Genomic DNA, 115,343 nt, shown 5'->3' with positions numbered 1-115,343 from the left:
CTTCGAGCGCGAGATCGCGACGTTCCTCGGCGTCGACGACGCCGTGGTCGTCTCGAACGGCGCCGTCGCGATCAGCCTCGCCATCGAGGCAGCGGCGGTGCGGCGGGGCAAGGCGATCCTGCCCGCGTTCACCTTCATCGCGACGCTGAACGCCGCGGTGCACGCGGGCTTCGAGCCGGTCTTCTGCGACATCGACCCGGAGACCTGGACGATGGATCCGGAGCACCTGCGCCGCCTGCTCGCGAAGCACGAAGCGACGCTGGTCCTCCCGGTCAACGTGTTCGGCGTGCCTCCCGACCTGGCCAGCATCGCGCGGCAGTCCCGGGCCGCTGGCGCGGCCGTGATCTACGACAACGCGCACGGCATGGGCACCGAGACGGCGAGCCGCGAGGCCGAGCCGCTCCTCACCGCGACGACCTACTCGCTGCACGCGACCAAGGTCCTCGTGGGCGCGGAGGGCGGCGTGGTCGTCGCGCCCGACCGGGACGTGAGCGCGGCGATGCGCCGGCTGCGCAATCACGGCCTCGCGCAGCCGCTGAAGGCGTCGGTCCCGGGCATGAACGCCAAGATCGACGAGCTGCGCGCCGCCCTGGCGCTCGCGTCGCTCCGCCGGCTCCCCGAGGCGCTGGCCCGCAGGCGGACTTACCTCGACCGGCTGCGCGCGGCCCTGGCCCGGCACCCGCAGGTGTACCGCGCCCAGCGCATCCCGCCGGGCGTGAGCCCGAACGGACAGAACCTCGGGGTCAGGCTCGTCGACGTCCCGATCGAGGACGCCGTCGCCGCCTTCGCGCGCCGGGGCATCGAGGCGCGCCGGTACTTCTACCCGCCGCTGCACGAGCTGACCTGCCTCGAGGCCGGCGTCGCCCTGCCGCACACGGACAGGCTCTGCGCGGGCCAGGTCTGCCTGCCCCTGCACGGCCGGATGGGCGAGGAGACGCTCGAGCGCCTCGAGGACGCCATCCACGGCGTCGCCGAGGAGCTGGAGGCGCCGCGGCTCATCGCCGCGCGTCTCCTGCAGCCGTCCCTGCAGGGCGCCACCTAGGGTAAGACGCGGGGGCTGCTTCCGAGATCCGACAGCATGCGCATGGCAAGAGCGTGGGACCGCCTGAGCACGGCCGCCGGTGTGGCCGGGCTGGCGGCCTTCGCCGTGGCCGCGTTCACCCCGGTGGCCGCGCCGCTCGATCGCTGGCTGGCGTCGGCGCCCGACGCCGGCCAGGCCGACGCCGTGGTCGTCCTGGGATCGGACGTCGATCCGAACGGGCGGCTCCCGGAGGACTCCCTCCGGCGCGCCACCGAGGCGGTCGCGCTGTACCGGCAGGGGCGCGCGCCGCTCGTGCTGATGCTCGGCAGCCGCAACGGGGCGGCCAGCGAGGCCGAGTCGCGCGCGCGCCTCGCCGAGGGCCTCGGCGTCCCCGCGTCGGCCGTCCTCACCGAGCCGCGGGGGCTGACGACCGCGGTGGAGGCGCAGCGCAGCGCCGAGCTCCTGCTGCCGAGGGGCGCGAGGAGGATCCTGCTCGTCACCGGCGAGCACCGCGTCTGGCGGGCGCGCCGGCACTTCGAGCGCGCGGGCTTCGAGGTCCTCGCCGCGCCCGTCCCGGAGGGGGCGCCTACCTCGAACATCCCGGGGGAGCGCCTCTCGGCGATCGGCGGGCTGCTCCAGGAGCTCGCGGCGCGCGCCCTCTACCGGCTCCGCGGGCAGGTGTAGCGATGCCGGACTCGCTCTACATCCTGGCCGTCGTCGCGGCCACGTCCGGCGCCGCCTACGCCGCGGGGCGCCGCCTGGGGATGCGCGCCGGCCTCGTCCCGGCCGCGCTCCGGCGCGCGATCCGCCTCGTCGGCGCGTGCCTCCTGTTCTGGGGCGGCAACATCGCGGTCGGGGCGGGGGTGGCCCTGCTCGTGCGCGGCCTCGGGCTGGGGTTCATCTGGCTCTACGTGAACACCGATGTCTCGGTCCTGGTCCTCTCGGCGGTCCAGGCGCTGGTCTTCGAGTCGTGGCGCGCTCAGCACCAGCACGAGCAGGAGCGCGCGCAGCAGGCGCAGCCGCGTGGGCCGGTCGCCCCGCGCGCGGACGATTCCACCGGGTGCCCGGCCGCGCCGGGCCTCGCGCACGAGCCCCTGGGTGGGGCGAGGGAGTGAAACGATGAGCACTGCAACCCTGGAGGAGCGTTCGCTCCCGAGCCGGTGGAGCGACAAGGCGCTGCGCCAGACCGCCGGCTACTTCGCGCTCTTCATCTGTCTCGGTCTCATCACGGCGATCACCGGGCCGACCCTGCCGGACCTCGCGCGGCAGACGGGCTCCAGCGTCGGCGACATGGGCTCGATCTTCCTCGGCGGCGGGGTCGGCTACACGCTCGGTACGCTCTGGGGAGGCAAGCTGTTCGATCGCGTGCACGGGCACACCCTGCTCGGGGGAGCGCACCTGGCCGCTGCCGCGTGCCTCGCGGCCATCCCGGCCGTCCCGTGGCTATGGCTCCTCGTGGTCCTGGCGTTCTGCCGGGGGGTCCTGGAGGGGCTGGTCAACACGGGCGCGAACGCGCTGCTCCTGTGGACGCACGGGGAGAAGGTCAGCCCGTACATGAACGCGCTGCACTTCTGCTTCGGGCTGGGCGCGTTCGTGTCGCCGCTCCTGGTCGCGCGCGTCCCGGGCGCCTGGGGCGGGTACCGCGCGGTGTACTGGGCCGTGGCCGCCTTCTCGGTCCTCGTCGCCGTGAGCGTGCTCCTGATGCGACACTGTCCCAAGCCCCGGGAGAAGGCCGGAAAGGACGCCGGAGCGCAGGGTCGCTCGCTGCCCGTCCTGCCGGTGCTCGTCGCGGTGCTGTACCTGTTCGCCTACGTCGGCGGGGAGATCTCGTTCGGGAGCTGGATCTACACCTATTCCCTCACGCTGGGCGTCGTCTCGGCCGTGGGGGCGGCCTATCTCACCTCGGCGTTCTGGTTCTCGTTCACGATCGGGAGGCTGATCTCGATCCCGGTGGCGATCCGCTTCACGCCGCGGCAGGTCATCCCCGGCGCGCTGGCCGGCTGCCTCGTGCTGTCCGCGCTGATGCTGTTCCTGCCGCCCTCGAGCGCGCTGCTGTGGGCGGTCTCGGTCGGGCTCGGGCTCTTCATGGCGCCGCTCTGGCCGAGCGGCTTCACGCTCACGGGGCAGATCGTCCCCATGACGGCGTTCGTGACCGGGCTGGTGCTCGTCGGCGACAGCCTCGGCGGCATGGTCCTCCCGGCCATGACCGGGAAGCTGATCGAGGGGGTGGGCCTGGACAGGCTGGCCTACTCGCTGCCGCTGCTGGTCTTCGGCAGCATGGTGGCCTGCGCGCTCACGTACGTCGCGCTGCTCTTCCTCGGCAGGAGGGCAGGGGAGGCGCCGGCGGCGAGCGCCGCGCGCGAAGGCGCCGGGCACTGAGGCGCCGGCGGGCTCGCTACAGGGTCAGGTCCGCCTCGATCCTGTGCCGGGTCGCCCGCTCGTAGTCGTAAGCGTACCCCAGCAGGCGGGGCTCGCTCCAGAGCGGGCCGACGAAGATCAGGCCGAAGGGGGCCCCGCTATCGTACTGGCCGGCAGGCACGACGACCCCGGGTAAGCCGGCGATGTTGATCGCCGACTCCGTGGTCGCGGCATACGTCTCGACGCTGAACAGCTCTGGTACCGCCTCGTAGGTCTGGGGAAACACGAGGGCATCCAGATCGTGCGCCGCCATCACGGCGTCGAAGACGCTCAGGTACTGGCCCCGCAGCGCCCAGAAGCCGGACAGGTCGGGCAGCGCCTCGGGGTGGAGCAGCGAGTCCGCCAGCGCAGGGAGCGCGTCGACGTACCAGGACAGCGGGCCGCCGGCCGGCTGGAACGGGGAGATCCCGGTGATGAGCGTCAGGTCGTCGATCGTGCCCACCACGTCTCCGTTGAACGTCAGCCCTGCGAGGTAGTTCTGGAAGTCGTGGGCGGCGGACTCCGTTCCTCGGAAGTCGTAGGGCTCGCCGGGCAAGGCCAGCTCGGCGAAGCCGCTCCCGGCGAAGGGATCTTCCACGACGGTCGCGCCCTGGATCTCGAGCTCCTCGACGGCGCGCTCGTACAGGTCCTGCGTCTCCGGCGACAGATCGCTGAGGCGCCACCCCGGGCCATACAGGCCGATCCGCTTCCCGCAGAGGGCGGTCTTGCTCAGGTGGCTCGTGTAGCCGTGCGCGGGCAGGTGCCCATTGGAGGCGCTGGTCTTGGGATCAGCCGGGCTGTAGCCGGCGAGGACGTCCATGACCAGGGCGGCGTCGAGGACGGTCCTCGCGATGGGCCCTGCCACGTCCCTCGTGCTGCCCGCCAGCGGCACGATGCCCGTCGTGGGGACCAGGGCGAACGTCGGCTTGACCCCGACGAGGCTCTGAGCGGCCGCGGGGTTCTGGATGGAGCCGCCCGTCTCTTCCGCGAGGCCGAGCACCGCGAAGTTGGCGGCCACCGCCGTCGCCGTCCCGCTGCTGCTCGCGCCCGGCGCCAGGTCCCTGTCCACGGCGTTGTACGTGGGGCCAGCCCAGCTGCTGTTGGCGCGGGTCCCGTCGTCGCTGAACGCCGGGATGTTGGTCTTCCCGAGGATGATGGCGCCCGCGGCGATGAGCCGATCGACGACGACGGCGTTCTTGAGCGGGAACAGATCGACGCCGCCCGCCTGGGAGCTGAGGGGAGCCCAGCCTGCCGTCGACGGCGAGCCGACGAAGTCCATGGACTCCTTGATGACCACGGGGATGCCCGCCAGGGGACCGAGCGCCTCTCCATTCCTTCGCCTCCTGTCGATCTCACGCGCTTGCTCGAGCGCGCTCGGGTTCAGGAACGTGAAGGCGTTGTAGGACTCCTCGTACTGGTCGATCCTGTCGAGGTAGGCCTGGGTCAAGGCCTCTGCGGTGTAGCGCCTGTGCCTGTAGGCCTTCATGACCTTCGAGACCGTCAGCTCGGCAACGTCGATGTCGGGAGCGTGGACGGGGCCCGCCGCACCGTGGCTGGTGCCGGGTATCCCCAGGGCAGCTCCAAGGACGATGGCCGCGCTCCATTGGATGCGCGAGCTTGTGTTCTTGTTCATGTGAATCGCTCCTCTCTATGGAAGACACAGGGTGCGCGTCGGTTTGTCGATCGCGCGTCGCGAAAGGAATTCGTTTGCAATCGGTATGGGGATCTGCACGGCAGGGCTCATCGAGCCTCCGGGCGATCTTCCGGCGCACCCCGGGAGGCGCCGGAGCGGCCCTGCGAAAGGCAGCCCAGCTTCAGCCCCGATGGACGTGTCCGTCACCGGTTGATGAGGCGGTGATACCCGACCTGCGCCCGGGAGCGAACGTGAAGCAGTGTTCTGGCTCCCTTTGCTCCTGGAGATGGGTTACCCATGGACCACCGTGCGCCGCCCCGTCCGCCTCGCGCTCCTGTCCCTTGCCGCCCTGACCCTCGCCTGGGGTGCAGGCGGCGCGCTGGTGGCGCGCGGGCTCACCCGCCGCGCGGCCCCGCCCTTCGCCGAGCCCCCGCCGGCGGGGTGGGAGGCCGTGTCCCTGACGGCCGAGGACGGCCTGCGCCTCGGCGGCTGGCTCCGCCGCGGCGACGCGGGGAGCGCGTGCGTCCTCGCCCTGCACGGCAACGGGTCGAGCCGCACGGGCCTGCGCGACGCGCTCGATGTGCTCGCGGAGGACGGCACCTGCGTCCTCGCGCTGAGCCTGCGCGCGCACGGCGACTCGGACGGGGACGTCAACGACATCGGCTGGAGCGCGGCCAGGGACGTGCGCGCGGGCGTCGCGTTCCTGGAGCGCGAGCTGCCGGACCACCGCCGCCGCGTCTTCGGCACGTCGCTCGGCGCGGCCGCGGCGCTCTACGCTGCGAAGGAGGTCGCCGGGCGCGTGGACGGGTACCTGCTCGAGTCGCCCTACCGCGACCTCGAGACCGCCGTGCGCAACCGGCTGGACATGCGGCTGGGACCCATCGCGCCGGCGGCGTTCGCCGTCCTGTGGCCGTGGGGGGTCGTCGCGCTCCCCGTCGATCCGGCGCGGCTGCGGCCGGTGGACGCCGCGCGCGACCTGCCGTCCTCCACGCCCGTGCTCGTGCTCGCGGGGGACGCGGACGCGCACGCCACGCTCGTGGAGGCGCGCGACATCGCGGAGGCGGTGCCGGGCCCGGCCCGCCTGGAGCGCTTCCCCGGGGCGGACCACGGACACCTGCAGCGCAGCGACCCCGCCCGCTACCGCGCCGTCCTGCGCGCCTGGGCCGGCGAGCAGCGGTGAGGCGCCGCTCAGCGACCCACGTTGTAGCTCGCGCCGAGCGCGTCTCCGAAGGCGCGCTGAAGCACGATGGGAGCGAAGTATTCATGAAGCTCCGCGGGCCCCGGAGCCCGTTCCGGCAGGTCGTGTACCGTACCGGGAGCGCTGAGGAGCTCGTCCACCCTCACTGGGGCTCGTCGCGCTTCCGGAACCAGGTGGAGAGGTAGCGCTCCCCGAGGTCGATGAAGGCTTCGCGCATCATGCCCTCGTAAACGGTGGCCTCGAGGGTCCCAGGGGGCGGGGAGGCGGTCTGTTGGATGAGCCCGGCCGGGACCCGCCGCGCGATCTTGTGGCTCGTGATCAGCGGCTCCGCGTCTCCGGGCAAGATGAACTCCGTTTTGACGAAGAACTTGAGCCCCATGATGATGATCTGCGGCTTCTTGCTGGCATAGGCGATCCCGGACGACTCGACGCGATAGCTCACCACCAGGGACGGGGAGGTCACCGAGGGCTGCTCCTCGGCCAACCCCTCGAAGGGCGGGCCCGGCTCGAAGGTGACGAGCTCCGGCTCGAACCCCCGCGCGAGCCCCTCCGCCAGCGCCGACGCGGTCCGCTTCTCCTGAGGATCGAGGCGGGTGGCATCCACGTAGCGCGTCGGCAGGGACGTGACGCCGCGGAACATCGGGCTCTTCATCACGAGCTCGTCGGCGCGCTTCAGGTCCTGCGACGGAAGCCGCCGGAAGCGGACCTGGACGGCCGGGCCGCGGAGGCCCTGCGGCGTGCTCCTCGGCCCCACGCGCTCCGCGTAGGCGAGGAGCCGCCGCACGAACTCCGCGTTCTGCTCGCTCCCCTCGGGCATCTCGCTCTTGTACCGATCGAGCGCGCGCGCATAGAGCGCGTGCCTGGCGTCGTTGAACGCCTTCTCCAGGCCGTGCTTCGGGTAGCGCTCCGCGAACGCCAGCAGCGCCGCGAGCGTGCCCGCCGCCCGCGCCCGATCGAGCTCCGCGGCGAGCGCGGCGCGGCGGGCCGCGGCCACCTCGGCCTGGATGCCCGTCCTGGGGTAGGCGCGCACGAAGTCGTCGATGGCCTCCACCGAGCCCTTCGCCACCGCGAGGCGCAGCTCGGCCCGTGGCAGCAGCACCTGCGAGACGACCTCCCCGTGGCCGCGGCCGCGCGCGATGTAGCTCCGGTACGCGGCCACGTCGTCGCGCGCCCGCGCCGCGGCGTACATCCGCGCGTCGCTCATCTGGTTGCGGAGGAAGAAGAGCCCCAGGCCGAGGGCCACGCCGACCGCGGCCGCGACGAGCCACCCATAGCTTCGCCACCCGGGGACGTCGCGCGAGAGCGGGATCGGCGACGCGAACGGGCTCTCGATGGCAGGCGGCGCGAATGGATCGAGCTGGCGCAGCTCCGCGGCGTCGGGCTTCGCTCTCATGCGGCTCCACGCCGCTTCGATCTCCCGGATCACGCCGTCCGAGCACGACGGGTCCTCGAGGGGAAACGCGTGCTGCGTGCCGCCGAACGTGAGGACCACGGCGCCCCGAGGGGTCGCCGAGACGCGCGAGAGCTCCGCGAGCGAGAAGACCCGGAGCCTGTGGTCGCGCGCGTCGATCAGGTTCGCGGGGAAGACGAACAGGCCGGGCGCGAACGGCAGCGTGATGAGGTCGGCGTTGTAGGCGAGCGCCTGGAGCACGCCGATGACGGCGGTCGCGGCGAGCAGCACGTACGCGGCGGCCGCCGCCGTCGGATGGCGCGCGAGGGGGCTGTTGACGTCGCCGAAGCCGGCCGCGCAGAGCGCCGCCAGCAGGAGGCCCGCCGCGGCGCTGACCGCGAGCCAGGCCACGATGGTGCGCCGAGTCCCGCGGCGGCTGACGATCGGCGCCGGCGCGAACTGCCCGCGGAACGCCTCGAGCAGGCCGTCCTGAATGGCACGCGGAAGCTTGTAGAAATTGATCTCGTTCACGCGCTGCTCCCACCCGGCGCCGGAGCTCGGCGCCCCTCCGCACGTCGACCTGCCGATCGACCCTAATGCATTTCGCCCCGATCGCCGAGACTGGAGATGGCGTATCGGTACAGCAGGAGCGTGCAACGATGCGTCGACTTCTGCTCCTCTGGCAATTGTGCAGTCTACTCGACGCCGGCGCTGCGGTGGGCTGAGGCGGCGGCGAGCGCCGGGGTGACGGCGTGACGGATCGAGCGCGCCAGGGCTGGCGGCTCCGGCGGCGCCGCGTCCGGGAGCGGCGCGTCGGGGCAGCAGCGGCGCCGGCTGGTGACGCGGCGTTGCAAGGGTAGGCGGCCTGACGCACGTCGCGGGGCCCGGCTCGCGAGGGCTATTGCAGCGTCACGGTGTAGGAACCATTGGCTCGGAGGCCGAGCACCTGGACGACCCGGACGACGTACTCGCCAGGTTGCTCGAAGAGCGACGAGACGTCATTGTCCCCTTCCAGAAGGTATTCCTCGAGGGGGAGCTCTTCGGCCGGCGCATCGCGCCGGCTCACCTCGACGCGGCCAGTGTCCGTATCCCGCAGCGCGATGTGGAGGTTGGTCGACGCGCCTGCGCTCAGCAAGAACCAATCCTCGTCTTCTCCCTTGGCCAGCTCCCACTTGCCCTCGACGGCCTGGCCGGCCTCCAGCGTGGTCGCCGTTTCCAGGGACGCTCCGTGATCGTCCGCGTAGAAGGAGATGTAACGTTCGATCTCTTCAGGACCCGGGAGCAGCGGCGACGAGACCAGCTGTTCCCCCAGCGAAGCTCGGAGGTAGTATGTGCCCGTCTGGCTCGGCTTGAACGAGACGGCCCGGTCCGAGGCCGATGCCACGAGGTGCTGCTGGGCATCGAAGAGCTCGAGAGGCACGCGGCCACCGAGGGAGTAAAGCGCGTTCGCCTGCAGGTCGACGGCGAACATGTCCACGTCGCCGGGCGGCTCGATGCGCGCGCTCCACTCGCCGGGATCGACCACGCTGGCCGAATCGGGGCGATTGCCGTGGTCGTCTTCCACGTGACAGAGGGGCCGCGACGGGTCGTCCGTGTGACCCTCGCACGCGCGAAAGTCCTGGAGGAGACCCAGGTAAAGCGAGAGCCAGCGGGAGAAGACCTCGTGGTTCTCCTCGTTCATGTTCGACTGATCGACGGCGCGTTGCATCTGGTCCGCGCGAGCCAGCATCAACTCGATCTGGTCGAACATCGCGGGGCTCTGGTTGCGCCGCAGCCAGTCCGCGAACGCGTCTCGGTTCTGTTCGAGCGTGCGCCCCATGTTGGCCACGTAATCTGGCCGGGACACGCCGACCAGGTCGAAATCGTAGGGAGCGTAACGTATCGCCTTGCGATCGAGGTCGACCATGGTGACCAGGTTCTTCCCTTCGATCCCGTCGTACTGAATCACGAAATCGTGCAGCAGGTTCAGCAGCAATAGACCATGCTGGTCCACCTCGAGCTGCGAGGTGTCGACCCCGGACAGCTCTTCCAGTTCCACCATGCCGCAGCGCTCGGCCATCTCGTCCTCGGGCTCGCGCACGAACGCGAGGTGCGTCTCCTCCTTGCCGGTCGGCGCGTCGTGGTAGGTGAGCCGTACGAGCCGGGTCTTGAGCGAGGGCACCTGCAGCTGATCGAGCACCTGGTAGACAGTGTCCTCCATCAGCACGCGCTGTTCGTAGGTCTCGATGGAATCCGCCTTGAGCGTGGGTGACAGGCCTTCCCTGTCTCCGCAATGCGTGACGAACTTCACCGACTTGCCGAGGTGCGCGAAGATGTTATCTTTCTGCTTGTCCTCGAATTTCAGCGAGAACGGGCGAAAGCCGCAATGGAAGCGCGAAACCCCCCGGGCGATGATGTTCGCGGTGATCGGCGCCGCGCCGCTCTGGTCGCTCAGCTCGATCACGGCCTGTGAGCCCGACTCCTCTTTTGTGGGTGCGCTGTTCAGCTTCGTGAAATCGGCAGAGATCCGCATGTTCAACACGTCGCGGCTCTTGAACATGGGCGACTTTGAAGCGTCACAGGTGAACATCTGCGAGTCCGGCGCCGTGTCGGCGGGCGTCTGATCGCCGTTGTCGGCTGGCGTCTGATCGCCGTTGTCGGCTGGCGTCTGAACGCCATCGTCGTCGGGCGTCTCGTCGCCATCGGGAGCCAGGATGGACTCCTTCGGGTTGTTGGGTGGCTCACTGGAGCATGCCCCGCTCAGCGCGAGTCCAGGCAAGAGCAGGGCCGCAAGGGTAATCGAGTGTGCTTGGTTCATAGAATATTCAGCCATTAGTAATGTGTGGTACCGCGAGAGGAAGCATCGACGCTGCGGGTGGAATACCCAAACATTGATGACGACAATGCTTTCACTCCTGTGCAGTTACATCGTCGATGGCCGGCCCCTCATGCCCATCCGGATCCTCTCCAGCGCTGCCGCAGGGGCTCGAGCACCCCATGATTGCGCTCGTGGCCATCGCCGTGACGAGGAGGACCTCTGCGCGCCGCTTGTGGGCCGTACACCGGTATTGATGCCGCCAGGGGGCGCGAGCCTTCAGATGATTTGCCGTGGCGTCCTTGACTCGCTCGCCTGGACACCTGGAGGGGTGTCGTCGCGGAGTTTTGATCCGTTGAAGCGCGATATTTGCTATCGCGCTAGAACCCTCGGACTTGTCCCACGTGCGGCCTCGTCGTGCTTCAGCGCGCGATCAGCTCCCCGTCGGAGGTCCACCCCACCTGCGCGCCGGGCGCCGTGGAGCCCGGCTCCGAGAACCACAGCGTGATGCGACCGCTCGTGGGCTCACGCTCCGCTTCGGGGAGCCCGAGATCGGGATCGCCCGGGTAGCTCCGCTGCTCGCCGTCCGCCAGCGTGACCGTCATCTGCCTGATGAGCGCGCCCTCCAGCTCGAACGTCACGCGGCGGCCATCCGCCAGGGTGACGCCGCCACGACCGATCGATGTCGGCGCGTTCGCCAGCCACGTTTCGCGCATCGCGACGCGCGGATCGCCGATGCGCTGGTCGTGCTCGCCGCAGGCCGGCGGCGCATCCCCCAGGCGCGCGCACACCCCGTGGAAGAGCGCGCTCGCCGCCTCGTACTCGCGCACGAAGCGGTAGCGCGTGGCCAGGATCTCGTCGTCGAACATCGGAACGTTGGCGAGCGGCTCCGCACCGATCCGATTCAGCGCGACCTGCACCGCGGCGATCCCATCGACGATGGCGACTCGGAGCACGTCCGCCGGCACCTCTTCCCGCAGGGTCCAGATCAGCTGCCGGAGCGACTGGCCTGTCTCGTGATCGGCGCGACCGAAGCGCCAGAAGGCGTCGGAGACGGACTGCTCGTATGTATCCATCCTCCGGCGGCAGTCGACGGGCGTGCCCCCTTCGCCCAGCACCTTGCCATGGCAGGGATCACCGTCGAACACGTGCGCGAGAATGTCGGCGATGGCCTCATTCGCGGCGGTGCTGAGGCGCTCGCCGAGCGGGCCGGAGGCGAGCCAGAGGCCGTAGTGCAGCGCATGGCCCAGCTCGTGATTCACGACGTCCCTCTCCAGGTAGGGGTGTGCGCGCGTGGGCTGCGTGGAGTGTCCGAGCAGGGTATAGGAGCAGTTCCTGCGCAGCGGCAGCTCGAACTCGCCGTTGTCGGTGCGAAACGAGAAGGTTCCATCGGGTCCCAGGAGCTCCTCGTGCTCCCGGCGCAGCGCCCGCGCGATGTCTGCCGGGCCGACGTCGGGGTTGTCCGCGTGCTCCTCCACTTCATCGAGGAAGCTGCGGTGCAGGGGGGGCCGCGCGCACGTGAACGCATCGATCCGCTCGATCGCCGCCCGGTTCGAGGGCGCGCTCGCGACCTCCGCCTCGAGCGCGCGCAGATCGTCGAAGATGCTCTCGCCGTAGAGCTGCGGCAGGGCCTCCGTCGCGCTCGTCCCGCGCGGCGGAGAGATGAACAGCCGCGCTGGCGCGTGCGGTAGGCTCAGCCCTGCATCCGCCCAGTACGCGAGGAAAGCTCGCGCCGAGGGCAGCACGTCGGCCTCGAAGCGCTCGCGATCGGCCTCCGTGGCAAACGCCCCGCGCGCGACGATCGGCTCGACGAGGGCCGCCGACTGCAGCGTTGCCTCCTCGCGATCTCGGAGCCCGATCCCAGCGCTTGTCGTCGGTTCCACGTCACACGCCGCGAGCAGCGGGGCAAAGGCGAAGAGAATGGCTTTTCTCATGTCAGGGTCTCCAGGAAAGAGGCGTCTCCCGTCGGGCCGGCACGTCATGAGCCGGCTCGTCTCTGGCCCTGTTACGCGCCGCCCCGTGTTCCTTTAAACCCTGAGGACGATTTCTCGCCCGCCGTGCAGCGCAAGGCCGCCGGCCGACCTCTGACCACGGGCAGCGAGGCGCTGAAGCGATAATATCAAGTGAAATCAACCACTTGGCCCCGTGGCGAAATGTCAGACGCACCTGACGCGACGATCAAGTGGCCAGCCAGTCGGGCTTGAGCAGCAGGAGGAGGCCGAGCAGCACCATGATCGCGCCGCTCAGCAGCTTGAGCCACCGTCCCTCCTTCTCCCTGAGCTTGCGGCGGCTCAGCGTCGCCACCGCGACGCCGACCATGACCATGTCATCCGCCATATAGGCCACGTTGTAGAGCCCGAGATAGGCATAGTGCTTCCACGCAGGGAAGCGCTCCTCGGCGAGGAGCTGGGTGTAGAGCGCGGGCAGGCCCGCGGTGCAGAGGAGCTCGACGACGTTGACCATGACGGCGAGGACGACCGCGGCGGCGAGCGCGGAGGGCAGGCTCTCCGCCCTGACGACTCCCCGCATCCTCGCGTAGATCCCCGGCTTCACCGACTCGGGGATGCTGAGCGACACGCCCCGCTTCCACGCGAAGAAGTCCTTGATGTGGATCGAACCGGCGAGCACGGCGATGGCTCCCAGCGCGAGCTGCACGGCCCGCGAGGCGCCGACCAGGAGAAAGAAGTTCAGCCAGGCAGCCATGAAGGCGAAATAGGCGAGACCGCTCACGAGCACGAACACGCCGGCGATGAGCAGCATCTTCGCCCGGCTCCGCAGGGTGGCGAGGAAGGAGAGGAGAAAGAGCAGCACCCACGTGGCGCACGGGTTGAAGCCGTCCACGAGCCCCAGGAGAATGGTGAACGCCGGTAGGCCGAGATCGCGGGCGTCCAGCCGCCCGAGGACGGGCACGTCGACGACCCCCGGCCGCGGCGCGGCGCCGTCGGCCGGGCAGGGCGGCTGCTCCGGCGCGAGAGGCGCGAGAGGGCACGACGCGGCAGGCTCGCCGGCCTCGGCGGACGGCGGCGACGCGCTGTCCAGCAACGCCTCGATGCGCCGGCCCGTCACGTCGCGTCCTGCGTACCCGACGACGAGCACCCCGCGCACATAGAACGCCGGGACACTCAAGGCAGCGGTCGACTGCCCCTCGGCGATCGCCCTCAGCCGGTCGAGCGCCGCGCGGTCCTCGACGACATCCGCGACGAGCGTGCGCAGGCCGGACCGCCGGCCCTCGAGCTCGGTCAGGAAGCGCTTGGCCTCGTCGCAGCGAGGGCATCCCTCGCGCGTGAACAGCTCCACGTCGGCGCGCGGCTCGATCGGCGCAGCTCGCCCGGAGACGCTCCAGAGCAGCGAGGAGGCGAGCACGCACGTCACGAGAGCTCGGACGACGACGGCAGGTCGCATGCGGCGTGGCTGTCGCACGATGCGTGCTCAGCGGATCACGTGATCAGTCCACGAGCGCCGTGAGCCACGAGCGCAGCGAGCGGCCTCGTACGTGGCTCGCGATGCATGGCGGGGCGACGTTGGCGGGGCACGACGATTGCTGGGCTGGTGGGCACGGTAGTTACGCGCCAGGTCGGTCCCTCACAACCATGGGACTTGGACCAGATCGGGGGGGCAGCATGCAGCCTGTTCAGCGGATCCTGGTCGCCACGGACCTCTCGGAGCTGTCAGCCGCGGCGGTGAGAGTCGCCCTGGGACAAGCGCGCTCCTGGGACGCTGAGCTCCGGATCCTCTACGTCGCTGCGTCCGCGCAAGCACAGCCGAAGCTGGCGGACGCGCTGCTCACTTCCGTGGCAGAGCTCGGCGGAGGGGTTCACATCGCGCCGATCATCCGGGTGGGGTCCGCGGCGGAAGAGATCGTCAGGTGTGCGGAGGAGGACGACGCCCAGCTCATCGTGATGGGCCGCCACGGGCACTCAGGGACGACGGGCGTGCTCCTGGGCAGCGTCGCCGAGCGCGTCGCGCGGACCTCGAGCCGCCCCGTGCTGATCGTGCCCCCGGAGACCGACACCCGCGCGACCGGGACGATCATGGGGCCACCGCCGCGCGCCGCGCGGCATCACTGCCTGCGCTGCGGCGCGCCCTCGGAGTACCAGTTCTGCGTTGCTTGCCGCACCCATCTCCGCATGTTCGATGTGCCAGCAGCAGGTTGGCCTCCGGAGGCTCCGGCGGTCGGCGTCCTCAGCGAGGAGCGGATCGAGGCGCTCCTCGAGCGCAGCGCCTTCGGTCGGCTCGGCTGCCACGCCCAGGGACGAACGTACGTCGTGCCGATGAGCTACGCCTACGAGGGCGGCGTTCTTTACCTGCGCTCGGCGGAGGGATCCAAGGTCCGGATGATGCGCGAAAACCCGGATGTCTGCTTCCAGGTCGACCGCATCCAGAGCCTCGCCGACTGGGAGAGCGTCATCGTGTTCGGCTTCTTTCGCGAGCTCCAGGGGACAGACGCGGTCAAGGCGATGCAACGCATCCACGACCGGCTGGTGTCCCTCGCCGCCGAGGACGATGTCTGGCTCCGCCCGTCCGAGGCTCCCTCCGACGACAGCCTCGGCCATCGGGCTTACGAAGGCGGCCGCGGCGCGGTCGTCGGATGCATCAAGCCGGTGGAGAAGACAGGGCGCTATCAGATGCGGTGAGCTTCCGGCGTGATCGGGAGCGCATCGATCCCGCAGGCATGTTCCATGGTGTCACAGCGCGACGCACCTGGACCCGAGCGGCCGTCCCCGAGGAGCGGCGCGCTCGTCGTGTCGACGCTCTCCGGCTTGCTGGGCGGAGCCGCGGCGCACCTCGAAGGACGCGCGCGGCTGGGAGACATGCTCTGGGCGGCCGGCGCGGTGATCGCGCTCGCCCTGGTGGGCGCGCGCATCCTGATGGACGTGTTGAAAAAGCGGGCCGGCGTGGACATCATCGCGCTCCTCGCCATCGGCGGCGCGCTCCTGCTCCGGGAGTACCTGGCGGGAGCGGTGATCGGAGCGATGATGGCGACCGGCAGCGCCCTGGAAGGGTACGCGTCCGCGCGCGCCCGCCGCGAGCTCTCCGCCCTCCTCGCACGCGCCCCCCGCGTCGCGCACCGGCGGGACGGGACCGACGTCACGACCATCCCGATCGGCGCCGTCGCCCCCGGCGACCGCCTGCTGGTCAAGCCGGGCGAGATCGTGCCGGTCGACGGGATCGTCGTGGGCGCGCGGGCGCTCCTCGATGAGTCGGCGCTGACCGGCGAGCCGCGGCCGGTGGAAAAGGCACCCGGCGACCGCGTGGGCAGCGGGACCACGAACGCCAGCGCCGCCTTCGAGCTCCGCGCCGTCGCGAGCGCGGACGAGAGCACCTACGCAGGCATCGTCCGCCTCGTGCAGCAGGCGTCCGCCTCGAAGGCCCCGCTCGCCCGCCTCGCAGATCGCCATGCTTTGGCGTTCGCCGCGCTCTCGCTCGCCCTTTCGGCCGCGGCGTGGGGCCTCTCCGGCGACGCCGGCCGCGGGCTCGCCGTGCTCGTCGTCGCGACGCCCTGCCCGTTGCTCCTCGCGGTGCCCATCGCGATCGTGGGCGGCATCTCGCGCTCGGCCCGGCGCGGCATCGTGGTGAAGGGCGGCGCCGCGCTCGAGGCCCTCGCCCGGGCCGAGATCCTGCTCCTCGACAAGACAGGCACGCTCACGTTCGGCGGCCCGCGCGTGACCGGCGTGACGTGCTTCCGCTCGATAGACGACGACACGGAGGTGCTCCGCCTGGCGGCGTCCCTCGAGCAGACCTCATCGCACCCGCTCTCCGCAGCCCTGGTGCGCGCCGCCCGCGAGCGCCGACTCGGGCTGTCCTTCCCGGAGGACGTCCACGAGGCGCCGGGGGCCGGAATGGATGGCCGGGTGGACGGGCGCGCCGTTCGCGTGGGGAGCGCCGAATGGGCAGCGCAGGGAATGCCGCTCCCGGAGGAGGCCCGCGCCTTCCGGCGTCGCGCGTCGCGCGCCGGTGCGATGACCGTGTTCGTGGCCGTGGACGGAGACGTCACCGGCGCGCTGACGCTCGACGACCCGATCCGCCCCGATGCGCCGCGGACCTTGCGGGCGTTGCGGCGGGTCGGCATTCGCCGCGTGGTGATGGTGACAGGCGACCATCCCCTGGTCGCCGAGGCGGTCGGCGCGACGCTCGGCGTCGATCGCGTGCTCGCCCAGCGATCGCCGGAGGAGAAGGTCGTGGCCGTACACGAGGCCCGCGCCGAGGGGCTCACGGTGATGATCGGCGACGGGATCAACGATGCTCCAGCGCTCGCCGCCGCAGACGTCGGCGTCGCGATGGGCGCGCGCGGGGCCACCTCGTCGGCGGAGGCGGCCGACGTGGTGCTCGTGGTGGACAGGCTCGATCGCTTTGCCGAGGCCGTGAACATCGCGCGCCGCGCTCGCACGATCGCGGTGCAGAGCGCGCTGCTCGGCATGGGGCTGTCGCTCTTCGCGATGGGCGCGGCGGCGATCGGCTTCCTGCCGCCGGCCGCCGGGGCGCTCCTGCAGGAGGCGATCGACGTGGCCGCGATCCTGAGCGCGCTGCGGGCGCAGCGCTGCGGGCGCGGCGCGGGGAGGCCAGCCCTCGGAGAGGCCATGAGCCGCAGGCTGGAGCTCGAGCACGATCAGCTCATCCCGATGCTCGATCGGGTGCGGGTCGTCGCGGAGCGCATCGACCACCTGGCGAGAGATGCGGCGCGCGTAGAGCTCGACGCGCTCGACCGCTTCCTCCGCGACCGGCTCCTCCCGCACGAGCGTGCTGACGATGCCGAGGTCTACCCGGTCATCTGCCGACTGCTCGGCGGCGATGATCCTCTGGCATCCATGAGCGCGACACATCGAGAGATCTTCCATCTGGTCCGGCTGTACGAGCAGCTCCTCGAAGAGCTCGGCCCGGGCGGACCCACGGCCGCGGACGTGCAGGATTTCCAGCGGATCCTCTACGGTCTCCATGCGGTGCTACGGCTCCATTTCGCGCAGGAGGAGGAGCTCTACGCGTCGCTGAGCGAGCGCTACCATGCGGATGCTCCCGGCCAGCCGGCTGTGAGCTCCCGGGAGCCACCCCTCCAGCCGGCTCCGGCGCGAGGGACTGCACGCCGCGTGCTGCGCTTGCTGGATCCGCTCAGGCACGGGCGCTCGCCCAGCCCTGGCCGGCCGAGGTGAATTCGCGCCGCTCGGAGCGGCTACCGGGGTGATCCGGCCGCGCGCGGAGGAAGCTCCCGGGAACTCTCCTGACCGGCGTCGTGGCGTGCTGCGGTCCGATCGAGCGTCTCTCCGAGCAACCGGCAGACCTCCTGCTCGGACACCGGTGCATAGTCCTCGTACCAGAGCCCGGCCGAGTAGACCGGATCCCGGATGTAGCAGTACACGAACTCACGCACGCGCCGGGAGAGCTCCGCGTATGCGGCGTACGACGCGACGGGGACCGCGATGACGATGCCCGCCGGGCGGCCTTGCTCGACGGCCGTCACGGCGGCGCGCATGCTCGCTCCGGTCGCCACGCCATCGTCGACGAGGAGGATCGTTCGATCCCGGATGTCGGGCGCCCTGTGGCAGCCGTAGTAGACGCGCTCCAGACGATCCACCTCTCCCGCTTCTGTCTCGGCGATCCACTGGACCGTCCTGTCCGAGAGGCCCAGCGCTCGACAGAGCTCTTCATCCACGAACCGGATGCCGCCGCTCGCGACGGCGCCGATCGTCATGTAGTTGTTGACCGGCGCCACGATCCGGCGCGCGATCAGCACGTCGAGCGGCACCCGCAGGAGCTTCGCTACCTCGAAGCCCACCAGCACCCCGCCTCGCGGCAGCGCCAGGAGGGTCACGTCCTCCCGCCCTGCGTAGGCGGTCAGCCGCGACGCGAGCTGGCGGCCCGCGTCGGCCCGATCTCGAAATGGCATGTCTCCCCCTCCGTCCGGCGTCGCTGAGTTCACCAACAGCGTTCGGCGGAGCGTGCAATTGTCTCGCCAGGCGCCGCGCCTGACGCCGCCGGGGCGCTCTGTTCGCGTGGAGCGCCTGCTCGCCCCCTGGCGCTCATGCACCGCGACTCACCGCCACCTTTGATCTTCTTCCTCACGTGCTCGCCGCGCTCGGGTGCTCCGCCGCTCCCAGGCCGCGTGCCAAGGCGAGCAGGCGAGCAGGGCCGACCGGCTGTTCGGTTATCCAGGGGACGATCGCGAGCCTTCGGGCATGCCGCTCGCGCACCGCCGCGATCTGGTCGAGCTCGGCTGCGACGCGCTGCTCGAGGCAAGGGTCCGTGACACCCGCGGCTGCCAGGCTGCTGTTGATGACCCAGGCGAAGGGCTCGATCTGAGCGCGACGCAGATCCGCCTGTAGCCGCGCTGCTTCCGAGACGGGCGTCGCCTCCGCGAGCGTCACCAGCAGGACCTTGGTGTACTGCGGATCACGCAGCCTCATGAGCGGGGTGACGAGCCGGGCTGACGCGTGCTTCGCGTCAGCGTCGACGGCCATCGTCTGCCGGTGATACGAGCCCGTCGCGTCGAGGAGGAGGAGCGTGTGCCCGGTGGGCGCCGTATCGAGGACGACGAAGCTCGAGCGCGCCTGGGAGACGATCCGGGAAAAGGCCGTGAAGACAGCCACCTCTTCGTAGCAGGGCGAGCGGAGATCCTCGGCCAGCAGGGCTCGTCCCGCCTCGTCGAGGTTGGCCCCGCGGCTCGCCATCACGCGCTCCACGTACGCCTTCGTCTCGGCGACCGGATCGATGCGGCTGACCGTCAAATTTTCGAGCTGGCCGTCGAGCGTCGCGGCGACGTGAGCAGCGGGATCGGTGGTGCTGAGATGAACCTTGTGACCGCGCGACGCGAGCTCCGCGGCGATCGACGCGGCGATCGTCGTCTTCCCCACGCCGCCCTTGCCCATCACCATCACCAGCCCGCGGCCAGGCGTCGCGATCTCGTCGATGAGCGACCGAAGGGGTGGCAGCGATGGCGTCACGAGCGGAGGGGCGGCGCGCGTGAGCTCTGCGGACGCGCGCTCGTCCAGGAGCGCGCGGAGAGCCGGCAAACCGACCATGTTGAAGGCGCGCAGAGGGATCTGCGTCATGGGCAGTCGGCGCAGCCGAGGGGGCAGCTCGCGGAGCGCTGCTCGCCCCCGCTGCTCGAGCGCGAGGGCGATCGGGTCGGCGGGGTCTCTGGCCTCGAACACCGCGTTGACGACGAGGTGCTGGTTCTGGAGGCCCAGCGCCTCGAGCTCGCCCGATGTCCGCTCCACCTCGCGCAGCGCAGCGCGATCGGGCCGCGTCACGAGGACGATGGTCGTACGTTCACCGTCAGCCAGCGCCTCGACCGCGGCGGCGAACCGCGTCGCTTGCATCTTCAACCCCGAGTGCGGGCCCAGGCACGAGGCGCCGTGCGTGGCCGACCCGAGGAAGGTGGATCAGGCGCGCGGCAAGCTGAGCAGCCTCAGCGTGTGTCCGGTCGGCGCCGTGTCGAACAGCACGTGATCGAACGGCGCGCTCTGCTCGTCGCCGGCGAGGAGGCCGGCGAACTCGTCGAAGGCCGCGATCTCCACGGTGCATGCGCCGGCGAGCTGCTCGCGCAGCTCGGCGAGCTGGGCCTCGCTCCACATGGCGCGGTACGGCGCGATCACGCGCTCTCGATACGCGTCGGCCGCTCTCTCGGGATCGATGTTGAGCGCGGAGAGCCCGTCGACGCCGGGGATCGGCGTGGGTCGACGAGAGAGCGCGACGCCGAGCATCTCGTCCAGGTTCGACGCAGGGTCGGTGCTGACGAGGAGGATGCGCTTCCCGGCGTCGGCGAGCCGGATCGCAGCCGCGCACGCGAGCGCTGTCTTGCCGACGCCTCCCTTCCCCGTGAAGAAGAGGAAACGGCTCGGCTGTTCCAGGAGACTTCTCAAGCGACCACCTCGTCGATGCGCGTCGCCTTCATCACGGGTGCGCGGGGACAGATGCCATCGCGCATGCGCAACCGCAAGGCGGCATTCGACGGTCACCCCTGCCTGACGTCCAGAGAAAAGCCGAGAATCCGAACGCAGATCGGCCGAGCTCGTCAGAGGCCTCGGGCGCGGGGTATCCGCTCCGCTCCGTCATCGCTTGGGCGCGTGCGACCGGTTCATGGCATGGCCCGCGGGCTCCATGACGTCACGGACGTCACGCCTGGCAAGCCCGACGAGAGCCTTTACTACACCCTGCCGGAGCGCCAGCCGTTCGTCGGGCTCTCCACGACCTCGATCAGGTCGAGCGCTCGCTCAGCGCGAGAACCACGGCTCGCTCAGGTATTTCTCCCCTTCGTCCGGGAACAAAGTGACCACTTTCTTCAGCTCCGGACTCTTCTCCTTGACCCGCCGCGCGGCCAGGAGGTTCGCTCCGGAGGAGACCCCGACGAAGCAGCCGTGCACCCTTGCGATCCGCCTCGCCTCCTCGATCGCCTCTCCGTCCTCGACCAGGAGGACATCGTCGAGGAGCTGGATGTTGTCCTGGATGAGCGGGGGCACGAACCCCTCGGCGATACCCTCGATCCGGTGGGACCGGCACACCTCGGACTGGCCGTGCAGCCGCCCGTGGACGAGGGCGCACCGGGCAGGCTCGACGCCGAGGACCTTGACCGCCGGGTTGACCCGCCTGAACGCCCTCGCGAGGCCAATCAGGGTCCCTCCGGAGCCGATCGCCGCAACGACCGCGTCGATCCGCCGGCGCCCGAAGGCGCGGAGGATCTCCCCGCCGAGGTGCTTCTCGTGGTCCTCCGCGTTCCAGGGGCTCGCGAACTGGTTCACGTGGAAGTGATCCTTCTCGCTCCCCAGGGCGATCGCGCCTTGCACGGCGAGATCCATCCGGTCCCGCGGGACGGTGCGCACGTCAGCGCCGAACGCCTTCATCATCTTGTAGCGCTCCTGGGAGAGGCCCTCGGCGATGAAGATCGTCACCTTGTACCCTTTCACGGCGCCGACCAGCGAGACGGCAGTCCCCGTGTTTCCGGACGAGGCCTCCACGATCGTGGCGCCCTTCTTCAGGAGCCCTGTCTTCTCCGCCTTCTCGATGACGTACCTGGCGAGCCTGTCTTTGACGGAGCCGGAGGGGTTGAGGTATTCGCATTTCACGCGAACGCCGTCGAGCGTCAGCAGGGGAGTGTTTCCTATTGCGTCGAGTATCGCCTTCATGTCCATGGCCTCGCATCGTCCAGCGCGTGTGCCGGCGCGACGGCCTCGCGCCGCGCTCCCCCTGCGCTGCTCTGCTGGCTCGGTGCACGACCTGGACCGCTCGGCTGCGTCACCGCCGTAATCGCTCGCGAGGCCGCGGAGGCCATCCACGGCGCGTCGCGCCGCGTCATGCCTCCTCGTCAGCCGGCGCGGTGAGGTCCGGAGCCGCCCGGGCTACGTCTCTCCACGACAGATGGCCTCGAGGATGTCGCGCGTGTGTCCGCGCAGGGGGGGCGCCCTCACTCCACGGCCTGCGGGATCTGCGTCTGCGCGCCGCTGCCGCCCCCAGGAGCGGCGATACGACACCTCTCCTGGAGGGGCCGAGCGGCGCCCGCCGGGACCCGCGCTACCGGACGAGCTTCGAGAGCAGCCGGATGTACGAGACCTGGTAACCGTTGCTGTTCTCCGTCACCGCCCAGGAGTTCAGCGGCCAGCTCGTGTTGAAGTCCTTGTAGGACTTCTGCGCCGGCTGATCCTTCGGAGGCGAGACCGGCTCGGAGTCGCAGATGGCGTTGTTCTCGGGGCTGCCGCAGCCGTCGGGGCAGCAGCCGTCCTTGTCATAGCTCGGGTTCGGGCCGCCGGTGAGGAAGCCGGGAGCCGGGCCGTAGGTCGAGACGCCGACGCGATCCCAGCGCTCGCTGCCGTCCTGAAACCAGGTATGGTAGAACTCGCTCGCCGACCGCTCGGCGCCGTAGGCGCCCATGTTCGACAGGTACACGAGCCCGAGCGGGTTCACGCCGTGCAGGTAGTGCACGTAGCGCGCGGCGGCCCGCGCGGCGTCCGCGCTCACGGCGGCGTCGAGCTCGTAGGTCACCAGGTCGTAGAACATGTTGCCCTGGTGCGACTTGATGGCGTTGCTCCCCCACGTGTAGTCCTTGAGGTAGGCGAGATAGGGATCGACGCCGGCGCGGAACGCCGTGAGGTTGTCGTCGCCATCCATGGCCGCGCGGTAGGTGCTCCGGATCGCGTCGGCCACCGCCGCGGTCGCGTCAGGCACCCTGGTGTAATGGAGCAGCGCTGCCTGCTGCTGCACCTCGAAGGGGTACGCGTAGGACCACTCGATCAGGTGGATCGCCTGGTAGTTCCCGTCGAAGAAGGTCCGGTACGCCACGTCGCCGGTCGCGTCGAAGAGGTAACAGGCGGCCTCGACCTTCAGGCTGAGGCGCCCGTAGTCGTCCGTCTCCTGCTGTCCCGCGCCCAGCCCGGAGGTGCCGGCCTCGGCGTCGTTGTTCCTGAAGAGCACGGCGGGGTTCGCGTCCGCCCACGCCCAGGCGCTCTCGGCGCGCGGGAGCAGCGAGTCCGCGTAGCTCGCGAGCGCGCCGCCGCCGGCGCTCTTCAGCACCTTGGCGCCGTACGCGAAGGCCGCCGCGGTGGCGAGCGTGGCGCTCGTGCTCGCGCTGCCGTAGAGGCTCGGCCCCGCGGCGGCGGACGGCGGGCTCGCGGACGACAGCCCCACGATGCTGAGCACGGAGCCGTCCGCGTCCTGCATGCGTACGAGCCAGTCCATGCCCCACTTGGCCTCGTCGAGGATGTCGGGGACGCCGTTGCCCGACTCGGGGATCTCGTAGTCGTCGGTCCAGATGGAGGGGTTCTCGGCGTAGGCGCGGAGCAGCGTGACCACATAACCCGCGGTCCAGCTCGTGTACTTGTTGTAGTCGCCGGCGTCGTACCACCCGCCGGAGACGTCTCGCTCGGTCGAGGCGTCGTCCGGCGCGCTGTACACGCGGGCGTTCCTGTCCTGCAGCGGGCCCAGGTGGCTCGCCTCGTCGGCCCACCCTTCGCCCGCGAAGACGGCGTCCTTCTTCTGCCCGGCGCGCTGGTAGAAGAAGGTGCGCACCGCCTGCTTCAGCACCTCGCGATAGACCGCATCTCCGATCTCGAACTCGGCAGAGCGCACGTTGTTCTCCACGTCGAGCACGTAGTAGCGGCCAGGCGCGGTGACCGACGAGAAGTCGAACCACCACGCCTTGTCGCCGGAGGACTCGTCGGTGGCGCCATCGCTCCAGGACGCCGGCGCTGCCGTGAGGACGCGCTCTCCCGTCGCGGAGCTCACGAGCGCGATCGTCGCGCCGGGCGTGAAGGACGCGTCGGCGTCGAAGCCCGTCTGGGGATCTCGCAGGACAGCGATCTTCTCCGCGTCCGGCAGGTAGCCGAACTGGTCCACCACGATGAACTCGCTCGGCTGCGCCGATGGATCCACGGAAGAGCCCCCCGAACCGCCGACGCCGCTCGTGACCGAGCCGCCGGCGCCGGCGCCGGAGCCGGCCGCCGCGCCCGTGCCACCCGAGCCGGCGCTGTTGCCGTCGTCGCCGGAGCAGGCGGCGATCACCGCGCACGAGAGGAGCGCGGGAGCGAGAAGCCGTTGGAAGTAGAATTGCATGATAAGCCTCCTTGAAGCGCGCAGGGTATCACGTGAATGTCACTCTGTGGACGGGTTCCGTACGCGGCCTCCGGATGGACAACGGCCGACGGTCCGGTGTGTCGACCCCCGGTTGTCACTGTCAACCTCCGGTTGTCATCGGGTGCAGGTCCACGTGACGGCGACGCCTTCATCCGCGGTCCTGCCGGCCTGCTTCGAGAGGGCCGCTCCGGGCTCATCGCCGCGTCGCGTGCCGGACGTCCTCGCCCCGGACGAGGAACACCACCATCTCGGCCAGATTGGTCGCGTGGTCAGCGAGCCTCTCCACGTGCTTTGCGAAGAACATCATCGACACGCACTGATCGACGATGCCCGGCTGTCGCCGCGCCTCTCTGCGGAGCTCGTCGAACACGTCCACGAGCATCCGATCCACGTCCGCGTCCGCGGCGAGCACGCCCTCGGCCTTCGCGATGTCCTGGGTGAGGAGCGCCTCCAGCGCGTCGCGCAGCATCCGCTGCGCCCTGGCCGACATGCGCGGTAGCGCGGCGACCGCCCGCGTCGGGGGCTCGCTGCAGAGCGCCTCCACGCGCTCCGCCATGTTCACCGCGAGATCCCCGATGCGCTCGAGGTCCGTCACGATCTTGAGCGACGCCGCGATGAAGCGCAGATCGGAGCCCGCCGGCTGCCGGAGGGCGATCATCTTGATGCACTCGTCGTCGATGGCGAGCTCGCGGGCGTTGACGAGGCGGTCCGCCTCGATGACCCGCGCCGCCGCGGCGGGGTCGAGCTCCACGAGCGCCCTCGTGGCCTCGGCGATCTGCGCCTCGACCAGCTCGCCCATCTCCCGGAGGTGGCGCTTGAGCGCCGCGAGCTCGCGATCGAACGCCCGGTAGATATGGGCGCGCCCACGGACCGGGGCGCTCCTCGATTCAGCCATAACGCCCCGAGATGTAGTCGTCGGTGCGCGGGTCCCGGGGCCGCGTGAAGATCTCTCGCGTCGGCGCCACCTCGACGAGCTCTCCGAGCAGCATGAAGCCGGTCTCGTCCGAGACGCGGGCCGCCTGCTGCATGTTGTGGGTCACGAGGACGATCGTGTAGCGCTGCGCGAGCTCTCGCATGAGGCCCTCGATGTGCAGGGTGGCGATGGGATCGAGCGCCGAGCACGGCTCGTCCATGAGCAGCACCTCGGGCTCGACCGCGAGGACCCGCGCGAGGCAGAGCCGCTGCTGCTGCTCGCTCGTCAGCGCGAGGGCGGGCTCGCCCAGCCGGTCCTTCAAGGCCTCCCAGAGGCCCACCGCCGCGAGGCTCCTCTCGACGAGCGCCGAGAGGCCGGCGCCCGAGGCGAGGGCGTGGATCCGCGGGCCGAACGCGATGTTGTCGTGCACCGAGAGCGGGAATGGATTCGGCCGCTGGAAGACCATTCCAACGCGCTTTCGCAGGGAGCCGAGGTCAAAGGCGTCGAGCGGCCGGCCGTCGACCTCGATGGTGCCCAGCGCGCGATGGCCGGGGATGAGATCGTTCATCCGGTTAAAAGCCCTGAGCAGCGTGGACTTCCCGCAACCGGACGGCCCGATGAGGGCGGTGACTCGCCGCTCGGTGATGGCCAGGTGAATGTCCTTCAGCGCCAGGAATGCGCCGTAATAAACGCTCAGTCCCTCGGCGCGGAGCTTCGCGGGTGCAGCCATGCCCTGTCCTAGCCGAAGCGCCCTTCGATGTAGTCGGCCGTCCGTCGATCGGTCGGAGCCGTGAAGATGCGCGCCGTCGGCCCGTCCTCCACGAGCTCACCGAGCAAGAAGAAGGCCGTCCTCTCGCTGATGCGCGCCGCCTGCTTCGTGTTGTTGGTGACCACGATCCAGGTGATGCGCGACCTCAGCGACTCCAGCGCCTGCTCGATCTTCAGGGTGGACACCGGATCGAGCCCGGAGCACGGCTCGTCGAGGAGGACCACCTCGGGCTCGAGGGCGAGCGTCCGCGCGATGCACAGGCGCTGCTGTTGCCCGCCGGACAGGGCGAGCGCGGACCCGTGCAGGCGATCCTTCACCTCGTCCCAGAGCTGCGCCGCCCGGAGGCTCGTCTCGGCGATCTCGTCGAGCTCGGCGCGCCGCCGGACGCCGGCGAGCCGCGGACCGAAGGCGAGGTTCTCGTGGATCGACCGGGGGAGCGGCTGCGGTGTGGCGAACACCATCCCGACCCTGCGGCGGATGGCCCCCGGGCTCACGCCCCGGCCGAGCACGTCGGTGCCGTCGAGGAGGATCTCGCCCTGGACCCGCGCGCCGTCGAGCTCGATCGAGAGCAGGTTGATGGTGCGCAAGATCGTCGTCTTGCCGCTGCCCGACGGTCCGATGAAGGCGTAAATCGTGTTCGCCGGGACCGCCACGTTGACCCCGCGCACCACGAGAGGACCGCCGAAGCCGACGCTGAGGTCGCGGAGCTCGATCTTCGGGCCTGTACCGGCGTCGCGGCGCAGAGCCGCCGGCCTCTCCGGGGCTGTCATCGGTAGCGCCTCATGAAGCGGTCCATGAGCGCATACGCGGCCACGTTGATCGCCAGGATCGAAAGGACGAGCAGCGCGGCCGTCGCGTACGCGTTTTGCGCCGAGATGGCCTCGCGCGCGAGCTGGTAGAAGTGAACCGAGAGCGTGCGTGTCCCGTCGAAGAGCGACGTGGGAACGGCGCGCGGCAGGCTCGATCCTGCCGTGAAGATCACGGCCGCTGTCTCGCTGATCGACCTCCCGACGCCGAGGATGACGCCCGTCACGATGCCCGGGATGGCCGATGGAAGGACGACCCGCACGATCGTCTGCCACTTGCTCGCGCCGAGCGAGAGCGAGACCTCGCGTTGGACGCGCGGCACCGCCTTGATCGCCTCCTCCGACGTCCGGATCACGGTCGGGAGGATCATGAACGTCAGCGTGAGGCCGGCCGCCAGGATCGACCAGCCGAGACCTAGCGTGACGACGAAGAACACGAATCCAAAGAGGCCGAAGAGGATGGACGGCACGCCGGCCAGGCACTCCGCACCGAAGCGGAGGAGGCGCGTGAGGCGTCCTTCCCGGGTGTACTCGGTCAGGAAGATCGCGGTGCCGAGGCCGAGGGGCGTCGCGAGCAGCACGGCGAGACTGGTGACGGCCAGCGTGCCGACGAACATGGGGAAGATGCCGCCGCTGCGGCCGCTGTCGCTCGGCGCGGTCGACAGGAACGTCCAGGAGAGGTGGGGGACCCCGCGCTCGAGGACGAACCCGACGATGACGAGCAGGACAAGGAGGGTCGCGGCCATCATCGACCAGAGGAGCACGCGCACGGCCGCCTGGACGGTTCGAGGGTGTACCCTCCGTGGCCTCACGCCGGCTTTCGCGCTGTTCGGTCCTCTGGTCGCTGCCGTGCGCGCCGCGCGAAAGGCAGTGAAGCGCTCCAGCATCGCGCTCATCGCGCGCCGGGGCGAGCGCGCCCTCTTGCGCCCTCGCGCCACGTTGGCGGCGGCGTTGAGGGCCATGATGATGAGGAAGAGCACGACGCCGGTCGCGAACAGCGCGGCGCGGTGCTCGCCGGCCGCATAGCCCATCTCGAGGGCGATGTTGGCCGTCAGCGTGCGCACCGAGTCGAGCGGCGAGCGCGGCATCTGCACGGAGTTGCCCGCGACCATGATGACCGCCATGGTCTCCCCGACGGCGCGCCCCATCCCGAGGATCACCGCGGCCACGAGGCCGGAGCGCGCCGCCGGCAGGACGACACGCACGATCGTCTGCCACTCCGTCGCGCCGAGCGCGAGCGCCCCCTCGCGGTAAGCGCGCGGCACCGCGCAGAGGACGTCCACCGAGATGCCGATGATCGTCGGCAGGATCATGATGCCGAGGATCACCGCGCCGGCGAGGGCGGATGCGCCCGGGCCGCCGAGGTGGACCCGGATCCAGGGTAGCAGCGCGACGATTCCCATGAAGCCGTAAACCACCGACGGGATGCCAGCCAGGACCTCGATCGCGGGCTTGAGGACGGCACGCAGGCGCGGGCGCGCCATCTCCGCGAGCACGATCGCGCAGGCGAGCCCGAGCGGCACGCCGAGGAGCAGCGCGCCGAGCGTGACCGCTGCCGAGCCGACGATCATGAGCGCGATGCCGTAGAGACCGGCCGTGGGGTGCCAGTCGGTCGACAGGAAGCCAGAGAGGCCGATCCGGGCGATGAACGGCGCCCCCTCGCGGAAGATGAACACGGTCATGAGTGCGAGAAACCCGACGCTGCTCGTCGCGATCAGCATCAGGATCCGCCGGGCGAGCATGTCCGAGCTCATGGCGCCGGCGGCAAGAGGCCTTCCTTGCGCGTCAGCGCCTGTCCCTCCGGGCCCCTGATCCAGTCGATGAAGGCCCTGGCCTCGCCGGTCGGCTCGCCCTTGACCACGAAGAGAAACGGACGCACGAGGCGGTATCTCCCGGCGTCGATCGCCGCCTCGGTGGGGTCGACTCCATCGATCCGGAGCGGCTTCACGGAGGCGTCGACGAGGTCGAGCGAGATGTAGCCGATCGACGCCGGGTCGCTCGCCACCATCTGCCGCACCGCTCCTGTCGAGTCCTGCACGAGCGCAGCGCTCGTGATTCTCCTACCGCTCATGACCAGTCCCTCGAAAGCGCCCCGCGTCCCCGAGCCCTCTTCACGCGTGATGACGGTGATCTTCCGGCGCTGGCCACCATGGTCGGCCCAGCGGGTGATTTCCCCTGCGTAGATCCTGCGCACCTCGTCGAGCGCCATGTCGCCGATGCGGTTCTCCGGGTTCACGACGACGGCGATTCCATCGCGGGCCACGACGATGCCGCGCAGCCTTTGGGCTTCGTCCGGCAAGAGATCGCGCGAGCTCATCCCGAGCTGCGCTGTCCCGCTCTCGACCGCCTGGATGCCCGCCGTGGAGCCTCCGCCTTGAACGTGAATCGTCGCGCCGGCGTGCCTCGCGCCGTAGGCCTCGGCCCATCTCTCGGCAAAGGGCTGGACCGACGTCGAGCCGGCCAGCGTGAGCCCTGACGTCCTCTCGCGGCCGCACGCATGGCCGAGCGCCAGCGCGGAGACCCAGAGGCAGAGCGCAGCGCAAACGGACCGAACGCCTCCAGGGATCACATCCGGCTCCGAGGACACCGGGTCGAGCAACGACCGTACCGGCGCCGAGGCGTGCAGGGTGCCCTTGCCGATCGCTCGAGCTCGGCGGACGGGCTCGCCGTGGCTGTCCGTGCGGAGCGCGGCCGGCCGTCAACCGAGGAGGGGAGCCACGAGAAGACGAACACGCCGTTCTTGCTGGCCGGCGGCGGGGGCCTGCGTACCGGGCGCTGGGTCCGGTACGCGAGCCTCCCGCACAACCAACTGCTCGTCTCGAACGTGAATCAGTTCGGCGACACCCGGACCACGTGTGGCGCGCCGGAGCATCGCGCCGGGCGCCTCACGAACCTCGCGTATGCGTCCGAGGAGCTCCGCCCGGCGGGCGTCAGCGCAAGCGTCAGGGCGCGACGATCCGCCCCGGCGCCCCCTCGGCGCCGCTCTGGGAGTGGCAACTGTTGCAATCGCCGCTCATCTGGGCGGTGAGCATCTTGCGCTCCTTGTCGCCCTTCACCACCCGTGCGGTGATCGGGAAGTTGATGGGCGTGCGATCTTGGAAGGTATCGAAGAGGAAGTTGCCCGACGCGTTGAGGAGGACCGCCCCGCCGATGTGGAGAAGGCTGGCTCTGCAATGCGGGGACACGTTGTTGATATGGCGTTTCGTTTTCAGGAGACCGCGGGCCTCACAAGGGGTGTTGATGTAGCATTTCGTTTTCAGGAAACCGCGGGCCTCATAAAAAGGTGATCTGCCAATCCGGGGCAGTCCCCGCAGCTGGGGGGTAGGACCATGCCTCGTCGCGCTCTCCCATCGTGCCGGGCTGGTACAGGATGGCGAGCGTGAAGTGGCTGCGCGCCATCACGGTGCTCGACGAGCCGTTCCGGAGGTTCGAGCAGGCGCGCGAGTACCGATACAAGAGGAACGCAGCCGATCCCGGCATTCCCGTCCGCGAGAAGCGGGTCAACTCCGTGATGAAACCGCCGGGGCTGCGCGATCTCGAGAGCGCCTATTGCTTCGTCGCGCCCGGAACGTACGTCATCGAGGGTGTCCGCGCGACGCTCACGGCTCCGCCTCCCCGGTCCTGTCCGGCGCCGGGCCCGCTTCGAGCGTGGACAGGTCGCCCTCGGGCAGGCCGAGCTCGCGCGCCCGGAGCAGACGCCGCATGATCTTGCCGCTGCGCGTCCGCGGCACCGAGCCGGCGAAGGCGATCTCGCGCGGCGCGACCGCTGGCCCGAGGTGCTTGCGCGCGAAGCCGAGGAGCTCCCGCTCGATGTCCGGCGACGGCGCATGCCCGGGCCTCAGCGCGACGAACGCCTTGACGATCTCGCCGGCGATCGGATCCGGCCGCCCGATCACGGCGGCCTCGGCCACGGCGGGGTGCATGAGCAGCGTGCTCTCCACCTCGAAGGGACCGATGAGGTGCCCGGCGCTCTTGATGACGTCGTCGTCGCGCCCGACGAACCAGTAATACCCGTCCTCGTCCCGCCGGGCGATATCGCCGCTCAGGTACCAGCCGCCCGCGAAGCACTTCGCGTAACGCTCGGGGTCGTTCCAGTAGGCGCGAAACATCGACGGCCAGCCGGGCCGCAGCGCGATCTCCCCCTCCACGTCGGGCTCCTCGATCACCTCGACGCCGCCGTCGGGGCTGCGGCGGACGATCGCCGCCTCCACGCCTGGCAGCGGGCGCCCCATGGATCCAGGGCGGATATCCGTGCAGGCGAGGTTGGCGATCATGATTCCCCCCGTCTCTGTCTGCCACCAGCCGTCGTGGAAGGGGCGGCCGAGCACCTCGTCGCTCCAGAGCACCGCGTCCGGGTTCAATGGCTCGCCCACGCTGGCCATGAAGCGCAGCGCGCCGAGATCTCGGGCGCGAAGCGGCTCCACGCCGGCTTTCATGAGCATCCGGATCGCGGTGGGCGCGGTGTACCAGACCGTGACGCGCTCTCGCTCGAGGATCTCGTACCAGCGCTCGGCGTCGAAGTCGGCCTCGTCGACGACCATGGTCACGCCGTTCGTCAGCGGCGCGAGGATGCCGTAGGACGTCCCTGTCACCCATCCCGGGTCCGCCGTGCACCAGAAGATGTCGTCCGGGTGGAGGTCGAGCGCGAGCCTTCCGGTCACGTGATGCATCACGACCGCGGCGTGGACGTGGAGCGCGCCCTTCGGCGTGCCTGTCGTCCCGCTCGTGAAGTGCAGCAGGGCCGGCTCCTCCGGATCGGTCGGCGGGATCTGCGTCGCGGCGGGCGCCTCGTCGAGCAACCTTGGATACGAGAGCGTCCCCGGCGCCTCGCCGTCCACGAGGATCACGTGCTCGAGCCACGGCATCTCGCCGCGGATCGGCGCGACCTTGCGCGCGTAGAGCCGCGACGTGGTCACGAGCACGCGCGCCCCGCCGATGCTCATCCGCGCGCGCAGCGGCTCGGGGCCGAAGGCCGAGAACAGGGGGCAGAAGATCGCCCGGTGCCTGAGCGCGCCGAGCGCGGCGACGTAGAGCTCCGGCGTCCTGCCGAGCAACGTGTACACGCGATCTCCCGGCCGGACCCCCAGGCCGGCGAGCGCGCCGGCGAAGCGGGCCGTGAGCATGGCCAGCTCGCCGTAGCGGACGTCCACCCGCTCTCCGTCCTTGCCCAGCCAGCGGATCGCGACGCGATCCCTGCGGTCGCCCGCGGCGTGGCGGTCCACGGCCTCGTAGGCCATGTTGAGCCCCTGTCCGCCTGGCAGCCCGGTCAGCTCGGCGCGCGCCTCTGCCCACGAGAAGCGGCGGCGCGCCTCCGTGTAGTCGGCGAGGTTCGGCGGCGGCTCCCCCGCGCCGCGAAGCTTCTTGATCTGCCCGGGCGCCTGCATCATCGCCTCCCCCGACCAGCACGCAACGACCGTACCGGCGCGGGCTCTCGTCTCGGCGCTGAAGTGGCGACAAAGAGCCCACGCGGCCCAGGCGGTCACGGCCGCTCCGCGCGCTGCTCGCGCAGCGGACGCACACGCGGGATCATGCCTTTCGATCGGGCGCCGCTCTCTTATTGATCCGAATTGATCCGACACGCCGCCGGCGCGCGGAGCGGGCGGCCCGGAGCGCAAGGAGAACGGCATGTCGCCTCTCATCTGGTCCCTGGTCGGCGCGTCGCTCGCGGCAGCGTTCTTCGGCGCCCTCGCCTGCTCCGTCCGCCGGCACCTGGCCGAGGGCGCCGCCGCGCGGGCGCTGCTGCTGCACGCCGGGCGGTGGATCCTGCTGCTCTCGGCGCTCACCGCGATCGCGCGCCTGGATGGCCGCGCCCTCCTGCCCGTCGCGGCGGGGTTCGCGCTCGTCCAGGCCGCGGCCTGCGCGGTCGCGCTCGCGTGCCGGCGATCGATGGGGAACAGGGGCACATGAGCTCGCCCCTCGCCGATCCCGCCCTCTTCCACCTCGGTCCGGTGCCCGTCACGGGGACCACGCTCACGAGCTTCGCCATCACGGCGGCGCTCGGGGGCGCGAGCGCCCTGCTCGGGCGGCGGCTGTCCGTGACGCCAGGCAGGCTCCAGGCCGCCACCGAGGTCGTCGTCGCCGCCATCGGGGATCAGGTCCGCGCCATCGTCCGGCGGGACCCTGCGCCCTACCTGCCGCTCCTCGGCACGCTCTTCCTCTTCCTCGTCGCCGCCAACTGCGCCGGCGTGCTCCCCATGGTCCATGCGCCGACCGAGCGCATCGAGACGCCGCTCGCGCTCGCGCTCATCGTCTTCTTCTCCGTCGCGGGCTACGGCGTCCGGGCACACGGCCTGCTCGGCTATCTCAAGCACTTCCTCGAGCCGAGCCCGCTGCTCGCGCCGATCCACCTCCTCTCGCAGGCGACCCGGACCTTCTCCCTGATGATGCGCCTGCTTGGGAACATCATGAGCCACGGGCTCGTGCTCGCCGTGGTCGTCTCGGTGGCGGGCTTCCTCGTCCCCGTTCCCCTCATGGCGTTCGCGCTGTTCGTGGGGATCGTGCAGTCGTACATCTTCACCGTGCTCGCGGCCGTCTACGTCGGCGCGGCGATCGAGGAGCAGGTCGACGGGAGGGCCGCGTGAGCGCGGAGGGCCTGAGCATCCTCGGCGCCGTGCTCGCGGTCAGCGCCGGCGCCGTCGGGCCGGCGTTCGCCGAGGGCCGCGCGATCGTCGCGGCCATGGAGGCGATCGCCCGCCAGCCCGAGGCCAGCGCGACGATCGCGCGGACCCTGTTCGTCGGCCTCGCGATGATCGAGGCCACGGCGATCTACTGCCTCGTGGTCGCGCTCGTCCTGCTCTTCGCCAACCCGTTCGTGCGCTGAGCCATGCACGTCTCCGCCTGGAACATCGCGCTGCAGACGGTCAACTTCCTCGTCCTCGCCTGGCTCCTCCAGCGCTTTCTGTGGAGGCCGGTGGCCAGGGTCGTCGAGGCGCGGCAGAGGGACGTCGCGGCGCTCCTCGGCGACGCGCGCGAGGAGCGGGCGCGGGCGCAGCGGGCCGAGCTGGAGGCGCAGACGAGGCTCGCGGCGCTCGCCGACGAGGGGCGCCGCGAGCTCGAGGCGTCGCGGCGCCGCGCCGACGCGGAGGCGCAGCGCATCCGGGAGGAGGCGGAGCAGAAGGCGCGCGGCCTCATCGAGCAGGCCCGGACCGAGCTCGCGGAAGAGCGGGCGCGGGCGCTCCACGACCTCGAGGCGCAGGCGACCGAGCTCGCGATCACGATCGCGGAGAGGCTGCTCCGCGAGGCGTCGGCGGGGCAGGACGCCCTCCTGGTCGCCCGGGCCATGCAGACCCTGGACGAGCCGGAGCAGCGGCGGCTCGTCGCCCGGCAGCTCGACCAGCTCGACGAGGCGCGCGTGGAGGTGGTCTCGGCGAGCCCGCTCGAGAAGGACGCGGAGCAGCGGGTCCGCACGTGGCTCTCGGGGCTCGCGGCGTGCCCGGTGGCGCCGGTGTTCCAGGTCGATCCGTCGATGGTCGCGGGCCTCGAGCTGCGCTTCCCCCACGGGGTGTGGCAGCTCAGCTACCGGGCGTGGCTCAGGCGGATCGCCGCCGCCCTCGAGGTGCGCGATGGGGCTTGCTGAGGACCTCGGCGACTGGGTGGGGCGAGCGAGGGAGCGCGCGCGCGCCCTTCCCCTCGGGCCGGAGTCCCGGGAGGTCGGGCGCGTGCTCCGCGTGGCCGACGGCATCGCGACCGTCAGCGGATTGCCGTACGCGCAGCTCGACGAGGTCCTCGTCTTCGACGGCGGCACGCGCGGCCTCGCGGTGGCGCTCGATCCCGGCGCCATCGGCTGCGTGCTGCTCGGTCCGGACAGGGGCATCACCGCGGGCTCCGCCGTCCGGGGGACGGGCACGGTGATCGAGGTGCCGGTCGGCGAGGCGCTGCTCGGGCGCGTCGTCGACCCGCTCGGGGAGCCGATCGACGGGGGCGGCCCGCTCGGCGGGGCGGCGGTCTCCCGCGCGCGCGCGCGCCGGCCGATCGAGCGCCGGGCGCCCTCCATCGTCGATCGCGCCCCGGTCGCCGAGCCGCTCTTCACGGGGATCCTCCTCATCGACGCGATGCTCCCGCTCGGGCGCGGCCAGCGCGAGCTCATCATCGGCGACCGCGGCACCGGGAAGACCTCGATCGCGGTCGACGTGATCCTGAGCCAGCGGGAGACCGACGTCGTCTGTGTCTATGCGGCGATCGGCCAGACCTCGTCCTCGGTCGGCGCGGTGATCGACGCCGTCCGCCGCTACGGGCCGAGGGACCGCACCACCTGCGTCGTCGCCGCGCCGGACGCCACCGCCGGGCTCCAGTGGCTCACCCCCTATGCGGCCTGCGCCATGGCGGAGCACTTCGTCGAGCGCGGCGGGCACGCGCTGCTCGTCCTCGACGACCTCACGAGCCACGCCCTCGTGCACCGGCAGATCTCGCTCTTGCTGCGCCAGCCCGCGGGGCGCGAGGCGTTCCCGGGCGACGTGTTCTACCTGCACTCGCGGCTGCTCGAGCGGGCCGCGAGGCTGACCGCGGCGCTCGGCGGCGGCTCCCTGACCATGCTGCCCATCGCCGAGACACAGGCCAGCAACCTGAGCGCCTACATCCCGACCAACCTCATCTCGATCACCGACGGGCAGATCTTCCTCGACCCGCGCCTCTACAACGAGGGGTGGAAGCCCGCGATCGACGTCGGCAGGAGCGTGTCCCGCGTCGGCGGCAAGACGCAGACGCCCGCGATGCGCGCGGTCGCGGAGAGCCTGCGGCTCGAGTACGCCCAGTTCCTGGAGCTCGAGCTGTTCGCCCGCGTCGGCGGGGGCGCGGAGGAAGCCACGAGGCGAGCGATCGAGCGCGGCCTGCGGGCGCGCGCGGCGATGGCGCAGCCGCTGCACCGCCCCCTCTCGGCGGGGCGGCAGATCGCCTTGCTGACGGCGCTCCAGGAGGGCTTGCTCGACCCGCTCCCGGTTCCGGCGATCGACGCGCTCCGCGACGCGCTCGACCGCGGGCTCGCGGCCCGGTGTCCCGCGACGCTCTCGCGGCTCGAGGCCGGCATCGAGCCCACGCCGGAGGAGCGCCGCGCGCTCTGCGCCGAGCTCGCCGCGATGGTGGCCGAGGTCGGCGCCCGGGGGGGCGAGGGGCGAGGTGATGGACGCGGCTGAGCTCGCGGCGCGGATCCGCACCCTCTCGCAGGCGGCGAAGGTGGTCGACGCGATGCGCTCGGTCGCGGCGTCTCGCAGGCGGCAGGCCAGCGACGCCTGCACGGGGTTCGAGCGTTACGCCGCGGCGACGCGGGCGGCGCTCGGCGAGGCGATCGCGCTGCTCGCCGCGGAGGAGGGGAGCGCGCCCCTCGAGAAGGCCGCCGGCGCCGCCAGCGCCCGACGGATCGTGGTCCTCTTCTCGGAGCACGGGTTCGTCGGCGCGCTCAACGAGCGGCTGCTCGACGCGGCGCTCCGCGTCGCCCGCGACGCTCCGGGGCCGGTCGAGCTCGCTGCGCTGGGCACGCGGGGGCTCCGGCTCTGCCGCGACCGCGGCGTCGTCGCGCTTCCTGGGGGCCCGCTGCCGTCGACGGTCTCGGGCGTCGGTCCGGCCGCGGATCGGCTCACGCGGGATCTGTTCGGCGCGATCGCGGGCGGCGCGATCGCCGGCGTCGATCTGGTGTTCGCGCGGCGCGCCGGCATGCTCGGGTGGGGGCCTCAGGCGCTCCGGCTGTTCCCGCCGGAGCGCGGGCCCGGCGCGGAGGCGGCGCCGGGCGAGCCCCCGCTGCGCACGCTGCCGGCGGCGGCGCTCGTCGCGCGGATCATCGAGGAGCACTGCCTGGCCCAGGCGGCCTGGGCGCTCGGCGAGGCGTTCGCGTGCGAGCACGCGGCACGCCTCGCGGCCATGGAGGCGTCGGCGCGCAGCCTGCGGGACGAGCTCGACGAGCTCGTGAGCGCGGAGCGCACCGCGCGGCAGGAGGCGATCACGAGCGAGATCCTCGAGATCGCCGCCGGCGCGGAGCCGCTGCGCGAGGCGGAGGGGTGACGATGGCGGGCGACGGCGGGTCGGGCGCGGGGCGGGCCGAGGGCACGGTGTGCAGGGTGCGGGGATCGGTCGTCGACGTCGCGTTCCCTGGCGGGGCGCTCCCGCGCACGGGCGAGGCGCTGACGCTCGAGCTCGGCGGCCGCCGCCTCGTGCTCGAGGTGCAGCAGCAGCTCGATCCCGAGCACGTGCGGACGGTGGCCCTCGCGTTCACCGGGGGCCTCGGGCGCGGGGCGCGCGTCACGGCCGCCGGGGCGCCGATCACGGTGCCCGTGGGAGACGCCGCGCTGGGCCGGCTGGTCGACGTCCTCGGCGACCCGCTCGATCGGCGCGGCCCCTTTCCGCCGGACACCCCGCGCCGCCCGATCTCCCGCCCGGCGCCGCCGCTCGCGGCCGAGGTGCGGGCGCGCGAGGCGTACCCCACGGGCATCAAGGTGATCGATCTGCTCGCGCCGCTGGCGCGCGGGGGCAAGGCAGGGCTCTTCGGCGGGGCCGGGGTCGGCAAGACGGTGCTCCTGATGGAGCTCATCCGGAGCACGATCTCGGGGCAGCGGGGCGTCGCGGTCTTCGCGGGCATCGGCGAGCGATCGCGCGAGGGGAACGAGCTCTGGCTCGAGATGCGCTCCTCGGGGGTGCTCGACCGGACGGTGCTGGTCTTCGGCCAGATGAACGAGCCGCCGGGGGCGCGCTTCCGCGCCGGGATGACGGCGCTCGCGCACGCCGAGTTCTTCCGCGACGAGCGCGGGCAGGACGTGCTGCTGCTCATCGACAACATCTTCCGCTTCGTCCAGGCCGGCTGCGAGGTCTCCGGTCTCCTCGGGCGCCTGCCCTCCCGCGTGGGCTACCAGCCCACGCTCGCGACGGAGATCGCCGAGATCGAGGAGCGGATCGCCTCCACCGCGGGCGCCACCATGACGTCGATCCAGGCCGTGTACGTCCCCGCCGACGACATGACCGATCCGGCGGTCGCGCAGATCCTCACGCACCTCGACGCGGCGATCGTGCTCTCGCGCAAGCTGTCGAGCGAGGGGATCTATCCCGCGATCGACCCCCTGGCCTCGAGCTCGATCTTGATGGATCCGCTCGTCGTCGGCGCGGGCCATTACCGGACCGGCGCGCTGGTCCGCCGCACGCTCGCGGAGTACCGGGAGCTCGCCGACATCATCGCGATGCTCGGGATCGAGGAGCTCTCGCCGGAGGACCGGCGCACGGTCGCGCGGGCGCGGCGGCTCCAGCGGTTCCTCACGCAGCCGTTCGTCGTGACCCAGCCGTTCACGGGGCGCGCGGGCGCGACGGTCGAGGTCGCCGAGTGCATCCGGGGGTGCGACGCGATCCTCGCCGGAGAGTGCGACGACTGGCCGGAGAGCGCGCTGTACATGGTGGGCACGCTCGACGAGGCGCGCGCGCGGGTGAGGGGATCGTGAGGCTCACGATCGTGACGCCGACCGCGCTGATCGCGGACGTGGAGCCGGTCCGCCACGTCCGCGCCGAGGACCCGACGGGCTCCTTCGGGATCCTGCCGGGGCACGCGGACCTGCTCACCGTGCTCGTCGTCTCGGTGCTCGTGTACCGGGACGAGGCAGGGCGCGAGCGCTTCGTGGCGGTGCGGGGCGGCGTGCTGACCGTCCGCGAGCGGCGCGCGGTCGAGGTCCTCACCCGCGAGGCGGTCGCGAGCGACGACCTGGACCAGCTCGAGCGCGACGTGCTCGTCCGCTATCGCCGCGCGGCCGCCGCCGAGGAGGAGGCCGCCCGCGGCCTGCGCCGCCTCGAGGGAGCGCTGCTGTGCAGGGTGGCCGACCACCTGCGGATCGCACGGCCGCGCCATGGGATCCCTCCGCTGGAGCCGCGGTGACCTCCCCTGGAAGCGAGGGGCCGGGGCACCCGCCGGGGGAGCGCGACGCCTTGCACGAGGGCGTCGTCCGGTTCGGCGCGCGGCGCCGGCGCTGGGCGTGGGAGCGGGGGCGATCGCTGGGGCTCGCGCTGTCCCTGGTCGGCCTCGGCTGGCTCGTGGTGCTGCCGGCGCTGCTCGGGCTCCTCGTGGGGAGCTGGCTCGACGCGCGCTTCCGGACAGGCCTCGTGCTCCGGGCCGGCCTCGGCCTGCTCGGGCTCTCGCTCGGCTGCGCGAGCGCGTGGCGGTACGTCGCGCGCCAGCTCCGGCGCGGCGACCGCGGGCACGGCTGACGCTACGCCGCCCGCTGCGCGAGCTTCTCCGCCAGGTAACCGGTGCACCCGCGGACCGTCGCGATGCGCCGGTAGTCCGACTCGGGCACGCTCACGCCGAGCTCCGCGTCGAGGGCCGTCACGAAGCGCAGGAGATCCATCGAGTCGATGTCGAGCTCCTCGCGGACGTCGCCGTCCGGATCCAGCGCCCCGACGTCCGCCTCCGGCGCGATGCGCTGGAGCTCCCGGCGCACGACGGCCTCGATCTCCTCCTTGTCCATCGGTCAGAGCCCCTCCGGTCGTTGCAGGAGCGCGTCGAGCGACGCGAGGTAGGCGGCGGCCCGGTGGCCGTCCGTCACCCGGTGGTCCGCGGCGAGCGTCGCGCTGACGAGCGGCCGCGGAGCCACACGGCCCTCGACGACCCACGGCCGCTCGGCGATCTTGCCGAACCCGACGATCGCCACCTGCGGCGGAAAGATGACGGGAAACACCGTCTCCACGCCGCGCTCCCCGAGGCTCGTGACGGTGATCGTGGGGTCGCTCATCTCGGAGCTCCGCAGCGTCCCGGCCCGGGCGCGCTGGACCAGGCCCTTCAAGGCGGCCATCAGCTCGGCGAGCGGCAGCCGGTCCGCGTCGTGCAGCGCCGGCGCCACGAGCCCGCCGCCCCGGAGCGACACCGCCACGCCGAGGTGGATCCGCGGGGCGGGCGGCGCCTCGTCCCCCTCCCAGCGGGCGTTCAGCTCGGGGACGTCGCGCAGGGCGAGCGCCGCCGCCTTGAGGAGCAGCGCGCCCGGCAGGAGCCGCTCGGCCACGCTGCGCGCCGCGTTCTCCCGCTCGATCCAGGACATCGCCGCGCCGACGTCGATGGTCGTGCCGAGGTAGAAGTGCGGCGCTTCGCGCTTCGAGCGGGCCATCGACGCCGCGATCGCCCGGCGCATGCGCGCGGCCGCCTCTTTCTTGATGGCATCGGCCATCGCCGCCTTCTTCGTGGCGGCAGCGGCGGCCTCCTGCTCCTCCTGCGCGGCCGAGGCGGCCGCCCGCTCGACGTCCACGGCCTCGACGGCGCCGTCCGGTCCTGTCCCCTGGACCCGCGCAAGATCGACCCCGAGCTCCTGCGCCCGCCGCCTCGCGCGGGGCGACACGCGGGGTCCCTGCGCGAGCGCCGCGGGCGGCGGCGCGGCCTCGTGCGGCGCCCCGGCGGCCGCCGGGGGCGGGGGCGGCGGCGCAGGCGCGGCGGGCGCGACGGGTGGGGGCGCGCTGGCCGCAGCCTCGCGCTCAGCGCGGATCACGGCCAGCGGCGTCCCGACGGGCACCTTCTGCCCGGGCTCCACGAGGAGCCGCTCGATGAGGCCGCTCGTGAACACCTCGACCTCCACGATCCCTTTCTCGGTCTCGACCTCGGCGATGACATCGTCGCGCGCGACGCGGTCCCCCACCGCGCGGCGCCACTTCACCAGCGTCCCGGCCTCCATGTCCGCGCCGAGCGAGGGCATCAGGAACTCAGCCATCGCGCCTCACCGTCCTCTCCACGGCGGCGACGATGCGCGGGACCTGCGGCAGCGCCGCCTCCTCGAGGTGACGCGCGTAGGGGATCGGCACCTCGGCGCTGCACACCCGCGCGACCGGGGCGTCGAGCTCGTAGAACGCGCCCTCCATGATGCGCGCGCTCACCTCGGCGGCGAGGCTCCCGCTCCGCCACCCCTCGTCGATGAGCACGGCGCGGTGCGTACGCCGTACGGTGGCGAGGATCGCCTCCTCGTCGAGCGGCCGCAGGCACCGGAGGTCCAGCGCCTCGGCCTCGATCCCGCGCTCCGCGAGCTGCTCGGCCGCGGCGAGCGCCTTCGGGACCGAGCCCCCGTGCGCGATCAGGCTCACGTGGCGGCCCGCGCGCCGCACCTCCGCGCGCCACGGGGCCGCGGGGGGCGCCTCGTCGTCGAGCTCGCCCTCCATCGGGTACAGGAACTGGTGCTCGAAGACGACCACCGGGTCCGGATCCTCGATCCCGGCGAGCAGCATGTCGCGCGCGTCCTGCACCGTCGCGGGCGCGAGGGCCTTGAGCCCGGGCACGTGCGCGTACCAGTTCTCGAGGCTGTGCGAGTGCTGCGCGGCGAGCTGGCGTCCGCCCCCCGTGGCCATGCGCACGACGAGCGGGATCGAGAGCTGGCCGCCGGACATGTGCCGGAGCGCCGCCGCGTTGTTCACGATCTGGTCGAGCGCGAGCAGGCTGAAGTTGACCGTCATCACCTCGACGATCGGGCGGGCCCCGCCGAGGGCGGCCCCGATGCCGGCGCCGACGAAGGTCGACTCGGCGAGCGGCGTGTCGCGGACCCGCTCCGGTCCGAACTCCTCGAGCAGGCCGGCGCTGCACGCATAGGCGCCGCCGTAGCGGCCCACGTCCTCGCCCATCAGGAAGGCCCGCGGCTCGCGCCGGAGCGCCTCGCGCAGCCCGGCGCGGACCGCCTCGCGGTACGTCGCCATCCGCTTCACGTCACGGCACCTCCACGAGACGGCTCAGGGCCTCCTCCCGCCGGACGGGCCCCGCTCTGCTGCGCGTCTTCCTGCTCTGGCTTGGTGCCTCTCCGCATCACATCCAGGCTCCGCGAACCCGGGTCGAGCAACGAGCGTACCGGCGTCGAGACGCTCGGGGCTGGCCTGCTCGGCGCTCCGAGCTCGACGGCGGGGGCCGTGATCTCCTGGTGCGGTGGGCGGCCGGCCGTCAGCCGATGCGGGCCAGCGGCGCACGGGCTTGCCCCGCCGCATGCGTGCCGCCGGATGCGCGCCGGTGAGCGAGCGCAGCTGCCGGGGCATCTCTTGCCGGAGGTGACCCGTGTCCCGCCTGCACCCACCCGAGGCGGCTGGTATGCTCGCCCTCATGGCCCAAGCCTCCAACGCCACGGGCGCGATCGAGCTCGAGACGAAGACGTTCAGCGTGGCCAAGCTTCTCGACGCGATCCGCACGGGGCGTATGAGGATCCCGCGGTTTCAGCGCGGCTTTCGGTGGAGCGACGAAGATCGCCGGCTGCTCTTCGACAGCCTCCAGGCGGGCTACCCGATTGGCACACTCCTGCTCGCCCGTGGCGAGGCCCCGGCCGACCGGGTCACCCTCGGCGGGTACTCGATCGATGTGCCCGCCACATCCGACGCGCTGTGGGTCGTTGACGGGCAGCAGCGCCTGAGCACCCTGGCGACGGCGCTCCTCGAGGATCACTCGGGCGCCTACCGCTCCATCTACTTCGATCTTGAAGCGGAGCGCTTCGAGATCGGCGCCCGGCGCCGCGCTCCTCCGCCGCACTGGGTGCCCGTAAACATGCTATCGAGCTCGTCGATCCTCAACAAATGGCTCCGCGAACAAGCGATGTCGGACAGGATCTCGGACCGCGCTGACGAGATATCGAGGCGAATCCGCGAGTACACAATCCCTGCGTACCTCGTTCCGTACGACGGGCGCAATGACGCGCTGCTCAAGCAGATCTTCGCCCGCATCAATCGCCGCGGCAGGGCCCTCGAGAGCCACGAGGTCTTCCAGGCCCTGCACGCGAGCGTGCTCGGCGCGAAGGGCCCGATCGATCGTGTGCGCGACGACCTCGCGCAGCTCGGCTTCGGATCGATCGATCCGCGCCAGGTGGAGCGCGCGGCCTTGGCCGTCGCCGGCGGCGATCCGGGGGGCTCGCTCGAGAGGGACGTTCCCGAGGCGGATGTTCCGGCGCTGTTCGACCGGGTCTTGAAGAGCCTCGCCGCTGCCATCGACTTCCTCGCGAACGACGCCGGCGTGCTCCACATCGACCTGCTGCCGTACGGAGGGACCCTGCCGCTCTTGGCGCGGCTCTTTGCAGAGCACCCGGCGCCTCATGTTCGCAATCGTGATCTCCTCCGGCGCTGGTTCTGGCGCGGCACGCTCACCGGGCACCATCGCACCGACAACAAGACCGATCGGCCGAGGTGGAGAGCCATCGTCGCGGACGAGCACGCCTCGGTGCAGGCCCTCCTCAAGCTGCTCCCGCCGGTGACGGAAGACAGCCTGCCTGGTGCGCTGGCGCCGTTCCGGCGCGGGACGGCGCGGGTCGACGTCGAGCTGCTCGCGATGTTCGCGCTGGGGCCGCGGGTGCTGAGCGGCGACGACCGAGGCGTCGAGATCGCGATCCCGTCGCTGCTCGGCAACCCGGATTTCCCGTGGCCGGTCGCCGAGCCCGCGCCCAGCGTGGAGAAGACGAGCGCCCTTTTCCTGCTGCATGCCCCCATCGATCAGAGGGGTTTGCATGAAATCGATCCGTCTGACGAGCTCCTGTCGACGCACGCGATCGACCCCGCGGGGTTCCGGGCGCTCCTGGCCGGAGACGTCGCAGAATTTCAGCAGCGTCGCGCCAGCAGCTTGCTCCGGCACCTGCGCGCGTTCCTCAGGGAGCAGGCGGGTATCGGAGCGGCTGACCGCGACCGGCCGCCGCTCGACGCGTATTTCATGGACGGGGAGGCCTGATGCTCGACGTCTTTCTACATGATCGACGCGTCGGCACGCTGGTTCGCGAACCATCGACCCAGATCATCTCGCTCGTCCTCGACGATGCCTACATGGATGACGCGAACCGCCCTGTCCTCGGACAGCAATTCGAGGATCGCCGTGACCACCGCGTCTTCCGGCAAGCCGCACGCCCCGGCAGGCTCCCCACGTTCTTCGCGAACTTGCTGCCGGAGGGGGCCCTGCTGGCCATCGTGGCGTCGCGGCACCTGACGGACGACGAAGCCTCCACCCTGGCTCTGGTAGGCGAGGATCTCCCGGGAGCCGTCGTCGTCCGGCCCGCCGGAGCCGGATCGGCCAGGGCGACCGAAGGCGACCGGACCTTCGACGAGCCGCCCGTCGCCACCTCGTCCATCGGGCCCGACGGATTGCGCTTCTCGCTGGCGGGTGTACAGCTCAAGTTCTCGGCGGTCCGCGAGCCCAGCAGTCGATTCACGCTACCCTTTCGCGGTCAAGGGGGACGCTGGATCCTCAAATTCGGATCGCCCACCTACCCAGGGCTACCCGAGAACGAACACTGGACGATGCAATGGGCAGCCCGGTGCGGGCTTGTCGTCCCGCGCAACGAGCTCATCGAGGTCGCGTCCATCGGCGGCCTGGACCCCATGTTCGCCGACCTCGGCAGCTATGTTTTCGCGATCGAGCGCTATGACCGCCTCGGTGACGACCTCCGGATCCACCAGGAGGACTTCGCCCAGGTGCGCGGCATCCTCCCCGAGCAGAAGTATGGCGGAGCGAGCTACGAAGCGCTGGCCCGCTTCATCGGTGATCTCTGCGGGCAGGACGATCTGCTCGAGTTCGTGCGGCGCGTGGTGTTCACCATCGTGTCGGGCAACACCGACATGCACCTCAAGAACTGGTCGCTCGTCTATCCTGACCGGCGTGGCGCGCGGCTCGCTCCCGCCTACGATCTGGTGTTTGTGCGCCAATACCTCCCCACCGACCAGCTTGCGCTGCCGCTCGTGAAAGAGCGCGACCCGCTACGGATTGGCTGGGAACATTTCGCCCGTGCCGAGAAGTTCCTCGCGCGGTTCGGCCTCGACGTCCCGCTGGTGGCGACTGCCCGGGAGTTCCTTGCGCGCTGCATGGACGAGCTGCGGTCCCATCGCGACGAGCTAGAGGACCCCTACCGCAAGGACCTGGACGCGTACGTCGATGCGCTACCCCTCGTGCGCTCCAGTTGATCGAGCACGCCCTCCGCTGGCCGAGCGCGGCTCGGCCGCTGCCGCGCTTCCTCGCTCGTCAGCGCGCGGTGAGGTCCCGAGCCGCTCGAGCAGCTCCGCGAGGGACAGGTCCGCGAGCCCTTGCGCGTTCGCGTCCATGCGCCGGTGACATCCGTCTTCACTTCACGCCCTCACGGCACCTCCCGGGCGTGGACGAAGCGGGTCAGGTCCTCCACCGGCTCGAGCGGCGCCTCCTCCGCGGCCGTGACGGCCGCCGCGACCTCGGCCGCGACCTCGCCCTCGATCCGGGCGAGCGCGCCGTCGTCGACGAGCCCCTCGGCGCGCAGCCGCGCGACGAACAGGTCGATGGGGTCGCGCTTCCGCCAGGCGGCCACCTCGCTCCTGTCCCTGTATCGCTCGGCGTCGTACATCGAGTGCGCGCGGAAGCGGTACGTCAGGAGCTCGAGGAAGCGGGGGCCGGCCGCCTCCCTGACGGCCGAGGCCGCTCGACGCGTGGCCTGCTCCACCGCGAGCACATCCATGCCGTCGACCTGCTCGGCGAGCACGTGATGGGCCGCGGGAATGTCGGTGAGCCGCGGGTTCGCGGCGTGGCGCGCGAGCGCCGTCCCCATGGCGTACTGGTTGTTCTCGCAGAGGAAGAGCACCGGCAGGCTCCAGAGCGCGGCGAGGTTCAGCGACTCGTGGAACTCCCCCTCGTCGGTCGCGCCGTCGCCGAAGAACACCGCCGTGACCCGCCGCCGGCCGGCGAGCTTGTCCGCGAGCGCGAGCCCCACCGCGATGGGCAGGCCGCCGGCCACGATGGCGTAGCCGCCGTAGAAGCGCCGCTCCGCGCAGAACAGGTGCATCGACCCGCCGCGCCCGCGGGCGCAGCCGGTCGCCTTGCCGTACATCTCGGCCATCACCGCGGCGGGCGAGACCCCGCGCAGCAGCGCATGGCCGTGCTCGCGGTAGGCGGCGACCACGGCGTCGTCGTCCTCGAGCGCCCGCATCGCCCCGACCACGATCGCCTCCTCACCGATGTACAGGTGGAGGAAGCCGCGGATCTTCTGGAGCGTGTACAGCTCGGCGCAACGCTCCTCGAAGCGGCGGATGAGCACCATCCCCCGGAGGACGACGAGCGCCTCGGCAGGAGCGATCCCGGGCGGGCTCAAGGGCCTACTCGAACAACGCAGCTCCTTGATCGGCCCGGGCGCCTCCATCCAGCACACCTCCGCGACAAGGCGTGGCTCGGGCAACGATCGTACCGGCGCGCGAGTTGCGGCCCGTGAGGCCGCTCATGGGTCCTCCCGCTCGGGCGCCGGCTCGGCGCGGAGGGCTCGCGGCCGCGCTGGGCATGCGGCGCGGCGACGCTGTTCGTCACGAGGAAGCGGAGCACCGGGAGGGGCGCCACGGCGCACGGGCTCATCCTCGGGTGACCCGCGCGGCGACCCGGCCGAACCGGGTTACGGCGCGCGAGCACGGATCCTGCAACTCCCAGGTCTGCCACAGCCGCGCGAGCCCTCGGCGACAGCCGTGCGAGCCGATCATCGAGCATGAGCCGGGCTCAGGCTCGGGTGAAGGCGCACCACCGGCACGTCCACGCTCGTGAGGCTCTGCGCGTGCAGGACTACAGGAAAGACCGTTTGGAATGAAGGAGGTCCCCCATGACAGTGCTGTCCCGTTGGCGAGAGCCTCGTAGAATGGCGTCGATGATGCGCGCGCTCGACCCGGAGCGCATGATGCGCGAGATGTTCCAGTGGGATCCCTTTGCGGAGATGGATCCCTTCGCCCGGCTGCGCCAGCCGGAGGGCTGGTTCTCACCGGACATCGATCTCAGAGAGACGAAGGACCGCTTCGTGCTCCGGGCCGACCTGCCGGGCGTGAAGGAGAGTGACGTCGAGCTCTCGGTGAGCGGGCGTCAGCTGACGATCAGCGGCAAGCGCGAGGAGGAGCGGGAGGAGCGGGAAGGCGAGCGACTCTACACGTACGAGCGGGCGTACGGCAGCTTCAGCCGCTCGTTCGCGCTGCCCGAGGGCGCCGATCTCGACAAGATCCAGGCCGAGCTGAGGGACGGCGTGCTCGAGATCGTCGTACCCAAGGCAGCCGGGGTCCAGCCGAAGCAGATCCCGCTCCGCACCGCCAAGGAGCCGAGCGCCGGGGGGGCAGCCGAGGCGAAGAAGAACGAGGCCAAGAAGGCCGCCTGAGGCGGACGTGACGCGCGCCCAGGCCCGCCGCGCGGCACCGCGCGGCGGGCTCCGCCGGCACAAAGCAAAAGAGGCCGGGCTCATTCGAGCTCTCCGGCATGGGTGCGGGCGAAGGGGTCACCCCCGGTCGTAGCTCGTGGTCGATGTCCTGTCCGGGCAGCAGCGGCGGGGAGCGCAGAAGAGGATCTGAGGGACGGGTCGGGGGCGGGGAGGTCACGGTCGGCACGCGACCGGAGGAGGGGCTTCATGCTGTTTCGAGATCGCGTTGATGCAGGGCGCCGCCTGGCCTTCGCGCTGAGGCGTTATCGCGACGAGGCGCCCGTCGTCCTCGGGCTCCCGCGCGGCGGCGTCCCGGTCGCCTGCGAGGTCGCTCGGGCGCTCAAGGCGCCGCTCGACGTCTGGGTGGTGCGCAAGATCGGCGCTCCGGGGTATGAAGAGCTGGGCCTGGGCGCGATCTCGGAGGGGGGAGAGGTGTACCTCAACGAGGACGTGCTGGCGGAGCTCGGCGTCCCTCAGGAGGAGGTCGAGGAGATCGTGGACCGCAAGGCCGCCGAGGTCGAGGCCCGCGTGCAGCGCTTCCGGCGCGGTCGGCCGCCGCCCGACCTGGAGGGCCGCACCGCCATCGTCGTCGACGACGGCATCGCGACCGGCGGCACCGCGCGCGCCGCGCTCCGCGCCGTCCGGCGGCGCGGGCCGAGGCGCCTCGTCCTCGCGGTCCCGGTCGCGTCGGCGACGACGCTCGACGCGCTGCGCCCCGAGGTCGACGAGGTGGTCTGTCTCGACGCGGATCCTCACCTGCTCGCGATAGGCGCCTATTACCGGGACTTCAGCCAGACCACGGACGACGATGTCGTGGAGCTGCTCGAGCGGGCGCGCAGCGGCGGCGCGGGCGCGGAAGCCGAGGAACAGCCGGAGGGCCCGCCGGGAGACGAGCTCCCCGTCGCGATCGAGATCGACGACGGCGCGCGCCTGGAAGGCAGCCTGACGATCCCCGCCGGGGCGATGGGCCTGGTCCTGTTCGCCCACGGGAGCGGCAGCAGCCGGCATAGCCCGCGCAACCGGTTCGTCGCCGAGGTGCTCCAGAGCGCCGGGCTCGCCACGCTGCTCTTCGACCTCCTCACCGGCGAGGAAGAGGCGGCGGATGAGCGGACAGGCCACCTCCGGTTCGACGTCGAGCTCCTCGCAGGGCGGGTCCTGGGCGCGGCCCTGGCCACGCGCGAGGTGCCCGAGACGAGCGCGCTGCGGCTCGGCTACTTCGGCGCGAGCACCGGCGCCGCGGCCGCGCTGATCGCCGCGGCGGAGCGCCCGGACCTCGCGGACGCCGTGGTGTCGCGGGGCGGGCGCCCCGATCTCGCCGGCGCGCACCTCGCGCAGGTCCGCGCGCCCACGTTGCTCCTCGTCGGGAGCGAGGACACCGAGGTGCTCGCGCTCAACCGGCAGGCGCTCGAGCTCCTGCGCGGACCGCGACAGCTCGCGATCGTGGAGGGAGCGACGCACCTGTTCGAGGAGCCAGGGACGCTGGAAGAGGTCGCGCGCGCGGCCAGCGCGTGGCTCGTTCGCTACCTTTCGCCCCGGGAGCTCGAGGCGACCGCGTAGCTGCGCCCGGCCTCCTCGCCCGGCTACAGCTCGGGAGCGACCAGCGGGGCTCGGCGCGAAGGGAACATTCGGATGCGGCGGCGCGGCTCATCGCGGGAGCCGCTGGTCCGCGAGTTGCACCGACCGCGGAGCGAGATGCCGTTACCCAGGATCAGCGCCGCCGAGCTCATGACCGAGAACCCCGCCGAGCACGACGTAGTCGGTTGACGCGCCGACGCAGGATCACCCACCCTCCCCGCAGCGCCGTTGAAGCAGGCGATGTGCCACGAGGCTGGGCTGCCGCGCGGGAAGGAGGCCAAGGCGAAGGAGGCGAGAGGCGGGCGTGGGCATGCTGCCAGTCCTCGAGAACGAGCGTCCGATCGGGGTCATCACCGACCGCGACATCACCGTCCGGGCGACCGCCAACGGGCTCGACCCTCGATCCGGGCGAGCGGATGGTCGGCGTCATCACGCGCGACGATCTCGCGAGCCTGCCGCGCGAGGAGCGAGCCGAGCCGGTCACGGGCGAGTGACCCCGTGGAGGAGAGGAACCATGGCCAAGCTTCATTTCGAGCTCGACGAGCGCGAAGCGAAAGACATGAGTACAGCCCTGTCGATCCGGCTCGTGGGAATGCGAGAAGAGCTGGTCCGCACCGACGATCGAGAATACCGGGCGGACATGAAGGCGGCGATCGAGCGGCTCGAAGTGGTGCTCCGGCGCATCGATGCGATCCTGGCCGGGCTGACGCCGGCGACATAGGAACCTCGTTGGCCCGCCGCGCCGGAGCCTCAAGCGACGCGCTCACGTGGTCATCATGCATTGCGGCGTGGAGCGTCGGACGAGGGGGCGCCCGCGCATGCTCCGCCGCAAGCGCTACACGCTGGGCACGACGCTGCGCCCGCGCGTCAAGATGAGCCGGTTCCTCACGCACATGCGCCGCCTCCGCGAGCCGGCCGAGCCGGGGGCGCGGTTCCTCGAACGCGTGCGGCTCCTGGGCAGCAAGCTCGGTCCCCCTCGAAGCGGATCGGCGCGGTGAGCAAGGCGCGGAAGGCCTTGTACCCGACCACGCCCGCCCGGAAGGCGTGCAGGAAGACGTGATGGCGCCCGTCGGCGCCGATGGCCACGGAGGGGTGCCCTGGCCCCCACCATTCGGCGCTGGAACTGAGGAGCACCTCCGACGACTTGCGGTACGGGCCCGTGGGCGCGTCCGCCACGGCCGCGCCGATGCCGTAATGGGCGGTCGAGAAGTCGTTGCCGGCGTAGAGCAGGTAATACCGCCCGCCCTCCTGGGTGATCCAGACGCCCTCGATGAGGTGCGCCTCCCAGGGCTGGTCGTTCTCGAGGATGACGGCGGGCTCCCCCTCCAGCCTGCGGCCGTCCGCCGACAGCCGCTGGGCGTGGATGCGCGTCCTGAGCGCCCGCGAGATCGCGGCGATGTCCGCCGCCTCCGCGCCGATCGCCCGCGCCCCGAGGCCCGAAAGTCGCGCCGCGAACCCGGTGAAGTCCGCGGTCGCCGCCTCGATCAGCGGCTGCAGCACGAAGAACTGCTCCATGGGCTCGAGCGTCTCCACCCACGGCCACAACGTCAGCGCCAGGACCGCGGTGCGCTGGTCCTCGCGGGCAGCGAAGAGCTCGCTCACCCGGGCGGGCTCGCGGTGGAGGAAGGCCGCCAGCCTGCCGGGCCACACGCCGTTGTCGTCCTTCTTCCAGATCAGCCAGGGCGCGCCGCAAGCGTCCACGAGGATGTGCGCGTCGATCACGTCGCCGGTGACGATCGGGGCTTCGTCCGCCTTGAACGGGCCATCCGGGCTCCCAGACCGGGCGAGGCCGATCGCCAGCGAGCGGTCCTGCGCGCGGGCCGTGAAGCAGACCCAGTACTCGTCGCCGACCCGGTGCATCTCCGGCGCCCAGAAGTCCGCCCGGTTCAGGCCGGTCAGCGCCCACGCCGGCGTCTGCCCCTCCGGGAAGACGAAGCCGGTGAGCTGCCAGGTGGTCAGGTCGCTGGAGGCGAGGATGGGGAAGGCGTTCGGCGCGTCGTTCGAGGTCACCAGCAAGCGCCATTCGCGCTCGCCCACGCGCACCACGCAGGGGTCGCCATAGCCGTAGAGGATCTCCGGCGCGACCGCCTCGGTCAGCAGCGGCCGCAGCGGCGGTCCGCCCTTCCGTGGCGGCGGCGGGGTGCGGGCGAGCGGCACGCGGGTCCCGAGATCCCGCGCCAGCGCCTCGAACAGGTCGAGGTAATCCGGCTGCTCCGCCCGGGCGAGCTCGTAGCTCAGGGCGTCACGCCCCGGCTCGGTCACCCGGAAGCGGCGCGGCCCCCGGCGGTCGATCACGACCTCGAAGGCGAACGGCGCGCCGGGCGGCGTTTCCAGGCGCAAGGGCATGGTTTCGGCGTTCATGGGATGGGCTCCTCCGTGACTGCACGCGATGCCATGACTCTGGACGACGCGCGTGCCGCGCATCAGGGATCCCGGGCGAGAATTTCGAAACGCGCAGCGAACAGCTCGTATCGCGTGTCAGAAACCCCGCCACCGCGCTCACGCGAAGCTGCGCCGCATCAGCGCGCGTTTGACCGCCTCGACGATGGCGAGGTAGGTCAGCGTCGCGCCCGTGAGGAACAGGAAGAACCCGGGCGGCAGCGGCACGAAGCCGAGCAGCGCGGCGAAGGGGCTGTACGGCAGCGCGAGGGCCGCGGCCACGACGCCGAGCGTGGTCGCCGCGAGCGCGCGGCTCGGAGCGCTCCTGAAGGAGCTGCCCATCGTGCGGATCACGAAGATCACCAGCGTCTGCGTGGCCAGCGACTCGACGAACCATCCGGTGCGAAAGAGCGGGGCCGGCGCGTGGAACACGCGGAGCAGCGCGTAGAAGGTGAGGAAATCGTACGCCGAGCTGATCGGCCCGATGACCACCATGAAGCGGCGGATCAGCGCGATGTCCCACCGCCGCGGCTTCCTCACGAAGCCCGCGTCGACGCTGTCCGTGGGGATCGTGATCTGCGCGAGATCGTAGAGGAAATTGTTCAACAGGATCTGCGCGGGGAGCATCGGCAGGAAGGGGAGGAGCATCGACGCCCCGGCCATGCTGAACATGTTGCCGAAGTTCGAGCTCGTCCCCATGAGCAGGTACTTCATCACGTTGCCGAAGGCCTTCCGCCCCTCGAGGATGCCGGAGCGCAGCACGTCGAGGCTGCGATCGAGCAGCACGATCTCCGCGGCGTCCCTGGCCACATCGACGGCGCCGGCAACGGAGATCCCGACGTCGGCGGCGTGCAGCGACGGCGCGTCGTTGATGCCGTCGCCGATGTAGCCGACCACGTGGCCGCGAGCCTTGAGCGCGCGGATGACGCGGTTCTTCTGCGCCGGCGAGACCCGCGCGAAGACACGCGTGCGCTCGGCCAGGTGGGAGAGCGTCGGATCGTCGAGGCGGTCGAGCGCGGCGCCGAGGACGATCTCGCCTGGATCGAGGCGGACCTGCTTGCAGACATGGGCGGCGACGAGCTCGCTGTCGCCCGTCAGGATCTTCACCTCGACCCCCTCCTCGCGGAGCGCCTCCACGGCCTGGGCGGCGTCGGGGAGCGGCGGATCGACGAACGCGAGCAGCCCCGCGAGCGTGAGGTCGACCTCGTCGTCGCGCCGGTACGCCGGCCTCACCGGCGCGCGGCGGTAGGCGACCGCGAGCACCCGGTAGCCCTGCTGGCCGAACGCATGCGCCGCCGCCTCGCACCGCGCCCGGGCGGCCTCGTCGAGCGTCCGCACCTCGCCGCCGGCCTCGTACGAGGTCGCGACCGCGAAGACGCCCTCGGGCGCGCCCTTGGTCACGAGCAGCCGCTCGCCGTCGCGCTCGGCGACCACGCTCACGCGGCGCCGCTCGAAGTCGAACGGCAGCTCGTCGAGCTTGCGGAAGCCGTTGATGTCGGGGTGCTCGTGGCGCAGCACCGCCGCGTCGAGCGGGCTCACCGCGGACCTGCGGAGCACGGCCGCGTCGACCGGGTTGTCCACGCCGCTCTCGAAGTAGCTGTTGACGTAGGCGAGGAGGAACGGCCGCTCCGAGGGCTCGCCGAGCGGGTCCACGTGGGCCTCGAGCTCCATCTCGCCGGTGGTGAGCGTCCCCGTCTTGTCGCTGCAGAGCACGTCGATGCTGCCGAAGTTCTGGATGGCCGAGAGGTTCGTGACGATCACCCGCTCGCGCGCGAGCCGCACCGCGCCCTGGGCGAGCGTGACGGTGGTGATCATCGGCAGGAACTCGGGCGTGAGCCCCACGGCCAGGGCCACGGCGAAGAGGAGCGACTCGAGCGGATCGCGCCGGAACACGGCGGCGAACGCGAGGACGAAGAGCACGAGGAAGAGCACGAGCCGGAGGATGAAGGCCCCGAACCGCGCGACGCCCCGCTCGAACTCGGTCTGCGGCGGGCGGGCCGCGAGGGCGCGGGCGATGTCGCCGAAGGCCGTGGCAGCGCCGGTCGCGAACACGACCGCGGTCGCGGCGCCGCTCACCACCGACGACCCGAGGAAAACCGCGTGGGTCATGTCGACCGGGCTCCTCGCCGCCGAGGGCCCCGGGTCGGGGTTCTTCTCGGCGGGCAGCGACTCGCCGGTGAGCGCGGCCTCGTGCACGTGCAGGTCCTTGCCCTCGAGCAGGCGAGCATCGGCCGGGACCAGGTCGCCCGCGGCGAGCCGGATGACGTCGCCCGGCACCAGCTCGCGCCGCGGGATCTCGCGGAACACCCCGTCGCGCAGCGTCGTCGCGGTGGGCGCGACCTGGGTGCGGAGCCGCTCGACCGCGCGGTGGGAGCGCCGCGTCTGCACCGACTCGACCGCGACGCTCAGCGCCACGATGACCACGACGACCGCCGCGTTCATCAGGTCGCCGAGGGCCGCCGACACCGCGCTGGCGAGCAGGAGGATGCTCACGAGCGGGTTCGCGAAGCGGCGCAACACCTGGACGACGGCCGCCTCGCGCCTCGTCGTGGCCGCGGGCTCGTTGGGCCCGAACCGCACGAGTCGCTGCCGCGCCTCCTCGCTCGTCAGCCCGCGCGGTGAGGTCCCGAGCCGCGCGAGCAACTCCGCGAGGGACAGGCCCGAGAGCGCTGGCGCGTTCGCCTCCATGCCTCCATCCAGCACGCCTCCGCGGTCGGGCTTCACTCGGGCAACGATCGTACCGGCGCGGGCGAGCCGCGCCGCACGCGCACATGGGAACGCTCGCCTCGCTCCATTTTACGTAGTCGACCGTTTTGGCAGGTCTCCGCGGCCGCCCGGAGGGGCCGACGGACAAGCCCAGCTTTTGCTAGGGGTGAGTTCGATGGCGATGGCATGTGCTGGCGCCACCTCGAGGAAGTCCGCCGTGTGCACCTGGAGGACAAACGAGGATTGTGGTGGAAGTGAGGTTTTGCCATGGCAGAGTGTGAGCGAGAGACAGAGAGGGATCCGGACGATCGGCCCAGCCTCGTCCTGCGCGCGTTCGAGCACGACGGACGCTACGTGCTGGGTTTTCCCGTGCATGTGGCGCTCACGCTGTGCGCCGACCCCCCCAGTACATGTGTGAGAGGGCTGCCGCTCGCGAGCTGGGCCGGCAACGCTGGCGCGATCGGCATGCGCCTCGTCGACCTGGCGACAGGCAACGTGGTGGTGAGCAAGGAGCCCTTTCCCGTGGTGCTCCCCGAGCTCGGCACGTCGACCTTCACCCTCTCGCCGGGCGCGTGCCGGCGCATGCTCGTGGATGTCTCGCGCTTCCTGCCGGCCGACCTTGCGCCGGGGCGTTACGATCTCGTGGTCCTTTACGGCGCCCCGTCCGGGGTCATCGAGAGCCCGGTCGCGCGGATCGAGCTCGCGGCTCCGAGCGCCGCGGAGCGGGAGGAGCTCGACCGGCTCGAGCCCGAGCTCGCGCGCGTCGGCTCCTGGGGCCGCTGGACCAACCTGACGCCCCGCGATGGCGAGCGGATCGAGCCGCCCCGCGGCGCTCTCGACCCGCTGCGCTTCAACCGCGTGCTGCGGTATCTCATGTTCGGGCCGGAGAGGCTCTCGGACGTGGACCCAGCGCTGATCGAGGTGCTGCACGGCGTCTATGAGCCGGAGTCCCACGCGCTCCTTGCCGAGCTCTACGCGGCCCGGGGCGACGCGGCCCGCCTCGCCGAGCAGGCGGCGATCATCCGGACCAGCTACCCAGGGCTCGCGTGGTGGATCGACCAGATCGAGGCCGGGCGCAGCGCGATCGCCGCTGCGCGAGGTAGGTAGGAGATCGACATGAGAGCAAAGAGCCCGCAAAGATGGATCCATCAGGACCTCGAGCGCGCCAGGGAGCTCCTGCTGAAGAACGTGTCGCCTCCGGGAGCCATCCCCGGAGCCATCGTGGCTTCCCCATCTCGATCGAACCCGGATTACTACTTCCATTGGGTTCGAGACGCAGGCATCGTGGTAAAGGCCATCCTCTCCCTGTACCAGTCGGCGGCGCAGCCCGCGGCTCGGAGGCGGTATTTGAGCCTGATGATCGACTTTCTGGACTTTTCCAGGCACATTCAGCGGACTGCCGCCCGCAGCCCTGCCGGGCTGGGTGAGCCGAAGTTCACGATCGACGGAGAGCCCTACTCGGGGCCATGGGGACGTCCGCAGCACGACGGACCTGCCATTCGAGCCATCGAGCTCACCCGTCTGGCCTTCGTCCTTCTGGACGAGGGCAAACGGGAGCTGGTACGTGAGAAGCTCTATGATGCGAAGCTGCCGACCGACTCGGTGATCAAGACGGACCTGGAATACGTCTCGCACCACTGGCGCGAGCCCTGCTTCGATCCCTGGGAAGAGGTGTGGGGACACCATTTCTTCACGCGACTCCTGGAGCGAACGGCGCTGGTCGAGGGAGCCGCGCTCGCGGCGAGGCTCGAGGATGCTGGAGCGGCCCGCTGGTACCTCGAGCAGTCGCGAGCGCTGGGTGATGAATTGCTCTTGCACTGGGATCCCGGGCGCAATCACCTCGTCGCGACGCGTGATCAAGATGGATGGCCGAGCCCTCGCAGCGGCCTGGACAGCTCGGTCATCGTCGCGACGTTGGGCGGATATGCCACTGAAAAAGATCTCCCCCTCGAAGGGGTCTCTCCTTATCCAGTGGACCAGGAGCAGGTGCTCGCGACGGCCGCAGCGGTGGAGCGCGCCTTCGAGGCCATGTACCTGATCAACGACCCGTCCATGCCGATCGCGGGGATCGCCATCGGCCGCTATCCTGAAGACCGCTACGATGGATATCGCACGGATTCGCTCGGCAATCCGTGGCCAAGTCTCACGATCGCCTTCGCGTCGTATTACTACAAGCTGGCCGAACGCTACCTGAGGCAGGAGAGGGCCGTCCTCACCTCCACGAACCTGCCGTTCTTCCAGAGGCTGCCGCTGGAAGACGCGCGCTTCCGCCCAGGCGAGGAGCTCCTCCGTGGCGACCCGCGCTTCGGCGACGTCGTCGATGCGCTCCGGCGCAAAGGAGATGCGTTCCTGGAACGAGTGCATCAGCACATCAATCCCGATGGATCGCTGTCAGAACAAATGAATCGATACACCGGTTGTCAGCAAGGAGCTCCCGATCTGAGCATGAACTATGCTGCCTACATTCTCGCAGCTGAAATGGGCGGGCATCGGCCGTCTTCTCGCTGATCCTCGAAGAGAGTCGGTCGTCGCCGTCGCGCGGATCAGGAGGTGGAGTTCGTGCCTCCCGCCGTTCATTCGAGCGGGGGCGCGGCCGCCCGTTCCGTGCCTCACTTTAGAAGGAGATGATCGAGCGACTCGACATCGTGCTCCGGCGCCTGGATGCGATCGTGGCCGGGCTGACGCCGGCAGCGTCGCGCTTCGTCGAAGAGCAGGCTGACCTGAAGGACGTTCCGGGTGCTGGGGCTGCTGACGCGATGAGTACGGCCGTCGCGGTCGGCACGCTTCGTGGTTCACCGGCGGCATGCGAGAGCCCGCGGCGCAGCAGGGGGACGGACGCGGCGAGGAGCACCTCTTCACCGTACGGGTCGCCCTGATCGCGTCCGTCGCCGCGCTGGGCGGCTTCCTGTTCGGGTTCGACACCGCCGTGATCAACGGCGCCGTCGGCGCGCTGGAGAGGATGTTCACAGCGCGCGCGGTCACGGTGGGCCTGTCCGTGTCCTCGGCGCTGCTCGGCGCGGCCGCCGGCGCGTTGCTCGCAGGCAGGCTGGCCGACCGCCACGGCCGGACGCGGACGATGCTGGTGACCTCTCTGCTCTTCGTCGTCAGCGCGGCGGGCTCGGGGGCGGCGGTCTCGCCCTGGGACTTCAGCGCGTGGAGGGTGCTCGGCGGCGTCGCCGTCGGCGCGGCCAGCGTCGTCGCGCCCGCGTACATCGCGGAGATCGCGCCGGCTCACCTGCGCGGCCGCCTCGGATCGCTCCAGCAGCTCGCGATCGTGCTCGGCATCTTCGTCGCCCTGCTGGGCGATTACGCCATCGTGACGTACGCGGGCTCGGCGGCGAGCCCGTTCTGGCTCGGGGCCAGCGCCTGGCGATGGATGTTCTGGAGCGCCATCCCACCGGCGCTCCTCTACGGGATGGGCGCGCTGCTGATCCCCGAGTCCCCGCGCCACCTCGTGGCGAGGGGGCGCGTGGCCGAGGCGCTCGTCGTGCTCCGTCGGCTCCTCGGCGCGGCCGCAGAGGCGAAGCTCGTCGAGATCCAGAGGACGCTCTCGTCCGAGCGCCGGCCCAGGCTCGCGGACCTGCGCGGGCGCGCTGGGCTGCGCCGCATCGTCTGGATCGGCATCGGCCTCTCGGCATTCCAGCAGCTCGTGGGCATCAACGTCATCTTCTATTACTCGAGCGTCCTCTGGCAGGCGGTCGGGTTCTCCGAGCGGAGCTCCCTCGCCATCACGGTCATCACCGGCGTCACCAACATCGTGACCACCCTCGTCGCCATCGCGACCGTCGACCGCGTCGGGCGAAGGCCGCTGCTGATCGCGGGCTCCATCGGCATGGCGCTGACGCTCGGCGCCATGGCGGCCGTGTTCGGCGCCGCGGGCGAGGACGCCGCGGGCAACCCCGTCCTGAGGGGCGCCGCCGGCCCCGTCGCGCTCGTCGCGGCCAACCTCTATGTCTTCTGCTTCGGGGCGTCCTGGGGTCCGGTGACCTGGGTGCTGCTCGGCGAGATGTTCGACAACCGCATCCGCGCCCTCGCCCTCTCGGTCGCGGCGGCCGCGCAATGGCTGGCGAACTTCCTCGTGACCGCGACCTTCCCCGCGCTCAAGGAGGCCGGCCTGGGCGTCGCCTATGGGCTCTACACCGCCGCCGCGGCGGCCTCGCTGGCGTTCGTCGTCGCCTTCATCCCCGAGACGAAGGGCAAGGAGCTCGAGGAGATGTGATGTGCGCCGGCGACGCGCGGGCTATCGCCACGAGCGCGCCTCGAGCGGCACCCACTTCCCGAACGCGTCGAGGCCCGTGTGCTTCACGTAGGCCACATAGCCGAACAGCGCGAACAGCGCCGCCGAGGCCGCGAGCAGCGCGCCTGCTGCGCGCCTCGCCAGCGCGGACCTGTCCATCGCCGGAGCGAGCAGCAGCCCGAGGCCGCTCGCGCCGTACATCGCCGCGGCGAGCGCCGGGTTTTGCGTCATCCCGTGGCGCGCGATGGCCAGCGCGAGCACCAGGTTGGTGACGCCCCCGAAGGCCCCGAGCAGGAGCAGGGGGCCCAGACGCTCGCCCAGCCACAGCGCCGGTGCCCCGACCACGAGCAATGTCCCGAAATAGGCGAGCGGCTCTCCGAAGACGATGTTGTACCCGCCCGGGATGGGCCATGTCAGCACGATGTGGAGGCCCGTGATGAGCAGGAGGAGCCCGGACGCCCCGAACGCCCAGGCGAAGCTGCGGCGGCGAGGCTGCGCGTCCCCGGCGGCGGGCGTGCCGAGGAGGTAAAAGGCCCCGAGCGCCAGCGCCGCCGCCGCCGTGACGAGCGCAAGCGTGAGATAGTTGATGTACATGGATTCCTCACCGTCGCGCGAGCCGGTCGCCGCCGAGCCAGCGCCCGACGCTGCCGAGCCGCGCCGGAGAACGTAGGGCCGGCGTATGCGTGCCGGCAGCGCGGCGACGCCCGCGGAGATGCGACGTACGGCAGCCAGGCGTGCGCACGTCCGCGTCCAGCCGGCCAGGGCCTTCTGCGCGCTCCGGCTCCTCCTGTGGCGCGGGCTCTCGCCCGCGGCGCCGAGGTGTTACCAGGGCTCCCTGTCTGAAGACCGGGCGCGCTGCGGCAGCGGCAGCGTGAACTGGAAGCTCGTCTTCCCGGGCGCGCTCTCGACCCAGACCCGCCCTCCGTGGGCCTCGACGAGCCCTCGCACGATGTAGAGCCCGAGCCCCAGCCCGGCGGCGCCTCCTGCCTTCGCCTCGCGGGTCCGGTAGTAGCGGGCGAAGAGCCTCGGCAGCTCCTCCGGCGCGATGCCCTTCCCCTCGTTCTGGACCGCCACGAGCACCTCGCCGCCCCGCCGCTCCACCGCGACCCGGATCGGCGTCCCGGGCGCGCCGTACTTGGCCGCGTTGGACAGCAGGTTGGTGAGCACCTGCTCCAGGCGCCCGGGATCGGCCAGGAGCGGCGGGATCCCGTCCAGCACCTCGACGTCGACCCCGTGTCCCTTCGTCGCGTCCGCCGTCCGCTCCACCGTCGCCCGGATGAGCGCCGGGAGATCGACCTCCGCGGGCCTGAGATCCAGCCGGTGCGACTCGAGGCGGGAGACGTCGAGCAGATCGCTTATCATCCGGTTGAGCTGCATCGCGCTGGCCACGATGTGCCGCGCCTTGTCGCTGGACTGCGGCTGCTTTGCGAGCAGGGAGGCCTTGAGGACGATGTTGGTGATCGGCTGACGCAGGTCATGGGCGATGATGGTGGTCCATTCCTCGCGCATTCGCTCGAGCTCCTTCAACGGGCTGATGTCCTCGCCGGCCACGACCGCCCCGGTGATCTTTCCCGCGCCGTCGCGGAGCGGCGCGGCGGCGACGAGGAAGGTCCGGCACGAGCCGTCCGCCTCGGCGATCACGATCTCCTCGCCGGGGACCGTCTCGCCTCGCATCGCCCGGCTCGAGGGCAGCTCGTCGAGCGTCATGGGGGTGCCGTCCGGGCGGCGCATGCGACCGACGTACTGACTCCGCGCCGCGGCGCCCCCGGTGATCTCGACGCCGTGCGGATTGGCGATCACGAGCTCCTCGCCGTCCCGCTCGATGAGCAGGAGCGGGACGGGAGCGCTGTCGAAGATCGTTTGCAGCGTCCTCCGCTCGGCATCCAGCTGCGCGAGCAGGCGCTCCCGCTCCTCCTCCGCCTGCTTGCGCTCGGTCACGTCCTCCACCTGGGCGATGTAGTGAATGGGCTCGCCTCTCTCGCCGCGCACCACGGACACGTGCAGGATGACGGCGATGACCGCGCCGTCCTTGCGGATGTAGCGTTTGGCGAGCTGATAGCGCTGGATCTCGCCGCGGCGCAGCTGCTCGACCAGGCCCACGTCGGTGTCCAGGTCGTCGGGATGGGTGATGTCCTGGAACCGGCGCTCCGAGAGCTCTTCGGCCGAGTAGCCCACGATCTCGCAATAGACATGGTTGACGCGGATGAAGCGCCCGTCGAGCCCGATGATGGCCTTGCCGATGGGCGCGTTCTCGAAGCTGAGCCGGAAGCGCTCCTCGCTCTCGCGGAGCGCCTTCTCCGCCTGCTTGCGCTCGTTGGTGTCGTCGTCACCGGCATGGACGCCGGGGTCGGCGTGCTCCGCCCCGGCGACGGCGCGCGCCCGGTCCGCCATGGGCTGGAGCGCCACGGGTCGATCGAGGCTGTCGCCGCCGTCGGCAGTCGACCGCCGGACCGGCTCGATCTGGGCATTGACGCGCGCGTTTTCCTGGCGCGCGAGGGCGCTGTCCAGGCCCATCGCGAAGATCGCGGCGAGCGCGCCGAGGTCGACACCGGCATCGGGGTGAGGGTGGGGTAGATACCAGGACAGGACGCCGAGGCAGCGACCTCGGGCGCAGAGCGGCATCGAGACGACGCTCTGCGCGTCTACCCGCGCGCAGACCTCGCGTGTCAGGCACGAGCCCGGCTCGACCGAGCGCGCGTCGCTCATCACCTGAACTCGGCCCGTGCTCGCCGCCCGGGCGTCGAGCAGCGGCGCGTCGAGCGCCACCCGCGCGAGGCCGAGACGGACGTCGGCCGGCAGGTGGCGGTGGGAATGAAGCCCGAGCTCGGCGGTGCGATCGGAGGCCAGGAGCAGGTAGGCAGCGCGTGCGCCGAGCTCCACGACCTGATCGAGCAGGAGACCGGCGAGCTCGTCCAGATCGGTCGTGCGCGCGACTCCGAGCGCAGCGCGCGCAATGAGCTCGGCCGGCGCCGCGCCAGCCTCGTGGTGCCCACATCGACAGGGGGATGCCATGCTGGCGACCTCCTCTTCGCGGCTGCTCGACGCCTCGACTTCTTCTGTCCACACCATGGCCCCCCGCCTCGATCGGCCGATTGTCGCACGAGAGCCACGTCGCCTGAAGCTTCAACGCGGCCAGGTCCATGGGATGACTTCCCGCGATGCCGAGCTGTTCATGCTCTGTTCATGCCGGCCGGTGCGGGAGGCCCGGTGCACCGCTGTGCGCAGCGCGCCTCGCCCGCTGTGGTCACCGCGTGTTCACCCCACGTTCAGGGGGGCAGCCCGCTGCCGCGCAGCGGACCGAGGCTTGCTACCTGCTGGCCGAGGCCCGCGGAAGTGAGTCGCTCGTCTCCTCGTGCCGCCGCGGCCGGTCCTGTCGGCGCGGCCGGACAGGCAAAGCCGCTCCACGAAACCGGCGCGCAATCATGCGTTCATCCCGCGGAGCTCGCCGCGCTCTCCGTCGCGGGGCGAATCCAGGCATTGCGGTCCGCTCCGAACGGCCTGACCGAAGCCGAAGCGGCGAGGAGGCGGCTCGCCCACGGCGACAACGAGCCTGCGCCGCCCAGGCGGTCACGTCCGCTCCGGATCCTGCTCGCGCAGCTCACGCACACGCTCGCGCTGCTGCTCTGGCTCGGCGCCGGGCTGGCCTTCGCCGCGGGGGCCCCGGAGCTCGGGTTCGCCATCATCGCGGTCGTGGTGCTCAATGGCGTGTTCGCGTTCCTCCAGGAGCACCGCGCCGAGCAGGTCGTGAGCAGCCTGATGCGCCGTGTCGCCGTGCGCGCCCGCGTCGTACGGGCGAGCGTCGAGCGGCGTGTGCCCGCGCGCGAGCTCGTACCGGGCGATGTGGTCCGGCTGGCGGCAGGGGAGATCGTCCCCGCCGACTGCATCTTGCTCGGCGCAGACAGCTTCTCGATCGACCTCTCGATGCTGACGGGCGAGACGGCCCCGGTCGATCGCGACGCGGCGCCGGTCGCCCCGCCGGGCCGAGGCGCAGAGGAGCTCGCGCTCCCGAGCCTGCTGCCGAGCGGCGCGTCCGTGGTGACCGGCGCGGGCGAGGCGCTCGTCTTCGCGACGGGCGCGGAGAGCGCCGCGGGCAAGATCGCCCTGCTCCTCGAGCAGGGCGGGCGCGAGGGCTCGCTGCTCGAGCGCCAGGTCGCGCAGCTCTCGCGCGTCACCGCGGTGATCGCGGTGATCGCCGGCGCGGCCACGCTGGTGCTCGCGCAGGCGTTCCACCGCGTCGGCCCGCTCGGCGCGCTCACGTTCGCGATCGGCGTGATCGTGGCGCTCGTCCCCGAGGGGCTGCTCCCGACGCTCAGCGTGTCGCTCGCGATCGGCGCGCAGCGCATGGCCGCGCGCGGCGCCCCGGTGCGGCGCCTGTCCGCGGTCGAGGTGGTCGGGTCGGTGACGACCATCTGCACGGACAAGACGGGGACCCTCACGCAGAACGCGCTCTCGGTGCGCGGCTTCACCCCCGCGCGGGGCGCGCCGCCGGACGCGGAGCGGGCGGCGCGGCTCGCGGCCGCGCTGTGCAGCAACGCGCGCCCGGCGCCGGCGGGGGGCGATTGCGAGGGCGATCCGGTGGACGTGGCCCTCGCGCGCTGGGCCGCGGCCGGCGGGGTGGACCTGGCCGAGGCGCGCGCCCGGTGGCCGCGGATCGCCGACACAGCGTTCGACGCGCGCCGGCGCTACATGGCGGTGACGTGCGCGGAGGGCGGCGCCACGCGGGACTTCGTGAAGGGGGCGCCCGAGGCGGTCGTGGCGCTGACCGGCGCGCCGGCGCCCGCGGGCCTCGACGAGGCGGTGGTGAGCGCGGCCGAGCGCGGCGAGCGCGTCCTCCTGCTCGCCGTGAGGGAGGCTGGCGGCCCGCTCAAGTGCCTGGGCCTGGTCTGCATGCACGACCCGACGCGGCCGGAGGTCCCGGAGGCGATCGCCGCCTGCAGGCGCGCCGGCGTGCGGGTCGTGATCCTGACCGGCGATCACCCCGCGACCGCGCGATCCGTGGCCGCCGCCATCGGGCTGGACGCGGCCGACCGCCTGGCCGAAGGGCCCGAGATCGACGCGATGGACGACCGGGAACTGCTGGAGCTGCTCCAGGCGGGCGCGACCCTCGCGCGGACGACGCCGGAGCAGAAGCTGCGGGTCGTGCAGGTGCTGCGGCGGTCCGGCGAGGTGGTCGTGGTGACCGGCGACGGCGTGAACGACGCCCCCGCGCTCCGCGCCGCCGACGTGGGCGTGGCGATGGGGCTGCGCGGCACCGAGGTGGCGAAGCAGGCGGCGGACATCATCCTTTCCGACGACAACTTCGCCACGATCGTGGCGGCCATCGAGGAAGGCCGGGCCATCAAGCAGAACATCCGCCGCTTCGTGAGTTATGTATTCACGAGCAACGTCGCGGAGCTCGTCCCGTTCCTTCTCTACATCTTCTTTCCGATCCCTCTCCCGCTCGCGATCGTGCAGGTGCTCGCGATCGACCTGGGGACCGACGTGCTCCCCGCGCTGGCGCTCGGCGTGGAGGCGGCGTCGCCCGCGACGCTGCGCGTGCCTCCGGAGCCGCCCCGAAAACCGATCCTCACCCGCGAGCTCGGGCTCAGGACCTTTTTCCTCTACGGAGCCGTCGAGGCGCTGCTCGGCGTCCTTGCGTACCTCGGCTTCCACTGGGCGCACGGCTGGAGGCCGTTCGACTCCCTTGAGCCCTTCCGTGCGCTGGAGCGGGAGGCGGCGACGATGACCTTCGTCGGGATCGTCTCGGGTCAGATCGGGTGTCTGTTCGCGCAGCGTGACGGGCCTCTGCGGAAGCGGCTCGCGTTCTGGTCGAACCCCTGGGTGGCCGCGGGGCTAGCGCTCGAGGTCGCGCTGGCGATCGCGCTGCTCTATGTGCCCGGGCTGAGCGGGCTCTTCGCGATGGCCCCGGTGGGACCCGTGTGGCTCCTGTGGCTGCCCGGGGGCGCCGCGGCCATGGTCCTCGTCGATGCGCTGCGGCGAGCCGCGCTGGCGCGCGGGAGCCGTCGGAAGCCGCCGCTTCCGGCTGGGTTTGGTGGCGTCTGACCACCGCTCGCAACGATGAGCGACCTCACACCGGCTCCGGTGTGTTTCGGGCCGGGTCCGCCGTCGGCTGCTCGTGAGGTCTGCCGATTGTCCTCAGCAGCGACGCCGCTGCCCTCCTCGCGAACCGGAAGCGGGCCTTCACGGCGGCTGTCACCCGTATCTCTTCGGGCTCGATCGGGAACGTGGTCGCAGCCGAGCCGAGCGCATCGGCCGCCGTCTTGAAGGCGCGCTCGTCCCTCTCCTCACCCGCGGTCGACACCGATCGCCACCCGACGAGCTTGATCCCGGCCGCTTCGGCGATGGCGCCGGCGCTCTTCTCGGCGTCCTCGATCGACGCCTTGAGCGCCGCGCGGTAAGCCTCCTGCGGCGCGCTCAGGAAGAAGCGGATACCGCCGGTCTGGTTGGCGCCCGCGGAGAGCGCCGCTTCGAGGATCCGCGAGCTCTCGGCGCGGAGGGCGTCGATCGAGACCCCCTTGAGGACCACCGAGATCCAGCTCGTCGCCTCGTATCCGATGATCCGCGGCGGCGCGGTGCTCCCCGGCTCACTTTCGCGTTCCGAGATCGGGCTCACCGAGATGTTCACGTTCCGGACCCGGAGCGACGGGATCTGGAGCCTCTCCAGCGCCCCGATGATCGATCTCGTCGTGGCCGCGGCCTCGTCGCGGGCGGCCTTGAGATCCTCGCCGCGCGCCTCCACGGACACGCTCGTGCGGAGCGAGTCGGGCGGGCGCGACACCGTGCCGAACCCTTCGACCTCCACCGTCTGCAGATCTGTACGTTTTGCCATGGTGCTCATCCAACCTTCCGTTCGTGAGGGTGACGTGAGGCCAGCAGGTCCGCTCAGGGAGCTTCGGCTCGTCACCGCGGCAGGAGAGCAGGCGGAGATCAAGCGAGCCATGCCCTGCCGGCTGCCTCCGCTGCTGTTCTCCGCAACGACACCACCGGGATATCGGATCGGCAACGAGATACGCCTCGTCAGCGGTCCAGCGGGCCCGCGCATCCCCGGACGCTCTTCAGCTGAAAATGTTGTCGCAGTGGACCTCGCATTGATTTCTGCGGTTCATGCACTCCCTGTAGGCTGCAAGAGCGACCCGATAGGCTGCAAGAGCAGCCGGGTTGCTGATGGGGGAATGAGGGGGAGGGGGAGGAAAACGACAGTAATTCACCTCGCTGCACCGCTTGATGCACAGCTCGAGACCCGGGTTTTCCGCCGTGAGCGCTTCGCTGTCCACGTCCGTCATCTCCGGATCGTCGACTTACGCGGCGACGTGCCCTTGGAACGCCACGGCAGAAGTTCCCACCATGAGCATCGCCACGGGTTTCTTCATGGTTCCCTCCCCATCCGAGTGATGTGATGACGCCCGAGGTGAGCCCGGGCCCGCCGCTGTCGGGAGCGTCAGCTTCCATCTCGAACGTGGTGCACCCGCGGGTCATCCGGGAGAGGCAGCCCCGGCGCGAGCAGGAGCCGGCGACAGGAGCCGCGGGGGTCGAGGCGGCCGCAGGTCGACCCCGGCCAGCATCGGAGCGGCCGCCCTCACTCCGCAGCCAGCCAGCGGGGCGGAGGCGTCGCGCCGCGGATGACCTGCCGCGCCGTCAGGACGGCGACGCGGCCCGCCTCGCGCTCTTCCGCGAGCCAGTCCAGGAGCGTGGAGAAGTCCTCTGTGGAGATGCTGTAGTCGTCGCAGGCGTCACAGAGATGGTGGAAGGTCAGCTGTATCCATCCGCCAACCCGCTGCGCGCGGCGGACGAGAGCCTGGATTCTGGGGAGGCTGTGAGCTCGGCGGAGGGAGCCGGGGGTGCGGGTGGCCATCAGGTCGCGCGGAGGGATGGTCTCCGCCCATGTGCAGAAGGTGCATGGAGGGTAGCCAATCCCGCCAGCCTCTCTGGCGCTTTCATAACCGCAGGAGCGCACCTGCTCGGCGCTGGAGCTGTCGTATTCGCCAGCGGGGTACGCGAAGTCGCTCACGTCGAAGCCCAGCGCGTGGAGAGCGCGCCGATCATCGCAGATCTGATGGCGCTGCTCTCTGGCGGGGAGCCCGGGCAGCCGCGCGTGAGCGATGGTGTGGCCCCCGATCTCATGGCCGTCGGACGCGAGCGCGCGGAGCTCGGCGACCGTCAGGTAGCCGGGGCGGTCGAGTCGACCGCTGTTCACGAAGAACGTGGCATGCATCCGGTGCTCGGCGAGGATGGAGCGCGCGGAGAACTGATTCGCCAGGGTGTCGTCGAACTCGAGGGACACGACAGCGATGCCCGGGGGAACCCCTGTCAGGAGGACCGAGGCGAGGAGGACGGCGGTGAGGCACGCGCCGACGCACACCAGCACCGCCTGCTCTTGGCGCGTCGGGAGGCGCCGCGCGCCGCCCTTCTCTGTGCGTAGGATCTCCACAGCAGACAACGCCGTATCATCTGCCGTACCTGCGCCTCCGGCGTCCTCATGACGGCGAGCGGGGCGCGAGAGCGCCTGCACCCGCATCATCGCCTTGTTGGTGAGCAGGACGTCCGCCTCGAATCCCGAGATCCCCCGGGCTCTCGCGATCTCCGCCATCCGCCGCATCAGCAGGGTGCCGACCCCCTTGCCCTGCCACTCGTCGCGGACGACGAAGGCGACGTCGGCCAGGTTGTTCTTCGGATCGACGTCGTACCGGGCCATCCCGATGTCGACCGGGACGAGGTGGGTGATCCGGTCGACGTGCAAGAACGAGTCTCCGTGGGTGCGGGGCATCCGCGGGTTGACCTCGGCGAGGACCCACCTTCCGCCGTCGAACTCGGCCCGCGCGAGCCCGTTCGATCAGACCATCTCTTCCGCGGGATCGTGCTCTGCGGGACCGTGCGCCCGGCGCTCCGGAGCTCCCTGGCGGGCCGGCACCAGGATCCGCACCGGGAGCGGCGCCTTCATGGTAACGCCCAGGCCGGGGGCGAGCGTGAGGCAGAGCTCTCCGCCCGTCGGCCTCGACCGGAGAGCGAGGTGCACGACGCCGCCGCGAGCCGCCTTGATGGCGTCCAGCAAGATGCGAAAGAGCGCGCGCGCCAGGGTGTGAGGGGCCGCCTCCACCACGACGGGCTCGATCTCCTGGATTGTCATCGTGACGTCGCGGACCGCCGACTCGACTTCGAGCAGCTCCGCGATATCCCGGACCGTCGCGTCGAGCGCCACCGGGCGCGGCGCGACGGTCTCGTCGAGCGCGAGCGCTCGCCACAGCGCAGCGCGGCGCCGGAAGCGGCACAGCACCGTGGCCGCGAGCTGGATCAGATCACGCGTATGGGTGAGCAGATTCCTGGCAAGCTGATCTGCGGCGATCTCGATCCTGAGGCGCGCCGCGGCCTGCACCTGGAGGATGTCCTGGAGCAGCCGATTCAGCTCCTCCGTGGGCACGTCCCGCGCCGCGAGCACACGCTCCATGTCCTGCTCCAGCCGTTCGGCCAGGAGCTCCATCTCGATGGCGTGCGCGGCGCAAAGCAGGATCTCGCGGAACCCCCTGCCGACCTCCGGTCTCCTGACCGAGATGCTGAGCACGCCGGCCACCTCGCCTTCTCCGTCCCGGAACGGGATCCCCTGGCACGTGAACGCATGGAATCCCTGAATGAAATGCTCTGGACCCACGAGCTCGACATAGCCGCCCTCGGCGAGCGCCGTGCCGACGCCGTTCGCGCCACAGGCGCTCTCCTCGAGCAGCGCACCAGGGCCGGGCACCCGCTCGGGACCGTGGACGCTCTGCTTGTCACCGCGGACGTCAAGGATGATCGCCCGCGCGTCCCCCAGCATGACGGCGTGGCGCTCATCGCCCGATGCCCGGCTGAGCGCGCGCAGGTAAGGCTCGGCAGCGCGAAGGAGCCCTCGGTGCCGCTCGCGCAGGCGTTCGGTGTCGAGCGAGCTCAGACCCTCGGCCCGAGGACGGCTCGGATCGGCTCCTCCCGCGTGCGAGCGCGCCCAGGCCCGAAGCACATGAGGACGCAGCTGCTCCTCATCCAGGGCGCCGACCGAGCGGTAGAGGCGTCCCGCCTCGAGCGCTGCATCGAGCCACGCCACCATGAGCCTACCCCCTCATTCGAGCGCGCGATTGCCTTCGCCCTCGTCCGTGAACCTGTATACATTGTACTCTGCCAGCTCCCGGGGGAGAAGTAGCAACGCGGGGGTGGGGCTGTTCCAGGGACCCGTCCTCCCAAGGAAGGGCGCGAACGGCATCATGCAGGCACCCACCGTCCTGGTCGTGGAGCACGACGATGCACAGCGCGAGGAGCTCCGCGGCATGCTCGAGGCCGCAGGGCTGCAGGTCGAGCTGGTGGCGACGGTCGCGGCGAGCCTCGAGAGAGCCGTGGGACGGCCGGACCTGGTGCTGCTCAACGTCGATCTCCCGTTTCCGCCGGGCGAGCGGTGCGAGCTCTGCCAGCGTCTCCAGGGGTCGCCGGACACCGCCGCCATCCCGGTGCTGCATGCCAGTCGGTCCCGCGCGGCCGTCGGTCGGTCCCCGATGTCCGATGGCTGTGGTGCCAGCTCGCGTGCATGGCCGCTCGAGAGCCGGCTTCTGATCACGGCCGTGCGCGCGCTGCTCGAGGCGCGCGCGGCAAAGGCCGAGGGCGCCGAGAGCGAAGAGCGGTTCCGCACGACCTTCGATCTGGCGGCGGTGGGGATGGCCCATGTCTCCCTGGATGACCGCCTCTTCCGGGTGAACCCGAGGCTCTGTGAGTTGCTCGGCTACACCCTCGAGGAGATGATGGCGCTCCACGCCCAGGATCTCCGCCACCCGGAGCACGCCGAGGGAGCGCTCCGGCACATCCAGGCGCTGGGCCATGGGGTGATCCGCTCCTCCACCGTCGAGGAGCGCTGGCTGCGGCGGGACGGCTCGGTGCTCTGGGTCGCGGTCACGCGCTCGCTCGCTCGCGACCGCGCGGGGGCGCCGCTGTACATCGTCGAGGGCGTGAACGAGATCGAGCGCCGCAAGCGGGCCGAGGAGGCGCGGGAGCGGGCCCTTGCCGCCGAGCGCGTCGCGCGCATCCAGGTCGAGCTGGCGGAGGCGCGCATCGGCCGGCTCCAGGCGCTCACGTCGGAGCTCTCGCGCGCGGTGACGCCTGCACAGGTGGCCGAGGTGGTGCTCACGCTGGGGCTCGCCTCGCTGTACGCCGACGCGGGCTATGTCGCGCTCCCGGCGGAAGACGGCATGATCGAGGTCCTCCTCGCGCCCGGGTACCCGCAGGCGGTGCTCGAGCGCCACCGCCGCATCCCCCTGTCCGCGCGTCTACCAGCCGCCGACTGCATCCGTACGGGCCAGATGTTGGTCTTCGAGTCCCCCGAGGCGTTTCAGGCTGCCTATCCCGACTCTCCGATGGGCGACTGGGCCAGGACCCGCGTCTGTGTTCCGATGATGCTGGGCGACCGGACCCTCGGCGTGCTCGGGGTCACCTACCTCGACACCTGTCGGCTCAGCGAGGACGATCGAGGCTTCATGAGCACGCTCGCCCAGCACTGCGCGCAGGCCCTGGAGCGCGCGCGCCTCTACGAAGCCGAGCAGCGGGCGCGGCGGCTGCGCGAGGAGGCGCTGGCCATCGCGGCGCACGACCTCCGGAACCCGCTGTCGTCGATCCTGCTGGCGGCGTCCCTGCTCGAGCGGTCCGCCCCGGCGGGCGCGGCGGGACAGCCGGTCCGCGACCGGGCGCAGCGGATCAAGCGCGCCGCGGAGCGCACGATCGAGATGCTCCGCGAGCTCCTCGACGCGGCGACCATCGAGGCGAAGAGCCTGAAGCTCGACATGCGGCCGTACGAGGTGGGCTCGCTCGTCAACGAGGTCGTCGAGATGCTCTCGCCCATCGCCGAACAGAAGCAGATCCGGCTCCACGCCGTCCTGCCGGGGAGCTCGACGCAGCTCACGTGCGATCGTGGCCGCATGCTCCAGGTGCTGTCGAACCTCGCGGGCAATGCCCTGAAGTTCACCCCTGAAGGGCGCGAGATCACGATCAGCGCGGAGGTCGAGGGCGCGCATGTCTGCCTGTCCGTCAGCGACACGGGCACGGGGATCAAGCCAGAAGATCTGCCGCGGCTCTTCGATCGCTACTGGCAGGCGCGGGCGACGCGCAGCGCGGGCGCGGGGCTCGGGCTATACATCGTCAAGGGCATCATCGAGGCTCACGGCGGGCAGATATCGGTCGAGAGCGCGCTCGGGGTGGGAACGACGTTCTCCTGTACGATCCCCGTCGCGAGTAAACCTGAAGGAGAGTAGGGCGCCGTCCCCCCGCATTCCCGCGCTCGGAGATGGAAGCTGACCGCGCCGAACGCGGGGATGGGTCTCGTTCGGCCCTCAGCTCCTCCGTGCGTGCCGCTGCGAGCCGCCTTTCCCGCGCGCGCGGCATACGGTCACAAGGTCACCCGCCGCGCCGCCGGACGGCGAGCAGCGACAGCAGCTCGAATGCCAAGTTGGCGGCCAGGATCGACGTGATATCGCCATGATCGTAAGGCGGGGACACCTCCACGAGGTCGCACCCCACGAGCTCGATCCCGCGCAGCCCTCGCACCAGCTGCAGCATCTCTCTGCTGGTGAAGCCGCCCACCTCCGGCGTGCCGGTCCCTGGCGCGAACGCTGGATCGGCCGCGTCGATGTCGAGCGAGACGTAGATCGGGCCGCGGAGGACCTCTCGCATCATCCGGACGACGGCGGGCAGGCCGAGCCTCGCGACGTCATCCATCGTGATCGCGCGCACGCCGCGCTCGCGCGCCCACTGCCAGTCTACCGCCTCCTCCGTCGGGCCGCGCAGCCCGACCTGGACGTAGCGCGAGGGGTCGAGGATCCCCTCCTCGATGGCGCGGCGGAACGGGGTGCCGTGGCTGTAGGGCTGCTCGTCGAACTCGCGGAGCCAGGTGTCCGGGTGGGCGTCGAAGTGCACGACCCCGAGCGGGCCGTGCTTCCTGGCGTGGGCGCGCAGGAGCGGCAGGCTGACCGAGTGATCGCCGCCGAGCGCCAGCACCGTCGCGCCCGCTGCCAGGACAGCGCCGACCTCGGCCTCGACGTTGGCCATCGACGCGGTGATGGACGGCGGGACCACGCTCACATCGCCGTAATCCACCACCTGGAGCACGTCGAGCGGCTTGACCGCGAGCGTGTTGTTGTAGCCCCACAGCATCACGGACGCCTCGCGGATCCGTCGCGGACCGAGGCGCGCGCCGCTGCGGTAGGATGTGCCGCCGTCGTACGGTACGCCGACGACGGCCACGTCCACGCCGGCCAGATCGCGTGTGACCGGGCGGCGCATGAACGACGTTATCCCGGCGAAGGGCTGGAGCTCGGCGCCAAAGCCAGATTCCGATGCGGTCATGAGGCGCTCCTGGGATGAGGGGAGTCGCGCCATCTTGACCGCTCCCGCGCGCTCCAGCCAGCGCTCCCACCATCCGGCCGTGCAGCGCAGACATCGCGCATCCGTCACCGCGGCTCTCCGCGCGCCCCGGAGACGCGGGGGTGGCGCCGGCATCTCATGCTGCCGGGTGCGCGAGCCCGGGCGTGCGCTCCAGCGCCACGGATCCTGGAGGGCGAGCGCCGAGACGTGCCGCGCGGAACCTGGACATCCCGGGGGCGAGCTCCGATGCAACAAGAACCGAATTACCTCACCCGCGTGCCGCTGGCCTACTTCGTCACCTCGGGATACGGAGACACCGACTACGGTGGAGGGCTCGATCCATGGCACACAGGGTCGTTCGACCTGGCCCTGGCCATGGGCGGTATCGAGAACTTCAACATCGTCCTCTGCAGCTCGGTGATCCCGCCGGAGTCGTACGAGATCCCCCTCGACGTCGCGCGGCCCCACTTCCGCCACGGCGCGGTGATGGAGGCGATCATGGCCGCCATCAACGGGAGGACTGGCGAGACCGTCACCGCAGGGCTCGGCCGCGTCCGCGTCCGCGATCGACGGACCGGCGCCTGTCTCGGCGGGTTCGCCGCCGAGTACGAGGGGCACGGCGACGCCGCCACGGCCGCGCGCACCTTGCGTCGCGAGCTGGAGGGCATAGCGCTGCGCCGTTATGACGCCGCGCAGGTCGACCTGGAGTACGACGAACCGGCGATCGCCTCGCGCGTGATACAGAGCAGGCACGGCACCGCGATCGCCGCGCTGTGCTGGCTCACCTATTCGTTCCCTCAGGTGACCGAGCCGCAGCGCGAGGCCCTGCGCGCCGCGGCGAAGACGCGGTGTCCAGCGGGCGTGTAGCGGGCAGGGCTCGTCGCTGCCCTCACGGCCGCCGCGCCGCCTCGAGCAACAGCCGCCGCTCGGCCGCCGCGATGACCTGGCGCGCCGCGGGCTCGGCGTCCGGGTTCACCGAGATGGACGTGATGCCGAGCCGCACGAGGTGCTCGGCGAACTCGGGACGGTTCGACGGCGCCTGCCCGCAGAGCGAGGAGGTGATCCCGGCCGCCCGGCACGCCCCGATGATCCGCGCGATGGCGTCGAGCACCGCCGCGTCGGACTCGTCGAACAGCTCGGCGCACACCGCGGAGTCGCGGTCCACCCCGAGCGTGAGCTGGGTCAGATCGTTCGAGCCGATCGAGACGCCGTCGATGCCCATGCGCGCGTACTCCGGGATCCAGAACGCGACGGAGGGCACCTCGGCCATGACCCACCGGTGCAGCCCGCGCTGGCGGCCGAGCGGGCTCCTGTCCATGAGCTCCAGGCAGGCCGCGAGCTCCCAGCGCGTGCGGACGAACGGGATCATCACATGCAGGTTCGGCGTCTCCTCGCGGACGCGGGCGAGCACCTCGAGCTCGAGCGCGAACAGCTCCGGATCGCGGACATACCGGTAGCAGCCGCGGTACCCGATCATCGGGTTGTCCTCGGCGGGCTCGTAGTGCTCACCCCCCTTCAGCCCGCGGAACTCGTTGGTGCGGAAATCGTACGTCCGGTAGATGACCGGCCGGGGCTGGAAGGCGCGGGTGATGCGGAGCAGCGCGGCCGACATGCGCTGGAGGAACTCGTCGCGGCCGCCGGACGCGATCAGGGCCTTCGGATGCGCGCCGCCGAGCGCGTCGAGCAGCATGAACTCGGCCCGGAGCAGCCCCACGCCGTCCACGGGTCGCGCGGCCACCTCCTCGGCGCGCTCGGCGATGGCCAGGTTCACGTAGAGGCGCGTGCCGAGGACGGCCGGCGGGGGCGCGCGATCGGCCCTCATCACCGCGAGCTCGACCCCCGCGATCGCGGGCGACGCTTCCGGAGCGGCGCCGGGCGCACCCGCGGCGGCCCGTTGCCCTTCGAGGACCTTGCCGTGCGCGCCGTCGACGGTGACGAGCTCGCCGTCCCGCAGGGTCCGCGTGGCGGAGCGCGTGCCCACGACACAGGGGATGCGGAGCTCGCGGCTGACGATCGCGGCGTGGCAAGTCATCCCGCCGCTGTCCGTCACGAGGGCCGCCGCGCGGCGGATGGCGGGCACCCAGTCGGGTGACGTCATGGGCGCCACGAGGACCTCCCCGGCCTTGAGCCGCTGCCCCTCCTCCGGCGAGCGGAGCACGCGCACCACGCCGGACGCCGTGCCTGGGGACGCGCCGAGGCCCGAGACAAGGACCTCCCCGGGGGCGGGGTGCGGCGCGCCGAGCGTGGTGATCGGACGGGTCTGCACCAGGTACGTCGCCCCGTCCTCGACGGCCCACTCGATGTCCTGGGGCGCGCCGTAATGCTCCTCGACCCGCAGCGCGAGGCGCGCGAGATCGAGCACCTCGTCGTCCTTGAGCACGCGCCGCGCGCCCTCGTCCTCCGGCAGGTCCACGCGCTGCTCTCCGCCGCCGTCCGGCGCGCGCACCAGCTTGAACGCCTTGTGCCCGACGCGCGCCTCCAGGAGCCGCGGCCCGCGCTTCGCGACCGTGTACGTGTCCGGCTCGACCTGCCCGCCCACCACGACCTCGCCGAGGCCGAACGCCGCCTCGACGACCAGGCGCGACGAGTCCTTCGTGGCGGGATCCGCGGTGAAGATGACGCCGGAGCGCTCGGAGCCGACCATGCGCTGCACGACGACCGCCAGGGCTGGCTCCTCGGTCAGGCGCTGGGATTTCCGGTAGCTGACGACGCGCTCGCCGAAGGCGGAGGCCCAGCAGTCGCGCACGCGATCGAGCAGCGCCTGTTCGCCGGTCACGTCGGTGTAGGTCTCGTGCATGCCGGCGAACGAGGTCGACGCCGAGTCCTCCGAGGTGGCGGACGACCGGACGGCCACGATCGCGTCGGGCCCCAGCTTCCGGTAGGCGCCGACGATTTCCGTCTGGAGCTCGGCCGGGAGCGGCGCCGCCCGGACGAGGCGCTGCAGCTCGGCGCAGGCTGCGCGCAGCCCGGCCGGGTCGTTCGGATCGGCGGCGGTGAAGAGCTCGACGAGCTGCCTTCGCACCCCCGCGACCTCCATCGCCGCGAGGTACGCGTCGGCGGTGATGACGAAGCCCGGCGGCACGGGCAGCCCGGCGCGCGTGAGCTCTCCGAGGTTGCCGCCTTTTCCCCCGGCGGACGCGACATCGTTGCGGGACAGCGAATCGAACCACAGGACGTGCTCGGTCACCGTGTCTCCTGGTCATGGCGAGATGAATCCGCTCGGCGCGCCGCCGCGCCAGCGGCACGCTCGAGCAGCCGCGCGTGCGTCGGATCTCGGGCCTCAGGTGCTCGAGCAAACTCCGGACCCGGCGCCGCCATCCCGGGCTGGCTCACGGGATTCCGAGCAGTCCGCTCCCTTGATAGACGACGAGCGCCGCGACGTACGCCGCCGCGTAGCTGTAGGCGAGGACGAACGCCGGCCAGCGCCAGGTCGATGCGCGTGGCCTGCACGGCCGGCACCGCGCACGCGTGCCCCATCAGGAGCGGCAGGAACGCGCGGCCGCTGAGTCCCATGAGCTGGAGCGATCGGGCGACGAGGAAGGCGCCGCGCGCGAGGTAACCGCTCGCCTCGAGCAGCTCCATGGCGACCGTGAGGAACACGATCTGCGGCATGAAGGCGAGCACCGTCCCCGCGCCGCCGAGCAGGCCATCGACCACGAACGACGCGGCGAGCCCGCCGCCGAGGGAGCGGGACACGACGCCCCCGAGCTGGCCGATCGCCGCGTCGAGCGCCTCGGTGGCCGGGGCGGCCACGAGGAACACGGCGGCGAACAGGAGCGCCATGAGCCCGAGGAACAGGACCGGACCGGCCGCCGGGTGGAGCAGCACGGCGTCCGCGCGCGCTGTGCGGCGCCGAGGCACGCTGCGGGCGCGCGTTGCCAGACGAGCGCCGGAAGGGGAAGCGGCCTGGAGCACGCGCGCTGGTCGTCCGCGGCTCGAATCCAGCGGCACGGAGCGTGCTCGCCGGCCCCGCATGCGCGGCGCAGAGACCGGCTTTCATCCTGGCGACAGCGCGGTGCTCGGCCGGCCGGGGCTCGCGGCGCTCCTCGAGGGCCTGCGCGAGGACGGGTACCGGCTCATCGGTCCCACCGTCCGCGGCGGGGCCATCGTGTACGACGAGATCCAGGGCGTGGAGGAGCTCCCGGCCGGCTGGACCGAGCAGCAGGAGGCCGGCCGCTACCGGCTCTCCAGGCGCGTGGACGAGGCCCTGTTCGGCTACGCGGTCGGGCCGCGGTCGCTCAAGCACCTCCTGTTCGTGCCGCGGCTGCGCCTGGTGCAGCTCAGGCGGCGCGGCGGCACCATCTCGCGGACCGACGAGCCCGAGCCCCCTCCGCGCCTCGCGCTCCTCGGCGCGCGGGCGTGTGATCTCGCCGCGGTCGACGTGCAGGACCGCGTCTTCGTCGACGGCCCGCATCCGGATCCCGACTACACGGCGCGCCGCAGGAGCCTCTTCGTCATCGCAGTGCAGTGCGGGCAGGCAGGCGGGACGTGCTTCTGCGTGTCGATGCGGACAGGGCCGCGCGCCGAGCGTGGCTTCGACCTCGCGCTGACCGAGCTCCTCGACGACGGCCACCGCTTCTTCGTCGAGGTGGGCAGCGACGCCGGCGCTTCCTTGCTCGCTCGCGTGGGCGCGCCCCGCGCGGGCGAGGACGACGCCCGCGCGGCCTTCGAGGTCTCGCGCCGCACGGCGACCCAGATGGGCAGGACGCTCGAGACGGACGGCATCAAGGAGCTCTTCTATCGAAACCTCGAGCACCCCCGCTGGGACGACGTGGCCGAGCGCTGCCTCGGATGCACCAATTGCACGCTCGCGTGCCCGACGTGCTTCTGCAGCACGGTCGAGGACGTGACGGACCTCGCGGCCGACGAGGGCCGGGACTTCAACGTGGGTCGGGGCTCCGCCGATGACATGGGTCGTGACTCCGCGTTCGCGGGTCCCTCCGAGACGGCCGAGCGCTTCCGGCGCTGGGACTCGTGCTTCTCCATCGACCACTCGTACCTGCACGGCGGCAGCGTCCGCGCCTCGCGCCGGGCCCGCTACCGGCAGTGGCTCACGCACAAGCTGGCCACGTGGATCGATCAGTTCGGTACGTCCGGCTGCGTCGGCTGCGGCCGGTGCATCACGTGGTGTCCGGTCGGCATCGACATCACCGAGGAAGCGGCGGCCATCCGCGCTGCAGATGGGGCCGTTGCTGCCGGGGAGGGGAGGCGAGGGTGAAGGCGGAGGAGCTCCTCCCCGTCCTCGGAGCCCACCCATTTCTCGGGGGGCTCCCGGCCGCGCACCTGGCGCGCCTGGCCGAGGGCGCGTCTGCGCGGAGCTTCTCGGAGGGGGCGTTCCTGCTCCGCGAGGGAGGCGAGGCGGACACGCTGTACCTGCTCACGCAGGGGCGTGTGGCGCTCGAGATCCACCGCCCCGGCCGCGACCCGGTGCAGGTCGAGAGCCTGTCAGGCGGGGACATCCTGGGCCTTCACTGGCTCTTCCCGCCGCGCCGATGGGTGCTCGACGCGAAGGCGGTCACACAGGTCCGCGCGGTCGGGCTCGACGCAGCGCACGTGCGCGCGTGCTCGGACGCCGATCCTGCGCTCGGATACGCCGTATCCCTTCGCCTGCTGCGGCAGCTCTACGCGCGCCTGGAGCGCGTGCGGCTGCAGCGCCTCGACGTCTACAGGGCCGAGCCATGACCTTCGTGCCGCGGGAGGCCCCGCTGCCCTTCGCGCCGGACGCAGCGCTCCCGAGGAGCTCCGGCTCCCCGCTCGGGGCTGCGGGTCGCCTGGCGGCGCCCTCCGCCCCAAACCTCGGCTCGCCGCATGGGGCTGCGGGTCGCCTGGCGGCGCCCTCCGCCCCAAACCTCGGCTCGCCGCTTGGGGCTGCGGGTCGCCTGGCGGCGCCCTCCGCCCCAAACCTCGGCTCGCCGCTTGGGGCTGCGGGTCGCCTGGCGGCGCCCTCCGCCCCAAACCCCTGGGCCCCGGAGCCGGCGCGCGTGCGGCGTGTCCACCGCGAGACGGCGACGACCTTCACGGCGACGATCGAGGTGCCGGGCCGCCCGGGCGGCCTCGCGTTCGCGCCCGGCCAGTTCAACATGCTCTACGCCTTCGGGGTCGGCGAGGTCGCGATCTCGATCAGCGGAGATCCCGCGCGGCCCGATCGGCTCCTGCACACGATCCGCGAGGCAGGCTCGGTCACGCGCGCGCTCGGCCGCCTCCGCGCGGGCATGGCGCTCGGGCTGCGCGGCCCGTTCGGGAGCCCGTGGCCCGTCGGCGAGGCGCGCGGCGCCGACCTGCTGCTCCTCGCCGGCGGGCTCGGGATGGCGCCGCTGCGCCCGGCGCTCTGCCACATCCTCCGGCACCGCGCCGCCTATGGCCGCGTCGCGCTGCTCTACGGCGCCCGCGGGCCCGAGGACCTGCTCTACCGCAGGGAGCTCGATCGCTGGGGCCGCCGCGCCGACCTGCAGGTGCTCGTGACCGTGGACCGCGCCGGGCCCGGGTGGCGCGGGCTCGTCGGGGTCGTACCGGCCCTCCTGCGGCTCGCCGACTTCGATCCGGGTCGCGCGGTCGCGTTCGTCTGCGGGCCCGAGGTGATGATGCGCTTCACGGCGCGCGAGCTCGAGCGCCGCGGCGTCCCCGGCGAGCGCGTCTACGCCTCCCTGGAGCGGAACATGAAGTGCGCGGTGGGGATCTGCGGTCGCTGCCAGCTCGGGCCGAGCTTCGTCTGCAAGGACGGCCCCGTGCTCCGCTACGACCGCGTGGGACCGCTGCTCGCGGTCCGGGAGCTGTGAGCGCCATGGCGCGCCCCGCGAAGCCGAAGCTCGCCGTGTGGAAGTTCGCCTCGTGCGACGGCTGCCAGCTCAGCGTCCTCGACCTCGAGGACGAGCTCCTGTCGCTCGCCGCCGCGATCGACATCGCCTACTTCAAGGAGGCCACGAGCCTCGAGGGCGCGGGGCCGTTCGACCTGTCGCTGGTCGAGGGGTCGATCACCACGCCCGCCGACGCCGAGCGGATCATCGAGGTCCGGCGGCTGTCGAAGGCGCTCGTCACGATCGGCGCCTGCGCCACGGCCGGGGGCATCCAGGCGCTGCGCAACTTCGCGAATGTACGGGAGTTTCTGTCGGTCGTGTACGCCTCGCCCGCGTACATCGAGACCCTCGCCACCTCCACGGCGATCGCCGACCACGTCCCCGTCGACTTCGAGCTGCGCGGCTGCCCGGTGAACAAGCGCCAGCTCCTGGAGGTGATCAGCGCCTTTGTCCACGGGCGCCGTCCCAGCATCGCGAGCCACAGCGTCTGCGTCGAGTGCAAGATGCGCGGCAACGTGTGCGTGATGGTGACCGGGACGCCTTGCCTCGGCCCGGTGACGCACGCGGGCTGCGGCGCGCTCTGCCCGACCTACCAGCGCGGCTGTTACGGCTGCTTCGGGCCGATGGAGGCGCCGAACATGGAGTCGCTCTCGCGCGCGTTCCTGGCGGCGGGCGTGCCGGAGCGCGACCTCGTGCGGCTCCACCGCACCTTCAACGCGAACGCCCCGGCGTTCCGCGCGGAGAGCGAGCGGCATGAGCGGTGAGGTGCGCACGATAGCGGTCGACTACCTCGCCCGCGTCGAGGGCGAGGGCTCGCTGACGCTCGTGATCGAGGACGGGCGGGCGAAGGAGGCGCGCCTGTCGATCTTCGAGCCCCCGCGGTTCTTCGAGGCGTTCCTCCGCGGCCGGGGCTACGCGGAGGCGCCCGACATCACGTCCCGCATCTGCGGCATCTGCCCGGTCGCATACATCACGAGCGCCTGCCGCGCGATGGAGGACGCGCTCGGCGTCGAGCTCGGCCCGGAGCTCCGCGCGCTCAGGCGCCTCCTCTACTGCGGCGAGTGGATCGAGAGCCACGCCCTGCACGTCTTCCTGCTGCACGCGCCCGATTTCCTCGGTTACCCGGACGCGGTCGCGATGGCGCGCGACCACCGCGACTGGGTCGCGAAGGGCCTCGCCATCAAGAAGGCGGGCAACGCCATCGTCGCGCTCCTCGGGGGCCGGGAGATCCACCCCGTCAACGCCCGCGTCGGCGGCTTCTACAGCGCGCCGTCCCGCGCGGAGCTCGAGCGCCTGCTCCCCGAGCTCCGCGCCGGGCGCGAGCACACGCGCGCGTGCCTCTCCTGGATGGCGACGCTGCCGTGCCCGGAGCTCGAGCGGCCCTACGAGTTCGTCGCGCTCCGCAGCGATGACGTGTACGCGATCGCCGAGGGGCGCCTCGTCTCCTCGGGCGGGCTCGACATCGAGGTGCGCGCGTACGACGCGCATTTCGTCGAGGAGCAGGCCCCCTGGTCGACCGCGCTGAGGTCCCGGATTCGCGGCAGAGGCAGCTACCTGTGCGGCCCGCTCGCGCGCTTCAACCTGAGCTTCGATCGCCTGCTCCCCGAGGTCCAGGACGCGGCGCGCGCTGCCGGCCTCGCCGTCCCGTGCCGCAACCCGTTCCGGAGCCTGCTCGTGCGCCTCGTGGAGATCCTGCAGGCGTTCGAGGAGTCGATCCGGATCATCGACGCGTACGCGCCCCCGCCGGCGCCGTTCGTCCCGCCCCCGGCGCTGCGCGCCGGTACGGGCCACGGCGGCTCCGAGGCGCCGCGCGGCTTCCTGTACCACCGCTACGCGCTCGACGCCGACGGGACGATCCTGGACGCGAAGATCGTCCCGCCCACGTCGCAGAACCAGCGCTCGATCGAGGAGGACCTCTGCGCGCTCTCGCCGTCGCTCGCGTCGCTGCCGCACCGCGAGGCGACCGCGCGCGCCGAGCAGGCCGTGCGCAACCACGACCCCTGCATCTCCTGCGCGACGCACTTCCTCACCCTGCGCGTCGAGGAGGCGCGGCGATGACCGCGCGGATCATCGGGCTCGGTCAACGGGCTGCCGGGGATGACGCCGCCGGGCTCGCCGTGCTCGAGGCGCTGCGTCGCCAGGGGCTGCCCGGCGACGCGGAGCTCGTCGAGGCGAGGGACGCGAGCGCGCTCGTCTCGCTCCTCCAGACGCCCGCGACGGTCGTGGTCGTCGACGCCGTGCTCGCGTCGCCGTCCGGTGAGGTGCTCGATCTCTCGCCCTCGGACCTCGCCGCCGGCGCGCCCGTCCCGGTCTCGACGCACGGCCTCGGCGTGGCGCAGGCCATCGAGCTCGCGCGCATCGCGGCGCCGGACCGGCTGTCGCCGGACATCCGCATCGTCGGCGTGAGCATCGGCAGACCTCGCCGCCCGGAGCCCCGAGCGCTGGCCGAGCTCGACCTGTCGCCCGAGGTGACCGCGGCGGTCCCCCGGGCTGTCGCCCGCGTCCTCTCGTTCCTCGGAGGGTGAGCCCGTGCACGAGTCGTCCATCGCCAGGCAGCTGCTCTCCGCCGCGCTGGACCGCGCCGCGGCCGATGGGGCAACGCGGGTCCTCTCGGTGCGCGGCTGGGTGGCCGAGGCCGAGGCGCTCTCGCCGGCGAGCCTCTCGCTCCACTTCGCGGCGCACGCGCGCGGCACGCCGGCCGAGGGGGCGCGCCTCGATCTCCGGCTCCTGCGCGTCGAGGCGCGCTGCCTCTCCTGCGGCGTCACGTACGCGCCCGACCATCACGTGCTGCTCTGCCCGCGCTGCGGCGGCGACCAGGCGACGCTCCTCGGGCGCCTGGGGCTCGGCCTCGACGCCCTGGAGGTCGAATAGCCATGCCGCGCCTCGCGCTCCGCGTGCAGGGCGTCGTGCAGGGGGTGGGCTTCCGGCCCCTCGTGTACCGGCGAGCGTCCGCGCTCGGCCTGGGCGGCTGGGTGCGGAACCGCCCCGGCGGGGTCGAGATCGAGGTGCAGGGGCCGGAGCGCAGCCTCCACGCCTTCGTCACGGGCCTGATCTGCGAGCCCAGCGCCCCCGCGCGCGTGGAGCGCATCGAGATCGAGCCGCGGGCCGAGGAGGAAGCCGGTCCGTTCCAGATCCTCGGCAGCGAGGCGGCGAGCGGGGCGCGCCCGTCGGTGCCCGGGGATCTCGCCGTCTGCGAGGCGTGCGCCCGCGAGGTGGACAGCGAGACCGGCCGCCGCCGCGGCTATCCCTTCACGAGCTGCGCGCAGTGCGGACCCCGCTACACGATCCTCTCGGGGCTCCCGTACGACCGGGCCAGGACCACGATGGAGCGCTTCGCGATGTGCCCTGCGTGCGCCGCGGAGTACGAGGACCCGTCGGACAGGCGCTTCCACGCGGAGCCCATCGCCTGCCCGGCGTGCGGCCCGCGCGTCGAGCTCGTGACCTCCGCCGGAGACCCGATGGAGCCGAGCCTCGGGGGCTCCGGGTCGCCTGACGGCGCGCTCCGCGAGGCCGCGGCCGCGGTGCGGGCGGGGAGGGTGGTCGCCGTGAAGGGGCTCGGCGGATTCCACCTGCTGGTCGACGCGACGTCGCCGGACGCGGTCGCGCTCCTGCGCTGGCGGAAGCGCCGCGACGCCAAGCCGTTCGCCGTGATGTTCGGCTCGCTCGACGCCGTGCGGGACGCCTGCCGCGTGTCTCCCGCGGAGGCGGGCGCGCTGCTCGGCCCCGAGGCGCCGATCGTGCTGCTGCGGCGGCTCGCGCCCGCCGCTGCGCGGGTCGCCATCGCCGGCGCGGTCGCGCCGGGCATGGCGCGCCTGGGGGCGCTGCTCCCCTACACGCCGCTCCACCGGCTGGTGCTCCAGCTCGTCGGGCGCCCCGTGGTCTGCACGAGCGGCAACCTCTCGGACGAGCCGATCTGCATCGACACATCGGACGCGCTGGAGCGCCTGGGCGGCGTCGCCGACCTGTTCCTCGTGCACGACCGGCCCATCGCTCGCCCCCTCGACGACTCGGTGGCCCGCGTCGGGCCGGCCGGCATCGAGCTCCTCCGCCGCGCGCGCGGGTTCACCCCGCTGCCGCTCCCGCTGCGGGTCACCGCCCCGCCGATCCTGGCCCTCGGCGGCCACCTGAAGAGCACGACGGCGCTCTTCTTCGACGGCCAGGTGGTCGTCAGCCAGCACCTCGGCGACGCGCACACCGCGGAGGGCGCCGCGCTCATCGAGCGCACGGCGCTCGACCTCGCGCGCCTGTTCCGGGTGCGGCCGGAGCGCGTCGCCTGCGACCTTCACCCCGACTACGCGGGAAGCCGCATCGCCGAGCAGCTCGCGGCGGCCTTCCGTGCGCCGCTCTTCCGGGTACAGCACCACCACGCGCACGTCGCCGCCTGCATGGCCGAGCACGGCCTCGACGGACCGGTCCTCGGCCTCGCGTGGGACGGCGCCGGCTACGGGCTCGACGGCACCCTCTGGGGCGGCGAGGCGCTGGTCGTGGACGGGGCGTCTTTCCGCCGCGCGGCGCATCTTCGCTCCTTCCCGCTGCCGGGCGGCGAGCGCGCCATGAGGGAGCCGCGCCGCTCCGCGCTCGGGCTGCTCTGGGAGCTCCACGGCGAGGGCGCCCGGGACCCTGCGCGCGCCTGGTTCCGCGAGGCCGAGCTCGGCCCGCTGCTCCGTATGCTCGCGCGCGGGACGGGCTCGCCGCGCACCACCAGCGTGGGGCGCCTGTTCGACGGGGTGGCGGCGCTCGCGGGCCTGCGCGGGGCGGCAAGCTTCGAGGGGCAGGCCGCGATGGAGCTCGAGTGCCTGGCCGAGGCGGCCGGCGAGCGGGCGGGCTATCCGCTGCCGGTGCGCGCCGGCGCGCCGGGGGAGCCGGCGGTGATCGACTCCGGTCCGCTGATCGACGCGGTGCTGGGCGACCGGCGCGACGGTGCGCCGCCCGGCGTCATCGCGGCCCGCTTTCACGGGGCGCTCGTCGACGTCGCCGAGGCGCTCGCCGCCGCGAGCGGCCTCGGGCGCGTCGTGCTCTCGGGCGGGTGCTTCCAGAATGCGCTCCTCGCCGCGTGGATCCGCGAGCGCCTCGCCGCGCGGGGCGTCGAGGTCTACACGCCGAGGCTCTACCCGCCGGGCGACGGCGGCCTGTCGCTCGGCCAGGTCTTCGTGGCCGCGCGGCGCGGCGCAGACCTGGTGGAGGCGTGACGATGTGCCTCGGCGTCCCCGGCAAGGTCCTCGGCGTCACGGGGGGCGACCTCCGGCTCGGCCGCGTCGCCTTCGGCGGGATCGTCAAGGAGATCTGCCTGGCCTACGTGCCGGAGGCGGAGGCCGGCGACTACGTGATCGTGCACGCGGGCTTCGCCATCAGCCGCATCGACGAGGCATCGGCGCGGCGGACGCTCACCTACCTCGATGAGCTCGGCGCGGCGCGCGGAGGGGAGGATCCGCGGTGAGGTTCATCGACGAGTACCGCGACGCGCAGCGCATCGGGCCGTACGTGGAGGCGATCCGGCGGGTGGTCTCGCGCCCCTGGTCGATCATGGAGGTCTGCGGCGGTCAGACGCACGCCATCGTCCGCTTCGGCCTGGACGAGCTCCTGCCCCCGGAGATCTCGCTCCTGCACGGCCCCGGCTGCCCGGTGTGCGTCACGCCGGTCGAGCTCATCGATCGCGCGCTCGAGATCGCCTCGCGCCGCGAGGTCACGTTCTGCTCGTTCGGCGACATGCTGCGTGTCCCCGGCTCGAGCGACGACCTGTTCGCGGTGAAGTCGAGGGGCGGCGACGTGCGCGTCGTCTACTCGCCGCTCGACGCGCTCGCGCTCGCCGAGCGCCTGCCGGACCGTGAGGTCGTCTTCTTCGCGGTCGGCTTCGAGACCACGGCGCCCGCGAACGCGATGGCGGTGTTCGAGGCGCGGCGGCGCGGCATCCGGAACTTCTCGCTCCTCGTGTCGCACGTGCTCGTCCCGCCGGCGATGGAGGTGATCCTCCGGTCGCCGGATCGGCGCGTCGACGGGTTCCTCGCGGCGGGCCACGTCTGCACGGTGATGGGCGTCGACGCCTACCGTCCGCTTGCCGCCGAGCACCGCGTCCCCATCGTGGTCACGGGCTTCGAGCCGATGGATATCCTCCAGGGCATTCTCATGTGCGTCCGGCAGCTCGAGGAGGGCCGCGCCGAGGTGGAGAATCAGTATGCCCGCTCGGTGCGCGAGGCCGGCAACGAGGCCGCGCAGCGCATGATCGGGGAGGTCTTCGAGGTCGTGCCCCGGACCTGGCGGGGCATCGGGCCCATCGCCCGGAGCGGGCTCGGGCTCCGGGCGCCGTACGCGGACCACGACGCGGAGCGGCGGTGGGCGCCGTCGGGCGACCCGGAGCCCCGCAGGTTGAACACCTGCAAGAGCGGCCTCGTGCTCCAGGGGATCCTCAAGCCGCCGGACTGCCCCGCGTTCGGCGTGCGCTGCACGCCGGAGACCCCGCTGGGCGCCACGATGGTCTCCGCGGAGGGCGCGTGCGCGGCCTACTACCGTTACCGGAGGGCGGACCCACCGTGCGGTTCGAGATGAGCTGTCCTGCGCCGCTGCGCGGAAGGACCATCCAGCTCGCCCACGGGGGCGGCGGGCGGCTCATGCGTGAGCTCATCGAGCAACTCTTCCTGCCCGCCTTCGACAGCGGTCCTCTCTCGGCCCGTCACGACGGCGCCGTGGTGCGGCTCGGCGGCGCGTCGCTCGCGTTCACGACCGACACCTACGTCGTGCATCCGCGGTTCTTTCCCGGAGGAGACATCGGCAAGCTGTCCGTCTACGGCACGGTGAACGACCTGGCCGTGACGGGCGCCCGGCCCGCTTACCTGAGCGCCGGCTTCATCGTGGAGGAGGGGTTGCCCATCGGCGAGCTCCAGCAGATCGCGCTGTCGATGCGCGCCGCCGCGGACGCGTGCGGGGTCGAGCTCGTGACGGGCGACACCAAGGTGGTCGATCGGGGCAAGGGAGATGGGCTGTTCATCAACACCGCCGGCATCGGCGTGATGCGCGACGGCGTGGCGATCGCGCCCCGCCGGGTCCGGCCGGGCGACGCCGTCCTCGTGTCCGGCGACGTGGGGCGGCACGGGATCGCGGTGCTGTCCGTGCGTGAGGCGCTGGCGTTCGAGGAGCCCGTGGAGAGCGACTGCGCGCCGGTCGAAGGCCTCACGGCGGCGCTGCTCGGGTCGGGGGTCGACGTCCACTGCCTGCGGGATCCGACCCGCGGCGGGCTCGCGGCCGTGCTCAACGAGATCGCGCTCGACGCGGGCCTCCACGTCGAGGTGGAGGAAGCGCAGATCCCCGTGGAACCAGCGGTCCTCGGGGCGTGCGAGCTGCTCGGGCTCGACCCGCTCTACGTGGCGTGCGAGGGCCGGCTCGTCGCGTTCCTGCCGGAAGCGCAGGCGGAGCGCGCCCTGGCGAGCCTGCGCGACCACCCGCTCGGCCGTGGCGCCGCGCGCGTCGGTCGGGTCGTCGGCGAGGGGAGGGGGAGCGTCGTCCTGAGGACCCGGCTCGGGACCCGGCGCACGCTCGATCTGCTCTCTGGCGAGCAACTCCCGCGCATCTGCTGAGACCGCGGGGCGAAGGCCAGGCTGGCGGTGTCACGATGAACGCGGCGCTCAGCGGCCGAATAGCCCTTTGCATGCATTCATGCCTGCGTCCCCCCCAGGTCAAGCCGGGGGCTCTGGACCTCCAGCGGCCCTGTCGCGATCGGGGGACCCGCGCGACCCGACCCAGGTCGGGTTACGTCGAACTTTGCGGAACCGCCTGACCGTCGACCCGGGCCGAGGCGCCCGGCGTGTACGCAATGACAAACTCCCGCAGCTTCCGGGTCTGGTAGCCGCGCGCGAGCGTCATGAGCTGATCGAGCCAGGGCCTGAAGCGGGGGTCGTGCTGTCGTATCCGCTCCGCCTCATCCAGGATCTTGTGGACGAGCCCCTTGTTCGCGAGCGCCAACAGGAGGGCCAGCTCGTCGGCCGGAGGCGGCGCCAGGGGCCCGCTCCCCGTGGCCCCCTCTGCCGGCGCACCCCGAGCGGGCGACTCCTCGCGGCGGAGCCACTCGATGCCCAGCAAGCGCGATATACTGTCCAGGAGCGCGCTCGCGTGGATGGGCTTGGGCAGGAAACCATCGCAGCCGGCGCGGGCGCACTGCTGCTGCTCGGCCTCGGACACGCTCGCCGACGAGGCCAGGATGACGACCCCCCGCAGCTCGGGCATGAGCCGGAGGCGGCGCGTGGTCTCGTGGCCATCCATCCCCCGCATGTACACGTCCATCAGGATGAGCGCCGGCGCGTGCAGGGCGGCCATGCGCAGCGCCGCTTCGCCGCTGTCCGCCTCGTGGAGCTCGAAGCCAAGCGGGCCGAGGAACCCGCGCGCGACGGCGCGGTTGTCGGCGTTGTCGTCCACGATCAGTATCGTGCGGCGCTCCCCGCGATAGCCCACGATCGTGTCCCACCCCCGGGCCTCGCCCGGGCTCGCCGTCCATCGAGCGTCGGATTGCGCCCCGGATTGCGCCTCGGTTTGCGCCTCGGATTGCGCCTCGGCGAGCGGGAGCGTCACCGTGAAGGCGCTGCCCGCGCCGACCTCGCTCCGCACCTCGATCGCGCCGCCCATCTGGTCCACGAGCTTCTTCGTGATCGCGAGGCCGAGCCCCGTGCCCTCGCTCCTCGCGCTCGCCGCGCCCACCTGCTCGAACGGCTCGAAGATGCGCGACAGGTGCTCCGGCGCGATCCCAGGGCCCGTGTCCTCGACGCGGAAGCGCACGAGCCGCCCCGCAGGGACGCTCTCCTCCAGCACCTCGATATGGAGCGACACGCCCCCCCGCTCGGTGAACTTGATGGCGTTGCCGAGGAGGTTCAAGAGCACCTGCATCAGCCGCTTCTCGTCGGCGCGGACCGCCTGGAGCGCGGGGCCGCGCACCTCGTCGGCGAACGCGATCCCCTTGGCCTCAGCGCGCACCCGGCACAGGTCGGCCACCGTGCGCGCGAGCGCGGGCAGCCGGAACTCCGTCAGGACCGAGTCCATCTTGCCCGCCTCGATCTTGGCGAGGTGCAAGAGGTCATTGATCAGCGAGAGCAGGTGCTCGCTCGATTTCTGGATGACGTGCAGCCCGTCGCGCCACGCCGGCTGGAGTTCGGGCGATCGCTCCAGGAGCTGGGCATAGCCCATGATCCCGTTGAGCGGGGTGCGCAGCTCGTGGCTCATGCTGGAGAGAAAGTCGCTCTTGGCCTGGCTGGCGCGCTCCGCCGCCTCCTTGGCGATGCGGAGCTCGACGGTGCGCTCCTTGATCTTGTCCTCCAGGTCCCGGTAGAGGAGGGCGTTCTCCACGGCGATGGCGGCCTGCGCGGCGAGCACCGACAGGAGCTCCACCCGCCGCTCGGGGAACGCCGCCGGCGCCTCGCGGTGCTCGAGGTAGAGCACGCCGAGGAGGCGCCCTCGGTGCGACAGCGGGAGCGCCAGCAGCGAGAGGACGTGGCGCGAGGCCAGGTACGGATCGGCCGCGAAGCGGGCGTCGGCCCTGGCGTCGTCCACCACGACCGGCTCGCTCGTGCGCGCCACGTAGTGCGCGACGGTCCTCGCCACCTCGCGGCTCCGCGAGAGCGGCTCGGAGAGGCCCGTCTCGATCCGGCCTCCCTCCACCGAGAGCCGCGCCACGACCGAGAGCTCTTCTCCCGAGACGAGCATCAGGACGCCGCGCTGCGCCCCCGCGCTCTCCAGCACGAGCTCCATCAGCCGGCCGACGACCCGCTCCGGGTCGAGCTCGCTCGACAGCGCCTGCGCCGCGCGCACCGCGGTGTTCACGTCGAGCTGCGCGCCGCCGGTGCCGCCCGTGGTCGTCAGCGTGGCGAGGCCCCCCGTCGTGAGGCGGCGCTCGGCCACCGCGGGCATCGCGGGCGCCGACGGCTGCGCCGGCGCGCGGAGCAGGGCGGGCCACCGCGCCTCCAGGTGGGCCACCACGGCGTGCGCGTCCCAGCGGAGGTAGGCGTCCCTGGCCTCGCGCAGGTACACCCCGGCGATACGGCTCCGGCCCGCCGCGAGGTGGAACTCGGCGCACAGCTGCGCGGCGAGGGCCTCGATGTGGACGAAGCGCTGCGCGCGAGCCAGCTCGATGGCCTCGTCGTACCTGGCCATCGCCTCGTCGGTCCTGCCCTGCACGCGGGCGTCCTCGGCCTCGAGGAGGCGCAGCTTGTGCAGGAAGTTGTGCGCGCTCCCCTCGGCGAAGTACCGGAGCCGCGCGAGGCCTTGCTCGATTTCCTCGCGGAGCCTGGCCCGCTCCTCCGCGTCCGTCGCCTCCGGCCAGCGCTTCGCGGCCGCGAGCGCGAGCCAGAGCGGCACGTCGGTCACCGGCGGAAAGCCGAAGATGGACATGCGGAACTGCTCGGCCTCGCGAGCCCGCGAGAGCGCCATCGGGTACGCGCCGGCCACGATGAACAGGTGCGCCTCGAGGATGCGCGCCAGCTCGGCGGCCATCCCGTCCCCGTCGGCCAGCAGGGAGCGCGACCCTCGTGCAAACGGCTCCTCCGACCGGAGCCTCCCCGCGCCGCCCGCGGTCATCAGGGCGTCGCACCACGAGGCGATCGCCTCGAAATAGTGGGCCCCGAGCGCGGTCCCCGCGCGCTGCACGAGCCCCGAGCGAGCCGCCCGGTGCGCCTCGATCTGCCCGAGCGGCTGGCCGCGCCACACCCGGTAATAGAACAGATCGCCCTCCAGGCCCCAGCTCGTCCCCTGGAACGAGCCGACCTTCAGGCCTGTCGCGCAGGTCCGCTCGAAGATGGGCCCCATCTCGTCCGCGGGGCGGGAGTAGGCCGTGTACTGCCCCTGGAACGACAGGCACTCTGCCAGGAAGGGCGACGCGACCCGCTCGGCCGCGCGCACCCCCGGGCCGACCCAGCACGCGGCGCGACGGTACATGCCCCTGGTCAACGACCACACGTTCGCGAAGCAGACGATGATGAACGGAGCGACAGGCGTGAGCGCGCCGTGCCGCCGCACCCTCAGCACGGCGCGCACGATCACGAGCCCCGACAGGATCGGGTGACCGCCGATCGCCGCGCACACCATGAGGTGCATCGTCAGCGCGTCGACGAGCACGTGCTCCGGGGATGGATCGAGGGGCATCCGATCGAACGCGTCCGGGTCGCGCTCGAACCATCGATCCAGCTCGGCGGACTCCTCGAGGACCGCGGCGCCGCGCGCCTCGTCCGTGCCCGGAAAGACGATGTCCTGCTCCGCGAGCGCGGCGAGCCCCAGCTCCACCCCGCGCGCGAACTGGCCTGCTGCCTGGCAGCTGCGGACGCGCAGCTCGTGCACCGAGAGCCGGGCGAGCGCCGGCAGCGGCATCGCGAGCAGCCGCAGGGACCGCGCCTCGACGTCGTCGAACTCCCGCAGCAGAAAGGCCGCCTCGAGCCGCTCCAGCGCGAGCTCGGCGGACAGCTCCGGCTGCTCGCTCCACGCGTCGTCGTCCGCGTCCAAGAGCGCCTGGGCCGTCTCCGCGAGGCTCGCCAGGAGCCGGTGCGAGCTCGCCGCCTTGGCGGCGCGCGCTGCCTCGAGGTTCAGCCGCGCCAGCGCCTCGCGCTCCTCCGCGGAGTCCATCCGCGCCGAGCCCAGGTTCAGGTGCCGCACGAGCACCAGGAGCTCTTGCGGTGTGCCCCCCTCGGCCGCGTAGCGCGCCCGGAGCCGCCGGCCGATCTCCAGGTGCGCGAGGACGCGCTGCTCCGGCGCGACCCGCTCGTAGCTCGCCTGTTGCACGCGGTCGTGCAGGAAGCGGTACTCCGCGTCCAGCGCTCCGCCTCCTGCCTGCCCCAGCGCCTGCGCGGGCCGGTAGTCTCCGTCGGCCGGCACCACCAGCTCCTCCTGCATGGCGGGCCACAGCGCCCCGGTCACCCGGGCGCGCTCCCACCCGCTGAGCCGCTCCAGGTCGTGGAGGTGGAACGTGTGCCCCGCGCACGCCGCGAGCCCGAGCAGCTGCTGGGTCGCCTCGGGCATCTCGCGCACCTTGTCCGTCAGGAGGGCGACGACGTTGTCGGTGACCTGCGCCTGCTCCAGCTCCCTTTGCTCCCAGCGCCACGCGCCGCTCTCCGGGTCCCTGGCCACCTTGCCCTGCCTGTGCAGGGAGAGCAGCAGTTGCTCCATGAAGAACGGGTTTCCTCGCGTCTTTTGCCACAGCACCCGCGCGAGCGGCGCCGCCCGCGGCTCGCCGCTGTCCAGCGCCCGCGCCACCCACGCTCTCACGTGCTCTTCCGGCAGGGGGCTCACCGACATCCTCGACACCTTCGCCCCGCTCTCTTCCACCGACGCCACGAGCTGCCACAGCGGGTGCTCGGGGGGCGCCTCGTTGTCGCGGTACGCCGCGATCACCAGGAGCGCTCTCCGCTCCGCGTCCGTCAGCAGCGTCTTCAGGATCTCCAGCGTGGCGCTGTCGGCCCACTGCATGTCGTCGAGGAACATCACGAGCGGCGCGTTCGGGGTCGTGACCGCCCGCACGAAGCTCAGCCAGGTGAGCCGCTGGCGGGCCAGCACCTGCTCGCCCTGCACCGGCGGCACGGGCGCGAGCTTGCCCATGATCAGGTCGAGCTGCGGCACCACGTCGGCGATGAGCCGCGCGTTGTCGCCCACGTCGCCCCTGATGCGCTCCCGCCATGCCCTGAGCACCGGCTCCGGGCTCGCCAGCCACTGCTGCATCACCGCCCCGAACGCCTGCGCCATCGCCGCGTAGGGCGTCGATCGCGCGAGCTGGTCGTGCTTGCCCGAGATCAAGAGCCCGCGCCCCGCCTGCGCGATGTCCCTGTATACGGTGCGCACCAGCGCCGTCTTGCCGATGCCGGACGGGCCGCCGATGAGCACGAGCTCCGCCGCCCCCGCGGCGGCGCGGGCGAACGACGCGCCCAGCAGAGCGCGCTCGTGCTCTCGCCCGACGAGGACGTCGGGCAGCCGCAGCCTGCGCGAGAAGTCCCTGTCCCCGAGCGGGAACCGCGCCACCGTGCCGTGCTCGCGCCACGCCTGGAGCGCGCGCTCCAGGTCCTCCGCTGTCCCCCTGGCCGTCTGGTAGCGCCGCTCGACGTTCTTCGCGAGGAGCCTCTCCACGATCGCCGCGACGCCGGGAGGCACCTCCGGGGCGACCTCGTCGAGGGCAGGGGGCTCCTTGGCCAGGTGCGCGTGTACCAGCGCCAGCGGGTCGCGCTCGGTGAACGGCAGCCGCCCCGAGAGCGCCTCGAAGAGCGTCACGCCGAGCGAGTAGAGGTCGGTGCGCGTGTCGAGCGCCCGCGCCGTGCGGCCCGTCTGCTCCGGTGACATGTACGCGAGTGTCCCCTCGAGCCCTTCAGGGACGCTCGCCGCCGTCGCCTCCAGCGGCAGCGACGAGGCGATGCCGAAATCGAGCAGCTCGACCTGCGTGTACGCCGCGTCGACGAGCACGTTCTGAGGTTTGATGTCCTTGTGCGTCACGCCCGCGGCGTGCACGGCCTCGAGGACCCGCGCGAGGAGCGCTCCCAGCCTCAGCCCCGCCTCCACCGGCAAGCGCCCGCGCTCGGCGAGCACGCGGTCGAGCGACCGGAAGCCCGGGTCCTCGAGCACCAGCCCGACCGCGCCGTCCTGCTGCAAGAGCTCCCGCGCCCGCGCGATCCCCGACACCGCCCCGAGCTGCGTCAGGATGTGGTGCTCGTGCAGGATGCGCCCTGTCACGCGCGAGCTCGGCGCGTCCGCCACGGGGAGCTTGAGGACCACCCTGTCGCCGGAGGGGCGATGGACGGCGCGGCACACGCGCGTCTCGGCCCCTTCGTGCAGCACCTCGCCCACGGCGTAGTCTCTCGGATGCATCCCGGTTCAGCTCCTCTTTCGGGTCCGGCGGAGATGCCGGGCGAGCAATGGATTCACCTGGTCATCAGCGCACGCGCGCGCGCTGGCCGCGACGGCGGGTGCGCAGCGCGTGCTCCACGCCCGACTGCAGGGTGGCCTTCGTCGCGACGTGTTCGAGGTGCAGGTCGAGCCCCACGAGCGTCTGCGCCACCTCGGGGCGGATGCCGGTGACGACCGTCCGCGCGCCGAGCAGAGAGAGCCCCATCGACGCTTGCACGAGCATGCGCGCGACGGTCTCATCGACCGTCTTGACGCCGGTGATGTCGATGATGAGATGGTCCGCGCCGCGCTCGCTCGCGCCGCGCAGCGCCGTCTCGATAGCTTGCCTGGCGCGCTCGACGTCCACCGTGCCGACGAGGGGCATCACGAGGATACCGTCGATGATCGGGATGAGCGGCGCGGAGAGCTCGAGGAGCCGCTCCCGCTGGGCCGCGATGATCTGCTCCTGGAGCGCGCCCCTTTCGGCCTCGGCGCGCTCGCTCTGCGACAGCTGCTGCGAGAGCTGCGCGTTGGTGTCGCGCAGCATCCGCACGGCCTCGGCCAGCGCCTCCTCGGCCCTGGCGCGCTCCCGGATCTCCTCCGAGAGCCTCGTGTTCTGCTGCTCCAGCGCCCGCGTCGCGCGCCGGAGCGAGACCTGGGTGTGCACCCGCGCGAGGAGCTCGGTCTTCTCGAACGGCTTGGTCACGTAGTCCACGGCGCCCGCGCGAAAGCCCTCGACCCTGAACTTCGCCTCGGCGAGCGCCGTCATGAACACGACGGGGATGCTCCGCGTCGCTGGATCGGCCTTGATTCGCCGGCATGCCTCGAAGCCGCCGAGGCCGGGCATCAGCGCGTCGAGCAAGATGAGATCGGGCTGAGCGCGGCTGGCCAGCTCGATCGCCTCCTCACCGTCGCACGCGACGGCGACCTCCAGGCCCTCAGCGATGAGCGCGCCGGACAGCACGTCCAGGTTGTCCGCGTTGTCGTCTACGATGAGGACGAGCCCAGAAGGCGGCGTTTCTTGCTCTTGCATGGATCTCTGCCGGTCTCAACATGCCTGGACGAGCCTCCTGCGCCCGGTCGGCGACTTCCACAGGCCGGCGAGCGAGCAGACGCGTACAGTGTGAGGTGGCAGCCCTGTCACAGGAAATTTCCCCCCTGGCTTCTTCCTCTGATACCACGGGATGGTCGGCCTTGGCACACGTTTTGTCGGCAGCGGAGGAGAGGGAGGGCTGCGTCGCGCGGGCTATCCCCATCGGTGTACGCGCCAGGTGGGCGCTCTCCGCCAATGTGCCATGTCGTCACGCCGCGCTCGCGCGCCCGTCGTGGAGCAGGATGGCGCGGCTGGCTCGCGGAGCCGATTCGCACGTCGTGAGCTCCCGCACGAGCACAGGACGCCGGACCTGCGCGAGGGCAGCAACACCGCCATTGGCGGCTGATGCTCAGGGTGAGGCGGAGGAGATCGAGGAAGGACGATGAGAATGAGAGTTCATTGCGTGCTGATCGCCGTCGCAGTGGCGCTGTTCGGGTGCGGTGAGGTGAGCACGGGCGGCGGGGCGGACACGGGCGGCGGAGCAGATACGGGCGGCGCGGCGGGTACGGGCGGCGGGGCGGACACGGGCGGCGGAGCAGGTACGGGCGGCGGAGCAGGTACGGGCGGCGCGGCGGGTACGGGCGGCGGGGCGGGTACGGGCGGCGCGGCGGGTACGGGCGGCGCGGCGGGTACGGGCGGCGGGGCGGACACGATACTCACGCTCGATCACGAGCCCATGGCGCTGGAGCAACCTGCCACGGCGCACGTGACGCTCTGGGGTTACGATCAATACGTTGCTGACGCGAGCGCCACCGCGGTCGCGCGCTACACATTCGAGGTCGAGGCGTTGCCGGTCGACCTCGCGCTCGATATCCCGGATGATCCTCACACGCTGATCAATCAGGGGTTCGGGCCGGTCGAGCGCTCGCGCGCGCGGTTCTACTTCTCGTCGCTCGCGATCGACGTCGGCAGCGACGGGCAGATCTGCGAGAACGACTTTGTGCAGGACTACGATCGAAGCGATTTCATGTCGTTCGCGATGGAGCCGCCGGCGGCGCACAGGATCTTCGTGAAGGAGTCCGGCTCTGAATGCAGACCGGTCGATCGATAGCCAACCGACCGAGGTTGAGCGACCCGACCGAGGTTGAGCGACCCGACCGAGGTTGAGCGAGCGACCCAGCGACCCAGGTTGAGCGCGACCGCGCGGGTGGCGCTACCGCCACCGCCATGGCGCCGCCACCTGCCGGTGCGCGCGCCGCCCCCCGGATTGCCCTGATCTGGGCTTCCCGAACCCCTGGTACACGATCTGCCATGGGCGCCGCGCATGGGAGACGCCGACATCACCTTGCGCCACCTCGCCCGACGGCGCCCCGAGGACCTGGTCCGCGCCCTCGTCCCCGAGGCCCGCCCCATCGAGGTCCTCGGCTGGGTCGACAGCCAGGTCACGAACATCGAGCGCCGCCTCGACAAGGCCCTGCGCCTGCGGGTCGGCGGCGAGCCGCGGGTGCTGCACGTCGAGTTCTGCTTCGCGCTCCGCGACGACGTTCCGGATCGCATCTTCGAGTACCTCGGCTTCCTCTTCGCCGCGCTCCGGCTCGAAGCCCCCGGTGAGCCGGTGCCGCCGATCGAGAGCGTCGCCGTGGTCCTGTCGGGTCGCAGGCGGCGCTTGCCTGCGACCGGAAAGCGCCCGATCGCCTGGCCGGGGCGGCCGTTCAGCGGCGCGCGCTTCCGGATCGACGCCGTGTACCAGCGCACGGTCGGCGAGCTCCGGGCGCGCGGGAGCGTGCTCTGGCTGGTGTTCGCCCCGCTCGCGCGCAACGCGACGGCGGCGGCGCTGCGGGAGATCATTTCGGAGATCCAGGTGGGCGCGAAGACCGCCGAGGAGCGGGCCGAGCTGTACACGGCGCTGCTGGTGATGGCGGCGATCGACCCCTGGGGGCATAATCTGCTGAAGGAGCTGATCATCATGGTGGAGGACAAGGAAGAGGGGTTGCTCCGGCGCACGCCGATCATCGGAGAGCTGATCATCGAGGCCGAGCAACGAGGAGAGCAACGCGGGGAGCAGAAGGCGATCGCGGCTTTGCTCGGCCGCCTCTTTGCGCGGCGGCTCGGGAGGCGCCCGACGAGCGACGAGGAGCGACTGATCGTCGAGCGAGCCCGCGCGATCGGCTCGGGCGAGGTCGAGGACGCCTTGCTCGATCTCGAAGGTGAAGCGCTGATTCGCTGGCTCGCGGAGCCGATTCGCACGTCGTGAGCTCTCGCGTCGTTCGCTGTCGAGCCTCCGGAGGAGCACCGGGTCTTCGTCGAAGAGTCCGGCTCTGAGTGCAGACCGATCGATCAATAACCAATCATCAGGTACCCGGCGACTCCACCCACCATGGGCCGGCACCGGAGCCACCATCGAAATCAGACGCTGGATGAGCTGCGCGCCGTGGACCGGCACGCTGCCGCCTGCGCCGGTGATTGAGCGCTGCCCGGCGGCGCTCCAGGCTGGCAGCACAGCGCGGCCCAGGCAGCGTAGCGCGCGCCAGCCTGGCGCGGACGAAGGCGGCGGACGCCACGGGATCGCCGCGGGGGGTCTGGAGGTCCGCCGAGGGGGTCTGGAGGTCCGCCGAGGGGGTCTGGAGGTCCGCCGAGGGGGTCTGGAGGTCCGCCGAGGGGGGTCTCGAGGTCCGCCGAGGGGGTCTCGACCACCGCGCCGACCCTGTCGCGCGACCTCGAGACCCCGGATCGCGGTCGCGGGAGCCCTCTCTCGGGGCGCGCGACCGCGAAGGTGCGGTCGGCCGGGCGCCGAGCGCGATCTCCAGGCTCTCCGTGCGGAAGGCGCGACCCGGGCGCGCTTTCGCCCGAGCGCCGAGCGCGTTCCGCCTCCACCCGGGCGGGCATCCACCGACCGGGCGCTCCCGCCGAGGAGCCCTCGAGGCGCACCACGCGCCGGGGCGCGCAGGGGGAAGGTGCGCGAAGTGGCGCGCTTCGCGGCGAAGTAGGTTAGAGTGCGCGCCATGCCTGATTTCGCCAAGCTCGCCGCCGCGGCCTCGATCGCCCGCGGCCTCGCCATGGACGCCGTCCACGCCTGCTCGTCCGGTCACCTCGGCCTGCCGCTCGGGGCCGCCGAGATCGGCGCCGCCCTCTATGGCGACCTCCTCCGCCACGACCCGAGCGAGCCGCACTGGCTGAACCGCGACCGGTTCATCCTGTCGGCCGGCCACGGCAGCATGTTCCTGTACGGCTGGCTGCACCTCGCGGGATACCCGGTGTCGCTCGACGACGTCCGCCGCTTCCGACAGTGGGAGTCGAAGACGCCCGGCCACCCGGAGTACCACTACACCGAGGGCGTCGAGGCGACGACAGGCCCGCTGGGTCAGGGCGTGGGCAACGCCGTGGGGCACGCGGTGGCCGCGAAGATGCTGGCCGCCCGCTACAACACGCAGGAGCACAAGATCTTCGATCTCAACGTCTACTGTCTCGCCGGCGACGGCTGCCTCCAGGAGGGCGTCGCCGCCGAGGCGGCCGCATTCGCGGGGCACTTCAAGCTCGACAACCTGATCGTCATCTACGACGCCAACGACGTCACCCTCGACGCGATGGCCGTGAAGACCCAGAGCGAGGACACGGGCAAGCGCTTCGAGGCCTATGGCTTCGAGGTGCTCCGCGTCGAGAAGGGCAACGACCTCGAGGCCGTGCACAAGGTGCTCAGCCAGGCGCGCGCGTCGAAGAGCGGCAAGCCGAAGTTCGTCGTCGTCCACACGCTGATCGGCAAGGGGATCCCGGAGGTCGCCGGCACGCAGAAGGCGCACGGCGAGGGCGGCGCCAAGTTCGTCGACCAGGCGCGCAAGAACCTCGGGCTGCCCCCGGAGCACTTCTACGTGAGCGAGGAGGTCAAGCAGTTCTTCGCGAAGCGCAAGGAGGAGCTCGGCAAGGCGCGCGCGGCGTGGGAGTCGACCTTCCAGGCCTGGCGCGAGAAGAACCCGGAGCTCGCCCGGCAGCTCGAGGAGGGCACCTCGCGGAAGGTGCCCGCGGACCTCGACGCGCGCGTCCCCGCGTTCGCCGCCGGCACCAAGGTCGCGACGCGCAAGGCAGGCGAGACCGTGCTGCAGGCGGTCGCCGAGGCGGTGCCCGCGCTCATCGGGTCGAGCGCCGATCTCTACGGCTCGACGTTCAACTACATCGCGTCGAGCACCGACTTCGATCCGGAGCACTGGGGCGGCCGGAACATCCGCGCCGGCATCCGCGAGCACGGGATGGGCGCGATCATGAACGGCATCGCCTACCACGGCGGCCTGCGCCCGAGCGGCGCGACGTTCCTCGTGTTCGCGGACTACCTGCGGCCGAGCATCCGCCTGGCCGCGCTGTCGCACCTGCCGGTCATCTACGTCTTCACGCACGACTCGGTGGGCGTGGGCGAGGACGGGCCGACGCACCAGCCGGTCGAGACCGTGGCCGGGCTGCGCGCCATCGTCGATCTCGACGTCATCCGGCCGGCGGACGCCGAGGAGACGGCCGGCGCGTGGATCGCGGCGCTGGAGCGCACCGACGGGCCGACCGTCCTCGCGCTCACGCGGCAGGCCGTGCCGTTCCTGCCGGGCGACGCGGCGGCGAAGCGCGAGGGCGTCCGGCGCGGCGCCTACGTGCTCGTCAAGGAGACGGCGGCGCTCGAGACGATCCTCATCGCGACGGGCAGCGAGGTGCAGCACGCGGTCGAGGCCGCGAAGAAGATCGGCCCCGGCGTCCGCGTCGTGTCGATGCCGTGCGTCGAGCGGTTCGCGCGCCAGGACCGCGTCTACCAGGAGGCCGTGCTGCCGGCCTCGTGCGCCCGGCGCGTGTCCATCGAGGCCGGCGTCACCTTCGGCTGGCACAAGTGGGTGGGCTCGAAGGGGCTCGCCCTCGGCATCGACCGCTACGGCACGAGCGCCCCCGGCGACATCGTGATGGACCGGCTGGGCATGAACGCTCAGGCCGTCGTGCAGGCGGTGCAGGACCTCGTGCCCTGAACGCCGCGCCCCGTGACGCGCGGGCCGGTGGAACGGCCGAGACCGCTGGACGTCCCTCCTCTCCGAGCTAAAAGCCGCCCGTGCCGTCGGGCGATCTGATCACGCAGCTCCTTGCTCTGTTCGCGGTGCTCGGGGTCGGCGTGCTCCTGCGCGCGCTCGGCCGCAGCGGCCAGGCCGACGCGGCCGTGCTGAACCGGCTCGTCATCGACGTCACCACGCCCGCGCTGATCGTCTCCGTGCTGCGCCGCTCCGGCATCGGTCACGGCGCGTGGGGCGCCGTCGCCGCCTCGACGACCGCGCTCTTCGCGTGCGCCCTCGCGGGCATCGCGGTCGCGCGCGCGCTCGGCCTCCCGCGCGCCGCGCAGGGCGCCGCGGGCCTCGTCGGCAGCTTCTCCAACACCGGGTTCCTCGGCGTCCCCGTCGTGCTCGCCCTGTACGGGCAGGCGGGCGGCGCGGCGGGGACGGCGATCCTCGTCGACAGCATCGTCACGACGCTGATGCTCTGGACCTTCGGCGTCGCGCTCGCCGCGCGCATGGGCGCGGGCGGCGACGTGGACGCGCGCGGCGTGCTCAGGGTGCTCCTGCACCCCAACGTGCTGTCGATCGCCGCCGGCCTCGCCCTCCACGCCCTGCCGATCCCGCTGCCGGCGTGGGTGGAGCGCGCGCTCGACGCGCTCGGGAGCGCGACCCCGACCCTCGTGTTCCTCGCGCTCGGCCTGAGCCTCGACCTGCGCTCGCTGCGCGGCCGGGTGCGGCCGCTCGTGGCCGTCGCCGCGGTGAAGCTGCTCCTGGCCCCCGCGGTCGCGCTCGGCGCGGCGCTCGCGCTCCGCCTCGAGCGGCCCACCTCCGAGGTGGCGGTCCTGCAGTCCGCCATGCCGACCTCGATGGTCTCCGTGATCATCGCCGCGCGGTACGGCTGCGACGGCCAGTTCGCCGCGGCCACCGCGGTCGTGACGACGCTCGGGGCGCTGGCGAGCCTGCCGGTCGTGATCGAGGCGCTGCGCCGCCTGCTCCCGTGACGTCGGGGGACGGCGGGCAAGGCCCCTTCACCCGGCGATCACCGCCCGAGGCGCCGCCTCGAGAGCGCGGGGCGTTCGCCGTGCGATCTCCGTCACGAGCGCCACGAGCGCGGTCACCGTCCGGGCCTCGATGAAGGCGCCGTCGGGGATCGAGATGCCGAACTCTTCTTCCAGCGAGACGAGCAGATCGAGCGCCGCGGGCAGGCTGATACCGATCGTCTTGAACAGATCGGCGTGCCCAGGCAACGCCTCGGGGTGCTCCGATCTGGCCAGCCGCGCGACGATCGCGCGCACCTTCGCTTCGGCGCGCCGCGCCGCCCTTTCAGGAATGTGCATGATCCTGCCCCCCAGCAGGACAAGCGCAGCAAACCACGCTCGCCGGAACAGCGCAGAGTATGGTCAGCCTGACGGATGTCGCAAGCGCGACGACCTCCAGCGCTCAGGCCCTCTGTCTGTCTGTCTATCTGCCTGCCTGCCAGCGCGCCCGCGCGCCCACGCGACGCGGGTGGTGGCCCAATTTGCCCCGGAGTGATTCACATGAAGGCGGGAAGGCAGGAAGATCATTGATCTTTTCTTCCCGCCTTCCCGCCTTCATGTTCAAATCCGGCCACCACCGCGACGCGCGTCTGTCCGGAGCGCTGGAGCTCACCGGGAGACGTGGCGCGCCCAGGCGGGACCCGGCGCGACGAGGCCAGCGCTGCGGCCCGCGCTCACGCCCCGACCTGGTAGACGCGCTGGTACCCCGCCTCGACGTCCGTGATCGTCACCTCGACGATCCCGTGCGGCGTGATCGCGTATTGCTCCTCGATCAGCGGCCCTTCGTCGTTCATGCGCTCCACGGTCACGGCGGCGAGCTCGGCGGCGCGGTCGCGGAGCCGCCGGTCGAACGGGAACACGACCTCGTTGAAGGCGGTGATGTCGCCGTGGGGCACGCCGAGCCGGTCGAGCGCGGCGCACTCGACGAACCGGTAGCGGCCGACGTTGTGCGCCGCCCGGTACACGCGGCGCGAGACCACCGGCGCTTCCTGGCTCGACGGGATGCGCGCCTCGCGGTCGAAGATCGGATCGAAGACCACCTCGTCCCCGCCGCTGCTCTCCCGGAACACCCCGAAGTGGCGCGACAGCCGGTCGGACAGCTCGAAGCCCGCGTCCTCGTCGACCGCGATGGCGAGGCCCATCGCGATCGCCGCCGAGGGGTAGGGGGACCGGTGGACGCGCCGCCCGAAGCGCTCGCGCAGCGTCCGGGCGACGATCGGCAGCGAGCTCGCGCCGCCGACGACGTAGATCCCCGCGATGTCGGCGAGCGCCTCGCCCGCGCCCGCGTCGAGCCGCGCGGTCACCGGCTGCATCGCGGTGATCGTCGCCTCCACGAGCGGCACGCACTGGTCGTAGAAGTCGGAGGCCGAGATCGTCACCTCGTGGGCGGGCGCCAGGTCGCCGAGGCACGCCTCCAGGTCGATCACGATCCGCCGGGAGTTCGGGTTGAGGCGCTCCTTGGCCTCGCGGCACTGGTCGGCGAGCGCCGCGAGCGCGCGCGCGGGCAGGTCCTCGCGCTCGATCTTGGCCGCGGCGAGCGCCATCGAGGCGAGCACCTCGTCGAAGTCGTCGCCGCCGAGGTGGTTCAGCCCCGCGGTCGTCACGGCGTCGTGGCTGCGCCCGGTCATGTGGACCAGCGAGGCGTCGAACGTCCCGCCCCCGAGGTCGTACACGACGATGTGCTCGCGCTTCGACGTGATGGTGCTGCGGTGGCGGTGGGTGTACTCGAACCCGGCCGCCGACGGCTCGTTCAGGAGCGCGATGACCTCGAAGCCGGCGCGGCGGAACGCGTCGAGCGTCACGAAGCGCTGCGTCCCGTGCGCGTTCGCCGGGGTCGCCACGACGCAGATGAGGCGCCCGTCGTCGTCCTTCTTCCTGGGCCGGTTCGACCGGTTCAGGACGGCGTCGCGGAGCGACCTCAGGAACAGGGTCAGGAGGTCGAGCACCCGGAGCTTCGTCCCGCCGATCTCGACCTCGAAGTCGGGCGAGGCGCGGGGACCCGAGAGCACGCGCTTGAACGACCGGAGCACGGTCCACTCCGGGTCCGAGGCGACCGCGAGGGCGTCGAAGCCGAACCGGAGCTCTCCCCGCCGCTCGGCCGCCACGGAGGGGTAGAAGTCCACGGTGTCCCCCGCCGCGTCCAGGAAGCTGATGACGGGGTAGTTTCCGCGGTCGCAGCACGCGACCACGGTCCGCGTGGTTCCGAAATCGATCCCGAGGCGCACGGTGGGGTTTCCTCCGGCCCGCATGCTGCCACATCCGGCCGCCCGCGGTGAAACTCCACGGCCTCCGCGCCGTCACGAGCCAGCGGAGGTGCGCCCCGAGGCAGAGCGCTCGGCCTGATGGCGCTCCCGCGGGGCCGCTCCCTTCAGCGCTGCTTGAGCCAGTGGGCGTACGGCGACGGGAGCACGCTTGTCGGCTGCTCCACGCCGAGCTTCTTCGCCGCGTGGTAGGCCCAGTGCGGGTCGTCCAGCAGGGGGTGCCCCAGGAGGATGAGGTCCGCCTGGCCCTCCCTCAGGGCCGCCTCCGCCTGCTCGGGGCTGTTGATGAACCACCCGCACCCGACCGGCACGCCCGCCTCCTTGCGGATGCGCGCGGCGTACGGGAGCAGGAAGCCAGGACCCCACGGGATCTTCGTGCAATCGGGGACGACGAACGAGTGGCTCACGTCGAGGAGGTCGATGAGGCCGGAGGCCTTGAGCCGCTTCGTCAGCTCGATCGATTCCTCGATCGTGGTGCCGCCGTCCAACCAGTCCGTGACCGAGAGGCGGATGGTCAGCGGCAGGCGCTCCGGCCATGCATCGCGCACGGCCTCGAGCGTCTCGACGAGGAAGCGGCTCCGGTTCTCGAACGACCCGCCGTACTCGTCGGTGCGCGCGTTCGAGAGCGGCGAGAAGAAGCTGTTCGCCAGGTAGCCGTGCGCGAAGTGCAGCTCGAGCCACTCGTAGCCTGCCTCGCTGGCCCGCCGCGCGGCGGAGGCGAAGCTGGACTTCACGCGCGCTATGTCGGCCTTCGTCATCTCCTTCGGCACCTGAGTGAGCCGCTCGCCGTACGCCTTCGCCGAGGGCGCCAGGATCTCCCACGCGCCCTCCTGCTTCGTCAGGTGATTATCGCCCTCCCACGGCCGGTTGGCGCTGGCCTTTCTCCCTGCGTGCGCGAGCTGGATTCCGGGGACCGCGCCCTGCTCCTTGAGGAACGCGGTGATCCGCCGGAGCGGCTCGATCTGCCCGTCCTCCCAGAGGCCGGCGTCCCGCGGGCTGATGCGCCCCTCCGGGGACACCGCCGTGGCCTCCGCGATCGCGAGCCCGGCGCCGCCCCGCGCCATCGAGCCCAGGTGAACAAGGTGCCAGTCGGTGGCATACCCATTCCTCGAGGAGTACTGGCACATGGGAGCGACGCCCACGCGGTTGCGCAGCGTCACGTCCTTCAAACGAAAGGGCTCGAACAAGCTCACCACAAAGACCTCCTTAGCCGACGGCGGCGCAGCTTCGCACGTCCAGGCGGGCGGGCGCAAGCGGAGGCGTCCTCCGCCCTCGACCGGTCTCCCCCCGGGCATGTTCGACCATCGTCTGTCTTCGGTCTTGCAAGCGGTCTCGCGGAATCCCCGGCGCCGCCGGGTCGGACGCAGGATCTGCGGGCTTCGAGCGCCCGGCGGCGCCGCGCGAGGTCTCCCACGAGCGGCGGTCCCGCTACTGACCTGCGCCGATCTCGTCGAGGAATGCGTTGTAAGCGTCGATCTTGTCGAACGGAACCACGTCGAGGCCGATGTTGACCCGGCTATCGCCGTCCATCAGCGGGGCGAGGATCTCCCTGGTGGCGTCGAGGCCGATGGTCCTGATGCCATAGAGGATGTAGGGCACGAGGTACCCCTCGTAGTACTGCCGCTGTGTGTGTGTGGCCTTGATGCGCTCCTGGCGCATGTAGTCGACGGTCCTGGGATCGAAGTCGAACGCGACGATGGGGACGTCCGGTATGCCCGCGGCGTCTGCGCCCATCACGCACCGGTACGAGATGTTGAACAGGCCGACCATGCCGACGACGGGCGGGTTCGCTGCCGCGATGTTTTGCTTCATCAAGTCGATGTCGACGGCCTCCTCGGCGGAGAAGACGGCCTCGCTCACCACGGGCGCGTAACCGGCTGCCTGGATCACCTCCCGGGCTCCCTGCGTCCGAGCGTACCCGTCGACCCAGTCTGCTCCGCTGGTGCCGTGGACTATCACCGTACCTGGCGGTGGGGGCAGCATCGCGATCAGGGTGTTCGCCGCGGTGGCTCCCACGGACGTGTTGAGCGCTCCGACGTAGAGCGAGCGCTTCGACGCCGCCACGTCGGTGTCGAGCGTCACGACGTGGGCCCCGTTCGCGACAGCCTTGTCGACGGCGGCCGCGTTGACGTCGCCGTACGGCGAGACGCCGATCCCTTCGGCGCCGCCCGCGACCGCCTGCTCGATCTGCTGATTCTGGAGGTCCTGCGATGTCGTGGAATCGTCCGGCGACTGGTCGGTCGGCCCGAGCACGTTCCCCGTGACACCGAGCTCACCCATGGCTCGGCTCGCGCCCGTGGCGATCGGCTCGAAGAAGGTGTCGAGGTTCTTCAGCAGGACCACCATGTGCATCGGCTCGATCGTGCCCTCGTTGATCACGGCGAGCAGACGATCGACCGTATCCTCGAGCACCACCGGAGTGAACTCGCTCGCTGGCGTCGGCGGCCGCTCGATGGGTCCGACATCCGTGCCCGCGTCGGCGGTATCGCTCGACCCGCACGCCGTCGTCGTCAGCAGGAGCCCGAAGGCCGCCGTCCAGCGTCGTCCAAACCTTGTCATGAGAACCCTCCTCGTCCGTGGTTCGCTCGAGCGCGCTCGGTACCCCTGCGACAGGATCCCTCCTCCTGCGAGCTCATCCCCAGGTGTGGCATGTGACGTGACCCAGGTGACCGGGCGCCGCCGGCGAGCACGATGCCCAGACCCGGTGCGCGACTCCCATGCGCAGCTCGGTTTCGATCTAGCAGATGCGTCGTCCGCCGTGCGTGAGCCATACCCCCTCCCACGGAGGTGATGCAGAGCGCCAGGAGTTCATGCCCGATCCATCGTGATACGAGGTCGAGGATCGCGCTGTCAAGGGTCAGCGAACGATCGGCGAAGAGCGGGATTGGGTCGAGGCGAAATCTAGCTGCTCGTGTGATTCTGGGCACGGCAGCCGGCGCCCGGCGTCCCCTTCGTAGAGAGCGCAGCGCAATGAGAGCGCAGCGCAATAGGTCGCGCAGGTACGTCTCGGGATCGAGCGGGTGGAGTCGACACGAGGCTAGAGCGGATCGCTCCGACCGGTGGAGGCGGTTCCACGTGGTCGGGAACAATCTGTTGAGAATGGGTGCAAATTTGCGATGAATGCCGAGGCCGCGCGCGATCGGCATCCGCGGCTTCCTCCGGAGCCCGAAGCTGACGCTCGACCAGAAGCAGCTCGCCTCGCTGGAGGAGCTCGCGGCCAAGGGCATGACGCTCGACATCATCAACCGCGGCGCCTTGAACCCGAAGGACAAGGTCGAGGCGCTCGCGACCGCGGTGCCCAGGCTCCGTATCATCATTGACCACCTGGCGGGCGCGAAAGGGGCGACGCAGGATCCGGCCTGGGTCGACGCGATGCAGCGGCTGGGCAAGCACCCGAACATCTACATCAAGTTCTCGTCGTTCTTCGACATCCCACGGCCGGCAAGCGGAGGCGCCCTCCGCCCTCGGCCGGTCTCCCCCCGGGCATGTTCGACCATCGTCTGTCTTCGGTCTTGCAAGCGGTCTTGCGGCCTCCCCGGCACCGCCGGGCCGGATCCAGCCTCCTCGGGCTTCGAGCGCCCGGCGGCGGCGCGCGAGGTCTGCCACGAGCGGCGATCCCGCTACTGACCTGCGCCGATCTCGTCGAGGAAAGCGTTGTAAGCGTCGATCTTGCCCGCCGGAACCACGTCGAGGCCGATGTTGACCCGGCTATCGCCGTCCATCAGCGGGGCGAGGATCTCCCTGGTGGCGTCGAGGCCGATGGTCCTGATGCCATAGAGGATGTAGGGCACAAGGTACCCCTCGTAGTACTGCCGCTGTGTGTGTGTGGCCTTGATGCGCTCCTGGCGCATGTAGTCGACGGTCCTGGGATCGAAGTCGAACGCGACGATGGGGACGTCCGGTATGCCCGCGGCGTCTGCGCCCATCACGCACCGGTACGAGATGTTGAACAGGCCGACCATGCCGACGACGGGCGGGTTCGCGGCCTCGATGTCGCGCTTCATCCAGCCGACGTCGGTGGCCTCATCGGTGAAGTAGGCGGCCTGGCTCACCAGGGGCGTGTAACCGGCTGCCGCGACCACCTCCTGGGCTCCCTGTGTCCGAGCGTACCCGTCGCTCCAGTCTGCTGAGGTGGTGCCGTGGATCACCACCGTACCTGGCGGTGGGGGCAGCATCGGGAGCAGGGTGTTCGCCGCCGTGGCTCCCGCGGAGGTGTTGAGCGCTCCGACGTAGAGCGAGCGCTTCGAGGTCGGCACGTCGGTGTCGAGCGTCACCACGGGGATCCCGTTCGCGACAGCCTTGTCGACGGCGGCCGCGTTGTCGTTGCCGTAGGGCGAGACGCCGATCCCTTCGGCGCCATCCGCTACCGCCTGCTCGAGCTGCTGATTCTGGAGGCTCTGCGAGGTCGTGGGATCGGCCCACGACTGGTCGGTCGGCCCGAGCACGTTCCCCGTGACACCGAGCTCACCCATGGCTCGGCTCGCGCCCGTGGCGATCGGCTCGAAGAAGGTGTCGAGGTTCTTCAGCAGGACCACCATCTGCATCGGCTCGATCGTGCTCTCGTTCATCATGGCGATGAGCCTATCGACCGTCGCCTCGAGCACCACCGGAGTGAACTCGCTCGCTGGCGTCGGCGGCCGCTCGATGTGTCCGACATCCGTGCCCGCGTCGGCGGTATCGCTCGACCCGCACGCCGCCGTCGTCAGCAGGAGCCCGAAGGCCGCCGTCCAACATCGTCCAACCCTTGTCATGAGAACCCTCCTTGTCCGTGGTTCGCTCGATCGCGCTCGGTACCCCTGCGACAGAATCCCTCCTCCCGCGAGCTCATCCCCAGGTGTCGCATGTGACGTGACCCAGGTGATCGGGCGCCGCCGGCGTGCACGATGCCCAGAGCGGGGACGCGATTCCCACGCGCAGCTCGGTTTCTAAATAGCAGATGCGTCGTCCGCCGTGCGTGAGCCACACCCCCTCCGACGGAGGCGATGCAGAGCCCCAGGAGTCCATGCTCGATCTATCGTGATACGACGTCGAGGATCGCGCTGTCAAGGGTCAGCGAACGATCGACGAAGAGCGGAATTGAGTCGAGACAGGAAATCAGGTTACTCGTGTGGTTCTGGACACGGCAGCCGGCGTCCGGCGTCCCTTCCCCACCACCGAGTCGGGGGTGGTGGCCCAATTTGCCCCGGAGTGATTCACATGAAGGCGGGAAGGCAGGAAGATCATTGATCTTTTCTTCCCGCCTTCCCGCCTTCATGTTCAAATCCGGCCACCACCGAGTCGGGGGCGGGGAAGGGCATGGGCGGCGCGGCGCGGCGCCAGGGCGCGTCGACGAGGGCGCCAGCGGCCGTTGCTCAGTTTGCGGTCACGATCACCTCTGAGCCATCATACGTGACCACTTGATCGGCAGCAGCCGTCACATCGACGCCGACGCCATGACTGGATCCTACCCACACGATCCTGAACGTCCTGCTGGCCGGCATCCCGCTATAGCTCCCTGTCCTTGCGCCGATGGTCAGCTTCCTGGCAGAATCGTCCCACGTGAGTGGGATGGTCGAGTACTTGCCTTCCTCGTAATTATAGCTGTCGCCCTCGTCATCGTAGAGAGTGAAGGACCCGTCCTGACCTGCGTAGATCCGGATCTCCACCGGATCGATGCTCTGCGTCGCATACTGGACATTGGGACCCATGGGAACGATCGAGCCCGCCTTGACGAAGAGGGGAATTTCGCTCAGCGGCGCGGGAGCCGAGGCCGTACGCCCGCCGTCCGTCGTCGAGCCTGTCCAGAAGTCGTACCAGGTCCCCGCGGGGAGATAAACGGAGCGGCTGGTAGCGCCCGCGGTGGTCACCGGATTGACCAGGAAGGCAGGGCCGAACAGGAACTGATCCTTGATGTTGAACACCTTCTCGTCGCTGGGGTAGTCGAAGACCAGGTGACGCATCATGGTGTAGCCTTCGCTGGTCACCTTCCAAGCCAACGAGTAGACGTACGGCATCAGCCGGTAGCGGAGGTTGTCGATCTTGAGCAGATTGGCCTTGGTGGCAGCGCTCCAGCTGTTGCTGTACAGCTCCCTCGAGCCGCCTCCATGGATCCGGAAGATCGGGGAGAAGGCGCCATACTGGAACCAGCGGGTAAAGAGCTCATTGTTCGCGCTGGTGGTCCAGTCCACGTTGTGGCCCCAGTACCCGCCGATGTCGGTGGTCCAGTAGGGCATCCCCGCGAGCGAGAAGTTGAGCCCCGCGGGGATCTGCTTGGTATAGGTGGGGAAATTGCTGTCGATGTCCCCCGACCAGCACGTCGTGGCATATCGCTGCTGGCCGGCAAAGGCGCTGCGGGTGAGGACGTAGACTCGCTTCTCTTTCGGGCCGGTCATGCGCCAGTGCTCGTACAACCCCTGGGCGTGCCCCAGGGGATAAGCGTTCACGTACAGCGCCCCCTTGCCGAGCGCGGTGTCAGCCGCGCGCACGTCGACGCGATCCGGATAGCCCTGAGGTTCGGTATTGTCGGCCCAGATGCCGTCCCAGCCGTGCGGCCCCAGCAGGCGATCGTGGATCTGCTGGTACACCAGAGCTCTGGCGGCGGGGTTGAGCGTGTCGTAAAAATGGTGTGTGCCGCCGCTGGCGAACAACGCTCCGATCTCGTCGAGCGCCTTGTAGTTGTCCATCTCCCCGGCCTTCCTCTCCGTGTTCACGCGCTGGTACAGCGGCCAGATCGATATCATCGTGTGAACGTTGGCTTTGTGCATCTCGTTGATGAGGGCCGGCGGATCAGGATAGCGGCCTTGATCCATGAAGTGGGAGCCCCACGCGTACGGCGTCCAGTAATCCCAGTCCTGGACGATGCAGTCGACTGGAATGTTGTTGTTGCGGTAGCCGTCCTTGACCCTCAGGAGCTCGGACTGGCTGCTGTACTTGTCCTTCGACTGGAAGAGCCCGTAGGCCCACTTCGGGAACAACGGGGCTGCGCCGGTCGCGGTGCGGTACCGGGCCACGACCTGGTCGATGCTCGGGCCGTAGAAGAAGTAGTAGTCCACCATGTCGCCGGCCTCGGACACGTAGCTGTACTTCGTGTCGTTGGACTCGGTCCCGTCGAAGTCCGAGGCGGAGTAGTTGTCCCAGAAGATCCCGTAGCCCCTGTTGGACACCAGCAGCGGGACGTTGATCTCCGTGTTGACGTTGACGATGCGCCGGGTCGTCCCTTTGCGGTTCATCACGCTGTCCTGGTGCTGGCCAAGGCCGAACAAGGCTTCTTCGGCCGGCGAGTTGAAGACCGTCTCGACGCGGTTCGTGCTGACCCCCTCGACGGTCACCGGGGTCAAGCCCTTGCTGTCTTCCGACAAGATGACGTTGTCGTTCAGGTCGGCGTAGGTGACCAGGCCGCTGGTCGTGTCGACGTGGGCCTTCAAGCGTGAGGTGGTGATGGTCACGGTCCCGGAGCTCTCCGTGACGCAGAAGCTCGGTGTGCCCCACTTGCTGTTGACAGACAGAGATGTCTTTTCAGGGAGCGAAGGAGCGGTGGCGTACTGGACCCTGATGATGCTCTCGTTGCAAACCTCCAGCCTCAGCAGGCCGGTTTCCAGGTTGAAGGTGACGCCGGTGGCGTCTGTGGCGTGAAGCCCGGTCTCTGGGGGCGCAGGAGGGCACTCCAGCTGGTCGCCGCCTCCCTGGCCTCCCTGGCCTCCCTGGCCTCCCGGACCGCCGCCGCCGCCGCCGCCGCCGCCGACCCCGGCCGCGCCGGCTCCACCGCCTCCCACCCCGGTCGCGCCAACGGCGCTGGTCGCAGTGCCGCTGGCGCTCGGACCGGGGTCGGACCCGTGCGAGCACGCGCCGCCGAGCGGCAAGAGGCCGATCAGGGCCGCGTAAACATAACGATTGATCAAGCTTCGCATGACTCCTCGCGAGCAACAGAATTCACAGCAGTTATCGACAACCCAACGATCGGGGCCAACCACGAGGGCGCGGGCTGCTTCCGTGCGGTCGGGCAGGGAGCTGTTTCAGTCCACGCTTCGCACCGCTGACTCAGCGCAAGAGCACCTGGCAGTGGCCCGCGGATCGCGCTCGCTCGAGAGGCGCCGGAGGGGGCGCACGCTGCTGGTGCCGGACCATCTCCGGGAGCGAATCGAGCCTCTGCCCCCGAAGAAGGATGGAGCCGAAGACGCTCGAACGAGCGAGATGCGCGGTGTCCTCTGGTGGATCACCCTGCAGAACGCCGAGCGCCGTCGATCAACAATCGCTCCCGCGACGGTTGAGCGAACGGAGCCGGCCAGGATCGACCGAGATCGATCCCATGACGGAGGCCTCGGTGCGCATGACGACGCGAACAAGACGAGACCGGCGCACCCCGGGGCTGTATTGTGAGCGCTCACATAATGGCCGTCAACACCAATCGATCGGACCGGGAATATCCTCGATCTCGAGGAGTAAAGGCTGGCGGTGCTCCTCCGGAGCGCCGCGTCAAGCAGGTCGCTCAGGCACGTCTCGGGGTCGAGCAGGTGGAGTCGACACGAGGCTCGAGCGGATCGCTCCGACCGGTGGAGGCGATTCCACGTGGTCGGGAACAATCTGCTGAGAATGGCTGCAAAATTGCGATGAGTGCCGAGGCGGAAGCGGGGGAGGATCGCCCGCCCGCGCCGCCGGCGGCGTTCGACCGGACGGCGTCACCACGCCGCGTCTTCGATGGCCCGGTGACGAGCGCCTGCGCCAGTCAGCTCGTCTCCTGGTCAAACCGCCGGAGCGCGTGGAACGCGTCGAGACGCGTGCAAGCGATCACTCTTGACATGGTTATTGTGAACGTTCACATTGGCGCCTGAAAGGCTCCACCTGAACATGCTCACGAGCATCAAAGCGAACTTCGCCACGCTGTGCCTGACGATGGCGCTCTCGCCCCTCGCGGCGTGCGCGTCGTCTTCCTCGACCACCGCGCCGCCGCCGGAGACGGCGGGAGACACGAGCAAGGCGGCGGCCCCGCTGGCCGTGCCGGCGGAGCAGCGCGGTCCGATCCTCGACACGCACATCCATCTCTACCAGGTCACGCGGCCGGGCGGCGTCGTCTGGCCGGAGGCCAAGCAGAAGCCGATTTACCGCGACGTGCTGCCCGCAGAGTACGAGGCCGTCGCGAAGCAGAATGGCATCATCGGCACCGGCGTCGTCGAGGCCAGCCCCGTCGTCGAGGACAACGTCAAGGTCCTCGAGATGATGAAGGGCAACGGCTTCTTCAAGTTCCTGGTCGCGCAGCTCGAGATCGGCTCGCCGAGCTTCAGCGCCGATCTCGCGCGCCTCGCCGCGGACCCGCGCGTCGTCGGCATCCGCGGCTTCCTCTGGAGCCCGACGCTGACGCTCGACCAGAAGCAGCTCGCCTCGCTGGAGGAGCTCGCGGCCAAGGGCATGACGCTCGACATCATCAGCCGCGGCACCTTGAACCCGAAGGACAAGGTCGAGGCGCTCGCGACCGCGGTGCCCAGGCTCCGTATCATCATCGACCACCTGGCGGGCGCGAAGGGGGCGACGCCGGATCCGGCCTGGGTCGACGCGATGCAGCGGCTGGGCAAGCACCCAAACATCTACATCAAGTTCTCGTCGTTCTTCGACATGTACAACCCGGCCGCCACCGAGGACGACCCCTGGAAGGCGCCGACCGACGTCGCGGCGTACAAGCCGCACTTCGACGTGCTGATGAAGGCCTTCGGCGAAGACCGGCTGATCTGGGGCAGCAACTGGCCCGTGGTCGACATGGGCGGCAGCCTCGCTTCGGAGATCGAGATCGCCGAGCTCTACCTCAAGGAGTTCGGTCAGGAGGCGCGTGACAAGGTGATGTTCAAGAACGCACAGAAATTCTATGCGCGTCATCCCTGAACAGGGGCGCCCCGAGCGCCGCGGCGAGGGCGCCTGCCGCCCCGCGCGCGGCGCGTGAAGCAGCGCCACGTCGCCTCGGCTCCTGCCAGCCGGCGTGGCGCGGTGTTTTCTTTGTTGCAGAACGAAGCGGCCCCGGCTGCGGAGCGCGCCGTGAAAGCCGCGAGTGAACGAAGTCGCTCAGCGAGGCAATGACAGCATGAAAGCCCTGACGATCACCGGTCCGTCGGCCGCGCAGGTGACCCAGATCCGCGAGCCTGAGCCGGCGCACGACGAGGTGCTGATCCGCGTGCAACGGGTCGGTCTCTGCGGCTCCGACCTGAACACGTTCCTGGGCAAGAACCCGATGGTGACGTACCCTCGGGTGCTGGGTCACGAGGTGGCCGGCACGATCGTGGAGCTCGGCTCCGGCGTCGAGGCGGACTGGCGCGTCGGGACCGACGTCACGTTCACGCCGTACACGGCGTGCGGCGTGTGTCCCTCGTGCCGCGCGGGACGGCGCAACGCCTGCCGGATCAACAAGACCATGGGCGTGCAGCGCGACGGCGCGCTGACCGAGCTCGTGACCGTGCCTTACCAGAAGCTCTTCACGTCGCCGAAGTTGAGCCTCACGGAGCTCGCGCTGGTCGAGCCGTTCTCGGTCGGCTTTCACGCGGCGGCGCGGGGGCGCGTCGAGGCCGAGGAGACCGTCCTGGTGATGGGCTGCGGCGGCGTCGGGCTCGGGGCCATCGCCGGCGCGGTGAGCCGCGGCGCGCGCGTGATCGCGCTCGACACGCAGGACGAGAAGCTCGCGCTCGCCAGGGCGCTCGGCGCGCGCGAGGCGGTGCTCGCGAACGCCGAGGCGCGCGAGCGCGTGATGGACCTGACGAGCGACGACGGGCCGGACGTCGTGATCGAGGCCGTCGGCTCGACCGCGACGTACCGCAACGCGGTGGAGTGGGTGAAGTTCTGCGGTCGCGTCGTGTACATCGGGTACGGCAAAGAGCCGGTGAGCTACGAGACCAAGCTGTTCGTGATGAAGGAGCTCGACATCCTCGGCTCGCGCAACTGCCTGGGCGAGTTCTCGGACGTGATCGCCTTCTTCGAGCGGCGCACGTTCGACCCGAACATCCTGATTTCGCGATCGATCCCCATCGAAGGCGTGCCCGACGCGCTCGCCGACTGGGCGGCCAACCCCGGTCGAACCTCCAAGATCATGGTCGGCGTGTCGTGAGCGCGCCTGCCGAGCAGCCGGAGCACTGACATGGGCAATCCGATCCTCCAGTTCGGCACGAGCCGGTTTCTGCAGGCTCACGCGGACTTCTTCATCTCGGAGGCGCTTCGCGCGGGCGACGCGCTCGGGACGGTCACCGTGGTGCAGACCACGTCGAACCCCGAGAGCCGCGCGCGCATCGACGCGCTGCGCGCACAGCCGCGTTACACCGTGCGGATTCGCGGGCTGCGCCGCGAAGAGGTCGTCAACACGACGATCGAATGCAGCTCGATCACGGAAGCGCTCGACGCGAACAGCCACTGGCCGCTCGTGCGCGAGCGCTTCGCGCATGACGCGCGCGTCGTGCTCTCGAACACGAGCGACAGCGGATACGTCTGTTTCCCCGAGGACACGGCGTCGTTGCTCGCGCCTGGCGCGGGCGTGCCGCGCGGGTTCGCCGCGAAGCTCGTCGTCCTGCTGCGCGCGCGCTTCGACGCGGGCGCCGCGCCGCTCACGCTGCTGCCTTGCGAGCTCGTGTCGAACAACGGCGACACGCTGCGCGCGCTCGTCGCCGGTGTCGCGCGCCAGTGGGGCGCCGACGCCGCCTTCCTGCGCTACGTCGAGCACACGTGCATCTGGGTGAACTCGCTCGTCGACCGGATCGTCTCCGAGCCGATCCGCCCGGTCGGCGCGATCGCCGAGCCCTACGCGCTCTGGGCGATCGAGCGGCGCGAGGGCATGGTGCTGCCGTGCCGGCACGAAGCGATGATCGTGACCGACGACCTGCCCCACTACGAGCGCTTGAAGCTGCTGCTCTTGAACCTCGGGCACACCTACCTCGCCGAGCGCTGGCAGATGGACGCGCGCCCCGCCGACGAGAACACGCGGCGCGCGATGCGCGATCCGGCCTTGCGCGCCGAGCTCGAGGCGCTCTGGCGGGACGAGGTGCTGCCCGTCTTCGACGCGCTCGGCAAGGGCGCTGACGCGCGCGCCTACCTCGACGAGGTGCGCGAGCGCTTCGAGAACCCGTTCCTCGATCACCGGCTCTCCGATATCGCGCGCAACCACGACGAGAAGAAGCGACGTCGCTTCGGGCCGGTGATCGAGCTCGCGCGCGAGCTCGGCTTGAACCTCGATCAGCCCCGGCTGCGCGCGTCGCTTCGCGCGGCCGTGCCCGCGTGAGCGCAGGGAGACATGTAGATGAGAAAGATGCGTTGGGTCGTGCTCTTCCTGTGCTTCCTCGCCGTCGCCATCAACTACATCGATCGCGCCAATCTGGCGGTCGCGGCGCCCGAGATCGAGAAGGCGCTCGGCATCGGCCCGGCCCAGATGGGCCTCATCATGAGCGGCTTCTTCTGGACCTACGCGCTCATGCAGATGCCGTTCGGCTGGTTCATCGACCGTGTGGGGGGACGCGTCGCGCTGCCGGTCGCCGTCGGCTGGTGGTCGCTCTTCACCGTGGCGACGGCCGGCGCGTCGAGCGTCGCGTCCATGTTCGGCTTCCGGTTGCTGCTCGGCGCCGGCGAGGCGGGGGCCTACCCGGCCTGCGCCAAGCTCGTGAGCCAGTGGTTCAAGCCGCGCGAGCGCGCGCTCGCGACGGGCATCTTCGATAGCGGCGCGCGCGTCGGCTCGGCGCTGTCGATCCCCCTCGTCGCCCTCATCATCGACACGTTCGGATGGCGGGCGGCCTTCATCATCACGGGCTTGCTCGGCGCGGTGTGGATCCTCGGCTGGGTCGTCATCTACCGCGGCCCCTCTCACGGCGACATGACGGGCGCGGCCGACGTCATCCACGCAGCGCCCGCCAGGGACGCGCAGAGCGACGTGACGTGGGCGTCGCTCTTCCGCCATCGCACGCTCTGGGGCATGATGCTCGGCTTCTTCTGCCTCAACTTCACCAACTACTTCTTCATCACGTGGTTCCCGAGCTACCTGGTGCAGACGCGCGGCTTCTCGCTCAAGTCGCTCGGCACGCTCGGCATGGTTCCCGCGCTGATGGCGATCCCGGGCGGCTGGATCGGCGGCTTCGTCTCCGACGCGCTCTACCGTCGCGGCTGGAGCCTCACCGCCGCGCGCAAGACCTGCATGGTGGGCGGCATGCTGGTGTCGTCGGCGATCACGTTGTCGTCATTGACGTCGAGCGTGCCCCTGATGCTCATCTTCTTCGGCATCTCGTACTCGAGCCTTGCGTTCGCCGGCGCCAGCGTCTGGTCCCTCCCCGGCGACGTGGCGCCGACGCCGCGCCATGTGGCTTCGATCGGTGGCATCCAGAACTTCGCGTCGAATCTGGCCGGCATCGTCCTCACGACGTTCACCGGCGTGATGGTCTCGTTGACCAAAGGCTCGTTCACGATCCCGCTCGTCGTGGCCGGCGGCTTCTGTCTGCTCGGCGCGTTCAGCTACCTCTTCATCGTCGGCAAGATCGAGCCGCTCCGGATCGAGATCGACCGCCGCGAGGTGCCATAGAGCGCCGATCAGCTCGAAACGCCCGGGAATCGAGAGATTTGAACCACAGAGGCACAGAGGACACAGAGGAACAACAAAGAGACTCTGTGTCCTCTGTGCCTCTGTGGTTCATTTTCTCGAGGTTTTAACCTGTTTGATTGCCCAAGCGGTTCCGGGTGGGCCGCTCGACGTGCGGCGGAGCGAGGCCGAGCGCGGGCTCCGAGCGGCGCTCCAGGCTCAGAGGGTGACGCCCCGCTTCCAGAGCGCGATCTCGCGCTCGTCGTTCTCCTCGGCGCGGGTCGGGCGGCCCGAGGCGGTGGCCAGCACCAGGTCCATCAGGGCGTCGGCGGCCGCGTCCATCGATTCGCCCGAGGCGACGCGGCCGGCGTCGAAGTCGATCCAGCGCTGCTTGCGCTGGGCGAGGCTGGAGTTGGTGGCGAGCTTGAGGGTCGGCACGGGGAAGCCAAGCGGCGTGCCCCGGCCGGTGGTGAAGAGGATCACCGTCGCGCCGGAGGCGGCGAGCGCCGTGGACGAGACAGCGTCGTTGCCGGGGGCCTCCAGCAGAGCCACGCCCGGCTTGCCGCGGATCTGCCTGCCGTAGCGGACCACCTCGGTCACCGGGGCGCGGCCGGCCTTCTGCACCGCGCCAAGGGACTTCTCCTCCAGCGTGGTGATGCCGCCAGCGATGTTGCCGGGCGAGGGGTTCTCCGACACCGGCTCGCCGTGGGCGATGAAGTAGCTCTTGAAGTCGTTCACCACGCCGACGACGTCCGCATAAACCGCCTCGCTCTCGGCGCGGGCCATGAGCAGGCGCTCGGCGCCGAAGATCTCCGGGATCTCGGTCAGGATGGCCGAGCCGCCGGCGGCGCATACCTTGTCAGCGATGCGGCCGACAAGGGGGTTGGCGGTCAGCCCCGAGAAGCCGTCCGAGCCGCCGCATTTGAGGCCGATCACCAGGTCGGAGGCGGGGCAGGGCTCGCGGCGGTCCTGCTCGGCGATCCTGACCAGCTCTTCGACGGCCTCGAGGCCCGCCTCGATCTCATCTTCGGCCGTCTGGGCGGCGAAGGACCGCAGGCGCTCGCGATCGAGGTGCGAG

85 protein-coding genes and 4 pseudogenes (2 of these 89 running past the window's edge) are annotated in these 115,343 nt (G+C 71.3%); 48 read left to right on the top strand and 41 right to left on the bottom strand.

Features of this window, described 5'->3' with window-relative positions; translation table 11 throughout:
- The 4 genes in view from WME85_RS24825 to WME85_RS24810 are tightly spaced (at most 42 nt apart) and all read left to right on the top strand, a layout consistent with a single transcriptional unit that may run on beyond the window.
- Positions 1–1,042, top strand: the 3' portion of a protein-coding gene (locus WME85_RS24825; protein WP_437841602.1) for a DegT/DnrJ/EryC1/StrS family aminotransferase. 128 nt of this gene lie to the left of the window's left edge; the window shows 1,042 of its 1,170 coding nt (coding positions 129–1,170); its start codon lies off the left edge, out of view; it ends in the stop codon at positions 1,040–1,042.
- A 42-nt stretch (positions 1,043–1,084) separates the two neighbouring features.
- Positions 1,085–1,705, top strand: coding sequence for a YdcF family protein (locus tag WME85_RS24820; protein ID WP_437841599.1), 621 nt, complete (start codon positions 1,085–1,087; stop codon positions 1,703–1,705).
- A 2-nt stretch (positions 1,706–1,707) separates the two neighbouring features.
- Complete coding sequence (locus WME85_RS24815) at positions 1,708–2,136, top strand: hypothetical protein (protein WP_437841596.1); 429 nt, start codon at positions 1,708–1,710, stop codon at positions 2,134–2,136.
- A 4-nt stretch (positions 2,137–2,140) separates the two neighbouring features.
- A complete protein-coding gene (locus tag WME85_RS24810) occupies positions 2,141–3,400 on the top strand; it encodes an MFS transporter (RefSeq protein ID WP_437841594.1) in 1,260 nt (419 codons plus the stop codon).
- 16 nt (positions 3,401–3,416) lie between these two features.
- On the opposite strand, the gene WME85_RS24805 is transcribed toward WME85_RS24810, so the two are convergent.
- The gene (locus WME85_RS24805; protein ID WP_437841592.1) at positions 3,417–5,051 is read right to left on the bottom strand and encodes an amidase; all 1,635 of its coding nucleotides are present in this window, start codon (positions 5,049–5,051) and stop codon (positions 3,417–3,419) included.
- Between the two features lie 259 nt (positions 5,052–5,310).
- Between WME85_RS24805 and WME85_RS24800 the strand changes: the two genes are divergently transcribed.
- The gene (locus WME85_RS24800; protein ID WP_437841590.1) at positions 5,311–6,231 is read left to right on the top strand and encodes an alpha/beta hydrolase; all 921 of its coding nucleotides are present in this window, start codon (positions 5,311–5,313) and stop codon (positions 6,229–6,231) included.
- 160 nt (positions 6,232–6,391) lie between these two features.
- Here WME85_RS24800 and WME85_RS24795 read toward each other — a convergent pair whose 3' ends face one another.
- The 5 genes from WME85_RS24795 to WME85_RS24775 form a co-directional block, all read right to left on the bottom strand.
- Positions 6,392–8,170, bottom strand: coding sequence for a hypothetical protein (locus WME85_RS24795; protein WP_437841588.1), 1,779 nt, complete (start codon positions 8,168–8,170; stop codon positions 6,392–6,394).
- A gap of 164 nt (positions 8,171–8,334) precedes the next feature.
- Positions 8,335–8,493 carry a hypothetical protein gene (locus tag WME85_RS24790; protein ID WP_437841585.1) on the bottom strand — a complete coding sequence of 53 codons (159 nt, stop codon included), beginning with the start codon at positions 8,491–8,493 and terminating at the stop codon, positions 8,335–8,337.
- Between the two features lie 44 nt (positions 8,494–8,537).
- Positions 8,538–10,436: a hypothetical protein gene (locus WME85_RS24785; protein WP_437841583.1), complete on the bottom strand. Its 1,899-nt coding sequence runs from the start codon at positions 10,434–10,436 to the stop codon at positions 8,538–8,540.
- A 419-nt stretch (positions 10,437–10,855) separates the two neighbouring features.
- Positions 10,856–12,367: a hypothetical protein gene (locus WME85_RS24780; RefSeq protein WP_437841581.1), complete on the bottom strand. Its 1,512-nt coding sequence runs from the start codon at positions 12,365–12,367 to the stop codon at positions 10,856–10,858.
- A gap of 244 nt (positions 12,368–12,611) precedes the next feature.
- Positions 12,612–13,835: an NrdH-redoxin gene (locus tag WME85_RS24775; RefSeq protein ID WP_437841579.1), complete on the bottom strand. Its 1,224-nt coding sequence runs from the start codon at positions 13,833–13,835 to the stop codon at positions 12,612–12,614.
- Between the two features lie 218 nt (positions 13,836–14,053).
- On the opposite strand from WME85_RS24775, the gene WME85_RS24770 reads away from it, so the two are divergent.
- Both WME85_RS24770 and WME85_RS24765 read left to right on the top strand, forming a co-directional pair.
- Positions 14,054–15,067, top strand: a complete 1,014-nt coding sequence (locus WME85_RS24770) for a universal stress protein (protein WP_437841577.1) — start codon at positions 14,054–14,056, stop codon at positions 15,065–15,067.
- A gap of 45 nt (positions 15,068–15,112) precedes the next feature.
- Entirely contained in the window at positions 15,113–17,578 is a 2,466-nt protein-coding gene (locus WME85_RS24765) for a heavy metal translocating P-type ATPase (RefSeq protein WP_437841574.1), read from the top strand.
- Between the two features lie 20 nt (positions 17,579–17,598).
- Here the strand turns inward: WME85_RS24765 and WME85_RS24760 are convergent, their stop codons facing one another.
- The 12 genes and pseudogenes from WME85_RS24760 to acsA all read right to left on the bottom strand — a co-directional run bounded on the left by WME85_RS24760 (position 17,599) and on the right by acsA (position 31,859).
- Positions 17,599–18,312, bottom strand: a complete 714-nt coding sequence (locus tag WME85_RS24760; RefSeq protein ID WP_437841572.1) for a phosphoribosyltransferase — start codon at positions 18,310–18,312, stop codon at positions 17,599–17,601.
- Positions 18,313–18,484: 172 nt separating this feature from the next.
- Positions 18,485–20,287, bottom strand: a pseudogene (arsA, locus tag WME85_RS24755) (arsenical pump-driving ATPase).
- A 351-nt stretch (positions 20,288–20,638) separates the two neighbouring features.
- A complete protein-coding gene (locus tag WME85_RS24750; protein WP_437841569.1) occupies positions 20,639–21,553 on the bottom strand; it encodes a PLP-dependent cysteine synthase family protein in 915 nt (304 codons plus the stop codon).
- A 379-nt stretch (positions 21,554–21,932) separates the two neighbouring features.
- On the bottom strand, positions 21,933–23,966 hold the full coding sequence (locus WME85_RS24745; protein WP_437841568.1) for a glycoside hydrolase family 9 protein: 2,034 nt from the start codon (positions 23,964–23,966) through the stop codon (positions 21,933–21,935).
- A gap of 214 nt (positions 23,967–24,180) precedes the next feature.
- Complete coding sequence (gene phoU, locus WME85_RS24740; protein ID WP_437841566.1) at positions 24,181–24,882, bottom strand: phosphate signaling complex protein PhoU; 702 nt, start codon at positions 24,880–24,882, stop codon at positions 24,181–24,183.
- Positions 24,875–25,630: a phosphate ABC transporter ATP-binding protein gene (locus WME85_RS24735; protein ID WP_437841564.1), complete on the bottom strand. Its 756-nt coding sequence runs from the start codon at positions 25,628–25,630 to the stop codon at positions 24,875–24,877. The genes phoU and WME85_RS24735 overlap by 8 nt, the downstream gene beginning before the upstream one ends.
- An 8-nt stretch (positions 25,631–25,638) precedes the next feature.
- Positions 25,639–26,439 carry a phosphate ABC transporter ATP-binding protein gene (locus WME85_RS24730; protein ID WP_437841561.1) on the bottom strand — a complete coding sequence of 267 codons (801 nt, stop codon included), beginning with the start codon at positions 26,437–26,439 and terminating at the stop codon, positions 25,639–25,641.
- Positions 26,436–28,229, bottom strand: coding sequence for a phosphate ABC transporter permease subunit PstC (gene pstC / locus WME85_RS24725; RefSeq protein ID WP_437841560.1), 1,794 nt, complete (start codon positions 28,227–28,229; stop codon positions 26,436–26,438). Before pstC ends, WME85_RS24730 begins: the two co-directional genes overlap by 4 nt.
- Entirely contained in the window at positions 28,226–29,044 is an 819-nt protein-coding gene (locus tag WME85_RS24720) for a phosphate ABC transporter substrate-binding protein (RefSeq protein ID WP_437841557.1), read from the bottom strand. Before WME85_RS24720 ends, pstC begins: the two co-directional genes overlap by 4 nt.
- Before the next feature lie 373 nt (positions 29,045–29,417).
- Positions 29,418–29,660, bottom strand: a complete 243-nt coding sequence (locus WME85_RS24715; RefSeq protein ID WP_437841556.1) for a hypothetical protein — start codon at positions 29,658–29,660, stop codon at positions 29,418–29,420.
- A gap of 88 nt (positions 29,661–29,748) precedes the next feature.
- Positions 29,749–29,955 carry a hypothetical protein gene (locus WME85_RS24710; RefSeq protein ID WP_437841553.1) on the bottom strand — a complete coding sequence of 69 codons (207 nt, stop codon included), beginning with the start codon at positions 29,953–29,955 and terminating at the stop codon, positions 29,749–29,751.
- Positions 29,956–30,074: 119 nt separating this feature from the next.
- Complete coding sequence (gene acsA / locus WME85_RS24705; RefSeq protein WP_437842354.1) at positions 30,075–31,859, bottom strand: acetate--CoA ligase; 1,785 nt, start codon at positions 31,857–31,859, stop codon at positions 30,075–30,077.
- Positions 31,860–32,100: 241 nt separating this feature from the next.
- On the opposite strand from acsA, the gene WME85_RS24700 reads away from it, so the two are divergent.
- The 9 genes and pseudogenes from WME85_RS24700 to WME85_RS24660 all read left to right on the top strand — a co-directional run bounded on the left by WME85_RS24700 (position 32,101) and on the right by WME85_RS24660 (position 38,643).
- The gene (locus WME85_RS24700; RefSeq protein ID WP_437841551.1) at positions 32,101–32,382 is read left to right on the top strand and encodes an N-ATPase subunit AtpR; all 282 of its coding nucleotides are present in this window, start codon (positions 32,101–32,103) and stop codon (positions 32,380–32,382) included.
- Positions 32,379–33,056, top strand: a complete 678-nt coding sequence (gene atpB / locus WME85_RS24695; RefSeq protein WP_437841548.1) for a F0F1 ATP synthase subunit A — start codon at positions 32,379–32,381, stop codon at positions 33,054–33,056. Before WME85_RS24700 ends, atpB begins: the two co-directional genes overlap by 4 nt.
- Positions 33,053–33,295, top strand: coding sequence for a F0F1 ATP synthase subunit C (locus WME85_RS24690; protein ID WP_437311886.1), 243 nt, complete (start codon positions 33,053–33,055; stop codon positions 33,293–33,295). The genes atpB and WME85_RS24690 overlap by 4 nt, the downstream gene beginning before the upstream one ends.
- Before the next feature lie 3 nt (positions 33,296–33,298).
- Positions 33,299–34,051 (top strand): F0F1 ATP synthase subunit B, encoded by a 753-nt coding sequence (gene atpF, locus WME85_RS24685; RefSeq protein WP_437841545.1) that lies wholly within the window; start codon positions 33,299–33,301, stop codon positions 34,049–34,051.
- Positions 34,038–35,603 carry a F0F1 ATP synthase subunit alpha gene (locus WME85_RS24680; RefSeq protein ID WP_437841544.1) on the top strand — a complete coding sequence of 522 codons (1,566 nt, stop codon included), beginning with the start codon at positions 34,038–34,040 and terminating at the stop codon, positions 35,601–35,603. The genes atpF and WME85_RS24680 overlap by 14 nt, the downstream gene beginning before the upstream one ends.
- Positions 35,590–36,465 (top strand): F0F1 ATP synthase subunit gamma, encoded by an 876-nt coding sequence (locus WME85_RS24675; protein ID WP_437841542.1) that lies wholly within the window; start codon positions 35,590–35,592, stop codon positions 36,463–36,465. The genes WME85_RS24680 and WME85_RS24675 overlap by 14 nt, the downstream gene beginning before the upstream one ends.
- A gap of 2 nt (positions 36,466–36,467) precedes the next feature.
- Positions 36,468–37,992: pseudogene (gene atpD, locus WME85_RS24670) on the top strand (F0F1 ATP synthase subunit beta); the annotation flags it as partial.
- The gene (locus WME85_RS24665) at positions 37,883–38,314 is read left to right on the top strand and encodes a F0F1 ATP synthase subunit epsilon (protein WP_437842352.1); all 432 of its coding nucleotides are present in this window, start codon (positions 37,883–37,885) and stop codon (positions 38,312–38,314) included. The pseudogene atpD and the gene WME85_RS24665, both read left to right, overlap by 110 nt.
- Positions 38,311–38,643: an AtpZ/AtpI family protein gene (locus WME85_RS24660; RefSeq protein ID WP_437842350.1), complete on the top strand. Its 333-nt coding sequence runs from the start codon at positions 38,311–38,313 to the stop codon at positions 38,641–38,643. Before WME85_RS24665 ends, WME85_RS24660 begins: the two co-directional genes overlap by 4 nt.
- 2 nt (positions 38,644–38,645) lie before the next feature.
- Here the strand turns inward: WME85_RS24660 and WME85_RS24655 are convergent, their stop codons facing one another.
- From WME85_RS24655 to WME85_RS24645, 3 genes are read right to left on the bottom strand one after another with little or no spacing between them, the layout of a single operon-like run.
- The gene (locus WME85_RS24655; RefSeq protein WP_437841540.1) at positions 38,646–38,903 is read right to left on the bottom strand and encodes an acyl carrier protein; all 258 of its coding nucleotides are present in this window, start codon (positions 38,901–38,903) and stop codon (positions 38,646–38,648) included.
- 3 nt (positions 38,904–38,906) lie between these two features.
- Complete coding sequence (locus WME85_RS24650) at positions 38,907–40,130, bottom strand: dihydrolipoamide acetyltransferase family protein (protein ID WP_437841537.1); 1,224 nt, start codon at positions 40,128–40,130, stop codon at positions 38,907–38,909.
- Complete coding sequence (locus tag WME85_RS24645; protein WP_437842349.1) at positions 40,123–41,100, bottom strand: alpha-ketoacid dehydrogenase subunit beta; 978 nt, start codon at positions 41,098–41,100, stop codon at positions 40,123–40,125. The genes WME85_RS24650 and WME85_RS24645 overlap by 8 nt, the downstream gene beginning before the upstream one ends.
- 394 nt (positions 41,101–41,494) lie before the next feature.
- Here WME85_RS24645 and WME85_RS24640 point away from each other — a divergent pair, with 394 nt between their 5' ends.
- Together WME85_RS24640 and WME85_RS24635 are read left to right on the top strand one after the other, a co-directional pair.
- A complete protein-coding gene (locus tag WME85_RS24640) occupies positions 41,495–43,096 on the top strand; it encodes a DUF262 domain-containing protein (RefSeq protein WP_437841535.1) in 1,602 nt (533 codons plus the stop codon).
- On the top strand, positions 43,096–44,319 hold the full coding sequence (locus WME85_RS24635; protein ID WP_437841532.1) for a type II toxin-antitoxin system HipA family toxin: 1,224 nt from the start codon (positions 43,096–43,098) through the stop codon (positions 44,317–44,319). The genes WME85_RS24640 and WME85_RS24635 overlap by 1 nt, the downstream gene beginning before the upstream one ends.
- 170 nt (positions 44,320–44,489) lie before the next feature.
- Here WME85_RS24635 and pdhA read toward each other — a convergent pair whose 3' ends face one another.
- The gene (gene pdhA / locus WME85_RS24630) at positions 44,490–45,470 is read right to left on the bottom strand and encodes a pyruvate dehydrogenase (acetyl-transferring) E1 component subunit alpha (RefSeq protein ID WP_437841530.1); all 981 of its coding nucleotides are present in this window, start codon (positions 45,468–45,470) and stop codon (positions 44,490–44,492) included.
- A gap of 537 nt (positions 45,471–46,007) precedes the next feature.
- Between pdhA and WME85_RS24625 the strand changes: the two genes are divergently transcribed.
- The 4 genes and pseudogenes from WME85_RS24625 to WME85_RS24610 form a co-directional block, all read left to right on the top strand.
- Complete coding sequence (locus WME85_RS24625) at positions 46,008–46,502, top strand: Hsp20/alpha crystallin family protein (RefSeq protein WP_437841528.1); 495 nt, start codon at positions 46,008–46,010, stop codon at positions 46,500–46,502.
- Positions 46,503–46,748: 246 nt separating this feature from the next.
- Positions 46,749–48,098, top strand: a complete 1,350-nt coding sequence (locus WME85_RS24620; protein WP_437841526.1) for a phosphoribosyltransferase family protein — start codon at positions 46,749–46,751, stop codon at positions 48,096–48,098.
- 532 nt (positions 48,099–48,630) lie between these two features.
- Entirely contained in the window at positions 48,631–48,837 is a 207-nt protein-coding gene (locus WME85_RS24615) for a hypothetical protein (protein WP_437841524.1), read from the top strand.
- A gap of 145 nt (positions 48,838–48,982) precedes the next feature.
- Positions 48,983–49,090: pseudogene (locus WME85_RS24610) on the top strand (DUF72 domain-containing protein); the annotation flags it as partial.
- A gap of 58 nt (positions 49,091–49,148) precedes the next feature.
- Here the strand turns inward: WME85_RS24610 and WME85_RS24605 are convergent.
- Positions 49,149–50,462 (bottom strand): annotated as a pseudogene (locus WME85_RS24605) (family 43 glycosylhydrolase); the annotation flags it as partial.
- Between the two features lie 153 nt (positions 50,463–50,615).
- A complete protein-coding gene (gene mgtA / locus WME85_RS24600) occupies positions 50,616–53,183 on the bottom strand; it encodes a magnesium-translocating P-type ATPase (protein ID WP_437842348.1) in 2,568 nt (855 codons plus the stop codon).
- A 285-nt stretch (positions 53,184–53,468) separates the two neighbouring features.
- Between mgtA and WME85_RS24595 the strand changes: the two genes are divergently transcribed.
- The 3 genes from WME85_RS24595 to WME85_RS24585 all read left to right on the top strand — a co-directional run bounded on the left by WME85_RS24595 (position 53,469) and on the right by WME85_RS24585 (position 57,420).
- A complete protein-coding gene (locus tag WME85_RS24595; protein ID WP_437841521.1) occupies positions 53,469–54,308 on the top strand; it encodes a hypothetical protein in 840 nt (279 codons plus the stop codon).
- Between the two features lie 9 nt (positions 54,309–54,317).
- Positions 54,318–55,709 (top strand): glycoside hydrolase family 15 protein, encoded by a 1,392-nt coding sequence (locus WME85_RS24590; RefSeq protein ID WP_437841519.1) that lies wholly within the window; start codon positions 54,318–54,320, stop codon positions 55,707–55,709.
- A 295-nt stretch (positions 55,710–56,004) separates the two neighbouring features.
- A complete protein-coding gene (locus WME85_RS24585) occupies positions 56,005–57,420 on the top strand; it encodes a sugar porter family MFS transporter (RefSeq protein ID WP_437841517.1) in 1,416 nt (471 codons plus the stop codon).
- 21 nt (positions 57,421–57,441) lie between these two features.
- Here WME85_RS24585 and WME85_RS24580 read toward each other — a convergent pair whose 3' ends face one another.
- Positions 57,442–58,032 carry a DUF981 family protein gene (locus WME85_RS24580; protein WP_437841514.1) on the bottom strand — a complete coding sequence of 197 codons (591 nt, stop codon included), beginning with the start codon at positions 58,030–58,032 and terminating at the stop codon, positions 57,442–57,444.
- A gap of 228 nt (positions 58,033–58,260) precedes the next feature.
- Positions 58,261–60,450: a PAS domain S-box protein gene (locus WME85_RS24575; protein WP_437841511.1), complete on the bottom strand. Its 2,190-nt coding sequence runs from the start codon at positions 60,448–60,450 to the stop codon at positions 58,261–58,263.
- 321 nt (positions 60,451–60,771) lie between these two features.
- On the opposite strand from WME85_RS24575, the gene WME85_RS24570 reads away from it, so the two are divergent.
- Positions 60,772–63,480, top strand: a complete 2,709-nt coding sequence (locus WME85_RS24570; RefSeq protein ID WP_437841509.1) for a cation-translocating P-type ATPase — start codon at positions 60,772–60,774, stop codon at positions 63,478–63,480.
- A gap of 25 nt (positions 63,481–63,505) precedes the next feature.
- Here the strand turns inward: WME85_RS24570 and WME85_RS24565 are convergent, their stop codons facing one another.
- From WME85_RS24565 to WME85_RS24555, 3 genes are all read right to left on the bottom strand, one after another.
- Positions 63,506–64,267, bottom strand: coding sequence for an SIMPL domain-containing protein (locus WME85_RS24565; RefSeq protein ID WP_437841507.1), 762 nt, complete (start codon positions 64,265–64,267; stop codon positions 63,506–63,508).
- 747 nt (positions 64,268–65,014) lie between these two features.
- The gene (locus WME85_RS24560) at positions 65,015–66,202 is read right to left on the bottom strand and encodes a GNAT family N-acetyltransferase (protein ID WP_437841504.1); all 1,188 of its coding nucleotides are present in this window, start codon (positions 66,200–66,202) and stop codon (positions 65,015–65,017) included.
- Positions 66,203–66,268: 66 nt separating this feature from the next.
- The gene (locus WME85_RS24555) at positions 66,269–67,510 is read right to left on the bottom strand and encodes a GAF domain-containing protein (protein WP_437841502.1); all 1,242 of its coding nucleotides are present in this window, start codon (positions 67,508–67,510) and stop codon (positions 66,269–66,271) included.
- A gap of 103 nt (positions 67,511–67,613) precedes the next feature.
- On the opposite strand from WME85_RS24555, the gene WME85_RS24550 reads away from it, so the two are divergent.
- Entirely contained in the window at positions 67,614–69,692 is a 2,079-nt protein-coding gene (locus tag WME85_RS24550) for an ATP-binding protein (RefSeq protein WP_437841499.1), read from the top strand.
- Between the two features lie 142 nt (positions 69,693–69,834).
- Here WME85_RS24550 and speB read toward each other — a convergent pair whose 3' ends face one another.
- Positions 69,835–70,782: an agmatinase gene (gene speB / locus WME85_RS24545; protein WP_437841497.1), complete on the bottom strand. Its 948-nt coding sequence runs from the start codon at positions 70,780–70,782 to the stop codon at positions 69,835–69,837.
- A 264-nt stretch (positions 70,783–71,046) separates the two neighbouring features.
- Between speB and WME85_RS24540 the strand changes: the two genes are divergently transcribed.
- A complete protein-coding gene (locus WME85_RS24540; RefSeq protein ID WP_437841494.1) occupies positions 71,047–71,667 on the top strand; it encodes a pyruvoyl-dependent arginine decarboxylase in 621 nt (206 codons plus the stop codon).
- 22 nt (positions 71,668–71,689) lie between these two features.
- Here the strand turns inward: WME85_RS24540 and ppsA are convergent, their stop codons facing one another.
- Both ppsA and WME85_RS24530 read right to left on the bottom strand, forming a co-directional pair.
- The gene (gene ppsA / locus WME85_RS24535; protein WP_437841492.1) at positions 71,690–73,987 is read right to left on the bottom strand and encodes a phosphoenolpyruvate synthase; all 2,298 of its coding nucleotides are present in this window, start codon (positions 73,985–73,987) and stop codon (positions 71,690–71,692) included.
- Positions 73,984–74,661 carry a nucleoside recognition domain-containing protein gene (locus tag WME85_RS24530; RefSeq protein ID WP_437841489.1) on the bottom strand — a complete coding sequence of 226 codons (678 nt, stop codon included), beginning with the start codon at positions 74,659–74,661 and terminating at the stop codon, positions 73,984–73,986. Before WME85_RS24530 ends, ppsA begins: the two co-directional genes overlap by 4 nt.
- A 112-nt stretch (positions 74,662–74,773) precedes the next feature.
- Between WME85_RS24530 and WME85_RS24525 the strand changes: the two genes are divergently transcribed.
- The 11 genes from WME85_RS24525 (at position 74,774) to hypE (ending at position 85,162) form a co-directional block, all read left to right on the top strand.
- Positions 74,774–76,018: a 4Fe-4S dicluster domain-containing protein gene (locus tag WME85_RS24525; protein ID WP_437841486.1), complete on the top strand. Its 1,245-nt coding sequence runs from the start codon at positions 74,774–74,776 to the stop codon at positions 76,016–76,018.
- Positions 76,015–76,482 (top strand): cyclic nucleotide-binding domain-containing protein, encoded by a 468-nt coding sequence (locus tag WME85_RS24520; protein ID WP_437841484.1) that lies wholly within the window; start codon positions 76,015–76,017, stop codon positions 76,480–76,482. Before WME85_RS24525 ends, WME85_RS24520 begins: the two co-directional genes overlap by 4 nt.
- Positions 76,483–76,733: 251 nt before the next feature.
- Entirely contained in the window at positions 76,734–77,576 is an 843-nt protein-coding gene (locus tag WME85_RS24515; RefSeq protein ID WP_437842347.1) for an FAD/NAD(P)-binding protein, read from the top strand.
- 5 nt (positions 77,577–77,581) lie between these two features.
- Positions 77,582–78,358 (top strand): oxidoreductase, encoded by a 777-nt coding sequence (locus WME85_RS24510; RefSeq protein ID WP_437841481.1) that lies wholly within the window; start codon positions 77,582–77,584, stop codon positions 78,356–78,358.
- Entirely contained in the window at positions 78,348–79,652 is a 1,305-nt protein-coding gene (locus tag WME85_RS24505) for a Ni/Fe hydrogenase subunit alpha (RefSeq protein WP_437841479.1), read from the top strand. The genes WME85_RS24510 and WME85_RS24505 overlap by 11 nt, the downstream gene beginning before the upstream one ends.
- Complete coding sequence (locus WME85_RS24500; RefSeq protein ID WP_437841477.1) at positions 79,649–80,119, top strand: hydrogenase maturation protease; 471 nt, start codon at positions 79,649–79,651, stop codon at positions 80,117–80,119. Before WME85_RS24505 ends, WME85_RS24500 begins: the two co-directional genes overlap by 4 nt.
- 4 nt (positions 80,120–80,123) lie before the next feature.
- Positions 80,124–80,465: a hydrogenase maturation nickel metallochaperone HypA gene (locus WME85_RS24495; protein WP_437841475.1), complete on the top strand. Its 342-nt coding sequence runs from the start codon at positions 80,124–80,126 to the stop codon at positions 80,463–80,465.
- Between the two features lie 2 nt (positions 80,466–80,467).
- Entirely contained in the window at positions 80,468–82,783 is a 2,316-nt protein-coding gene (gene hypF, locus WME85_RS24490) for a carbamoyltransferase HypF (RefSeq protein ID WP_437841472.1), read from the top strand.
- 2 nt (positions 82,784–82,785) lie between these two features.
- Complete coding sequence (locus WME85_RS24485) at positions 82,786–83,031, top strand: HypC/HybG/HupF family hydrogenase formation chaperone (RefSeq protein ID WP_437842346.1); 246 nt, start codon at positions 82,786–82,788, stop codon at positions 83,029–83,031.
- Positions 83,028–84,137, top strand: coding sequence for a hydrogenase formation protein HypD (gene hypD / locus WME85_RS24480; protein ID WP_437841470.1), 1,110 nt, complete (start codon positions 83,028–83,030; stop codon positions 84,135–84,137). Before WME85_RS24485 ends, hypD begins: the two co-directional genes overlap by 4 nt.
- A complete protein-coding gene (gene hypE, locus WME85_RS24475) occupies positions 84,134–85,162 on the top strand; it encodes a hydrogenase expression/formation protein HypE (RefSeq protein ID WP_437841467.1) in 1,029 nt (342 codons plus the stop codon). The genes hypD and hypE overlap by 4 nt, the downstream gene beginning before the upstream one ends.
- A 172-nt stretch (positions 85,163–85,334) precedes the next feature.
- Here the strand turns inward: hypE and WME85_RS24470 are convergent, their stop codons facing one another.
- Together WME85_RS24470 and WME85_RS24465 are read right to left on the bottom strand one after the other, a co-directional pair.
- The gene (locus tag WME85_RS24470; protein WP_437841464.1) at positions 85,335–91,406 is read right to left on the bottom strand and encodes an AAA family ATPase; all 6,072 of its coding nucleotides are present in this window, start codon (positions 91,404–91,406) and stop codon (positions 85,335–85,337) included.
- 64 nt (positions 91,407–91,470) lie between these two features.
- Positions 91,471–92,457 carry a response regulator gene (locus WME85_RS24465; protein WP_437841462.1) on the bottom strand — a complete coding sequence of 329 codons (987 nt, stop codon included), beginning with the start codon at positions 92,455–92,457 and terminating at the stop codon, positions 91,471–91,473.
- A 442-nt stretch (positions 92,458–92,899) separates the two neighbouring features.
- On the opposite strand from WME85_RS24465, the gene WME85_RS24460 reads away from it, so the two are divergent.
- From WME85_RS24460 to WME85_RS24445, 4 genes are all read left to right on the top strand, one after another.
- On the top strand, positions 92,900–93,568 hold the full coding sequence (locus WME85_RS24460) for a hypothetical protein (RefSeq protein ID WP_437841460.1): 669 nt from the start codon (positions 92,900–92,902) through the stop codon (positions 93,566–93,568).
- Positions 93,569–93,781: 213 nt separating this feature from the next.
- Entirely contained in the window at positions 93,782–94,711 is a 930-nt protein-coding gene (locus tag WME85_RS24455) for a hypothetical protein (RefSeq protein ID WP_437841458.1), read from the top strand.
- Between the two features lie 748 nt (positions 94,712–95,459).
- Positions 95,460–97,448 carry a transketolase gene (gene tkt / locus WME85_RS24450; RefSeq protein ID WP_437841455.1) on the top strand — a complete coding sequence of 663 codons (1,989 nt, stop codon included), beginning with the start codon at positions 95,460–95,462 and terminating at the stop codon, positions 97,446–97,448.
- Between the two features lie 80 nt (positions 97,449–97,528).
- Positions 97,529–98,467, top strand: a complete 939-nt coding sequence (locus tag WME85_RS24445; protein WP_437841454.1) for an AEC family transporter — start codon at positions 97,529–97,531, stop codon at positions 98,465–98,467.
- Between the two features lie 27 nt (positions 98,468–98,494).
- Here the strand turns inward: WME85_RS24445 and WME85_RS24440 are convergent, their stop codons facing one another.
- From WME85_RS24440 to WME85_RS24425, 4 genes are all read right to left on the bottom strand, one after another.
- On the bottom strand, positions 98,495–98,803 hold the full coding sequence (locus WME85_RS24440; protein WP_437841451.1) for an acyl carrier protein: 309 nt from the start codon (positions 98,801–98,803) through the stop codon (positions 98,495–98,497).
- Between the two features lie 374 nt (positions 98,804–99,177).
- Entirely contained in the window at positions 99,178–100,752 is a 1,575-nt protein-coding gene (locus tag WME85_RS24435; RefSeq protein ID WP_437841449.1) for an Hsp70 family protein, read from the bottom strand.
- Between the two features lie 119 nt (positions 100,753–100,871).
- Positions 100,872–101,960 (bottom strand): NADH:flavin oxidoreductase/NADH oxidase, encoded by a 1,089-nt coding sequence (locus tag WME85_RS24430; protein ID WP_437841447.1) that lies wholly within the window; start codon positions 101,958–101,960, stop codon positions 100,872–100,874.
- A gap of 232 nt (positions 101,961–102,192) precedes the next feature.
- The gene (locus WME85_RS24425) at positions 102,193–103,323 is read right to left on the bottom strand and encodes a substrate-binding domain-containing protein (protein ID WP_437841444.1); all 1,131 of its coding nucleotides are present in this window, start codon (positions 103,321–103,323) and stop codon (positions 102,193–102,195) included.
- 561 nt (positions 103,324–103,884) lie between these two features.
- Between WME85_RS24425 and WME85_RS24420 the strand changes: the two genes are divergently transcribed.
- Entirely contained in the window at positions 103,885–104,391 is a 507-nt protein-coding gene (locus tag WME85_RS24420) for an amidohydrolase family protein (protein WP_437841441.1), read from the top strand.
- Here WME85_RS24420 and WME85_RS24415 read toward each other — a convergent pair.
- Together WME85_RS24415 and WME85_RS24410 are read right to left on the bottom strand one after the other, a co-directional pair.
- The gene (locus WME85_RS24415) at positions 104,385–105,515 is read right to left on the bottom strand and encodes a substrate-binding domain-containing protein (protein ID WP_437841439.1); all 1,131 of its coding nucleotides are present in this window, start codon (positions 105,513–105,515) and stop codon (positions 104,385–104,387) included. The genes WME85_RS24420 and WME85_RS24415 overlap by 7 nt on opposite strands.
- Before the next feature lie 600 nt (positions 105,516–106,115).
- Positions 106,116–108,650: a glycoside hydrolase family 31 protein gene (locus WME85_RS24410; protein ID WP_437841436.1), complete on the bottom strand. Its 2,535-nt coding sequence runs from the start codon at positions 108,648–108,650 to the stop codon at positions 106,116–106,118.
- A 937-nt stretch (positions 108,651–109,587) separates the two neighbouring features.
- Here WME85_RS24410 and WME85_RS24405 point away from each other — a divergent pair.
- The 4 genes from WME85_RS24405 to WME85_RS24390 all read left to right on the top strand — a co-directional run bounded on the left by WME85_RS24405 (position 109,588) and on the right by WME85_RS24390 (position 114,268).
- Entirely contained in the window at positions 109,588–110,613 is a 1,026-nt protein-coding gene (locus WME85_RS24405) for an amidohydrolase family protein (protein WP_437841434.1), read from the top strand.
- Positions 110,614–110,809: 196 nt separating this feature from the next.
- A complete protein-coding gene (locus tag WME85_RS24400; protein WP_437841432.1) occupies positions 110,810–111,823 on the top strand; it encodes a zinc-binding alcohol dehydrogenase family protein in 1,014 nt (337 codons plus the stop codon).
- A gap of 30 nt (positions 111,824–111,853) precedes the next feature.
- Complete coding sequence (locus WME85_RS24395) at positions 111,854–112,984, top strand: mannitol dehydrogenase family protein (protein WP_437841430.1); 1,131 nt, start codon at positions 111,854–111,856, stop codon at positions 112,982–112,984.
- 18 nt (positions 112,985–113,002) lie between these two features.
- A complete protein-coding gene (locus tag WME85_RS24390; RefSeq protein ID WP_437841428.1) occupies positions 113,003–114,268 on the top strand; it encodes an MFS transporter in 1,266 nt (421 codons plus the stop codon).
- A 216-nt stretch (positions 114,269–114,484) separates the two neighbouring features.
- On the opposite strand, the gene WME85_RS24385 is transcribed toward WME85_RS24390, so the two are convergent.
- Positions 114,485–115,343, bottom strand: the 3' portion of a protein-coding gene (locus tag WME85_RS24385) for a UxaA family hydrolase (RefSeq protein WP_437841426.1). The gene runs 629 nt beyond the window's last position; the window shows 859 of its 1,488 coding nt (coding positions 630–1,488); its start codon lies beyond the right edge, outside the window; its stop codon occupies positions 114,485–114,487.

Source organism: Sorangium sp. So ce1153, from assembly GCF_051521595.1.
In the GTDB taxonomy this organism is placed as follows: domain Bacteria; phylum Myxococcota_A; class Polyangia; order Polyangiales; family Polyangiaceae; genus Sorangium.
Note: the sequence above shows the minus strand (reverse complement) of the source record. Positions and strands in the feature narration are given on the sequence as shown.

Coding starts and splice junctions, on each gene's coding strand:
- WME85_RS24820 (WP_437841599.1), top strand. CDS start 1,085: ATGGCAAGAGCGTGGGACCGCCTGAGCACGGCCGCCGGTGTGGCCGGG.
- WME85_RS24815 (WP_437841596.1), top strand. CDS start 1,708: ATGCCGGACTCGCTCTACATCCTGGCCGTCGTCGCGGCCACGTCCGGC.
- WME85_RS24810 (WP_437841594.1), top strand. CDS start 2,141: ATGAGCACTGCAACCCTGGAGGAGCGTTCGCTCCCGAGCCGGTGGAGC.
- WME85_RS24805 (WP_437841592.1), bottom strand. CDS start 5,051: ATGAACAAGAACACAAGCTCGCGCATCCAATGGAGCGCGGCCATCGTC.
- WME85_RS24785 (WP_437841583.1), bottom strand. CDS start 10,436: ATGAACCAAGCACACTCGATTACCCTTGCGGCCCTGCTCTTGCCTGGA.
- WME85_RS24780 (WP_437841581.1), bottom strand. CDS start 12,367: ATGAGAAAAGCCATTCTCTTCGCCTTTGCCCCGCTGCTCGCGGCGTGT.
- WME85_RS24775 (WP_437841579.1), bottom strand. CDS start 13,835: ATGCGACCTGCCGTCGTCGTCCGAGCTCTCGTGACGTGCGTGCTCGCC.
- WME85_RS24770 (WP_437841577.1), top strand. CDS start 14,054: ATGCAGCCTGTTCAGCGGATCCTGGTCGCCACGGACCTCTCGGAGCTG.
- WME85_RS24765 (WP_437841574.1), top strand. CDS start 15,113: ATGGTGTCACAGCGCGACGCACCTGGACCCGAGCGGCCGTCCCCGAGG.
- WME85_RS24760 (WP_437841572.1), bottom strand. CDS start 18,312: ATGCCATTTCGAGATCGGGCCGACGCGGGCCGCCAGCTCGCGTCGCGG.
- WME85_RS24750 (WP_437841569.1), bottom strand. CDS start 21,553: ATGGACATGAAGGCGATACTCGACGCAATAGGAAACACTCCCCTGCTG.
- WME85_RS24745 (WP_437841568.1), bottom strand. CDS start 23,966: ATGCAATTCTACTTCCAACGGCTTCTCGCTCCCGCGCTCCTCTCGTGC.
- phoU (WP_437841566.1), bottom strand. CDS start 24,882: ATGGCTGAATCGAGGAGCGCCCCGGTCCGTGGGCGCGCCCATATCTAC.
- WME85_RS24735 (WP_437841564.1), bottom strand. CDS start 25,630: ATGGCTGCACCCGCGAAGCTCCGCGCCGAGGGACTGAGCGTTTATTAC.
- WME85_RS24730 (WP_437841561.1), bottom strand. CDS start 26,439: ATGACAGCCCCGGAGAGGCCGGCGGCTCTGCGCCGCGACGCCGGTACA.
- pstC (WP_437841560.1), bottom strand. CDS start 28,229: ATGAGCTCGGACATGCTCGCCCGGCGGATCCTGATGCTGATCGCGACG.
- WME85_RS24710 (WP_437841553.1), bottom strand. CDS start 29,955: ATGCCGGGATCGGCTGCGTTCCTCTTGTATCGGTACTCGCGCGCCTGC.
- acsA (WP_437842354.1), bottom strand. CDS start 31,859: ATGCAGGCGCCCGGGCAGATCAAGAAGCTTCGCGGCGCGGGGGAGCCG.
- WME85_RS24700 (WP_437841551.1), top strand. CDS start 32,101: ATGTCGCCTCTCATCTGGTCCCTGGTCGGCGCGTCGCTCGCGGCAGCG.
- atpB (WP_437841548.1), top strand. CDS start 32,379: ATGAGCTCGCCCCTCGCCGATCCCGCCCTCTTCCACCTCGGTCCGGTG.
- atpF (WP_437841545.1), top strand. CDS start 33,299: ATGCACGTCTCCGCCTGGAACATCGCGCTGCAGACGGTCAACTTCCTC.
- WME85_RS24680 (WP_437841544.1), top strand. CDS start 34,038: ATGGGGCTTGCTGAGGACCTCGGCGACTGGGTGGGGCGAGCGAGGGAG.
- WME85_RS24675 (WP_437841542.1), top strand. CDS start 35,590: ATGGACGCGGCTGAGCTCGCGGCGCGGATCCGCACCCTCTCGCAGGCG.
- WME85_RS24655 (WP_437841540.1), bottom strand. CDS start 38,903: ATGGACAAGGAGGAGATCGAGGCCGTCGTGCGCCGGGAGCTCCAGCGC.
- WME85_RS24650 (WP_437841537.1), bottom strand. CDS start 40,130: ATGGCTGAGTTCCTGATGCCCTCGCTCGGCGCGGACATGGAGGCCGGG.
- WME85_RS24645 (WP_437842349.1), bottom strand. CDS start 41,100: ATGGCGACGTACCGCGAGGCGGTCCGCGCCGGGCTGCGCGAGGCGCTC.
- WME85_RS24640 (WP_437841535.1), top strand. CDS start 41,495: ATGGCCCAAGCCTCCAACGCCACGGGCGCGATCGAGCTCGAGACGAAG.
- WME85_RS24635 (WP_437841532.1), top strand. CDS start 43,096: ATGCTCGACGTCTTTCTACATGATCGACGCGTCGGCACGCTGGTTCGC.
- WME85_RS24625 (WP_437841528.1), top strand. CDS start 46,008: ATGATGCGCGCGCTCGACCCGGAGCGCATGATGCGCGAGATGTTCCAG.
- WME85_RS24620 (WP_437841526.1), top strand. CDS start 46,749: ATGCTGTTTCGAGATCGCGTTGATGCAGGGCGCCGCCTGGCCTTCGCG.
- WME85_RS24615 (WP_437841524.1), top strand. CDS start 48,631: ATGGCCAAGCTTCATTTCGAGCTCGACGAGCGCGAAGCGAAAGACATG.
- mgtA (WP_437842348.1), bottom strand. CDS start 53,183: ATGGAGGCGAACGCGCCAGCGCTCTCGGGCCTGTCCCTCGCGGAGTTG.
- WME85_RS24595 (WP_437841521.1), top strand. CDS start 53,469: ATGGCAGAGTGTGAGCGAGAGACAGAGAGGGATCCGGACGATCGGCCC.
- WME85_RS24590 (WP_437841519.1), top strand. CDS start 54,318: ATGAGAGCAAAGAGCCCGCAAAGATGGATCCATCAGGACCTCGAGCGC.
- WME85_RS24585 (WP_437841517.1), top strand. CDS start 56,005: ATGCGAGAGCCCGCGGCGCAGCAGGGGGACGGACGCGGCGAGGAGCAC.
- WME85_RS24580 (WP_437841514.1), bottom strand. CDS start 58,032: ATGTACATCAACTATCTCACGCTTGCGCTCGTCACGGCGGCGGCGGCG.
- WME85_RS24575 (WP_437841511.1), bottom strand. CDS start 60,450: ATGGCATCCCCCTGTCGATGTGGGCACCACGAGGCTGGCGCGGCGCCG.
- WME85_RS24565 (WP_437841507.1), bottom strand. CDS start 64,267: ATGGCAAAACGTACAGATCTGCAGACGGTGGAGGTCGAAGGGTTCGGC.
- WME85_RS24560 (WP_437841504.1), bottom strand. CDS start 66,202: ATGCCCCGCACCCACGGAGACTCGTTCTTGCACGTCGACCGGATCACC.
- WME85_RS24555 (WP_437841502.1), bottom strand. CDS start 67,510: ATGGTGGCGTGGCTCGATGCAGCGCTCGAGGCGGGACGCCTCTACCGC.
- speB (WP_437841497.1), bottom strand. CDS start 70,782: ATGACCGCATCGGAATCTGGCTTTGGCGCCGAGCTCCAGCCCTTCGCC.
- WME85_RS24540 (WP_437841494.1), top strand. CDS start 71,047: ATGCAACAAGAACCGAATTACCTCACCCGCGTGCCGCTGGCCTACTTC.
- WME85_RS24525 (WP_437841486.1), top strand. CDS start 74,774: ATGCGCGGCGCAGAGACCGGCTTTCATCCTGGCGACAGCGCGGTGCTC.
- WME85_RS24510 (WP_437841481.1), top strand. CDS start 77,582: ATGGCGCGCCCCGCGAAGCCGAAGCTCGCCGTGTGGAAGTTCGCCTCG.
- WME85_RS24505 (WP_437841479.1), top strand. CDS start 78,348: ATGAGCGGTGAGGTGCGCACGATAGCGGTCGACTACCTCGCCCGCGTC.
- WME85_RS24500 (WP_437841477.1), top strand. CDS start 79,649: ATGACCGCGCGGATCATCGGGCTCGGTCAACGGGCTGCCGGGGATGAC.
- hypF (WP_437841472.1), top strand. CDS start 80,468: ATGCCGCGCCTCGCGCTCCGCGTGCAGGGCGTCGTGCAGGGGGTGGGC.
- WME85_RS24485 (WP_437842346.1), top strand. CDS start 82,786: ATGTGCCTCGGCGTCCCCGGCAAGGTCCTCGGCGTCACGGGGGGCGAC.
- hypE (WP_437841467.1), top strand. CDS start 84,134: ATGAGCTGTCCTGCGCCGCTGCGCGGAAGGACCATCCAGCTCGCCCAC.
- WME85_RS24470 (WP_437841464.1), bottom strand. CDS start 91,406: ATGCATCCGAGAGACTACGCCGTGGGCGAGGTGCTGCACGAAGGGGCC.
- WME85_RS24465 (WP_437841462.1), bottom strand. CDS start 92,457: ATGCAAGAGCAAGAAACGCCGCCTTCTGGGCTCGTCCTCATCGTAGAC.
- WME85_RS24460 (WP_437841460.1), top strand. CDS start 92,900: ATGAGAATGAGAGTTCATTGCGTGCTGATCGCCGTCGCAGTGGCGCTG.
- WME85_RS24455 (WP_437841458.1), top strand. CDS start 93,782: ATGGGAGACGCCGACATCACCTTGCGCCACCTCGCCCGACGGCGCCCC.
- tkt (WP_437841455.1), top strand. CDS start 95,460: ATGCCTGATTTCGCCAAGCTCGCCGCCGCGGCCTCGATCGCCCGCGGC.
- WME85_RS24440 (WP_437841451.1), bottom strand. CDS start 98,803: ATGCACATTCCTGAAAGGGCGGCGCGGCGCGCCGAAGCGAAGGTGCGC.
- WME85_RS24435 (WP_437841449.1), bottom strand. CDS start 100,752: ATGCGGGCCGGAGGAAACCCCACCGTGCGCCTCGGGATCGATTTCGGA.
- WME85_RS24425 (WP_437841444.1), bottom strand. CDS start 103,323: ATGACAAGGTTTGGACGACGCTGGACGGCGGCCTTCGGGCTCCTGCTG.
- WME85_RS24420 (WP_437841441.1), top strand. CDS start 103,885: ATGCCGAGGCCGCGCGCGATCGGCATCCGCGGCTTCCTCCGGAGCCCG.
- WME85_RS24415 (WP_437841439.1), bottom strand. CDS start 105,515: ATGACAAGGGTTGGACGATGTTGGACGGCGGCCTTCGGGCTCCTGCTG.
- WME85_RS24410 (WP_437841436.1), bottom strand. CDS start 108,650: ATGCGAAGCTTGATCAATCGTTATGTTTACGCGGCCCTGATCGGCCTC.
- WME85_RS24405 (WP_437841434.1), top strand. CDS start 109,588: ATGCTCACGAGCATCAAAGCGAACTTCGCCACGCTGTGCCTGACGATG.
- WME85_RS24400 (WP_437841432.1), top strand. CDS start 110,810: ATGAAAGCCCTGACGATCACCGGTCCGTCGGCCGCGCAGGTGACCCAG.
- WME85_RS24395 (WP_437841430.1), top strand. CDS start 111,854: ATGGGCAATCCGATCCTCCAGTTCGGCACGAGCCGGTTTCTGCAGGCT.
- WME85_RS24390 (WP_437841428.1), top strand. CDS start 113,003: ATGAGAAAGATGCGTTGGGTCGTGCTCTTCCTGTGCTTCCTCGCCGTC.